General features: G+C 60.1%; 87 protein-coding genes, 1 tRNA gene and 3 pseudogenes (1 of these 91 running past the window's edge). 57 read left to right on the plus strand and 34 right to left on the minus strand.

What is annotated here, in order from left to right:
* The 6 genes from BW43_RS0127275 to BW43_RS21380 form a co-directional block, all read right to left on the minus strand.
* The coding region (locus BW43_RS0127275; RefSeq protein WP_032885201.1) for a DUF4880 domain-containing protein at positions 1-905 on the minus strand (905 nt) is incomplete at its 3' end.
* The gene (locus tag BW43_RS21400; protein ID WP_032885202.1) at positions 902-1,411 is read right to left on the minus strand and encodes a sigma-70 family RNA polymerase sigma factor; all 510 of its coding nucleotides are present in this window, start codon (positions 1,409-1,411) and stop codon (positions 902-904) included. The genes BW43_RS0127275 and BW43_RS21400, both read right to left, overlap by 4 nt.
* Positions 1,412-1,639: 228 nt before the next feature.
* Entirely contained in the window at positions 1,640-3,187 is a 1,548-nt protein-coding gene (locus BW43_RS21395) for an MFS transporter (protein ID WP_032885203.1), read from the minus strand.
* Positions 3,188-3,201: 14 nt separating this feature from the next.
* The gene (locus BW43_RS21390) at positions 3,202-4,419 is read right to left on the minus strand and encodes a cytochrome P450 (RefSeq protein WP_032885205.1); all 1,218 of its coding nucleotides are present in this window, start codon (positions 4,417-4,419) and stop codon (positions 3,202-3,204) included.
* On the minus strand, positions 4,419-5,096 hold the full coding sequence (locus tag BW43_RS21385) for an HAD family phosphatase (protein ID WP_032885206.1): 678 nt from the start codon (positions 5,094-5,096) through the stop codon (positions 4,419-4,421). The genes BW43_RS21390 and BW43_RS21385 overlap by 1 nt, the downstream gene beginning before the upstream one ends.
* The gene (locus BW43_RS21380; RefSeq protein WP_032885208.1) at positions 5,093-6,130 is read right to left on the minus strand and encodes a ScbA/BarX family gamma-butyrolactone biosynthesis protein; all 1,038 of its coding nucleotides are present in this window, start codon (positions 6,128-6,130) and stop codon (positions 5,093-5,095) included. The genes BW43_RS21385 and BW43_RS21380 overlap by 4 nt, the downstream gene beginning before the upstream one ends.
* Before the next feature lie 277 nt (positions 6,131-6,407).
* On the opposite strand from BW43_RS21380, the gene BW43_RS21375 reads away from it, so the two are divergent.
* The 9 genes from BW43_RS21375 (at position 6,408) to BW43_RS21345 (ending at position 18,043) form a co-directional block, all read left to right on the plus strand.
* Positions 6,408-9,101 (plus strand): TonB-dependent receptor, encoded by a 2,694-nt coding sequence (locus BW43_RS21375; RefSeq protein ID WP_050442804.1) that lies wholly within the window; start codon positions 6,408-6,410, stop codon positions 9,099-9,101.
* A gap of 19 nt (positions 9,102-9,120) precedes the next feature.
* Positions 9,121-9,780: a class II aldolase/adducin family protein gene (locus tag BW43_RS27930; RefSeq protein ID WP_050442805.1), complete on the plus strand. Its 660-nt coding sequence runs from the start codon at positions 9,121-9,123 to the stop codon at positions 9,778-9,780.
* Positions 9,781-10,106: 326 nt separating this feature from the next.
* On the plus strand, positions 10,107-10,898 hold the full coding sequence (locus BW43_RS0127285; protein ID WP_155989940.1) for a transporter substrate-binding domain-containing protein: 792 nt from the start codon (positions 10,107-10,109) through the stop codon (positions 10,896-10,898).
* A complete protein-coding gene (locus BW43_RS21370; protein ID WP_032885211.1) occupies positions 10,891-11,628 on the plus strand; it encodes an amino acid ABC transporter permease in 738 nt (245 codons plus the stop codon). The genes BW43_RS0127285 and BW43_RS21370 overlap by 8 nt, the downstream gene beginning before the upstream one ends.
* Positions 11,618-12,295: an amino acid ABC transporter permease gene (locus BW43_RS21365; RefSeq protein WP_032885213.1), complete on the plus strand. Its 678-nt coding sequence runs from the start codon at positions 11,618-11,620 to the stop codon at positions 12,293-12,295. The genes BW43_RS21370 and BW43_RS21365 overlap by 11 nt, the downstream gene beginning before the upstream one ends.
* On the plus strand, positions 12,292-13,506 hold the full coding sequence (gene metC, locus BW43_RS21360; RefSeq protein WP_256226039.1) for a cystathionine beta-lyase: 1,215 nt from the start codon (positions 12,292-12,294) through the stop codon (positions 13,504-13,506). The genes BW43_RS21365 and metC overlap by 4 nt, the downstream gene beginning before the upstream one ends.
* A complete protein-coding gene (locus BW43_RS21355; protein WP_050442806.1) occupies positions 13,503-14,537 on the plus strand; it encodes an ABC transporter substrate-binding protein in 1,035 nt (344 codons plus the stop codon). Before metC ends, BW43_RS21355 begins: the two co-directional genes overlap by 4 nt.
* Positions 14,538-14,558: 21 nt before the next feature.
* Positions 14,559-16,847, plus strand: coding sequence for a TonB-dependent receptor (locus tag BW43_RS21350; protein ID WP_032885217.1), 2,289 nt, complete (start codon positions 14,559-14,561; stop codon positions 16,845-16,847).
* Positions 16,848-16,849: 2 nt separating this feature from the next.
* The gene (locus BW43_RS21345; protein WP_032885219.1) at positions 16,850-18,043 is read left to right on the plus strand and encodes a dipeptidase; all 1,194 of its coding nucleotides are present in this window, start codon (positions 16,850-16,852) and stop codon (positions 18,041-18,043) included.
* 7 nt (positions 18,044-18,050) lie between these two features.
* Here the strand turns inward: BW43_RS21345 and BW43_RS21340 are convergent, their stop codons facing one another.
* The 3 genes from BW43_RS21340 to BW43_RS21330 are packed head-to-tail and all read right to left on the minus strand — an operon-like array spanning position 18,051 to position 23,718.
* Positions 18,051-19,436, minus strand: a complete 1,386-nt coding sequence (locus tag BW43_RS21340) for an efflux transporter outer membrane subunit (RefSeq protein WP_032885221.1) — start codon at positions 19,434-19,436, stop codon at positions 18,051-18,053.
* Complete coding sequence (locus BW43_RS21335) at positions 19,433-22,546, minus strand: efflux RND transporter permease subunit (protein WP_032885223.1); 3,114 nt, start codon at positions 22,544-22,546, stop codon at positions 19,433-19,435. Before BW43_RS21335 ends, BW43_RS21340 begins: the two co-directional genes overlap by 4 nt.
* A gap of 2 nt (positions 22,547-22,548) precedes the next feature.
* On the minus strand, positions 22,549-23,718 hold the full coding sequence (locus tag BW43_RS21330) for an efflux RND transporter periplasmic adaptor subunit (RefSeq protein ID WP_032885225.1): 1,170 nt from the start codon (positions 23,716-23,718) through the stop codon (positions 22,549-22,551).
* A 147-nt stretch (positions 23,719-23,865) separates the two neighbouring features.
* Here BW43_RS21330 and baeS point away from each other — a divergent pair, with 147 nt between their 5' ends.
* Both baeS and BW43_RS21320 read left to right on the plus strand, forming a co-directional pair.
* Positions 23,866-25,251 (plus strand): sensor histidine kinase efflux regulator BaeS, encoded by a 1,386-nt coding sequence (gene baeS / locus BW43_RS21325; protein ID WP_081797610.1) that lies wholly within the window; start codon positions 23,866-23,868, stop codon positions 25,249-25,251.
* Between the two features lie 3 nt (positions 25,252-25,254).
* A complete protein-coding gene (locus BW43_RS21320) occupies positions 25,255-25,950 on the plus strand; it encodes a response regulator (RefSeq protein ID WP_032885227.1) in 696 nt (231 codons plus the stop codon).
* A 151-nt stretch (positions 25,951-26,101) separates the two neighbouring features.
* Here the strand turns inward: BW43_RS21320 and treS are convergent, their stop codons facing one another.
* From treS to BW43_RS28895, 4 genes are all read right to left on the minus strand, one after another.
* A complete protein-coding gene (treS, locus tag BW43_RS21315; RefSeq protein ID WP_032885228.1) occupies positions 26,102-28,165 on the minus strand; it encodes a maltose alpha-D-glucosyltransferase in 2,064 nt (687 codons plus the stop codon).
* Positions 28,166-28,315: 150 nt separating this feature from the next.
* Positions 28,316-29,296, minus strand: coding sequence for a GlxA family transcriptional regulator (locus BW43_RS21310; RefSeq protein WP_050442807.1), 981 nt, complete (start codon positions 29,294-29,296; stop codon positions 28,316-28,318).
* A gap of 342 nt (positions 29,297-29,638) precedes the next feature.
* Entirely contained in the window at positions 29,639-30,247 is a 609-nt protein-coding gene (locus BW43_RS21305; protein WP_032885232.1) for a LysE family translocator, read from the minus strand.
* A gap of 256 nt (positions 30,248-30,503) precedes the next feature.
* Positions 30,504-30,668 (minus strand): hypothetical protein, encoded by a 165-nt coding sequence (locus BW43_RS28895; RefSeq protein WP_163033204.1) that lies wholly within the window; start codon positions 30,666-30,668, stop codon positions 30,504-30,506.
* Between the two features lie 153 nt (positions 30,669-30,821).
* Here BW43_RS28895 and BW43_RS21300 point away from each other — a divergent pair, with 153 nt between their 5' ends.
* Positions 30,822-31,358 (plus strand): GNAT family N-acetyltransferase, encoded by a 537-nt coding sequence (locus tag BW43_RS21300; RefSeq protein ID WP_032885233.1) that lies wholly within the window; start codon positions 30,822-30,824, stop codon positions 31,356-31,358.
* A complete protein-coding gene (locus BW43_RS21295) occupies positions 31,359-31,604 on the plus strand; it encodes a hypothetical protein (RefSeq protein ID WP_032885235.1) in 246 nt (81 codons plus the stop codon).
* 1 nt (position 31,605) lies between these two features.
* Here the strand turns inward: BW43_RS21295 and BW43_RS21290 are convergent, their stop codons facing one another.
* The 3 genes from BW43_RS21290 to BW43_RS21280 form a co-directional block, all read right to left on the minus strand.
* Complete coding sequence (locus tag BW43_RS21290) at positions 31,606-31,812, minus strand: hypothetical protein (RefSeq protein ID WP_032885237.1); 207 nt, start codon at positions 31,810-31,812, stop codon at positions 31,606-31,608.
* Positions 31,813-31,921: 109 nt separating this feature from the next.
* A tRNA-Cys gene (locus BW43_RS21285) sits at positions 31,922-31,995 on the minus strand.
* 212 nt (positions 31,996-32,207) lie between these two features.
* Positions 32,208-34,496 carry an acylase gene (locus tag BW43_RS21280; RefSeq protein ID WP_032885239.1) on the minus strand — a complete coding sequence of 763 codons (2,289 nt, stop codon included), beginning with the start codon at positions 34,494-34,496 and terminating at the stop codon, positions 32,208-32,210.
* Between the two features lie 237 nt (positions 34,497-34,733).
* Between BW43_RS21280 and BW43_RS21275 the strand changes: the two genes are divergently transcribed.
* Complete coding sequence (locus tag BW43_RS21275) at positions 34,734-35,114, plus strand: hypothetical protein (RefSeq protein WP_032885241.1); 381 nt, start codon at positions 34,734-34,736, stop codon at positions 35,112-35,114.
* Between the two features lie 30 nt (positions 35,115-35,144).
* On the opposite strand, the gene BW43_RS21270 is transcribed toward BW43_RS21275, so the two are convergent.
* On the minus strand, positions 35,145-35,333 hold the full coding sequence (locus tag BW43_RS21270; protein WP_032885243.1) for a hypothetical protein: 189 nt from the start codon (positions 35,331-35,333) through the stop codon (positions 35,145-35,147).
* 536 nt (positions 35,334-35,869) lie between these two features.
* Here BW43_RS21270 and BW43_RS21265 point away from each other — a divergent pair.
* The 20 genes and pseudogenes from BW43_RS21265 to BW43_RS21175 all read left to right on the plus strand — a co-directional run bounded on the left by BW43_RS21265 (position 35,870) and on the right by BW43_RS21175 (position 64,185).
* On the plus strand, positions 35,870-39,232 hold the full coding sequence (locus BW43_RS21265; protein ID WP_155989941.1) for a membrane-targeted effector domain-containing toxin: 3,363 nt from the start codon (positions 35,870-35,872) through the stop codon (positions 39,230-39,232).
* Positions 39,233-39,515: 283 nt separating this feature from the next.
* Positions 39,516-40,640, plus strand: a pseudogene (locus tag BW43_RS29495) (cache and HAMP domain-containing protein); the annotation flags it as partial.
* A gap of 345 nt (positions 40,641-40,985) precedes the next feature.
* Positions 40,986-41,501, plus strand: a pseudogene (locus tag BW43_RS29500) (methyl-accepting chemotaxis protein); the annotation flags it as partial.
* Between the two features lie 90 nt (positions 41,502-41,591).
* Positions 41,592-42,050, plus strand: a complete 459-nt coding sequence (locus BW43_RS21255) for an SRPBCC family protein (protein WP_032885248.1) — start codon at positions 41,592-41,594, stop codon at positions 42,048-42,050.
* Positions 42,051-42,131: 81 nt separating this feature from the next.
* A complete protein-coding gene (locus tag BW43_RS21250; RefSeq protein WP_032885249.1) occupies positions 42,132-42,578 on the plus strand; it encodes a DUF411 domain-containing protein in 447 nt (148 codons plus the stop codon).
* 3 nt (positions 42,579-42,581) lie between these two features.
* On the plus strand, positions 42,582-43,025 hold the full coding sequence (locus BW43_RS21245; protein WP_032885250.1) for a YqaA family protein: 444 nt from the start codon (positions 42,582-42,584) through the stop codon (positions 43,023-43,025).
* 44 nt (positions 43,026-43,069) lie between these two features.
* Complete coding sequence (locus BW43_RS21240) at positions 43,070-44,071, plus strand: alpha/beta fold hydrolase (RefSeq protein WP_032885251.1); 1,002 nt, start codon at positions 43,070-43,072, stop codon at positions 44,069-44,071.
* A 26-nt stretch (positions 44,072-44,097) separates the two neighbouring features.
* Positions 44,098-45,051: a D-2-hydroxyacid dehydrogenase family protein gene (locus BW43_RS21235; protein WP_032885252.1), complete on the plus strand. Its 954-nt coding sequence runs from the start codon at positions 44,098-44,100 to the stop codon at positions 45,049-45,051.
* 1,650 nt (positions 45,052-46,701) lie between these two features.
* The gene (gene glgA, locus BW43_RS21230; RefSeq protein ID WP_081797612.1) at positions 46,702-48,258 is read left to right on the plus strand and encodes a glycogen synthase GlgA; all 1,557 of its coding nucleotides are present in this window, start codon (positions 46,702-46,704) and stop codon (positions 48,256-48,258) included.
* Positions 48,259-48,277: 19 nt separating this feature from the next.
* A complete protein-coding gene (gene treZ / locus BW43_RS21225; protein WP_032885254.1) occupies positions 48,278-50,023 on the plus strand; it encodes a malto-oligosyltrehalose trehalohydrolase in 1,746 nt (581 codons plus the stop codon).
* The gene (gene malQ / locus BW43_RS21220; protein ID WP_032885256.1) at positions 50,020-52,104 is read left to right on the plus strand and encodes a 4-alpha-glucanotransferase; all 2,085 of its coding nucleotides are present in this window, start codon (positions 50,020-50,022) and stop codon (positions 52,102-52,104) included. The genes treZ and malQ overlap by 4 nt, the downstream gene beginning before the upstream one ends.
* On the plus strand, positions 52,101-54,851 hold the full coding sequence (locus tag BW43_RS21215; protein ID WP_032885258.1) for a malto-oligosyltrehalose synthase: 2,751 nt from the start codon (positions 52,101-52,103) through the stop codon (positions 54,849-54,851). Before malQ ends, BW43_RS21215 begins: the two co-directional genes overlap by 4 nt.
* Before the next feature lie 24 nt (positions 54,852-54,875).
* The gene (locus BW43_RS21210; RefSeq protein ID WP_032885260.1) at positions 54,876-55,145 is read left to right on the plus strand and encodes a DUF2934 domain-containing protein; all 270 of its coding nucleotides are present in this window, start codon (positions 54,876-54,878) and stop codon (positions 55,143-55,145) included.
* Positions 55,146-55,267: 122 nt separating this feature from the next.
* Positions 55,268-57,427 carry a glycogen debranching protein GlgX gene (glgX, locus tag BW43_RS21205; RefSeq protein WP_032885261.1) on the plus strand — a complete coding sequence of 720 codons (2,160 nt, stop codon included), beginning with the start codon at positions 55,268-55,270 and terminating at the stop codon, positions 57,425-57,427.
* 1 nt (position 57,428) lies between these two features.
* Complete coding sequence (locus BW43_RS21200) at positions 57,429-58,427, plus strand: acyl-CoA dehydrogenase family protein (protein ID WP_032885262.1); 999 nt, start codon at positions 57,429-57,431, stop codon at positions 58,425-58,427.
* Positions 58,424-59,182 carry a PIG-L deacetylase family protein gene (locus tag BW43_RS21195; RefSeq protein WP_032885263.1) on the plus strand — a complete coding sequence of 253 codons (759 nt, stop codon included), beginning with the start codon at positions 58,424-58,426 and terminating at the stop codon, positions 59,180-59,182. Before BW43_RS21200 ends, BW43_RS21195 begins: the two co-directional genes overlap by 4 nt.
* The gene (locus BW43_RS21190; RefSeq protein WP_032885264.1) at positions 59,179-59,778 is read left to right on the plus strand and encodes an SAM-dependent methyltransferase; all 600 of its coding nucleotides are present in this window, start codon (positions 59,179-59,181) and stop codon (positions 59,776-59,778) included. The genes BW43_RS21195 and BW43_RS21190 overlap by 4 nt, the downstream gene beginning before the upstream one ends.
* Positions 59,775-60,434, plus strand: coding sequence for a glycosyltransferase family 2 protein (locus tag BW43_RS21185; protein WP_032885265.1), 660 nt, complete (start codon positions 59,775-59,777; stop codon positions 60,432-60,434). Before BW43_RS21190 ends, BW43_RS21185 begins: the two co-directional genes overlap by 4 nt.
* Before the next feature lie 177 nt (positions 60,435-60,611).
* Positions 60,612-61,373, plus strand: a complete 762-nt coding sequence (locus tag BW43_RS21180; protein ID WP_032885266.1) for a PIG-L deacetylase family protein — start codon at positions 60,612-60,614, stop codon at positions 61,371-61,373.
* Between the two features lie 247 nt (positions 61,374-61,620).
* Positions 61,621-64,185: an autotransporter outer membrane beta-barrel domain-containing protein gene (locus BW43_RS21175; RefSeq protein ID WP_032885267.1), complete on the plus strand. Its 2,565-nt coding sequence runs from the start codon at positions 61,621-61,623 to the stop codon at positions 64,183-64,185.
* Here BW43_RS21175 and BW43_RS21170 read toward each other — a convergent pair.
* Both BW43_RS21170 and BW43_RS21165 read right to left on the minus strand, forming a co-directional pair.
* Positions 64,142-65,545, minus strand: a complete 1,404-nt coding sequence (locus BW43_RS21170) for an amino acid permease (RefSeq protein WP_032885268.1) — start codon at positions 65,543-65,545, stop codon at positions 64,142-64,144. The two genes, BW43_RS21175 and BW43_RS21170, sit on opposite strands and share 44 nt — an antisense overlap.
* 68 nt (positions 65,546-65,613) lie before the next feature.
* Positions 65,614-66,648, minus strand: coding sequence for a histone deacetylase family protein (locus BW43_RS21165; RefSeq protein WP_032885270.1), 1,035 nt, complete (start codon positions 66,646-66,648; stop codon positions 65,614-65,616).
* 121 nt (positions 66,649-66,769) lie between these two features.
* Between BW43_RS21165 and BW43_RS21160 the strand changes: the two genes are divergently transcribed.
* From BW43_RS21160 to BW43_RS29440, 3 genes are all read left to right on the plus strand, one after another.
* Complete coding sequence (locus tag BW43_RS21160) at positions 66,770-67,261, plus strand: Lrp/AsnC family transcriptional regulator (RefSeq protein ID WP_032885271.1); 492 nt, start codon at positions 66,770-66,772, stop codon at positions 67,259-67,261.
* Between the two features lie 187 nt (positions 67,262-67,448).
* The gene (locus BW43_RS21155) at positions 67,449-69,614 is read left to right on the plus strand and encodes a TonB-dependent siderophore receptor (protein ID WP_032885272.1); all 2,166 of its coding nucleotides are present in this window, start codon (positions 67,449-67,451) and stop codon (positions 69,612-69,614) included.
* Positions 69,615-69,808: 194 nt separating this feature from the next.
* Positions 69,809-71,302 (plus strand): methyl-accepting chemotaxis protein, encoded by a 1,494-nt coding sequence (locus BW43_RS29440; protein ID WP_032885273.1) that lies wholly within the window; start codon positions 69,809-69,811, stop codon positions 71,300-71,302.
* A 262-nt stretch (positions 71,303-71,564) separates the two neighbouring features.
* On the opposite strand, the gene BW43_RS21145 is transcribed toward BW43_RS29440, so the two are convergent.
* Positions 71,565-73,217 carry a methyl-accepting chemotaxis protein gene (locus BW43_RS21145; RefSeq protein ID WP_050442809.1) on the minus strand — a complete coding sequence of 551 codons (1,653 nt, stop codon included), beginning with the start codon at positions 73,215-73,217 and terminating at the stop codon, positions 71,565-71,567.
* 624 nt (positions 73,218-73,841) lie between these two features.
* A complete protein-coding gene (locus BW43_RS21140; RefSeq protein ID WP_032885274.1) occupies positions 73,842-74,657 on the minus strand; it encodes a hypothetical protein in 816 nt (271 codons plus the stop codon).
* A gap of 1,277 nt (positions 74,658-75,934) precedes the next feature.
* Here BW43_RS21140 and BW43_RS21135 point away from each other — a divergent pair.
* Entirely contained in the window at positions 75,935-76,495 is a 561-nt protein-coding gene (locus BW43_RS21135) for a thioesterase family protein (RefSeq protein WP_032885276.1), read from the plus strand.
* Positions 76,496-76,668: 173 nt separating this feature from the next.
* Here BW43_RS21135 and BW43_RS21130 read toward each other — a convergent pair whose 3' ends face one another.
* From BW43_RS21130 to BW43_RS21115, 4 genes are all read right to left on the minus strand, one after another.
* Positions 76,669-77,100, minus strand: a complete 432-nt coding sequence (locus tag BW43_RS21130; protein WP_032885277.1) for a VOC family protein — start codon at positions 77,098-77,100, stop codon at positions 76,669-76,671.
* A 164-nt stretch (positions 77,101-77,264) separates the two neighbouring features.
* Positions 77,265-77,720, minus strand: a complete 456-nt coding sequence (locus BW43_RS21125) for a VOC family protein (protein ID WP_032885278.1) — start codon at positions 77,718-77,720, stop codon at positions 77,265-77,267.
* 318 nt (positions 77,721-78,038) lie between these two features.
* Positions 78,039-78,794 carry a DUF4239 domain-containing protein gene (locus BW43_RS21120; RefSeq protein ID WP_032885279.1) on the minus strand — a complete coding sequence of 252 codons (756 nt, stop codon included), beginning with the start codon at positions 78,792-78,794 and terminating at the stop codon, positions 78,039-78,041.
* Between the two features lie 234 nt (positions 78,795-79,028).
* On the minus strand, positions 79,029-79,511 hold the full coding sequence (locus BW43_RS21115) for a GNAT family N-acetyltransferase (protein WP_032885280.1): 483 nt from the start codon (positions 79,509-79,511) through the stop codon (positions 79,029-79,031).
* A 397-nt stretch (positions 79,512-79,908) separates the two neighbouring features.
* On the opposite strand from BW43_RS21115, the gene BW43_RS0127290 reads away from it, so the two are divergent.
* From BW43_RS0127290 to BW43_RS21105, 3 genes are all read left to right on the plus strand, one after another.
* Positions 79,909-80,421 (plus strand): hypothetical protein, encoded by a 513-nt coding sequence (locus tag BW43_RS0127290; protein WP_032885281.1) that lies wholly within the window; start codon positions 79,909-79,911, stop codon positions 80,419-80,421.
* 322 nt (positions 80,422-80,743) lie between these two features.
* Entirely contained in the window at positions 80,744-81,679 is a 936-nt protein-coding gene (locus BW43_RS21110) for a DMT family transporter (RefSeq protein WP_155989942.1), read from the plus strand.
* A 123-nt stretch (positions 81,680-81,802) separates the two neighbouring features.
* Positions 81,803-83,140 carry an MFS transporter gene (locus BW43_RS21105; protein WP_032885283.1) on the plus strand — a complete coding sequence of 446 codons (1,338 nt, stop codon included), beginning with the start codon at positions 81,803-81,805 and terminating at the stop codon, positions 83,138-83,140.
* Positions 83,141-83,261: 121 nt separating this feature from the next.
* Here BW43_RS21105 and BW43_RS21100 read toward each other — a convergent pair whose 3' ends face one another.
* Entirely contained in the window at positions 83,262-84,005 is a 744-nt protein-coding gene (locus tag BW43_RS21100; RefSeq protein ID WP_032885285.1) for a class I SAM-dependent methyltransferase, read from the minus strand.
* A 103-nt stretch (positions 84,006-84,108) separates the two neighbouring features.
* On the opposite strand from BW43_RS21100, the gene BW43_RS21095 reads away from it, so the two are divergent.
* The 7 genes from BW43_RS21095 to BW43_RS21065 all read left to right on the plus strand — a co-directional run bounded on the left by BW43_RS21095 (position 84,109) and on the right by BW43_RS21065 (position 90,677).
* Positions 84,109-84,462 (plus strand): VOC family protein, encoded by a 354-nt coding sequence (locus BW43_RS21095; RefSeq protein ID WP_032885286.1) that lies wholly within the window; start codon positions 84,109-84,111, stop codon positions 84,460-84,462.
* A gap of 490 nt (positions 84,463-84,952) precedes the next feature.
* A complete protein-coding gene (locus BW43_RS21090; RefSeq protein ID WP_032885288.1) occupies positions 84,953-85,969 on the plus strand; it encodes a hypothetical protein in 1,017 nt (338 codons plus the stop codon).
* Between the two features lie 80 nt (positions 85,970-86,049).
* Positions 86,050-86,682 carry a hypothetical protein gene (locus tag BW43_RS21085; RefSeq protein ID WP_032885290.1) on the plus strand — a complete coding sequence of 211 codons (633 nt, stop codon included), beginning with the start codon at positions 86,050-86,052 and terminating at the stop codon, positions 86,680-86,682.
* A 144-nt stretch (positions 86,683-86,826) separates the two neighbouring features.
* On the plus strand, positions 86,827-87,345 hold the full coding sequence (locus tag BW43_RS21080; RefSeq protein ID WP_032885292.1) for an SUKH-4 family immunity protein: 519 nt from the start codon (positions 86,827-86,829) through the stop codon (positions 87,343-87,345).
* Positions 87,346-87,484: 139 nt separating this feature from the next.
* Positions 87,485-87,964: a VOC family protein gene (locus tag BW43_RS21075; RefSeq protein ID WP_032885293.1), complete on the plus strand. Its 480-nt coding sequence runs from the start codon at positions 87,485-87,487 to the stop codon at positions 87,962-87,964.
* Positions 87,965-88,137: 173 nt separating this feature from the next.
* Positions 88,138-89,514, plus strand: a complete 1,377-nt coding sequence (locus BW43_RS21070; RefSeq protein ID WP_032885294.1) for a cystathionine beta-synthase — start codon at positions 88,138-88,140, stop codon at positions 89,512-89,514.
* Complete coding sequence (locus tag BW43_RS21065) at positions 89,511-90,677, plus strand: cystathionine gamma-synthase (RefSeq protein ID WP_032885295.1); 1,167 nt, start codon at positions 89,511-89,513, stop codon at positions 90,675-90,677. Before BW43_RS21070 ends, BW43_RS21065 begins: the two co-directional genes overlap by 4 nt.
* Before the next feature lie 124 nt (positions 90,678-90,801).
* On the opposite strand, the gene BW43_RS21060 is transcribed toward BW43_RS21065, so the two are convergent.
* Positions 90,802-93,000, minus strand: coding sequence for an OsmC domain/YcaO domain-containing protein (locus BW43_RS21060; protein WP_032885296.1), 2,199 nt, complete (start codon positions 92,998-93,000; stop codon positions 90,802-90,804).
* 163 nt (positions 93,001-93,163) lie between these two features.
* Between BW43_RS21060 and BW43_RS21055 the strand changes: the two genes are divergently transcribed.
* Positions 93,164-94,729: a PAS domain-containing methyl-accepting chemotaxis protein gene (locus tag BW43_RS21055; protein ID WP_032885297.1), complete on the plus strand. Its 1,566-nt coding sequence runs from the start codon at positions 93,164-93,166 to the stop codon at positions 94,727-94,729.
* Between the two features lie 128 nt (positions 94,730-94,857).
* Here BW43_RS21055 and BW43_RS21050 read toward each other — a convergent pair whose 3' ends face one another.
* The 3 genes from BW43_RS21050 to BW43_RS21040 form a co-directional block, all read right to left on the minus strand.
* The gene (locus tag BW43_RS21050) at positions 94,858-96,279 is read right to left on the minus strand and encodes a hypothetical protein (protein ID WP_032885298.1); all 1,422 of its coding nucleotides are present in this window, start codon (positions 96,277-96,279) and stop codon (positions 94,858-94,860) included.
* Positions 96,280-96,364: 85 nt separating this feature from the next.
* Complete coding sequence (locus tag BW43_RS21045; RefSeq protein ID WP_032885299.1) at positions 96,365-97,093, minus strand: hypothetical protein; 729 nt, start codon at positions 97,091-97,093, stop codon at positions 96,365-96,367.
* 70 nt (positions 97,094-97,163) lie between these two features.
* Entirely contained in the window at positions 97,164-97,601 is a 438-nt protein-coding gene (locus tag BW43_RS21040) for an HIT family protein (RefSeq protein WP_032885300.1), read from the minus strand.
* Positions 97,602-97,864: 263 nt separating this feature from the next.
* Here BW43_RS21040 and BW43_RS21035 point away from each other — a divergent pair, with 263 nt between their 5' ends.
* Genes BW43_RS21035 through BW43_RS21015 form a run of 5 tightly spaced genes read left to right on the plus strand, consistent with a single transcriptional unit; the run spans position 97,865 to position 103,054 of the window.
* Complete coding sequence (locus BW43_RS21035) at positions 97,865-98,920, plus strand: AMP-binding protein (protein ID WP_032885301.1); 1,056 nt, start codon at positions 97,865-97,867, stop codon at positions 98,918-98,920.
* A gap of 11 nt (positions 98,921-98,931) precedes the next feature.
* Entirely contained in the window at positions 98,932-99,708 is a 777-nt protein-coding gene (locus BW43_RS21030; protein ID WP_032885302.1) for an ABC transporter ATP-binding protein, read from the plus strand.
* Positions 99,709-99,710: 2 nt separating this feature from the next.
* Complete coding sequence (locus BW43_RS21025) at positions 99,711-100,592, plus strand: branched-chain amino acid ABC transporter permease (protein ID WP_032885303.1); 882 nt, start codon at positions 99,711-99,713, stop codon at positions 100,590-100,592.
* A gap of 23 nt (positions 100,593-100,615) precedes the next feature.
* Positions 100,616-101,683 carry a branched-chain amino acid ABC transporter permease gene (locus tag BW43_RS21020; protein WP_032885304.1) on the plus strand — a complete coding sequence of 356 codons (1,068 nt, stop codon included), beginning with the start codon at positions 100,616-100,618 and terminating at the stop codon, positions 101,681-101,683.
* Between the two features lie 39 nt (positions 101,684-101,722).
* Positions 101,723-103,054: an ABC transporter substrate-binding protein gene (locus BW43_RS21015; RefSeq protein WP_032885305.1), complete on the plus strand. Its 1,332-nt coding sequence runs from the start codon at positions 101,723-101,725 to the stop codon at positions 103,052-103,054.
* Between the two features lie 685 nt (positions 103,055-103,739).
* Here BW43_RS21015 and nirD read toward each other — a convergent pair.
* Both nirD and nirB read right to left on the minus strand, forming a co-directional pair.
* On the minus strand, positions 103,740-104,102 hold the full coding sequence (nirD, locus tag BW43_RS21010; RefSeq protein ID WP_032885306.1) for a nitrite reductase small subunit NirD: 363 nt from the start codon (positions 104,100-104,102) through the stop codon (positions 103,740-103,742).
* Positions 104,102-106,645: a nitrite reductase large subunit NirB gene (gene nirB / locus BW43_RS21005; RefSeq protein WP_155989944.1), complete on the minus strand. Its 2,544-nt coding sequence runs from the start codon at positions 106,643-106,645 to the stop codon at positions 104,102-104,104. Before nirB ends, nirD begins: the two co-directional genes overlap by 1 nt.
* Before the next feature lie 613 nt (positions 106,646-107,258).
* On the opposite strand from nirB, the gene BW43_RS21000 reads away from it, so the two are divergent.
* The 3 genes and pseudogenes from BW43_RS21000 (at position 107,259) to BW43_RS29510 (ending at position 113,338) form a co-directional block, all read left to right on the plus strand.
* Positions 107,259-111,248 (plus strand): bifunctional nitrate reductase/sulfite reductase flavoprotein subunit alpha, encoded by a 3,990-nt coding sequence (locus tag BW43_RS21000; protein WP_032885308.1) that lies wholly within the window; start codon positions 107,259-107,261, stop codon positions 111,246-111,248.
* A gap of 230 nt (positions 111,249-111,478) precedes the next feature.
* Positions 111,479-112,483: pseudogene (locus BW43_RS29505) on the plus strand (cache domain-containing protein); the annotation flags it as partial.
* Positions 112,484-112,570: 87 nt separating this feature from the next.
* Positions 112,571-113,338, plus strand: coding sequence for a methyl-accepting chemotaxis protein (locus tag BW43_RS29510; protein ID WP_371260683.1), 768 nt, complete (start codon positions 112,571-112,573; stop codon positions 113,336-113,338).
* Positions 113,339-113,704: 366 nt separating this feature from the next.
* On the opposite strand, the gene BW43_RS20990 is transcribed toward BW43_RS29510, so the two are convergent.
* Both BW43_RS20990 and BW43_RS20985 read right to left on the minus strand, forming a co-directional pair.
* Positions 113,705-114,478, minus strand: coding sequence for a nucleotidyltransferase domain-containing protein (locus tag BW43_RS20990; protein ID WP_032885310.1), 774 nt, complete (start codon positions 114,476-114,478; stop codon positions 113,705-113,707).
* Positions 114,478-115,343: the 3' portion of a UV damage endonuclease UvsE gene (locus tag BW43_RS20985; RefSeq protein WP_032885311.1), read on the minus strand. 160 nt of this gene lie beyond the right edge of the window; 866 of the gene's 1,026 nt are visible here — the last part of the coding sequence; its start codon lies beyond the right edge, outside the window — the gene reads right to left on this strand; its stop codon occupies positions 114,478-114,480. The genes BW43_RS20990 and BW43_RS20985 overlap by 1 nt, the downstream gene beginning before the upstream one ends.

Here is a 115,343-nt window from a genome sequence, read left to right on the forward strand (position 1 = left end):
CCCCCCCACTGCCTGACCCTGATCGGCAAACTCTGTTCCAGCGCCTCCAACGTCTGCTGCGAATCATCCAACGGAAACCGCCCTGTCACCCGCAACCCCGCCACTGCCGAGTCCAGCCGTACGATGCCATTGCGGTAGGGCCGAATCGCATCCACCACGCTCGCCAATGTCTGATTACGCACCACCAACCAACCCTCCAACCAAGCGGTCTCACTGGTCGCCATCGGCACCTGAGTGAGAATCCGCTGATGATCAAACACCGTGCTCTGATGCATCGCCACGCGCTGCTGCGTACCGCCTTCGAGATGCAACACCACATCGCTGTCGAGGGTGACCAGACGCAAGGCCGCACCCTGCTCGCTCAGCATCAAGCGACCGCTGGCGCCAGTGATACGTCCGGCACGGCTACTGACCTGCAACGGGCGCGAGGCATTCACCAACATTTCGCCTGCACGCAGCTCCAGGCTGGGCTGCCCGTCGGCGAGCGTCGCGATCACCTGGCTGCGGGCATTGAGTTTGAGCGTCGAGCCGTCGGGCAACTGCCAGGTACGTCGCTCGCCCGTGCCGGTGGCGTATGACTGCCCGCCCGGTTCAAAGCGCGTCACCCAACCCACACCCGCCGCCAGCCCCAGCGCACACAAGCTGGTGCGCAGGAACGCGCGGCGACTGTTGGGCTGTTCCAGGCTGCGCAACAGTTGCGAGCTGGAGCGTCCACGCCACGGCGAAGCCTTGAGTTGATCCAGCCCTGCGATCAGTTGCGCGTAGACCTGACGATGATGGGCCGAAGTGCCACGCCACGCCTCCAGCGCCGCTTGCTGTTCGACACTGAAATCTCCGGACTGGATCTGCACCAGCCAACCAATGGCCTCCTCGGCCACCGGGTCGTTCAACGCTCGTTTGCTCACTCGTTCAACCCTAGGTAACAGGCGCGCAGGGCCTGGGTCATCAATTGGTGGATGCGCCCCAGCGACAGGCCGAGCCGTTCACTGATCTGCGCGTAGGTCATGCCGTCCAACTGGCTGTGCACGAACACCGCCTTGGCTTGCCCTGAAAGGCCATCCAGCAGCCGGTCGATGGCCAGCAGGCTTTCGATCAGGATCAACTGTTCCTGGGGCGACGGGTGCACGTGTTCAGGCACTTCGGCGAGGATTTGCAGGTAGGCTTTTTCCAGATCGCGACGGCGCCAGCCCTCATACATCAGGCGCTGGGCGATGGTGGTGAGCAGCGCGCGCGGTTCGCGAATGGCCGTGGGATCGGGCAGCATCCACACCTTGAGGAAGGTCTCGGCGGCGATGTCCTCGGCGCTGTGGCTGCAACCGGTGCGGTACGACAAGCGTGCGCACAACCAGCTGTAGTGCTGTTGGAAAATCTGGCCGATGAGGCGGCTCTTGAGCAAGGCATTCGGGTCCATAGGTCCATAGTCTTCATGGACTGCACACGCCAGCGGACAAGTGGTGGTGGGCCTGTCGGTTTGAGGTAGACCTGCATCCAGGCAGGTGAGTCCAGTTTGCCCCAGCGGGCATCACCGGATAAAAGAATAAAAACATCCAATAAGCTGCATTTTCTGCATAACCCTTGGCATCCCTGCAGGCACGCAAAAGCACCGCCTGCGAGCACCGCAGGCGGTGTGGTGAGTCACTCAGTTAGCGGCTAATTGCGCCTCCGTACGCTCCTGTTCACGCAGCGGGCGCACCAACCAGGCGACCACTGCGGTCAGCACCAGCAGGATCGCGGCCAACACCCAGAGCACGCCGTGGAACGCACTGTCATAGCCGCCGATAAACAGGCTGTGCACCGTGCCGGCCTGTTCCGTACTCAGGGCTTGCAACGACCCGGTGAGATTGCCGGCGGCCACGTCATCGATCCAGCGTTGCAGGGTCGAGGGATCGGCCGCCAGGCGGCTCAAGGTTGTGCGCAATTGGCTGTCCAGCAAGGTGGCCAGCAACGAACCATACAACGCCACAGCAATCGCCTCGCTGCCCAGGCGGAAGGTGTTAAGCAAACCGGCAGCCATCCCGGCTTTTTGCTCGGGCACGGTCTTGAGCGCCAGACCATCCACCAGCCCGGCCGACAATCCCATGCCAATGCCCACTAGCAGCAACGGCACTGCCAGTTGCCACAACGCCACGCCAACCTGGCTGACCAGCGCCAACGACACGACGCCCACCAGCAACGCAATTAGGCTGACCTTGAGAATGCCGATCGCCGACACCCCACGCGCCGCCCACTTGCCGGCCAGAATCGGGCAGAACAGCATTGGCACCGTCAGCAGCAACATCGCCAGGCCTGCGTGGGTCGCGCTCAATTGCAGTACGCCGAACAGGTAGCTCGGCAAGTACGTCAGCAGCGTCACAAAGCCAAACGATGCCGCCACGGTGACCAACGCCAGGCCGACAAAAGGCCCGCTTGCCAGCAGCGACAGGTCCAGCATCGGCTGGCGATGGCGGCGTTCCTGCCAGGTAAATACCGCCAGCAACACCGCCGCGACCGCGACCAGGCCCAGCACGCCCGGGCTGCTCCAGCCCCACTGCGAGCCCTGCACGATGGCAACCATCAGCGCCAACAAGGCCAACACAAATAACGTCGCGCCCGGCACATCAAAGCGTGCAGTGCGTTCTGCCAGTTCGCCGTCCCGCGTGATCAACGGGGTGCCCAACAGCACAATGACCAAGGTGACTGCGTGTGCCCAGAAAATCGCGCGCCAGCCGACGCTGTCCAGCAGTAAGCCGGACAAGGTCGGCCCCAGGCTCACACCCAGCCCCGCAACAGTGCCGAACAAGGCAAATGCACGTAACCGCGCCGGCCCACTGAAGTGGGTGGAGAGGATGGCAATGCCGCACGAGAAAATCGCCGCCGCACCAATCCCCGCCAGCCCCCGTGCCGCGTCCAGCAACCACGCGCTGTCGGCCACCGCAGACAGCACCGAGGCCACCACATACAGCGACGCACCGGCGACAAAACAGCGCTTGCGCCCGAGCCGATCAGCCAGCGCGCCCCAGGCCAGGGTGAAGCAGGCAAACGCCAGGTTGAAGGCGTTGACCACCCATTGCAGGCTGGTCAACGGCGCCTGGATATCGGCGCCGATGGCCGGCAGTGCGAGGGCCGTGCCGGAGATGGAGCTGGGCACAACGAAGATCGCCAGCAGGATGATCGAGAGTAGAGCCGTGTCGGCAAACGAGTTTTTCATGGGTCCTTCCAGGGTCAGGTTGAAGTGAAACCGTGCACCGGCAAACGCACCGGTCGGCGCAGGATGATGCCGTCGACCCAGGGCACCTGGTCCGCCGGCACCGCCAGGCGCAAGTTGGGAAAGCGCTGCACCAGAATCTGCAACACCGTGGTGATTTCCAGGCGCGCGAGGGCCGCGCCCATGCAGTTGTGCATGCCGTAGCCGAACTGCAAATGCCGCGCGTCGTTACGGTCCAAGCGAATCGCCAAAGGTTCAGGAAACACCGCTGGGTCACGGTTGGCTGCAAATGCATCGGCGTAGATGATGCTGCCCTCGGGGATCAACCCCCACGGCCCGTCAAGGTCGACACTGGCCAGGCGCGGAAAGGTCGAGATGGTGCCCAGGGGGATCACGCGCAGCAGCTCTTCGACAGCATTCGGGATCAGCGCAGGGTCGTCCACCAACTGCTGCCACAGCTCGGGCGCGGCCAACAGGGTGTACACCGCCTTGGTGAGCACGGTAAGAATGTTCTGGTCGCCGCCGATCAGCACGCCGAGCAGGATGCCCACCAACTCCTTGTCGTTGAGTGGCGGTTCACTGTCGTTGCGGGTGGCGACGAAACGCTGGATCAGCCCATCGGGATAGGTAGGGCGCGCGCCCGTCACCAGGTCGGTGAGGTAGTTGTAGACGCCCCAGAATTGGTTCAGCAGCTCCGGCACATCTGCGTCCGACGCGACCTGCACCGTATGGCTGAGCGGCCGATAGTATTCACGGTCACTCAGGGGAATGCCGAGGAGTTGGCAGTCCACCGTCGCAGGAATGTGATCAAGCACCTGGGCAAACAGGTCTGCACCGGGGGCCTGGCGCTGTAATACATCCAGGCGCTCATGGGTCGCCTGCTGCACTTTTTCCGCCAGCAACGCCACCCCACTGGGGCTGAAATCCCGCGCGACCACTTTACGCAGGCGGCCGTGATCGGGAATGTCGTTGTTAAGCAGTAACTCTGGCGGCGTGATGGTGGGCAGAAAACTCGCACCGTCTTCTTCGTTGCACGGAGCGCGAATGGCGCGGTTGTCCAGCAGCAACGCCTGCACGTGTTGATAGCGGGTCAGGTGATACGCCAAGTGGCCGCTGGGCAAGAGGATCCTGGGCAAGCCATTGGCGGGGCTGGCGGGTTGATAGGCTGGCGGCGCATCCAGGTTGGGGATGCGCGCCACGGTGACTGGCGGGGTGGTGACGACGGCGATATTCATCAGGCAGGCTCCCCGACAGGTTGCACCAGGTTCACACCAGTCAGGCGCTGCAACTGGGTAAGGGCCTGGTGGTTGTCGATAAAGTGCAGCACTTGCCAGCCCAGCGCGGCGGCGGCGTCGATGTTTTCGGCCACGTCATCGATCAACAAACTGTCAGCCGCGCTGACGCCTGAACGTGCGGTGGCGACCTCGAAGAACGCCGCTTCCGGCTTGCGGGTGCCTTCCCGGCTGGAATCGACGATCAGGTCGACCACCTCGTCCAAACCCACCATCGCCCGCCAGTGCTGCTCCCACTCCACCACGTTGTTGGTGAGGATGCCCACACGCAATCCAGCACGCTTGAGCGCACGCACCGCGGCCACCAACGGCGCATTGGCCGGCACTCCGGCGAACCAATGCTCGCCAAAGGTTTGCAGGCGCGCACGGGACAAATCAATCTGCGGGTCGCGGCGCCGCAATGCCAATTCCAGGCGTTGGCCCCACTCCTTTTCGGTGAGCAAAGCGCTCTCCACCGGCGCCAGCATCGGCACGCCCAGTTCCTCGGCCACATCACTCATGGCCTGTTGCAGCACGCGCGGGGCCAAGCCGGTCTTGACCTGATACTGCTCGAACAACGCGGGGATCGGCGGCGACAGCACGCCCCCGAAATCGAACCAGATAAACTTCAAATCGCTCATCGCACACCCCCCGCAACCAAGGCCAACGGCTGGCTGGCCGCCACGGGCAACAACTCAAGCTCGGCTGTAGCAATCACCACGCCGCCCTGCTCCACGTCCAGGGCCAGAGTGATGCGCCCGTGTTCATCGATTGCCAGGGCATCGAGATCGGCACGCACCCGTGTCGGCAAACCGAACTCGCCGAAGCGGGTGAACACCACATGGCAACTGGACAACAGCCACTGATCAGGGGCGGCCTGCAATTGCCGATCCGCCACCACCAAGGCCGCTTGCCGGAAACCTTCGAGCAGCAGCATGCCGGGGATGTGGTCGAGGGGATGGTCGAAGATCGCCGGGTTGTTAAGGTCCACAATCAGCGGCGCCACCAGGCGGTCGCCGCCCTGCTCAACGTCCTTGCCCAGCACCACGTTGTTCAGCCAATGGCGCCCTACCGCCGACGGGCTCAACGGTGGCGGCAGTTGCGCCAACGGGTCCGCGTCGGCGGGAATCGCCGCCAGGCCACGGGCGCGCATCTTGTTCCACGCAGCGCCGCTCATCCAACGGATGCTCATGCGTTCGTGCCGTGCGGCGACTTCGCCATTGATGCTCAGGGACATGTTCAGGGTCACGCCACTGCGCTCGCCATGGCGCAGGTATTCGTCCACCACAAACACATCGATCTGTGCCGACGCCGGGCGATCCCCCACCACCAGCAAACTGCGCTCGGTGACGCGAGTGACACTGTCCAGGTAAATAAACTTGTCCTGGGCACTCACATCCAAGAACGCATGAGAGATATAGATCGACGCCTGGCGGAACACTTCCAGCAATAACAACATGTCGTAGTGGGCCGAACGATGCGTATGTTCACTGAAGTAACTGTGGGTACGCGGTAGTTGGGCGCTGCAGCGGAAGTGACCCTCTTTTACCAACTCCGCGCCCGTCAGGAAGACTTCGCTGACAGCAGCACGGTGCACCATGCTACGCGGCACAGTGTTTTCGCAATGGATCGCCGGCGCTGGGCTGGCTGGATTTAGAACGGACAATTCAGACATGGGCATCTGTCTCCTGATGAGCTTTTCCGTAAGCGTGCAGACCGCTGTACAAGTCCATGACTTGTGAGCTTTGCGCGGACAACCCGATCTGGCTGTCAGTACCCTTGTGCAGATACTCCCTTATATTTTCACTGCACACTTAGATCAGTTTGATCGAAGCTTATAAGCGCAACTAAATGATCTAGAGACCGAACTAAGTGTTCTAACTTAGCAGTGAAAAAAAGCCCATGAAGTTGCTCAAGGTCGTAAAGAACATCACGACCCGGAGCAGATTGGCATGTTGAAAACAGGATTCACCCTGGCGCCCCTGGCGTGCGCATTGGCCCTGGGCGGCCTGGCGCTGCCAAGCCTGGTGCTGGCGCAAAACGATGCGGCCGCCGTACACAAGGTCATTGAGTTCAATATTCCCGCCGGGCCCCTGGATGAAGTGCTGCTGAGCATTTCCCAGCAAAGCGGCCATTCCATCGCTTTTGATCCGCCGCTGGTTGAAGGCCGCGCAAGTCGTTCGATCCAGGGCCGCTTGAGCCAGGAGCAGGCGCTGGGGATCGCCTTGAGTGGTTCACAACTGGGCTTCAGCCAGACCGCCAGCGGCGCCGTGTTGATCCATCGCCTGACGGACACCAGCACACCCGCAGCCGCGATCAGCAGCGAACCTGCCGCGCCACGCCTTAAGTCGGTTGAAGTGATCGGCACCCGCCGTAGCGATGTCACCGCCCTGCAAAGTGCGGCACCGGTGGATGTGATCAGCAACGAAAAACTGGAGCGCAGCGGCACCGATAACCTGGCTAAGGCCCTGGAAACCCTGGTGCCGTCAGTGAACTACCCGCAAGTCAACGGCACCGATGGCGTGTCGTCGCAGCGACCGGTGTCGCTGCGCGGCTTGGCGTCGGACCAAGTGCTGGTGCTGGTCAATGGCAAGCGTCGACACGCCTCAGCATTCGTCAATACCAAGGCCACCTTGGGCCGGGGTTCCCAGGCGGTGGACTTGTCGACGATACCGGTCAGCGCCGTCGACCATATCGAAGTGCTGCGCGATGGCGCCTCGGCCCAATACGGCTCCGACGCAATAGCCGGGGTGATCAATATCGTGCTCAAGGAGCAGGATCACGGCGGCGCGGTGCAAAGCACCTTTGGCCAATACACCAAGGGCGATGGCTTTCGCCGCTCGGTCGGTGGCTGGACCGGTTTCACCTTGCCCGGCGACGGCTTCCTCACCCTCAGCGGCGAGGGCCTGCGCAGCGAGCGCACTTCCACCGGCGGCACCGATGGCCGGCAGTTCTACCCCACTGCAGATGCCCGCGAAGCGGATGCCGACCGTCATTGGCGCTACGGTTCTCCGGGGCTTGAGGATTGGAACCTGGCGCTCAACACCGGCCTGTCGCTCAACGATGCGGTCGACCTCTATGGTTTCGCCACTTACCAGGACCGCACCGGTGAATCCCAGGCCACCTTTCGCCGGCCTATCGACGCCAACAACCTGGTGGCCGTGTACCCCAACGGATTCCTGCCCCTGCTCGACGTACGTTCGCGGGATGCGTCGGTCACTGGCGGGGTGAAATTGCGCGATGACAGCCTGGGCAGCTTCGATCTCAGCGCCAACTTCGGCCGCAATCGCATCGACTACCACCTCAGTGATTCGCTTAACGCCAGCCTCGGACCTGCCAGTCCCACCAGCTTCAACGCCGGCGCGTTGATCAACGAGCAAACCAACGTCGGTCTGGACCATGTGAAGGAATTCAAGGTGGGCTGGGGCGCGGGTCCACTGGTGTTTTCCAGTGGTCTGGCGTGGCGTAACGAAGCCTATGAAGTGATCGCCGGCGACCTTGCATCCTGGACCCATGGCACGGCCCTGCCCACCCGTGCCGGCGGCGCCCAGGGTTTTCCCGGCACCCAGGACAGTGACGAAGGCCGTTATGCACGCCATGTGTTCGGCGGCTACCTGGGCCTGGAGCAGCAGGTCACCGACAAACTGCAACTGGGCCTGGCCGGGCGCAGCGAGCACTACGATGATTTTGGCACCACGACCACCGGCAAGTTTTCCGTACGCTACGACCTCACCCCGCAGTGGGGCCTGCGCTCGACGGTAAGCAGCGGTTACCGCGCGCCGACGTTGGGCCAGATCGGCACCTCGGCGACCCAGACCGAATTCAAGGCCGGCGACCCCACGGCCTATCAGGTCGGCACCGTCAGCGTGAACACGCCGGTAGCCCGGGCGTTGGGCGCCAGTGACCTGAAGCCGGAAAAATCCACCAGCCTGTCACTCGGTGTGGTGTGGCAGCCGCTGGAGCGCGCAAGCGTCAGCGTCGACGCGTATCACATACGCATTCAGGACCGTATCGCCCTGTCGGAAACCCTCAGTGGCACCCAGGTCAGCCAGATCCTCGCCAGCCAAGGCTATGGCAACTACTCCGGCGTGAGCTTTTTCACCAACGCCCTGGACACCAAGACCAGCGGCGTCGATGTGGCCGCCCACTATCGTCTGGACCTGGACGACGCCAGCCAACTGACCCTCAACGGCGCGTTCAACTACAGCAAGACCCAGGTCACCGATATCAAGGACAACCCCGGCCCCCTCGCCGGCACCGGCATCACGTTAATCAACCGCGAAGCCCTCAGCTACGTGGAAAGTGCCTCGCCCAATACCAAGCTGATCCTGGGGGCCGACTGGCGTAAAGGCGCGTGGCAGGCGAGTTTCAACACGATCCGCTATGGCACCTACACCCTCGATTCCAACCTCGGCGAAGCCCGCGACCAGACGTTTTCCGCGCAGTGGGTAAGCAATGCCAGCGTGTCCTACGACATCAGCCAGGCCCTCACCCTGACACTGGGCGGCAACAATATTTTTGACAGCTACCCCGACAAGATCGACGTGGCCAACCGCTTTGTCGGTGGGCGCGTGGCCTACCAGAGCATCTCCCCGGCCGGTGCCGAAGGCGCCTTCTACTACGTGAAAGCCGACTACCGCTTCTGACCCTCATTAAGGAGTTCACATGAGCTTTGATCCTGTGCGTTTTACCCAAGAGTTCGAGCATGACTTTGCACTGGCCAAGCAGTTGCTGATCAAGCATCAGGTGCTGTCGGGCAATGAGGCGGGAAATATCAGCCTGCGTGTTCCCGGCGAAGAGTGGCTGGTGATTGCCTCGTTGAGCGGGGCTGACAGCGGTGTGGCGGCGATTGTGGATTTCGAGTTGCAGCGCAGCCAGGGCAGCCTGACTGACAACCTCAAGGAGGTGGCGGCACTGCATGTGGCGATTTATCGCGAGCGGGGCCAGGTGAATGCGGTGATTCATACGCACTCGCCGTATCTGACGGCGTTTGCGATTGCGGGCCGGCCGTTGCGGGCCCATGCCTCTCAGTTGTTGGGGATTCTGGATGAGGATCAGGAGGTGCCACTGACGGCGTGGGGGCCGCGGTATGCGCCGGAGCCGGTGGTGGCGGCGTTGCGCGAGCATCCGCGGGCGCCGGCGGCGTTGCTGGCTAATCATGGTCCGTTTGCCTGGTCCGAGCGGGGGGTGTTGGCGGTTACGCGGTTGTTGATCAATTTGGAGGAGGCGGCGTATTTGACGTTTTTGGCGCAGCAGCTCGGTACTCCGCAGCCGTTTCCCAGTGGCGCGGCGCAGCGGTCGCGGTTGGGGTGGAGTGCGACATGAGCGGTGTTGCGACTGACACGGCACGGTCTGGGTTTGGGAGGGGTGGTGCGACGATTCGACTGGCTTTCGGTCGTGGGTTATCGGTGTGCGTATCCGTTGCTGCGGTAACGGCGGCTTTGGGTTCCGCTCTTACAGCGGCTCACTTTTGGAAGAGCCCAAAAGTAAGCAAAAGGCTCTCGCCCCACCACTCGGTGCCTCGCCTAGGCTCGGCATGCCCTCACTCCGGCCAGCGTGGTCGACGGGGCGCTGTAGATCAAAAGCCAGGTCAAAAACCGGATCAAAAGCATCGCTTTGCGGGCTTCCGGCCGGGTGGGTTGGTTGCGGCGGTGCTTGCTTTCAGTGTGCTTTCGGCTCACGCCGAGGTTTTGCTCGAACGGGCTCAATCCCGTGGCACGCTCAATGTCTGCACCAGTGATGAGTTTCCTCCGTTCAAGATGCTGGATGCCCAGGGCAAGCCCAGTGGGTTGATCATGGATTTGATTGTTGATCTGCAGCAGCAGTTGTCTGCTCGGGTCGGTCAACCGTTGAAGTTGTCGTTGGTGCAGGTCAATCCGCTCAATCGTTTGTTGTTTCTCGATCAGGGACGTTGCGAGGTGTTGGTGACGTCCTTGTTGGACACGCCAGCCCGGCGTCGGGAAGTGGATTTTGCCAGTCCGGGGTTTTATAGCTCGGCGGCCACGGTGTTTGCGCCGAAAAGTACGGCGGTGCCCGATTGGGAAAGTCTGCGCGGCAAGACGCTCTGCGCGCCGGCCACAAGTGTGTGGGTGCGGCCATTCGAAAGCCGCTACGGCGTGCAGTTCGCGTCGTTTAACGGCACCGCCGAGGTGCGCAAGGCGGTGGCTGACAGTCGTTGCCTGGGGGCGATGGGGGATGATGCGTTGTACAGCGCCCTCGCCCGTCAACCTGAGTGGGCCGACTACGAGGTCAAGCTGCCGGGGCAGGCACCGGCGCCGTGGGGGATTGCCCTGCGCAAGGGCCAGCCGGAGTTGTTGGCAGCGGTGTCGAACATTGTCGAAGGCTGGCATGCCAAGGGCCTGATCATCACGTTGGAGCAGCGTTACGGTCTGGCGCCGAATGCCTGGGTCGCGCAGCAGCATGCGCAGGCACGCCATGAGTGAGGTCAACCTGCGCCTGTGGCTGGAGCAGCACGGCCTATCGCTGAGCATCGTCTGGGACCCGATGGACCGTCAGCGTTTTCTGCTGGGCCTGGGCCTGACCTTGCTGTTGTCACTGGCAAGTATCGCGCTGTCGCTCTTGATCGGTGTCGTCGGCGCCGCCGGCCTGGGTTCGCGTCAAGGTCTGTGGCGCGGGATCAGCGGCGCGTACGTGGCGTTGTTTCGCAACACGCCGCTGTTAGTGCAGTTGTTCTTTTTCTACTTCGGCGTCGGTGCGTTACTGCCGTTGGTGGACGGGGTGCGCCTGCTCAACGGCACGCAGTGGGCGATCATTGTGATCGCCCTGCACAGCGGCGCGTTCCAGGCAGTGAACCTGCGCGCCGGGATTGATGGGGTGCCACGCGCCACGCTCCAGGCGGCCGCCGCCCTGGGTATGCAGGAGCGCACCGTGCTGCGCCATATCGTGCTGCCGCTGGCGCTGCGCAATAGCCTGCCGGCGATGGGCAATACGGTGGTGCAGACCATCAAGTCCACCTCCATCGCCTATGCGATCGCGGTGCCGGAGTTGCTCTATGCGAGCAACCGAATCTGGTCGGATAACTTCAACGTCGCCGAGATGATGCAAGTGCTGTTGCTGGTCTGGCTGTTGTTGATCGGCCTCAGCAGTTGGCTGTTGCGCCGCCTGGAGTATCACCTGCGCCTGCCGGGCCAGGAGTTGCCGAATGCTGCCTGAACCTTCGCCACTGATGCTGCTGTGGCAGTGGGCCCCGGCGCTGCTGCAAGGCTTTGGCCTGAATATCCTGATGGGCGTCACCGCCATGTTGGTGGCGACGGTCTTCGGCGTCCTGCTTGGCAGCCTGCAAGTCAGTGCTCGCCCGGCTCTGCGCCGTGGTGCCGGACATCTGAGCCGTTTGCTGCGCAACCTGCCCTGGCTGGTGGTGATGTTTTACGTGGCCTACTTGCTGCCTTACGAAGTGCAGTGGGCCGGGCGCTGGTGGCAGTTGCCGGACTGGCTGAAAGTCGCGCTGGGCCTGGCGTTGCCCGCCATCGGCTACGTCTCGGAGATTGTGCGCGGCGGCGTGTACGCGGTGCCGTCGGGCCAGTGGGAGGCCGCCCAGGCCTTGGGGCTGCGCCACGGCCAGGCCCTGCGCTACGTGATCATTCCGCAGACCCTGCCAAGCCTGGTAGCGCCGTGGATGAACCTGTATTGCGCGGTGACCATGTCCACTTCCCTGGCCAATCTGCTGGGGGTGGAAGAGCTGATGACCACCCTGCAATCGCACCTCTCCAGCCAATTGCGCAGCGACCTGCTGCTGCCCGCCTATGGCGTGGTGTTTATCGCGTTCTTTCTCTACATCTATCCCCTTTCACGCTGGGCCAAACGGCTGGAACGCCGATGAGCCTTTCGACGAGTACCACGACCATGCGCGACGACACCCTGTTGACCCACCTCGGCCGTGATCCGGCCAACCATGCCGGTACCGTCAACACCCCGGTGTATCGCAGCTCGACCTTTATCTGGCCCGACACCAGCACCCTGACAAACCACCTCCAGCAGGCCGACGACCCGCACTACCGCGGGCATATCTACGGACGCAACGGCAACCCCACCACCGCCGCGTTCGAAGACGCCGTGGCCGAATTGGAGGGAGGCTTTCGAGGGCTGATCATGCCCAGCGGCCTGGCGGCGATTGTCGGTGCGGTGTTGGCCGTGGCGCGGGCCGGCGACCATATTCTGGTCACCGACAACTGCTACTGGCATGCGCGCCAGGTGTTCGACCAAATCCTGCCGCGCTATGGCATCCAGGCCAGCTATTTCGCGCCGATGCTCGGCGCAGATATCGCCGGTTTGCTGCGCCCGAATACACGCCTGGTGTATGCCGAAGCGCCCGGTTCAAGCACGTTCGAAGTACAGGATATTCCCGCCCTCGCCCACGCGGCCCACGCCCATGGCGCGCTGCTGATGCTCGATAACACCTGGGCCACGCCGCTGTTTTTCAAGGCGTTTGAACACGGCGTGGATATCTCGATCCATGCCGCCACCAAGTACCTGGTGGGCCACAGCGACGCGATGCTCGGCGTGATCGTCACCACGCAAGCGCTTTACCCCGGCGTGCGCGAAACCGTGCGTCAGCTGGGCTATATCGCCAGTGCCGACGACGCCTACCTGGGCCTGCGTGGCCTGCGCACCCTCGGCGTGCGCCTGCGCCAGCACGAGCGCTCGGCACTGACCGTTGCGCAGTGGTTGCTACAGCGTCCGCAAGTCGCCCAAGTGCTGCATCCGGCCTTACCGGGCGCGACGGGACACGACGTGTTCAAACGCGACTTTCTCGGCTCCACCGGCCTGTTCGGCGTGGTGCTCAAACCCATCTCAGAACCGCAAACCAAAAGCTTTCTGGAAAGCCTTCGGCTGTTCGCCATGGGCGCCAGTTGGGGCGGTTTCGAAAGCCTGATCCGCCAGCAGCAACGCCACCCTTCGGCCCAGATTGAACCCGGCGTGTTGCTGCGCCTGCACGTGGGCCTTGAAGCCGTCGAAGACCTGATCGCCGACCTGCAACAAGGCCTTGAACGCCTGACTGTCACCCCATCTGCCCCAAGGAGTCTGCCATGAGCCAAACACTGTCCACCCACTACAGCATTTGCCCGCTGCTGGTCGCGTCCAACATCGCCGTGGAGCTCGGCTGGCTGGATGAGGAATACCAGCGCGTCGGTGCCGAAGCGATCTACCTGCGCTCGCTGCCCGATAACCAGGGCTGGCTGCCGCACTTCACCCATGGCGAGTCGCGGTTGATTCGTGACGGCGGCGCCGTGCCCGCCCTGTGGGCCCGTGCGGACCAGGCCGACACGCTGCTGGTGGCCACCACCGCGAGCCAACGCGCCGGGCAGATTCTGGTACGCGCCGACGGGCGTATCCGCCAGGTCGCGGACCTATTCGGCAAACGCATCGGCGTCCCGGTCAGCCGTAACAAGGCGCGGGTGGATGTGCTCAAGGCGCTCGCCGAGCATGGCCTGTTCAATGCGCTGCAACTGGCCGGACTGGAACCGTCCCAGGTGCGGCTGATCGAGCTGGAGGATGAAGGCGATCCCCACACTTTGCAGCCGGCCGCGCGGCCATCGGCGTTCTGGGCGCAATTGCACGGCCTGCACGGCAAGCCGGGCCAGGAAGTCCGTGCATTGGCTGAAGGCCGTGTGGAGGCGGTGCATATCGCCGCCGGGCACGTGCCGGCGTTGCTCGCCAGCGGTGAATTCACGGTGATCGAAGACCTGGAGCGCTACCCCGACTGGACCCTGAAAAACCACAACGGCCCCTACGCCACCACCGTCAACCGTGCCTTTGCCGAACAACACCCCCAAGTAGTCGTGGCGTTCCTGCGTGCGGCGATCCGCGCGGGGCGCTGGATCAACCAGCACCGCGAGGCCGCCGCTGAGTTGTTCACCCGCGTGACGTTCCTGCCGGATGCCGGGTTTATCCGCCAGGCCATCGCCGAGCTGGATTTTGTACCGCAACTGGGCCCGCAGAACCTCGCCGCGCTGGAGCTGAAAAAGGATTTCCTGGTGCAGCGCGGTTTCTTGCAGAACGACTTCAGCGTGCATGAGTGGGCCCGGCCCGACTTCCTCGCCCAGGCCCACGCCGGGCTCTAACATTCCAACCAAGGACGAACAATGATTGCTCAGTACCGTAAAACCCTGCTCGCCAGCCTGCTGCTGGCCGACTCCACGTGGGCCGCGCAAACCGCCAGCTCCACCGAACCGCAACTGAGCAAGGTCGAGGTGGTCGGCGCACGCGTCACCGAGGCCAGCGCCGCCATCGGCGAAGACAAGATCAGCAACACCCTGAGCATCTCGCACCAGGCGCTGCTGTCGGCGCCGGCGGGCACCTCGGGGCTGAAAATGCTCGAAGCGCTACCGGGCTTCAACGTGCAGGTCAACGATGCGCTGGGCTTGTATGAGTTCGGCAACTCGGTGTTCGTGCGGGCGTTCAATTTGCAGCAGATCGGTTTTTCCATCGACGGCGTGCCGTTGGGCCGTACCGACCAGTTTGGCGGCAGCCCGATCTATCGCTACGTCGACAACGAAAACACCGAACGGGTCACGGCCTCTACCGGGGCCGGGGATGTGTCGCAATCGGGCTATGCGTCACTGGGTCCGTATGTGGATTACCAGACCAGCAACCCCACGGTGAAGCCTGGCGTGAGCCTGTCCTATACCTTGGGCAGCGACAGTCTGCGGCGCAGTTTCGTCAAGTTGCAAAGCGGCGAATACCAAGGCCTGTCAGCGTATTTCAGCCGTTCAAAAATCGACGGCGACCTGTGGCGCGGCCCCGGTACCATCGATCGCGAACACTTGGAGGCCAAAGTGCGTTATCGCTTCGGTGATCGCAATGAAGTGTGGCTGCGCGCGGTGCACAACTCGTTCTACGACTATGATTCGCCCTACGTCACCATCGCCCAGTACGACGGCAGCGCCAACGACCTCTTCGGGCGTTCGGGCCGTTACTTCGCCTACCTGGACAGCCTTCCCGATCTACCCGAAAGCGTGCCGGGTGTGCGCTACAGCAACACCGGCTACAACCAGTTCTACAAACAGGCGGTGAACCAGCGGCGCGACACCTTGTACAGCCTCGGCGGCCAGTTCGAGATCCGCCCGGACCTGCTCAACTACACCACCCTGTACTACGAAGCCAAGAAAGGCTTTGGCGTGTCGCCCGAGGCCTACGCCACCTCCCTGGCGCTGCACAATGCCGAAAGCAATGTGGACGGTCTGTTCGCCCCCAAAGGCGTGCAATACGGGCTGTCGTCCCTGAGCGGGCACCGGTTCGGGGGGCGTACCGGGCTGCAATGGGAAGTGGGTCAACACCAGATCGACACCGGGCTGTGGGCCGAGACCGATGTGTTCAACCGCCAGCAAGGCCGCTACAACCTCACCGATGGCAGCCCGGCTGGCGAGCCGCTGTTCAATGAACCGGTGCACCTGCAAGGGGATTTCAGCTCCACGCGCAATTCGTTGCAGTACCACCTCAAGGACACCTGGACCCTGCTCGATGATCGCCTGCGCCTGCAATTCGGCTTCAAGAGCTTGAACCTCAAGTACCGCATCGAGGGCTATCGCAACGCCGGTGACTACATCAACAATCGCCAACCGCGCCTCAGTACCCAATGGAACGACGCCTTCCTGCCCCAGGCCGGGCTGGTCTACAACCTCACCGACGACACCCAAGTGTTCGCCTCTTACTCGGAAAACATGGCCCTGCCCCGTGGCGCCGACGACATTTTCCGCGCTGCCAGCCCCAGCGCACCGCCGCCGGATGCCGAACGGGCGAAGAACTACGAGGTGGGCTATCGCATCAACCGTCCGACCTTCAACGCCGCCTGGGCGCTGTACCGCACCGACTTCGACAACCGCCTGCAAGCCTTTGCCTCAGCGGTGCCCGGCAGCAGCCAGGTGGAAACCTACTACCAGAACGTCGGCAAGGTGCAGGCCTATGGCACGGAGCTGAGCGGTCAATGGAAACCACCGATCCTGGCCGACAAGGTGGTGCTCAACGGCAACCTGACCTACAACAAATCCACCTTCCAGAACGATGCCGCCGGCCTGTCGATCCGTGACAATGACGTGCCCGACAGCCCCCGCTGGCTGGCACAGGCCGGGGTTACTTACGAGCTGGCACCGTGGGCGTTGCTTAACTTTTCGGCGCGCTACATCGGCGAACGCTACAGCAACTTCACCAACAGTGAATCGGTGCCCGGTTACACCCTGTACAACGCCTACCTGGACCTGGGCGGCGAGCGCGTGCATTACGGCCCGCTGAAAAACGTCAAGTTGCGCTTTAACGTCGACAACCTGTTCGACAAGGACTACCTGGGCTACATCCTCACCAGCACCAGCGGCCCCGCCGTGTTCCGACCCGGCTCGCCGCGCACCTTCCAAAGCACCTTGAGCATGGAGTTTTGAACATGACCAAGCGCCTGCTGATCCTCGCCTTGTTGCCGTTTCTGGCCCACGCGCAAGTGATTCCCACGACCCTCGCCCTGCACCAGCGCCTGCTGGTGCTGGACAGCCACCTCGACACACCGCTGACCCTGACCCGACCCGGTTGGAACATCCTGGAGCGCCACGACTACGAACAGGACGGCAGCCAGGTCGACCTGCCGCGCATGCGCGAAGGCGGCCTGGATGGTGGCTTTTTTGCGGTCTACACCCCTCAGGGCCCACGCACCGAGGAGGGCCGTGCCTACGCCAGCGCGTATGGCCTGGCCACCCTCACGCGCATCCGCGACGTCATCGACCGCAACCCCGACAGCTTTGCCCTGGCCCTCACCGCCGACGACGCCCGGCGCATCGCCGCCCAAGGCAAGCGCGTAGTGTTTATCAGCATGGAAAACGCCGACCCGCTGAGCTCCGATCCCGATTTGCTCAACACCTACTACCGCCAAGGCCTGCGCATGCTCGGCCTGGTGCATTTCATGAACAACGACCTGGCCGACTCGGCCACCGCCCTGCCGGAATGGAAAGGCCTGAGCCCCAAGGGCCGCGACCTGGTGCAGCGAGCCAACCGCCTGGGCATCCTGCTGGACGTGTCCCACGCCAGCGACGCGGTGTTCGACCAGATGCTGGCGTTGTCCAGCGCCCCACTGATCGCCTCCCACTCCAGCAGCCGCGCGGTCAACCCGCACCCGCGCAACCTCGACGACAACCGCGTGCGCCAACTGGCGGCCAAGGGCGGTGTCATCCAGGTCAACGCCTACAGCGACTACCTGATCCCCCTCACGCCCAACCCGGAACGCAACAAAGCCATGGCCGCCCTCGGTGCACGCTTTCACAACCTTGCCGCCCTGAGTCCAGAACAGATCAAGGCGCTCTACCAAGAACGCGACACCCTCAACCATCGCTTCGCCCAACCCAAGGCGAGCCTCGATGTGTTCATGAAGCACCTGCTGCATTTGCTCGAAGTGGCCGGCCCCGATCACGTCGGCATAGGCGCCGACTGGGATGGCGGCGGTGGCGTGACCGGGCTGGAAGATGTCAGCCAGTTGCCGGTGATTACCCAGCGGTTGTTGGATGCCGGGTATAGCGAGGCGCAGATCGCGAATATCTGGAGTGGGAATTTGTTGCGGGTGTTGCAGGCGGCGCAATCCGCCGCCCTGTAGCGTTAACCTACTGCCACCCTCCCCCCATCACCTTATACAAACTCACCCGATTACTCTGCTCCGCCAGGCGCAGGGTGATCAGGTCCTGCTGGGCGCTGTACAGCGAGCGCTGGGAGTCCAGGGCTTCGAGGTAGCTTTGCGAGCCGGCGCGGTAGAGCGCGTCGGACAGGTCGTAGCTCTTCTGGCTGGCATCGGTCAGCGCTTGCTGGGCGGTGAGGCGTTGGTCCAGGGTGCTGCGCACGGCCAGGGCATCGGCGACTTCCTTGAATGCGGTTTGCAGGGTTTGCTGGTAGGTCTGCACTTGGATCTCTTTCTCGACCTTGGCCGCATCCAGGGTCGCGCGGTTACTGCCGGCATCGAAGATCGGCACGCTGATGCTCGGGGCGAAGGTCCAGGCGCCGCTGCCGGCCTTGAACAGGCTGGACAGTGACGAACTGGCGGAGCCCGCATTCGCGGTGAGGCTGATGCTGGGGAAAAACGCCGCACGGGCCGCGCCAATGTCGATGTTCGCGGACTTGAGGCTGTGCTCCGCAGCGAGGACATCGGGGCGTCGCTGCAACAGGCTCGACGGCAGTTCGGCCGGCACCTGCACCAACGCCGCCGCCGATTGCAGGTGGGCGTCGGGCAGCAAGGCGTCGGGAATGTCGCTGCCAACCAGCAGGCGCAAGGCGTTGCGGTCCTGGAGAATCTGGCTCTGATACTCGGCCACATCGACCCGCGCCGACTCGACGGTGGTTTGCGCCTGGGCCACGGCCAACGCCGTCGAACCACCCAGGGTGTGGCTGCGCTGGGTCAGTTCGTAGGTGGACTGCTGGCTGGCCAGGGTCTCCTCGGCCAGTTGCAGGTGCTCGTTGTCGGCGGCCAGGGTCAGCCAGGCGGTGGCCACTTCGGCCACCAGGCTGATTTGCGTGCTGCGCCGGGTTTCGGTCAGCGCCAGGTAGTCTTCCAGCGCTTCGTCCTGCAGGTTCTGCACGCGGCCGAACACGTCGACTTCATAGCTGCTCAGCCCCAGTTGGGCACTGTAGTCGTGGCTGGTGACGGCCGTGCCGCTGCTGGACAGCGAACCCGGCGTGCGGCTGTGAGTACCGCTGACGCTGGCGTCGATGGTCGGGAACGCCGCGGCGCGCTGAATACGGTATTGCGCCTGGGCCTTCTCGATATTCAGGCTGGCCAGGCGCAGGTCGCGGTTATTGGCCAGCGCCAGGGTTTGCAGTTGTGCCAAGCGGCGGTCGGTAAAGAACTGCTGCCACTGGATGCCGGCCGGCACCTCACCCTGCACGCCCGCTTGCCATTCGCCAGGCACCGGGGCTTCAGGCTGTTGATAGTGAGGCGCCAGGTTGATGCAGCCGCTGAGGACCAAGGCGGCCACTAACGGACAGAGAAAGCGGATCATGCGTCACCTTTTTCGACAGTGGGCGTCGTGCTGACACGGCCAAAGCGGCGGCGGATCAACACAAAAAACAGCGGTACAAAGAAGATCCCCAGCACCGTGGCGCTGAACATGCCGCCCAGCACACCGGTACCGATGGCGCGACGCCCGGCGGAACCTGCGCCACTGCTCACGGCCAGGGGCAGCACGCCGAACATGAAGGCCAGCGAGGTCATCAGGATCGGCCGCAAGCGCTGGCGCACGGCAATCAGCGTCGCCTCGCGCAGGCTGTTGCCCTGCTCTTGCAGGTGCTTGGCAAATTCGACGATCAGGATCGCGTTTTTCGCCGCCAGCCCAACGGTGGTCAGCAGGCCGACCTGGAAGTACACGTCATTGCTCAACCCGGTCAATCGCGTGGCCAACACCGCGCCGACGATGCCCAGCGGCACAACCAGAATCACCGAGAACGGCACCGACCAGCTCTCGTACAGTGCGGCCAGGCACAGGAACACAAACAGGATGGACACCGCATACAGCAACGGCGCCTGGGACCCTGAAAGACGCAGTTGGTAGGACTGGCCGGTCCACTCGTAGCCGATGCCATCGGGCAGTTGCCGGGCAATCGCTTCCACCGCGTCCATCGCAGCGCCGGAGCTCACGCCGGGCGCCGGGTCGCCGACCACTTCCAGGGAAGATGTGCCGTTGTAGCGTTCCAGCAAAGGCGAGCCATAGCTCCAGGCACTGCTGGCAAATGACGAAAACGGCACCATTTCACCGTTGCTGTTGCGCACGAACCAGTGATCCAGATCCGCCGCTTGCATGCGGGTGCTGGCGTCGCCCTGCACGTAGACCTTCTTCACGCGGCCCTGGTTGAGGAAGTCGTTCACATACGTGCCGCCCAACGCCGTGGACAAGGTGCTGTTGATGTCGCTGGTGCTCAGACTCAAGGCCCCCGCCTTGCGGTCATCGATGCTGATTTTGAGTTGCGGTGCGTCGTCCAGGCCATTGCTGCGTACGCCCAGCAGGCGCGGGTCTTGCCTGGCCAGCGCAATAAACTGCTCGCGCGCCGCCACCAACGCATCGTGGCCAAGACCGGCGAGGTCCTTGAGCTGCAAATCAAACCCTGAACTCTGGCCCAGGCCGCGCACGGCGGGCGGTTGCATCACGAACACATCGGCATCGCCAATGCTTGCCAGTGCCAACGTGGCGCGTTGGGCAATCGTAGCGGCATCGTCTGAGCGCTCACTCCAGTCCTTCAAGCGAATAAACGCGCGCGCGGTGTTCTGGCTGTTGCCGCCCATGCCCAGCCCGCTGATGCTGATCATCGCCTCGACTTCCGGCTGCTTGAGCATGTACTGCTCGAACTGGTGCAACACCGCCTGGGTACGGCTGTCGGTGGCCCCCACCGGCAGCTGGATTTGCGCCATGAGAATGCCCTGATCCTCATCCGGCAGGAATGAGGTAGGCAAGCTGGCGTAACCCGCCGCCATGGCTGCGGCGATCAGCGCGTACACCACCAGGCTGCGGCGTGAGCGTTGCAGGACACCGGCAACCAACGTTTCATACGCGCGGGAGCAACGATCAAAGGAACGATTGAACCAGCCGAAAAAGCCCCGTTGAACGGCGTGCCCTGGTCTGAGCAGCGTGGCGCACAGTGCTGGCGTGAGGGTCATCGCAACCACCACCGAAAGCACCATGGCCGAGACGATGGTCACCGAAAACTGCCGATAGATAATCCCGGTGGAGCCCCCAAAAAACGCCATGGGAATAAACACCGCACTCAACACCAGGGCGATGCCGACCAGCGCGCTGGTGATTTCATCCATCGATTGCCGCGTGGCCGCCAGGGCCGACAAGCCCTGCTCGGCCATCACCCGTTCGACGTTTTCCACCACCACAATCGCATCGTCGACCAGCAACCCAATGGCCAGGACCATGGCAAACATGGTCAGGGTATTGATCGAGTACCCGAACAACGCCAACACGCCAAACGTGCCCAACAGAACCACCGGCACCGTGATCGCCGGGATCAGCGTAGCGCGCAGGTTTTGCAGGAACAGGAACATGATCAGCACCACCAGCACGATGGCCTCGCCCAGGGACTTGACCACTTCCTCGATGGACAGGCTCACAAAGGGCGTGGTGTCGTAGGCGATCACGTTCTTCAATTGCATTTCAGTGGGGTAGAACGGCGCCAGCTCCTTGAGCTTGGCCTTGACCGCCTCGCCCACGTCCAGCGCATTGGCGCCCGCCGCCAGTTGCACGCCCATGGCGGCGGCCGGCTTGCCGTTGAGGGCCGAGTTGATGTCATAACTCTCGCTGCCCAACTCCACGGTCGCCACGTCGCCGAGCAGCACTACCGCGCCGTCGCTGCTGGACTTGATCACCACGTTGCGGAACGCTTCGGCCGTTTGCAGTTTGCTGCGCGCGCTGATGGTGGCATTGAGTTGCTGCCCCTTCACCGCCGGCAATGCGCCGAGTTGGCCGGCTGACACTTCGGTGTTTTGCGCCTCCAGCGCAGAGCTCACATCCGACGGCATCAGCGCGTATTTTTCCAGTAGCGCCGGGTCCAGCCAGATGCGCATGGCGTAGCCAGAACCGAGGGTCTGTACGTCGCCCACGCCGTCGATACGGCTGATGGAATCGAGCAAAGTGCTGGAGATGTAGTCACCAATCTGGGTTCCGGTGACGCTGGGATTATCCGAGGCCAGGGCGGCAATCATCAAAAAGTCCGAGCCACCCTTGGTCACCGTCAGGCCTTCGCTCTGCACCGACTGCGGCAAGCGCGACTCGGCCTGTTGCAGCTTGTTCTGCACCTGCATCTGCGCCACATCCGGGTCGGTGCCGGCGCCAAAGGTCAGGCTGATACTGGCACTGCCCGCCGAACTGCTGGAGGCGGACATGTAGGTCAGGTTGTCCAGGCCTTTCATTTGCTGCTCGATGACCTGGGTCACCGAGTCTTCGACGGTCTTGGCCGACGCGCCGGTGTAGGTGGCGGAAATACGCACGGTGGGCGGCGCGATGTCCGGGTACTGCTCCAGCGGCAACTGACTGATCGATAACGCACCGCCGAGCATGATGACGATGGCGATGACCCAGGCGAAAATCGGTCGATCAATAAAGAAACGCGCCATGTTCAACCCTCCTGCGCCAGGGCGCCGGCATCTGCGGCCTGGGTCTGGACCACGGCGCCGATGCGGACTTTTTGCCCACCCTCGACGATCACCTGGTCACCGGCCTTCAAACCGGCGGTCACCCACCACTGGTTGCCCACGGCGCGGTCAACGGTGAGCACGCGTTGCTCGACCTTGCCGTCAACCACCAGCAACACCGAGGTCACGCCGCTGGCGCTGCGGCTCACGGCTTTTTGCGGGATCAGGATCGCCTGGTCATCGCGGGCCTGCTCCAACACGCCGCGCACGTACATGCCGGGCATCAGCAAATGCTCCGGGTTGTCGAATACCGCGCGCAAGGTCACGGTGCCGGTGCCCTGGTTGACGCTGACCCCGCTGAACTTGAGGCGGCCATCGTGGTTGTAGGCGCTGCCGTCATCCAGCTTGAGGCTGATGCGGGCCTCGCCGTCACCGTTGGCCTGCAACACGCCACTAGCCAGGTCGCGCTTGAGGGCCAGCAATTCGGTGGTGGACTGGGTCACATCCACATAGATCGGGTCGAGTTGCTGCACGGTCGTGAGTGCGGTGTCCTGGTTGGCCACCACCAGCGCACCGGGTGTCACGGTAGACGTTTCGATGCGCCCCGCGACCGGCGACGTGATGCGGGTATAGGCCAGGTTGATGCGGGCGGTGTCGAGGTCGGCCTGGGCCACCTGCACGTCAGCGGCGGCGGTCAGCAGGGTGGCCTGTGAGTCCTCGTTGGTTTGCTGGCTGATGGCGTCGATCTTCACCAACTGGGCGTTACGCGCGGCGGTGGTCTGTGCCGACTTCAACGTGGCGCGCGCCTTGGCCAGGCTCGCCTGGGCCTCAGCCAGCGCCGCCTTGTACGGTGCCGCATCCAGTTTGTACAGCGCCTGCCCGGCTTTCACCTCGGCGCCTTCGACAAACAGGCGCTGTTGCACGATCCCGCCGACCTGCGGGCGAATCTCGGCGACCATAAAGGCCTGGGTACGCCCGGCCAGTTCAGTGGTCCGCACCTGGCTCTTGGGTTCCACGGTGATCACCGAGACTTTGGGGGCAGCGACTTCGGGCGCGGGGTCGCCAGCCGAGCAGCTGCCGAGCAGCACCAGAATGATGAGGGACAGGAGAACCGCGGCGGTTACCAGGTATTTGGCGAAGAATTTGGTCGACATAGTTGCCTCTGCAAGACGGGGTAGTGCAAGCCTTACCCTCATGCTGCAAGGCAAATGTGCAGGAAAATTGAAGATTGCCGACCTGGGTTGAATCTTTCGTCCGTGGGGGCCTAAATGGACGCGTCCCTTTTGTTACGGCCCCCATTCATGAAGTTGAGTATCTCCACCAAGTTGTTTGTCGCGGTGCTGGCCGGTGTGTTGCTGGTCATCCTGAGCATGGGCCTGGCCACCAGTTGGAGTTTTGGGCGGGGGTTCCTGGGCTTTATCAATGAGCAGGCAATGGAGCGCATGGCCCAGGTGGTGCCGCGCCTGGCCACGGCTTACCAACGTGAGGGCAATTGGGACTTTCTGCGCAATCGGCCGGATCGCTGGTTTGACGTCATGCGGCCCGACCCTGATGCCGCGCGTGCGTCGGATGATTTGCGGCCCCCGCTGGCCTCGGACTTGACCGGTGCACTGTTTCGCATCGCCCTCCTCGATAAAGACAAGAAACGCGTCACCGGTTACCCGGCCATTGGCGAAGATGCGCTGGTACAGCCCGTGGTGGTGAACAGTGAAACCGTCGGCTGGCTGGCCGTCACGCCATTCCAGAGCGTGACCGAAGCCGGCGGCGAACGCTTCCAGCAGTACCAACTGCGCACCAGCTTGGTGATGGGCGTGTTCTCGTTGCTGCTGGCGATGCTGATAGCCTGGTGGATCGCCCGCACACTGCTGGAGCCGGTCAAGCGCGTGGCCGCCGCCACACACCGCCTGGCCAGCGGCGACTACAGCAGTCGCGTGGCCGTGGCCTCCGACGACGAAGTCGGCCAACTGTCCCGCGACTTCAACCAATTGGCCTACACCTTGGAGCGCAACGAGAAAATGCGCCGAGAATTTATGGCCGATGTCTCCCATGAACTGCGCACCCCGCTGTCGGTACTGCGTGGCGAACTGGAGGCGATCGAGGACGGCGTGCGCAGCCTTGACCAAAGCTCAATGAAGTCGCTGCAAGGCGAAGTCAGCATGCTCAGCAAGCTGGTGGATGACCTGTATGAACTGTCGCTGGCGGACGTAGGTGCCCTGACCTACCGCAAGGCCCCATGCCTGCTGAACGACCTGCTCGAAAACAGCCTGGCGATGTACCGGGACCGCTTCACCGCCCGCCAGTTGCAGATCGACCTGGAGTTGCCGCGCCAGCCCGTGGAGTTGCTGGCGGATGCCAGTCGCTTGCAGCAATTGTTTTCCAACCTGCTGGAAAATGCCGTGCGCTACACCGACGTCAACGGCACGTTGCGCATCAGTGTCGGTGTCGACCGCGACACGGTGCGTATCGACTTTCTCGACTCCGGGCCGGGCGTGTCCGCAGACCAGTTGCCGCGCTTGTTCGAGCGGTTCTACCGCGGCGAGTCATCGCGCAACCGCGAGCATGGCGGCGCTGGCCTGGGCCTGGCAATCTGCCGCAGCATCGCCAACGCCCACGATGGCAGCCTGGTTGCCGACCACTCGCCCTATGGCGGCCTGTGGCTGATCCTGCGCCTGCCCCGGAGCCTGTGAACCATGAACGATGAACAGCCGATCCTGATCGTCGAAGACGAACCCAAACTCGCCGCCCTGATGCGGGACTACCTCGAGGCGGCCGGCTACACCACCCTGTGCCTGGACAATGGCCTGCACGTGGTGCCCGCCGTGCGCGCCCACGAACCCAGATTGGTCCTGCTCGACCTGATGCTGCCCGGCCGTGACGGCATGCAGCTGTGCCAGGACCTGCGTGGTTTCAGCGCGGTGCCGATCATCATGATCACCGCCCGCGTCGAAGAAGTGGACCGCCTGCTCGGCCTGGAACTGGGCGCCGACGATTACATCTGCAAGCCCTTCAGCCCCCGTGAAGTGGTGGCGCGGGTCAAGGCCATCCTGCGCCGCAGCCCGCAGTTGCTGGACACCAGCGCGCCACGCCTGCTGATCGACGAGGCTCGCTACCAGGCCTCGCTGGACGGCATCACGCTGGACCTCACGCCCCTTGAATTGCGCCTGCTCAACACCTTCGCCCGCGCCGCCGGCCGCGTATTTTCCCGCGACCAATTGTTGGATCACATCTATTCCGACCACCGCGTGGTGACCGACCGCACGGTGGACAGCCATATCCGCAACCTGCGGCGAAAGCTGGAACAGGTGTGCCCAGGGGAAACGCCGATTGAGTCGTTGTATGGGGTGGGGTATCGGTTTCAGTTGGCTGAAAAGCGGCCACATGCCTGAAAACACTGCGGGTTCAAATGTGGGAGGGGCGGTGCGACGATTCGACTTGCCCCGGATAGCGGTGTGTCAGTCACTAATTTAATAACTGACCCACTGCTATCGGGGGTCGGGGGCAAGCCCCCTCCCACATTTGGTGCTTGGAGGATTGGGGTTACATCGGCGTGCTGCCGATAACCCGCAACGCCAGGCCCTCGTACGCATCCAGGGTAATGGTGAACTCACCGTCCGCCGTCAGATCCCCTTCTACCCGTTCGTTGATGATGTCCACCACCATCCCCGCCGCGATACCCGGCAGGTTGAGGGTTTCGGTGATCGGCGTCGCGCCGAAGTTCAGCGCGGTGATTTGCGTGCCCTTCCCGGCCGGCAAGTCGTGAACCATGATCAGCAGCGCCGGGTTTTCCACGTCTGGCACCAGGATCTGACGGCTGGCGGCGATGTCGTAGGCGCGGCGTACGGCTAAGATTTTTTGCAGCTGCGAGGCAAATGATTCGGGGTCCAGCAACTGGCTGTTCAGGCTGCCGTACAGGCTTTTCGAGCGCGGCATCTGGCCGGCCGACAATTCTGCGTCCGGGTTCAGGTCTACCAGGTCGTAGGCGCCGCGATGAATCCAGCGGGTGTCGCCGTCCTGCATCAAGTGCTCAACGTCGTCGGCCGCCAACGGCAGCGCCCCGACCAAATCCCAGCCGGACAAGGCAAACACCCCTGGCTGCATGGCGTTGTACATCACCAGCAGTAAATGGATCTGGCGGATCTGTTCGATATCCGCAGGCGTAATCGCGTCCAGATCACGAATGCCCAGCGCCGCCGTGATGATGCTCGCCGTGGTGCAGGACACGCCATTGGTGACGAACTTAAGGTTGTACGGCGCATGCTCGCCCGTCAGGCGTTCGTACATCTGTTCGCGAATGTGCTCGCGCAGGATATTGCCGGGGAAGGTCTGGCCTTGGTAAAGGAAGCTGTCGTTGGCGTGCAGGGTCCAGAAGTGCACCAGTTCAAGGGTCAACTCGTCGTGATTCTGCAAGGCATGGATCAGCGAGCCAGGGTCGATGCCCTGACGGTGCATTTCACGCAGCATCAGGCGCAGGAACTCGGCATCGCCCATCAGCAGTGCATGCTGGTACGCGGGACGGGTGATGAAGTCATAGGACAGGTCGGCGCCGCCGTGGGACATGGAGGCGATATCGTCGACAGTGAGGTTCAGCTCCTGAAAACTGAACCCTCCCGCCTTGCGAATCGCCCCGCCGAGCAGTTGGTTGCCGGTGATCGACAGGGGATGGCTCTCCGACCAGGCCGTGCCATCGAGCTTTCGTTCCACACCAAGGAAGCCGTTGGCGTCCAGGCGCAGGATCTTGGCACCCATCACGTCGATGGCGTGCAGGGCGTCGCCGATGATCATCTGCTGCGCGGCGAAGGTCGGGTCCAGCCAGTTGAGTGACGGCTGACCTTCCTTGAAGTAATGCAGGTACACCCAGCGACGCGGCTTGCCATCCACGCCGATGACCACGGGCGTGGTGCTCCAGTCGGTTTCCTTCACGCCAGGCTCAAAGAAGATCACCCGCTGCAATTGGCCGACGATGTAGTGCTTGTCGCGCAGGGCGTCCACTTGCAGCGGGCTGAGGTTCTGCGCATCGCGGCCCTCGGCCACGTCGGGCAGCAACGGCCAGTCTTCCTCACGAATTTCCACCATGTGGTAGAGGCCGGGGTAATCCTCGTACGCCATTTCGGCCAGGCGGAAATCCGCGCCCTTGCCGGTGTGGGACGGGATCACATCGTCAATGATCACCGCGTTGTGCGCCGCCGCCATGCGCGTCAACGCCTGCAACTGCGCCTCAGTGCCCAGCTGCGGGTCGATCTCGAAGCTGATGCGGTCGAAGTTGCCGTCGATGGTCGGCGTGTGCCGTGTCCCGCTCAGGCCACCGGACTTTTTCAGCGGGCCGTTATGAATGCCTTGGATGCCGATCTTCGACAGGGTATGCCATAGGGTTTCATCCCCCAGCGCCTCCAGCACCGTACCGCCCTCACGGGTCACGATCGAGGCCGGATAGGCGGTGAACCACACCGACGAGAGGGCCGTGGCGTCCCGCGGTCGTGTCTGTGCAAAGGGCTGCTGCCACAACCGGCCCTGCCCCGAATAGAGCTTGGCGCGCTGGCGGGCCGCATGCAGCATCGATTGTTCTACCAGCCAGTTCACATGGTTGTTTTCAGCAGCGGTCATAAGCTCGGTACCTGTCGTCGTGAAACGTTACTCGTAGACATATGAGGGGTACGGAGCCCATTCGTTGCATTGCAATGGCCGTCATTACGCCGTGGATCGACAGGATCGATTCTGAACAGAGCGACCGCTCCCACAACGGATCGGCGTCGGCTATTTGACCAACCGCTTCTCCTTCGAGGGGCGATAGCCGAAATACGAGCTGTAGCACTTGCTGAAATGGCTCGGCGACACAAATCCGCACGCCACCAGCACTTCCACTTGTGACAACTCGGTGTGCTGCAACAACCGACGCGCTTCCGTCACTCGCAATTCCATGTAGTAGCGCTGCGGCGTGGTGCCCAGCTGCTCCTTGAACAACCGCTCAAGCTGGCGGCGGGAACGACCCGCGTAGACGGCGAGCTGGTCCAGTTCTAAAGGCTCTTCGAGGTTGGCGTCCATCAGCTTCACCACTTCACGCAACGGCGCGCTGACGCTGACGTTTTCAGTGGGTTTGATACGCCGGTAGCGGGACTCCTCGAACGCCAGGATGTCTTCGATACCTTCGACCAGAGCCTTGCCGTGCAGGCTCTTGATCCAGTCCAGGGCCATATGGAACGCGCCTGAAGGGCTGGAGGCGGTCAGGCGGTCGCGGTCGATCACGTAGGGTTCACTGGTGACGTCGGTGGCTTTGGACACTTCCGCCAGCGCCGGGCGGTGTTCGGGGTGGATGGCGCAACGGTAGCCCTGCAACAGCCCTGCGCGACCAAGAAACCAAGCGCCGTTCCACAACCCCGCGAGGTGCACGCCGCGCTCGCCAGCGCTGCGCAGCAGTTGGATGAAATCCTCGCCGGCCTTGAGTTCAGTGCGAAAACCGCCGCAGATCACCAGCAACTCCAAGTCATGCAGCGCAGCAGCATCAAGGCACGCATCGGGGCGGATGACCAGACCCAGGTCGCTGATCACTTCGCCGTCGCCCCAACCAAACGTCCGCGAAGCGAACAGATCGGGACGCAGCAGGTTAGCGGTGACGAAGGTGTCGAGGGTCTGAGTGAATGCCGGCAGGGAGAAGTGTTCGAGCAACAGGAAGCCGACACGGGTGACCGATGCCGGTTGCGGGGTTTCATTGAGGTAGCGCAGGTTCTTGCCTTTCATGCCGCCGCTGAATTGACGTCTTTCCATCGAGGGTTGGCCCACTGTTATTGTTGATGCCGTGGGCGCCATCTTAGGGGGAAATGCGTTGGCTGTCTCAGGCGCTGATCTTGTAAAAAGCACAGCCCCCGGAAGCCCGTGGCAGAACAGTACAAGGCCCATCTGATACGGTTTTTTCTTTGTTATCTGCGCCTGTATTGAAATGCGCTCAAGGCGGACAATACCCCCAATCCTTATTCCCTTCCCTTCGGAGGCCTTATGACCAAGATGGCGATTTTCCTGTTCGGTTTTTTAGTGCTGACCATCGGCATCGGCCTGCTGGCGACGATCTCACCGGTCTAGCGCTTAACTGGCAAACAACATCGGGTACAGCGACAGCACCAGCAACGCGGCCATGGACCAGTTGAACAGCCTCAGCCAACGCGGCTCACGCAACACATTGCGCAGGCCGCTACCACAGCCCACCCACACGCACACGCTGGGCAGGTTCACTACCGCAAACACCAACGCAATCACCAGCACGTTGGTGACGTAACCCTCGGCCGGCGTGTACGTGGTGATGGCTCCCAGCGCCATGATCCACGCCTTGGGGTTCACCCACTGAAACGCAGCGGCGCCGAGGAATGTCATGGGCTTACCGTGTTCGTCATTGCTGTCGGACATGCCGCCTGCCGTCGCAATCTTCCACGCCAGGTACAACAGGTACGCGGCGCCGACATAGCGCAATACGGTGTAGGCCCAAGGAAACACCTTGAACACTTCGCCCAATCCCAGGCCGACCGAAATCACCAGCAGCATGAAGCCGATACTGATCCCCAGCGCATGGGGCATCGAGCGGCGAAACCCGAAGTTAACCCCCGAGGCGAGCAACATGGTGTTATTGGGCCCAGGGGTGATCGAGGACACGAAAGCGAACAGCACAAAGGCTGAGAGCAGGCTGGTGGACATGAACATGAGGCAGCATCCAAACAGGGGTTGTATGCCAGCGACAGTAGTGGGTTATGGCCTCCACTGCCCCATACAGCCATGCGCGGATTGAGGCGTACACTTTTCACAAACCTTTCACAGACGACCGAATAGGGTAGACCCAGCTCCTAATGAACATCCCTTTTAGCCCGCACTCCCCATCGCGGGCTTTTCTTTGTCCGCGATTTATCCCAGGCAAAAAAAGGCAGGTCATTGTTCATGACCTGCTCTCGTTGACTAACGGTTAACGCTGACCACCACCGCCGCCAGGGCCGCCGCCTTGACCATGACCACCACCGCCATGGCCGCCGCCACCACCACCGCCCGGTGGCATAAACATCCAGCAGCCCGACAAGGTGGACAACAGTGCGACAACAACAGCCGCCTTGGTAAGGTAATTCAACTTCATGACAACGCTCTCTGCTTTACAAGGTTTGGTGTACGTAAAGTAAGACCGCTGTAAATGAAGTCCGTCACGGCTTTCGTGTAACGTCTTGGTAGGGTTTGTGTTGTAGTGGATACACGTATGAGCAATGGGTTTGAGTTAACCGGGGCGATTTAGATGATCAATATTCGTGCAGCGACTGAAGCCGATCTCGATAGCCTACGAGCATTGGGCTGCGAGACCTATCAACAGCATTTCTCGACCTTGTGGTCCCCTGATGGCATGCGGGATTTCCTGGATCAGGATTTCTCACGCGACGCGTTGAGCCGATCACTCGACCTGCCCGAGCGTCAGTCATGGCTTATCGCCTCAGATGAACGGGGCACACCCATTGGGTTTTCCAAGGTCAACTGGTCAACACCAACGCCAATCACCGGTGAGCTTGGCGCAGAACTGCAAAAAATCTATTTCCTCAAAACCGCTGCCGGACTTGGCTACGGCAAGCAACTTTTGCAGTTTATCTGCGATCAGGCAGTGCAGCGTGGAGAGCACTTACTGTGGCTGGATGTGCTCAAGAGCAATTCAAACGCCCGACGGTTTTACGAAGCGTTTGGGTTCCGGGAGATCGGTGAAATCCCATTCGATACGGATTTGGCGGAAGTCGGGATGGTTGTCATGGGCCTTGAGCTGAATCGGCACCAAACGGAGAAATAAATGGAAGACTTGATACAGGGCCTCGACGGGCCCAGAACCGCCCAGCAGGAATTGTTCTACGACCTTGAAGATGCCGCGGCTGTTATTGGATGGTCAGTCATGGAGTTGACCACCCTGGCGTCCAAAGGCAGAACGCCGGATGAGGCGGCAGCATTGATGAGAATGTGCGCGCTGCTGGCAAATCAACAGGCAAAACTAGCGGCGTATGCGGATGAGGTTAAGGGGCTGCGCATCAACCGGTCGTGAATCAACGCGGCGGGTCTGGCCGGAACACCGTCAGCGCGCCAAGCGTGACTGCAAACGCGCCGAGAAACGTCGAGGTGTAGCTGGGAATAGCCCAAAGCATCAAACAGTGAACGACCAGCAGGAACGCAGCCAAGAGGCGGATTTGCAGGTTTGAAAATCTGCTGCCGTATCGCTCAGCGGCGCTGTTGAAGTATCTGATCCATTTCATAAGAAGACTCCTGACTGAGCAAAGAATGATTCTAACCGAGTGAACGACTCCAACTTTTCACCAGACAATAAAAAACCCCGTAGACGTTAATCTACGGGGTTTTCAAGAGTGGAGGCCGAGGTCGGAATCGAACCGGCGTAGGTGGATTTGCAATCCACTGCATAACCATTTTGCTACTCGGCCTCAAACGATCAACGCCCTGGTTGCTGACATTCACCGCATAAAAACTTGAGTGGGCTACAAAGCCATGCCTCTACTCTAACTCATTGAATACATTGAAGTTTTTAATGCTTCGTTGCGTTCGATGGGCGCCATTATGTACTCATTTGCCAATGCCTGCAACCCCTTGATTTCAAAAATATTTCGCATTGGCATCAAGGGGTTGCGTGCCTGCCCTACTCCTTGATGCGCTGCGACTGGTATTGCGGGTCGGCCTTGATCTGGGCGTCGGTGAACGGCAGTGAGCGCAGTTTTTTCTCGGAGAACGCTTGGGTCTGGTCCTTGGCGTATTTCGATGCGGGGTTGCTGGACAGGGAGAACGCCAGTACGCCCTGGGCGTGTGGGCCTTGGTCGTCGAAGGTGACGATTTGCAGGTAGCTGCTGCCGCTGACTACTTCGCGCTTGCCATCGGCACGGGGCACGGTTTGCATGGCGTTGTAGATCCCCAGTTCCTGCGGGCCGCCGTGGATCGGGGTTTGGCCGGAGACTTGGACATCGCCCCATTTACTGCCGGGCTTGAGGCCGAGTTTGGCGACGTCTGCGGCAGAGGCCAGCATGGCTTCGCGCAGGGCCTTGGCGACCGCTGCACGGTCGATGGCCAGGCCGCGCGGTGTGGTCAGGGGTTGGGCCGGGTCGAAGGCAACGCGCCAGGCATCAGGGATTTGCTCCAGCTGTTCCACCAGGTTGATGAAGTGCACTAGACCCAGGCCGCTGTCGAGGTTGGCGTGCCGGTCCCAGTCTTTGAGGCTGGTGCACAGCGGCTTCAGTGCAGCCGCATCGGTGCCGAGGTGTTTGGCGCAGAACGCCAGCAAATCCGGCATGACCTGGCCGGCCAGGTACACCTCGTTGTCCATCACCATGTTTTGCAAGTCGGCAACGCTGATCGGTTGCTTATCCAGGGATTGCAGGCGCTGCAGGGCAAACCGCGCTCGCGGGCCCAGGCCGATGTTGTCCTGGCTGATCACCGGTGAGAAACCTGCCAGCGGCGCCTTGGGGTTGACCATCCAGGCCGAATCGTTGGAGTGCTGCACATAGTCAGTGCGCTCCAGTTGCGGCAGTTGGTCAGCCGGAAAGATGCCGGGCTGGGCTGAGCGTGGGTCGACGTCCCAGGCGCAGGCGCTGTGGGCGCCGTCGAGCATGATCATTTGCAGGCCGGCACGTGGATCGCTGCACTGGGCAAGCTTGGCCGCGCTGACGTTGGGCACCACCGAGAGGTTCATGTACAGGCTCTGACCCTGATCGTCGGCGGCCAGGGTATTGACCCATGGGATGCCTTGCAGGGTGTGCACCGAAGTTTGCAGCTCGTTGAGGCTGCCGGCGCGGTTCATCGCGTACCACTGTTGCAGGACGCGATCGTTGCCAAGGTTGGCGTCGCGCAAGCTGAACGCGTAATGGCTGTCCCAGTCCAGCTTGCCAGGCCATTGCACGACGGGGCCGAACTGCGAGCTATAGACCGGATGAACCACGGGTTTAACACTGCCGTCCGCTTGCTTGACCTGCACCGTCACCGGGGTTTTTTCCAGGGAGACGGACTTGCCATCGAGCATGTAGCGCGTCGAGTCCTTCGGATCCAGGGTGAGGCGGTACAAGGTGAAATGCTTGGACGTGTCGACCGTATGGGTCCATGCCACATGCTGATTAAAGCCAATGTTGACCACTGGCAAGCCCGGCAACGCGGCGCCCATCACGTCTAATTGGCCTGGAATGGTCAGGTGCATCTCATAGAAGCGCATGCCACCCACCCACGGAAAGTGCGGGTTGGCCAGCAACATCCCACGCCCATTGAACGAGCGCTCACGGCCCACAGCCACCGCGTTGCTGCCACGATCAAGGGTGAAACGCTGCTGGTTGGCCGCAGCCAATTCAAACGCCCTGGCGTTGGGCTGCACACTGGCAGTGGCTTGAGGCGGCGCCGCGCCAACCAGCGCTTCGGCGAATTGGCCGACACCGCCTTCCACCAGCAGCCTGCGGGTCAATTTCACCACGTCTTCAGCGACCAACGGGCGTACCCATGCCGCCTGGCACTGCGCGGGAGCGCCCTGCTCTTTCAAGTAACGGTTGTAGCCAGCGACGTAACCTTCGATACGGTCTTTTATCTCGGGGCTCTGGGCTGTCCAAAAGGCCGCCACCGTCTCTGGCGTATTCAGCCAGGAAAAAAACACATCACTGGCCAGATTGTTGCGCTCTTCCAGGGTTGACTGATCGGGGCCGAAAAACTTTGCCCGCTCGCCATTTACCGTGACCACCTCATTGGCCAGCAGGCACAGGTTGTCCTGGGCATAGGCATAACCAATGCCGAACCCGAGGCCACGCTCATCGTTGGCACGAATATGCGGCACCCCATAACTGGTACGGCGGATATCTGCCGATGCCTGCGCCACCTGCTCGCGCGCCGATGCGGCCAGGCTCAACCCCAGCAATAGCCCTGCCACACCCATCCTGGACAACCCGTTGGAAATAATCACGCAGACTCCACAGTCAAATTGAACACCCTCACCGGGGGCAGTTACCCCACCGTAAGAACGCACAAAACCGGGAGAAATTTAGCGACGCGGCCGCTTTATCTGAAGGACGTTGGTTGTGACAAAACCGACACTGACGAAATTTCTACATCCAACACTTCATGATTTCGCTCGCTCGTTCGTCTTATTAGTAAGAGCGCCATCATTTTCCTGATCAGGCTCTGATAAGGAGTTTTTTGCATGTACAACCCGCAAGTGCCCACGGACGGACATTCATCGGTTGCCGACGCCAACTTTGGCGGCGGCACGCAAGTGTTCGGCAAAGCGCCCGAACAGCATGGCAACCAGCGTATTCGCCACTTACTTAAGTGTTTCGGTTTGCGCACCAGCCTGATTCGGCTGAAGGTCATCGACGCGCTGCTCACAGCTGCCGACAGCCAGCGCACCCTCGGGGTGCGCGGCGTGCACAGCCACTTGCTGAACCTTGGCATCCCGCTGTCGTTTCTCAGCGTGCGCGAAGTGCTCAAGCGTCTGTGCAGCGAGGGCGTGATCACCCTCAATGCCGATAAGAGTTACAGCCTCCACGAAGAGGCTGCCAAGGTGCTCGAAGGACGCGCCTGAAGTCAGAGCTTCATGCCCATGCCTTCACGCTCAGAGCTTGACCTTGCGACGCATGACGCCGTTGATCACCACCACGATCACCGCGACGGCAATGGCGATGGTCTGGAACGTTTTCTCACTGATGACCCCGGTGTTCTGCAAGTAGGACAGGCCAAACATCGTCCCCAATACAGCCAGGGCAATCAGAAGTGAATATTTCAAACGTTGCTTTTGGGTCATGACAAGTTCCTGAACTTGAAGAGTGTATCCATTGTTTGAAGCCTTCCCTGCCAACACCGGCCCTGGGGCAGGCATAGGCCGGGCCGACAGGCGCTCATATTACAGGCGATGAAAAGCTTTGGCTCGCCCTGCGCCGGATTGACCTGCAAACGCCTTACGGCAATCTGAGCCATCACATCGAGACACAGGGCTGATTTACCGGTTTCATAAAAGACTTTTCACGCCGTTGCCAACACTTAATTTTACAGACCTCGGTATTTCCGCAAGGAACCTCGCAGGGTGTTTTCTACACCCAATCGGGGACGTCTGAGGAAAAGGGAACCTCCTCATGAAAGACGCTTATTACAGCTTGTCTGAAAAGGTGCCCACCCATGTTGAATGTTCACACACCCACTCAAACCCCATCTCAGCCTCATCTACCGCCCCCGCCTATCAATAATCAATCGCCTGGTTTACACGTCAGCAATCCTTCAGCAAACCTCCAAACCGCTGCGTCCTCCCCCCGCCTCTCACGTGCCAGCACTGGCTTGAAACAGATGATGGCGGACAACCAGAACCTCAGGAGCCTAGGACAAAAACTCAGCGAAACGGCAACACGCTTAGGTGTGAATGCCACACCGCAAGCGATCCTCGCCGCGTTGAAGGCGACGCCGATGGATATTCAACCGGGTTCGTCCTACCCGATAGAAGCAGACGCGGCCGTCACGCTCGACGCCTACATCACGTCCAACAACCTGATGCTCCCCAATAACCATTTCGGCCTGATTGCCTTGGCAGACGCCGTCTTCAACCGTGCGTTAGAGCATCCACTGGGCAATTTAGGCGGTGGGCTGTCCTGGCCGATACCAATGAGCATGCGCAACGAAGAGGCGCTACTTGGTACGCTGAGGCACTACGTGGCGCAGCATCCGAACCCAGCGCAGATAGGCGTAAGCCTTGGCGTTTTGGAATACCTGAACAGCAACCAGCCACCTTCCGGCGAAGCCGCCACCGATCCGGCGAAAGCCTTGGTCGCTATCCTGACCACCCCACGGGCACAGGCGCTGGGGCAAGCCATTCAGACCAAATTGAACGGCGTTGCAACTGACACCAGCGTCAACGAATACACGCTGACCGCTATCAACCTGGCGCTGGATCCAGAATCGATTGACCACGCCCACCCCAGCGCAATCGCCAGTTTCAACCTCGCACAGGAAGCCCACTGGGGCAAACCCGCGTCGGCCGTGGTGACCAGCCTGAGCCAACACCTGATAAAAAAACGCAAAACATCCGCCGCAATGGCCAACGTTGGCGCGTACGTGCTTCTGGCAAGGAAAGCCCCCGAATTACTGATCAAGGACCTGCCGGCCAGCGTGACGTATGGCAGCACCGCGTGGCTCAACCTGTCGATCGCCGCCGCGACGATAGAAGCGCAAACACCGGGAAAGGTGCCGAACATGACCTTTGCCCAGGTCATGTCGGCCGCTGAAGGCGCCAGCCTGCAAGACCTGTCCATCACCCAAAAAGCGCAGAGTGCGGCCCTGCGGGTCTGGGGCGTCGTAAACGGCGTTATCAGCCAGGCCGAAGCCGATCGGTACAACGATGCCGACATCGACAAGGTCAAAACCGCTTTCAATCAACAAGCGAATTTACGGCTAGAAGCCACCGGCCAGATCCAAACCGACATGCCCAGCCGTAAAGACATCGCGTTGGCCAAACTAAAAGAACGGTTTGGCGAGGATGTCCCGTTTGAAGAGAAGCTGCTAACGGTCAAGGACACCAGCCAACCCTACGCGCAACCGCTCTACGACCCCAATCGAGCGCCAGCAGGCCACCATTCGCTCTTGGATATCGCCATGAGCGGGCTGGATCAGTTTTCGTGGGAAACCAAAGACCCGCGCATCCTTGATGCACTGGAAGGTAAGTCCCTGGCATTCGATGTAAACGCCGTCTTTAACTCTCAACTTTCCCAAGCAATCAACTCACGCAAACAAGGCATTGGTACGACGGTCAAACACTTGATCGCTCAGCTCCCGCTGGCAGACAGGCAAAACCTGGAATATGGGAAGCTGGAGTTCTATCAAAACAATACGTACCAGTTGGGTATGGGGTTCACTGGCAGAACCCTTGTAGAGAAAAACGAACAACTGCTGGTTAAAGCCACTGGGGGCAGCGGCGAAACGGTTTACGCGATCGACCTTAAGCAGGGTTCCATCACCACGGTCCCAGGCACCGTATTGACCAAAGAACGTGATCGCGAGTCAAACCTCGTCTATCCAATAGAGCAGTTCCTCCCAACCAACGCCGATGACACCGTTTGGCAGCCAAACAACACTGCGGGGAATCCACTGCCAGTTCCCGACAGCTTTTCAAGCAACCGAACGCAATCCATTGCCGATGCGTTTGTCGAACACCTGGATATTGATAACAAGGACGTGGTCAAGCAGGCCAGGGGAACCACCACCTACGATCAACAGATGGACGTCGAGGAGAAACTGGCGGATTTCTTTCTCGACCTGATTCCCTTGAGATCGGCCATCGTCAACTTCAAGAACGGCAACGTCCTGGACGGTGTTGTCGATCTGGGGATGGATATTTTCGGATTCGTCACTGCCGGCGCAGGTGCAGCAGCGAAAATTGGGAACGTCGCGGTCAAGGGCTTCAGCGCGACAACCAAGGCGGTCCGGGTGGCAAAAATTTTGGGAACCACGCTCATCGGTGAGCTCAACCCAGCGAGCGGGCTGGGTGATCTGGTGCAGGGAGGCGCCAAGCTGATCGGCAAAGGCATCGACACCATCAAGAAAACCAGTGGGGCCTTTACTATGGCAAGGGTCATCGCCAACGAGCATGGGCCCATTACTCACGGCACCTTCAAGATCGCCGACCAGACCTTCCGGGCCGACACCATCCTGTCCAACGGCCAACGGTATGCCTACGACCCCGCGGCGATGAAGCCCTACGGCACGCCTTTGACTGACTTCAACCCGCTCGACACCTTGGCACCCGGCTCCCCCCATACCCACTCCCCGTCCCCTACACAACACCGTCATCGATACAACCCTATGGCCTCCATCGCGCGCCCAGTGCGAGTCAGAAAGCCGTTGCCCGTCGGCGACTACGCAGAAAGTATGCGCGGCAAACTGGAACCGGATCATTTCAAACCCGACACCAAGATGGCGACCATTCAAAAGTTCAAAGATGAAATGAAGGACTATTTTGACGCCATCCAGCAGGCGGGCCTCCCGACGCGACCGACCATCCCGCACATCGCCGGCAACGTCCCTGTCCCTGACCTGATCGAAACAGCGTTGAAAGCCTCGCAAGGCGTGGTATTTGGAGAATCCCACAAGCAGATGGCAAGCTTCCGGGCGCTGTTCGATAACGTCGCCACACTAAAAAACGAGGGCGTTAAAAGAGTTTACTTCGAGGGATTGATAGATATGCCCCAAGGGCTTGTCGACGACGGAATTGGCATCCTTGGTCAAAGCAAGCAGCTTCGAAGCGGCCCGACATTCCAAGAGTTACGCAAAAAGCTGGAGGATAACGGCATAGAGGTCTTGCCTCTTGATCACTACTACCTCACCCGCCACAAAGACCTACGCGGCTTAAAGAAGCCGACCACTACTGGCTCCGCGTCGATCACGCGGCTTGAAGAGTTCAACTATTACGCCGCTGAAACCATCCAGGCCACCTCAGGTGCTGATAAGTGGGCTGCATTGGTAGGGCATTCACATATGAACACCTCCGAAGGTGTGCCCGGCCTCGCTGAGTTGACCGGCAGCATGGGCATTGGTGTGTTTGACAGGCCCAGCGCCACGAACCATTTCGGAACCAGAGTCCTGGGCCATCCACAGGATCCCACCAAACCGGTCGGCAGCGGCGGTATCCCCGGCGATCTACAGATTTACATCAAGCCGTAAACCCAAATCCCACCCGGCACACTAGCGGTCACAGCGCATGGACCACCCCTAGCGCTGCAACCCCGCGCCGGGTGGGGCGCGCCGCTCAACCCATTATCGGCACGGTTTACCGAGACAACTGTCCATGGGCTCCCAGTTGAATTGCCAATCCCAACCGTTTAGCCCTTCACTTTATTTGCACGAGCGTACCTAAAGCTAAGCGTTGCCAAGCCGATAGCCCAACGAAGCTCTAAAAAAGCCGCGTCGATAATAAACGCTTCGTAAGGACGACCCCATGCCCCCAATGCGCTCTATCCAAGCCCGCTATACCCTGTTTCTGGTGCTGTTCGTCCTGGTGCTATTCGTGTTGACCGTCGTGGGTATCGGCCAGTTGGTCGCACCCAAGCTGCGACAGACCGAAGAACAGGTGGTGCTCAACCGCATCAGTGAGGTGGCAGAACAAATTCAGGGCGAACTGAACAAGGTTCAGGCCCAGCAACGCACCATCACCCAAACTATTCCACTGCTCGACAGCGATGCCATCGACAAGGTCCTGCCAGGCCTGGTCGACCAATATGGTGAACTGAAGGTATTTGGTGGTGGTATCTGGCCGCTGCCCAACCAGCGCACGCCGGGCCGCAACAAGCACAGCACGTTCTGGCACCGCGATGCGTCGGGCAAGCTGGCGGTGAACACGTTCTGGAATAGCGACCCCGCGCCCAACTATTACGACCAGAGCTGGTACAAAGGCGGCCTCGCTTCGCCGCGCGGGCAATGCGCCTGGGCGGCTGCCTACAAAGACGACGCCAGCCAGGAGCCGCGCACCAACTGCGCCATGGCGATCCAGCGTGACGGCGCCGCCTATGGCGTGGCCACCATCGACGTGACCCTGGGTTTCTTCAATGACCTGGTGGCCAGCAAGGAAAAAGACATCGGCGGGCAAATGCTGATCGTCGAGGGCGATGGCAAGATCATCAGCAACAGCTCGCGCCTGAGCAGCCCCGTGGTGTTGAAGAACATCAGCGAACTGACCTCCACCTCGGCATTTGCCACCCAGGTCAGCAAAGCCCTGGCCCATCGCGACCAGGCACTGCAACGCAGCGAGTTCGACAATGGCGGCGTGGCCAGCACTTTCTATCTGCGCCCCATCGAAGGCACGCCATGGTTCCTCGCCACCGCCCTGCCCACTTCACTGATCACTGCCCAGCGCGATGACGTGCTCGGCAGTCTGGCGCTGTTGCAGATCCCAATGGTGTTGCTGCTGGTGCTGCTGGCGGCGTATGCGATCCGCCAACTTGTGCAGCGCATGAAGATCCTCAAAACCAATATCGACGCGCTGTCCGCTGGCGATGCCGACCTCACGCGACGTATCACCATCCGCGCCGAAGACGAACTCGGCGCCATCGGTCACTCGGTGAACCACTTCATCGTCTACCTGCAAAACATGATCGGCGAAGTCACCCAGGCCACTGGCGCGATGTCGTCAGGCCTTGAGCAATTGCAACGGACCTCGGCCCACACCAACCAGATCCTGGTGCGTCACGCCTCAGAAACCGACCAGACCGTCACCGCCATCACCGAGATGAGCTCCACCGCCGACAACGTCGCGCAAAACGCGGCCGAAACCGCCTCGTTCACTCAGCGCGCCAATGAGCACGCCGATCGCTCCCGCGTGGTCGTTGGGGAAGCATCCACCAGTGTCAGCGCCTTGATCGGCGAAGTTGCTGCCGCCACCCACACCGTGGAAAACATGCGCCAGGACGCCGCACGCATCACCGAGACCCTCGGGGTGATCGGCGCCATTGCTGGCCAGACCAACCTGTTGGCCCTCAACGCCGCCATTGAAGCGGCGCGGGCCGGTGAGCAAGGTCGGGGCTTTGCAGTGGTTGCCGACGAAGTGCGCGCCTTGGCTGCGCGTACTCAGGCAAGCACGTCGCAGATCAACGAGATGCTGGCACGCCTGACCGCCGGGGTGAGCTCCTCGGTCGCGGCCATGGAAAATACCCAGGCCAGCTGCCAATCGGCAGCGGATGCCACGGCGCGGGTCAACACCGGGCTGGATGAAATGGCGGGTTCCGTGAGCCATATCAACAACCTCAGCACGCAGATCGCCACAGCCGCCGAGCAGCAAAGCGCGGTGACCGAGGAGATCAACCGCAGCATGGTGCAAATCCGACACATGGTCGAAGAGTTGGTACAAAGCGGCCATGCCACCGAAACCAATACCCAGAGCCTGCTGGATGCCAATGGCCGGGTGATCGCCTTGATGGGCCGCTTTAAAGTGCGCTGATCAATTCTCTAAAGGCTCCCGTGCAAAGCGCGGGAGTCGGACTATTCTGACAGTTCCAAGTGTTAAGCCCCGCCACACAGGAGGTGTGCCATGCGCGCTGTCGAGCAGTCGTTCCGCTTGGAGCGGATCAGTCAGGAACGCTTTATCCAAGCCCCCATTGACGCTGTTTACGACTACGTGACCCAACCGGATCGCTGGCATGAATGGCACCCCACATCCCTCGGGGCCGATACCGGCACCACCGGATCGCTCCCCGCCGGTGCACGCTTTACCGAAATGATCGACCTGCTGGGTGTACGCGTGCCCATGAGCTACCGCGTGCAGATCGCCCGTCGTCCCGACGAGTTCAAGACGGTGTTCACATCCCTCGCCGTCGATGGTTCCATCCACTATTTCCTGCTGCCCTTTCACGACGGCACGCTTTTCAAGCGTGTGCTGACCTATGAAACCGAATTGCAGTTGGCCAGCCTGCACGAACGCATGATCGAACTATCAGCGATTGCGCTAGACCAGCTCAGGCACCGCCTGGAAAACGCCAACCTTGTATAACTTTGAAACATTACAACGGCGCCCCCTTCAAAAAAGCGCGGAGAATGCCGGGCTTACTGCCTGGTCTTGGACGAAAACCTGATGAAAACCCCATTGCGATTGGCCCTGCTTTCAGCCCTCTTCACCACCACCCTGGCCCAGGCCGCTGACCTCATCCCCATCGACGTGCACCGTGACGCCAACTGCGGCTGCTGCAAAAAGTGGATCAGCCACCTGGAAAGCAACGGCTTCAAGGTCAACGACCATGTCGAAGCCGACATGAGTGCCGTCAAGCAACGCCTGGGCGTGGCCCCGCGCCTGGGCTCCTGCCACACCGCCGTGATCGACGGCAAATTCGTCGAGGGCCACGTGCCAGCCGATCAAGTGCTGGCTTTGCGCAAGCGCGACGACCTGCTGGGTATTGCCGCACCGGGCATGCCGATGGGTTCGCCCGGCATGGAAATGGACGGGCGCAGCGAGGCCTACCAAGTCATCGGGCTGACCCGGGACGGCAACGATGTCGTGGTGGCTGAGTACCCGGCGCACTGATCGATGCTGATGGGTTACCTCGGGCTGTTCATCGCCGCCTTTGGTGCGGCGACCTTACTCCCATTGCAATCGGAAGCGGTGCTGGTAGGCCTGTTGCTCAGCGGGCATTACGGCCTGTGGTGGCTGCTGGGTATCGCGACCCTGGGCAATGTTCTCGGGTCGCTGGTCAACTGGTGGCTGGGCCGCTGGGTGGAGCACTTCAAGGGTCGGCGCTGGTTTCCGGTCAGCGACAGACAACTGGAAAAAGCGCGCACCCATTACCAGCGCTGGGGACACTGGACGCTGCTGCTCAGTTGGGTGCCGATCATTGGCGACCCGCTGACGTTGGTGGCCGGGGTAATGCGTGAGCCCTTGTGGCGGTTTCTGCTGCTGGTGACCCTGGCTAAAGGCCTGCGCTATGCCGTGCTGGCCGCCGTGACCTTGCAATGGGTGTTAATCCCCACTTAATCCCTCGCAAAGAGCATCCGGACACCCTTCCTGGAGCCCCGCCCATGCCTCTATTCCGCGCTTTTTGCATCGCCGGCCTGCTGACGGCCAGCACAGCGCCTGCGCTCGCGGCCACCTACGGTCCCGAGCTGCAAGGTTTCCAGTACCCCTACCCCCTTGAACATTTCCAGTTCCAATCCCAAGGCGAATCCCTGCAAATGGGCTACATGGACGTGCCGGCCAAAGGCACCGCCAATGGTCGCGCCGTCGTGCTGATGCACGGCAAAAATTTCTGTGGCGCAACGTGGGAAAGCTCGATCAAGGCCCTGAGTGATGCCGGTTACCGAGTGATCGCACCGGACCAGGTCGGTTTTTGCAGCTCCAGCAAACCCGAGCACTACCAGTACAGCTTCCAGCAGTTGGCCCTCAACACCCACCAACTGCTGGAAAAGCTCGGCATTCAAAAGGTCACCCTGCTCGGCCACTCCACCGGCGGCATGCTCGCCACGCGTTACGCGCTGATGTACCCCGAGCAGACTGAGCAGTTGGCGCTGGTCAACCCCATCGGCCTGGAAGACTGGAAAGCCCTGGGCGTGCCTGCGCTCAGCGTCGACCAGTGGTATGCCCGTGAACTGAAAGTCAGCGCCGATGGGATTCGCCAATACCAGCTCAACACGTACTACGTCGGCCGCTGGAAGCCGGAATACGAGCGGTGGGTGGATATGTATGCCGGCCTGAGCAACGGCCCGGGGCATACGCGGGTCGCATGGAACTCGGCGTTGATTTACGACATGATCTTCACCCAGCCGGTGTACTACGAATTCAAGAACCTGCAGATGCCTACCCTCTTGCTGATCGGCACCTCCGACAACACCGCCATCGGCAAGGACGTCGCGCCGCCCGAGGTCAAAGCTAAGCTCGGCAACTACGCGGTGTTGGGCAAAACCGTGGCCAAGCTGATCCCCCACGCAACGCTGGTGGAGTTTCCCGGCCTGGGCCACGCGCCGCAGATGGAAGAACCGGCGAAGTTTCACCAGGCGCTGTTGCAGGGTTTGAACACGCTTTAATCCAACCTTTTTCGAGGCACTCGTGAATGTCGGTACAGATCGCAGTCATTGATGATTGGCAGAATGTGGCCCGTGACGTGGTGGATTGGTCGGTGCTGGAGTCGGTCGGCCAGGTGCACTTCCTGCACGATTACCCGGCCGATACCGCCGTAATGATCGAACGTCTGCAGCCGTTCGAGGTGATTTGCGTGATGCGTGAGCGCACCCCATTCGACGCCGCGCTGTTGCAGGGGCTGCCCAACCTCAAGTTGCTGGTGACCGGCGGCATGCGCAACGCGGCCATCGATATTCCCGCCGCCAAGGCCCTGGGCATTCACGTCTGCGGCACCGACAGCTATAAACAGGCCGCGCCGGAATTGACGTGGGCGTTGATCATGGCCTCCACCCGCAACCTGCTGGCCGAGGCCAACTCCGTGCGCGCCGGGCACTGGCAGGTTGGCCTTGGCGGCGACCTGTACGGGAAGACGCTGGGCATCCTTGGTCTGGGCAGCATCGGCCAGAAGGTCGCGCAATTTGCCCAAGTCTTCGGCATGCGCGTGATTGCCTGGAGTGAAAACCTCACGCCGGAGCGTGCGACACAAGCCGGTGTGAGCTGGGTCAGCAAGCAAGACCTGTTCAAACAGGCCGATATCCTCACCATCCACCTGGTACTCAGCGACCGCACCCGCGGCCTGGTGGATGCCGAGGCGCTGGGCTGGATGAAACCGACGGCGCGTCTGGTGAATACCGCGCGTGGGCCGATTGCGGATGAGCAGGCATTGGTTGAGGCATTGAGCCGTGGTCGCCTGGCGGGGGCTGCACTGGATGTGTATGCCGAGGAGCCGTTGCCGCTGGATCATCCGTTCCGCCGCTTGCCCAACGTGCTGGCCACGCCCCATGTGGGCTATGTGAGCGAGCAGAATTACCGGCAGTTCTACCAGCAGATGATCGAGGATATCCAAGCCTGGGCGAACAACGCGCCCATCCGCCCGCTCGGCTGACGCACCAATACAGGGCGCCTCTCACCGCAGAGGCGCACGCCGCCCCTGTGGTGAGAGGTTTGCTCAGAAAATAAGCTCACATCCTCCTGTCCACGGCCGCCACACCCCCTGTGGTGAGCAGGATTGCTCAGAAAATAAGCTCACAACCTGCTGCGACAGGCGCCACAACCCCTGTGGTGAGCAGGCTTGCCCTGCGCCGGAGTGCGAAGCGCTCCCAAGTGGCTAGCCTTGCTGCATCAGGTACATAGGCGGTGCCCCTAATGGGGCTGCTTCGCAGCCCAGCGCAGGGCAAGCCTGCTCACTACAAATTGCAGCTCAGCTCCTACTGCAAAGTCGCAAACAATCCTTTGGTGAGAGGTTTGCTCAGAAATAAGCTCACAACCTCCTGCCACAGGCGCCACAACCTCTGTGGTGAGCAGGCTTGCCCTGCGCCGGAGTGCGAAGCGCTCCCAAATGGCTCGCCTTGCTGCATCAGGTACATAGGCGGTGCCCCTAATGGGGCTGCTGCGCAGCCCAGCGCAGGGCAAGCCTGCTCACTACAAAATACGGCTCAGCCCTACTCCACAGTCGCAAACAACGCTGTGGTGAGAGGTTTGCTCAGAATAAGCTCACAACCTCCTGCCCACGGGCGCCACAACCCCTGTGGTGAGCAGGCTTGCCCTGCGACGGAGTGCGAAGCGCTCCCAAATGGTTCACCTTGCTGCACCAGGTACATAGGCGGTGCCCCTAATGGGGCTGCTTCGCAGCCCAGCGCAGGGCAAGCCTGCTCACTACAAAATACGGCTCAGCCCCACTCCACAGTCGCAAACAATGCGGTGGTGAGAGGTTTGCTCAGAAATAAGCTCACAACCTCCGGCCCACGGGCACCACGACCTCTGTGGTGAGGAGGCTTGCCCTGCGCCGGAGTGCGAAGCGCTCCCAAATGGTTCACCTTGTTGCACCAGGTACATAGGCGGTGCTCCTAATGGGGCTGCTTCGCAGCCCAGCGCAGGGCAAGCCTGCTCACTACAAAATACGGCTCAGCCCTACTCCACAGTCGCAAACAACGCTGTGGTGAGAGGTTTGCTCAGAAATAAGCTCACAACCTCCTGCCCACGGGCGCCACAACCTCTGTGGTGAGCAGGCTTGCCCTGCGACGGAGTGCGAAGCGCTCCCAAATGGTTCACCTTGCTGCACCAGGTACATAAGCGGTGCCCCTAATGGGGCTGCTTCGCAGCCCAGCGCAGGGCAAGCCTGCTCACTACAAAACCCAGGTCAAACCGCATTACCTCGAAATACACCAGTGCCCCACAAACAATTGGCTAATAACCACTGACTCTCAGGTTAAAAGTTTTTTGTCCTACAAAATCTTCCCAGAAACCCTACAGGCTATGAGGATCTGTCCTAGACTGATGACCGATGGGTCCGTTCCAAAACAAAAACCCCGCAAAAAATCTAAACTTTCCGACTCTGCCATTGGTCCAGTTTTAAGGTAAGGCGAGCACACACGCTTCACAGCACATGCCCGTCCATCCAATCTTTTTTCGCAATCCGTGCAACTGGCATACGCCTTGCCAGTTTGTACAGTGCTTGTGCGCCTGGCCGCAGGATGCGGCCAATCGGAGCTAGTGGCAGCGGGCCATTAGCCGACCAACAAAATGGGAGTGCATTATGATCAGTGCCGCAGTAGATACTCAGGGAGAGCGTTTCAGTCAGCCTGCAGGGGGGCCTACGTCGTTGGCCGACCTGCCAAGCTCTGTGCGGCCGATCGTGAGTCACAACCCGAATCGAAAAAAAGTGCTGTTTGTCACGTCCGAGTTTGCTGACCTGGTGAAAACCGGTGGCCTGGGCGACGTCTCCGCGGCCCTGCCCCGTGCCATGGCTCACCTGCATGATGTGCGCGTGTTGATCCCCGGCTACCCGCAGGTCATGGAAAGCGACAACCCGATCCACATCATCGGTGAACTGGGCGGCCACGCCGCGCTGCCGCCATGCAAGATCGGGCGTATGGACCTCAAGGACGGCCTCGTCATTTATGTGCTGATCTGCCCCGAGCTCTACGAGCGTGAAGGCACGCCTTACGGTGCCAACAACGGCCGCGACTGGCCGGACAACCATATCCGCTTCGCCCGCCTGGGCCTGGCCGCCGCCGACATCGCCGCCAACCTCGCACAGATTCACTGGTGCCCGGACTTGGTGCACGCCCACGACTGGCCTGCTGGCCTGGCCCCGGCGTATATGCACTGGCGTGGGTCACGTACGCCGACCCTGTTCACCATTCATAACTTGGCCTATCAAGGTGTGGTCAGCCTGGCCTCGACGCCAGAGCTGGGTATCCCGCCCCACGCCCTGCAGCAGGAAGGCATGGAGTTCTACGGCAAGATGTCGTTCCTCAAGGCCGGCATGGCTTATTCCAGCCATATCACCACGGTGAGCGCCACCTACGCCCAGGAAATCACCACCCCGGAATTTGGCTGCGGCCTCGACGGTTTTCTCGCCGCCAAGACCCAGCAAGGCCTGCTCAGTGGTATCCCCAACGGTATTGATGAAAGCTGGGAAACCTCCACCGACGAGCACCTGACGCACAACTTCAATATCGGCGACTGGGAAGGCAAGGCAATCAATGCCGCCCACGTGCGCGAATTGTTCGGTCTGCACGATTCCACCGGCCCGCTGTTCGCCGTGGTCTCGCGTCTTGTCTACCAAAAAGGCCTGGACCTGACCGAAGCGGTGGCTGGCTTCATCGTTGAGAACGGCGGCCAGATCGCAATCATCGGGCGCGGCGAACCGGAAGAAGAACAGGCCATGCGTGAACTGGCCCTGCGCTTCCCGGGCCAAGTCGGCGTGCGCATCGGCTTCAACGAAACCGACGCGCGCCGTATGTTTGCCGGCAGCGACTTCCTGCTGATGCCATCGCGCTACGAGCCCTGCGGCTTGAGCCAGATGTACGCCCAGCGCTTCGGCTCACTGCCGGTGGCACGCAATACCGGCGGGCTGGCAGACACTATCGAAAATGGCGTCACCGGGTTCCTGTTCAATGAATCCACGGTGGAAAGTTATGAAGAAGCCCTGAGCCGCGCGTTCAAGGTCTTCGCTTTCCCAGGCCTGCTCAACGCCATGCGTTGCCGTGCCATGACCCAACCGTTCAATTGGTGCCAGGCAGTCGAACCCTACGCCGAACTCTACGAACAACTTGTGGCCAAGGCCCTGGGGAAATCAGTCAAGTAATCAAGGGAGGCCTCTATAGATGCCGTTACGGACTCTAGAAACCTGGCCCCACGGCGCAATCATGCTGGACGCGCAACACACGCGTTTTGCCTTGTGGGCGCCAGACGCGTTTTATGTCAGCGTTGAATTGGAAGACGGCAAATCAGTTGCCATGCTGCCGCAGGCAGAGGGCTGGTTTGAAGTAGAAATAAAGTGCCCGGCGGGCACGCGCTACCGCTACAACATCGACGGGGAAAAAGACGTGCCCGACCCCGCATCCCGGGCCCAAGCGTGCGATGTGCACGGTTGGAGCCGGGTGGTTGACCCCCTCGCCTATAAATGGCGGCACAGCCAATGGCAAGGTCGCCCGTGGCATGAAGCGGTGATCTACGAGCTGCATGTCGGCGCAATGGGAGGCTACGCCGGCGTGGAGAAACACCTGCCACGCCTGGCCGAGCTGGGCGTCACGGCCATTGAGTTGATGCCCTTGGCGCAGTTCCCCGGCGAACGCAACTGGGGCTACGACGGGGTTCTACCCTACGCGCCCCATTCCTCGTACGGCACGCCTGAGCAGCTCAAGCACTTGATCGACAGCGCTCACGAGCACGGCCTGGCCGTGATCCTCGACGTGGTCTACAACCACTTCGGTCCTGACGGCAACTACCTGGGCCAATACGCCCAAGGCTTCTTTCGCGAAGACGTGCACACCCCCTGGGGCGCGGGGATCGATTTCGAGCGCCGCGAGGTGCGCCACTTTTTCCTCGACAACGCACTGATGTGGCTGATGGAGTACCGCTTCGACGGCCTGCGCCTGGATGCCGTGCACGCCATCGACAATCCCGGTTTCCTGCAACAACTGGCGCAGCGTGTGCGCCAGCAGGTCGACACCGGTCGCCACGTTTGGCTGGTGCTGGAGAACGAATTCAACCAGGCCAGCCTGCTGGAGCATGATTTCGATGCACAGTGGAATGACGACGGCCATAACGCGCTGCACGTGCTGCTCACCGGTGAAACCGACGCCTATTACAGCGACTTCGCCGCAGACACCACAGCCAAGCTGGCGCGCTGCCTGGGCGAAGGGTTCATCTACCAAGGCGAGACCACACGCCATGGTCACACCCGTGGCGAACCCAGCGCGCACCTTCCACCCAGTGCCTTTGTGCTGTTTTTGCAGAACCACGACCAGATCGGCAACCGCGCCTTGGGCGAACGCCTGCATCAACTGTGCTCGCCTCAGGCACTCAAGGCCGCGACCACGTTGCTGCTGCTGTCGCCGATGATCCCGCTGATGTTCATGGGCGATGAAGTCAACGCCAAAGAGCCCTTCCTATTTTTCACCGACCACCACGGCGAACTGGCCGAAGCGGTACGTGAAGGCCGGCGCAACGAGTTTGCCGACTTCGCCGCATTCCAGGATCCCGAGCGACGCGAACGCATCCCTGACCCCAACGCCCTGCCTACCTTCCAGCAATCAAACCCGACATTTACCGACAGCGAACAGGCGCAGTTCTACCGCCAACTGCTGAGCCTGCGCCATCGCCACCTCGTGCCGCACTTGCCCGGCAGTGTGGCGCTGGGCGCCCAAGTGCTGGCGGACGGCGCTGTAACAGCCCGCTGGCGATTGGGCAATGGCAGCCTGTTGCAGATCGACCTGAACCTCAGTGCCACGCCCGTGAATCATCCGGCGCCGGAGCACCTACTTTTTGCCACGCCTGCTGAGCAAGGCGCGCAACTGCCGCCGTACAGCGCGCGCGTCAGCCTTTCCCCTGTTGGAGAACACCCTTGAGTGAAGCGAACCTGGAAATCCTCGCCAGCCGCGCAGGCCTGGCCGTCGATTGGATCGACGCCAACGGCCGCCCGCAACGCGTGACACCCGATGCCCTTCGCGCTGTCCTCAAAGGCCTCGGTCACCCGGCCGACAGCGACGCAGAGATCAATACCAGCCTGCTGGAACTGGAGCGGGCGCAACAAGACAAACACCTGCCGCCCTTGATGACTGTCGACAGCGGCGACGGCCTTGACTTGGCGCACTACTTCGAACCCGACACCCTGTGCCGTGTCAGCCTGGAAGACGGCGAAACCCTGGACCTGCGCCTGGACGGCGCCGCCGTGCTGCCGGGCATCATCGCCCTGGGCTACCACCAGGTGCACATCAACGACCAGACCTTCACGCTGGCCGTCGCCCCCACTCACTGCTACAGCGTCGCCGACTCGGTCGACAGCCAGCCCGCCCGCGCCTGGGGCCTGAGTGCGCAGCTGTACTCGCTGCGCCGCCTGGGCGATGGTGGCTTCGGCGACACCCTGGCCCTGGAACACCTGGCCCGTTCTGCCGCCGAGCGCGGCGCCGATGCCCTGGCAATCAGCCCGATGCACGCGATGTTCAGCGCCGACACAGGGCGCTACAGCCCCTATTCGCCGTCCAGCCGTTTGTTCCTCAACAGTTTGTATGCCTCGCCCGGCTGCATCCTTGGCGAACGTGAAGTGCGCAACGCCATCGACGCCCTTGGTCTGGAGGATGAGCTGCACGCTCTGGAGCAACACACCCTGATCGACTGGCCCGCCGCCGCCAAAGCCAAGCAACGCCTATTGCGCGCGCTGTACGAAGACTTCCGCCACGGCCAGCATCCGCAACATGCCGACTTTCTGAGTTTCCGCCAGGCCGGCGGTGAAGCCCTGGAAAATCACTGTCGCTTTGAAGCGGTGCAAGCTGTGCGCGCGGCCGCCGGCGAAGCGCTCGACTGGCGCCACTGGCCGCAGGAGTGGCGTACCCCGCAGAGCCCGGCGCTGGCGAAGTTCGCCGAGGACAACCGAGAAGAGATCGGCTACTTCGCCTTCACCCAATGGCTGATCGCCCGCTGCCTTGAGCGCGCGCAACAAGCCGCCAAGGGCAGTGGCATGGGCGTTGGCTTGATCGCCGACCTGGCGGTGGGAGCTGACGGCGGTGGCAGCCAGGCCTGGAGCCGCCAGGATGAACTGCTGGCCAACCTGACCGTGGGCGCGCCGCCGGACATCCTCAACCGTGCGGGCCAGGGCTGGGGCATTTCCGCGTTCTCGCCGGAAGGCCTCCAGCGCAATGGGTTCCGCGCATTTATCGAGATGCTGCGCGCCAACTTTGCCCATGCCGGTGGTTTACGCATCGACCATGTGATGGGCCTGCAACGTCTGTGGGTCATCCCCATGGACGCATCCCCTCGCGAAGGCGCTTACCTGTATTACCCGGTGGACGACCTGTTGCGTCTGTTGGCGCTGGAATCTCACCGCCATCAAGCCATCGTCCTCGGTGAAGACCTCGGCACTGTGCCCGACGGCCTGCGCGAAAAACTCAGCAGCCGCTCTATCCTGGGGATGCGTGTGCTGCTCTTCGAGCAAGGCCACGATGGTCAGTTCACGCCGATTCTCGACTGGCCGAACAACGCCCTGGCCACTACCAGCACCCACGATTTGCCCACGCTCAATGGTTGGTGGCACAGCCGCGACATCGATTGGAACATCCAACTCGGCCTGATCGATGCGCCCACCGTGGAGCAATGGAGCGAACACCGCCTGCGCGAACGCCAGGCCCTGCGCCAGGCCTTGAGCCAGGACCCGCAGAACTTCGTTGACGAGATCCGTAACGAAACCGACCACATGATCGACGCCAGCGTGCGCTACCTCGGCCATACCCGTGCGCCGTTGGTGTTGTTGCCACTGGAAGACGCCCTGGGCGTCGAAGAACAAGCCAACCTGCCCGGCACCACCGATACCCATCCCAATTGGCGCCGACGCCTGGCGGGTGAGGCTTCAAGTTTGCTGGACAATGCCGGAGCCGCGCGCCGCCTTGAACTATTGGCCGTCGCGCGCAACCAGGCCTATGAGCGTGACCGATGAAGACACTGCCCCTGCGCGCCACCCAGCGCCTTCAATTTCATAAAGGCTTTACGTTGGACGATGCGGTGCCGCTGGTGCCGTATTTCGCCGAGTTAGGCATCAGCCATCTTTACGCCTCGCCCCTGCTCAGCGCCCGCGCCGGGTCCATGCACGGCTACGACGTGGTCGACCCGACCCGCGTCAACCCGGAACTGGGCGGTGAACCCGCCTTGCGCCGCCTGGTCGCCGCCCTGCGTGAACACGACATGGGGCTGATCCTCGATATCGTCTCCAACCATATGGCCGTTGGCGGTGCCGATAACCCGTGGTGGCTGGACCTGCTGGAGTGGGGCCGCCTGAGCCCGTACAGCGAGTTCTTCGACATCCAGTGGCACTCGCCCGACCCGCTGCTCAAGGGTCAACTGTTGATGCCGTTTCTGGGCAGCGACTACGGCGAAGCGTTACAGACCGGCACCCTGACATTGCATTTCGATGCGGTCCACGGCGCATTTTATGTCGAGCATTACGAGCATCGCTTCCCAATCTGCCCACGGGATTACGCGTTGATCCTGGGCAGCGATGAAACGCTCAAACCCCTGGCTGACCGTTTCGCCGCCCTCGCCTATCAGGACGACACCTACGCCGAAGCCGCCTGGCTCAAGCAGGCGCTGGCCGAGCGGGCGACTGAAGTCCTGGCGGCTATCGAAGACCGCTTGACCCAGTTCGATGGGCGCCAACCCGAGGGTTTCAATCGCCTGCATCAGTTGCTCGAACAACAGGCCTACCGCCTGGCGAGCTGGCGCACGGCGGCAGACGATATCAACTGGCGGCGCTTCTTCGACGTCAATGAGCTGGGTGGCCTGCGCGTAGAACGCACGGCGGTGTTCGAGGCCACCCACGGCAAGATTTTCGAACTGATCAGCGAAGGTTTGGTGGATGGGTTACGTATCGACCATATCGATGGCCTGGCCGACCCGCGGGGTTATTGCCGCAAGCTGCGTCGCCGAGTGGACGCCCTGGCGCCTGGGCGGCACTTGCCGATCTTTGTCGAGAAGATCCTCGGTGAAGGCGAAACCCTGCGTGAGGATTGGTGTGTGGACGGCACCACCGGCTATGAATTCATGGACCAACTGTCCTTGCTGCAACACCAGCCGGACGGCTTTGCACCGCTGGCCGAGCTGTGGACACGCCATACCGAACGGCCCTCAGCGTTTATCGAAGAAGCCCGTCTGGCCCGCCAGCAGATCCTCAACGGCTCGTTGGGCGGGGACTTTGAAAGCGTCGCCCAAGCGCTCCTGCAAGTGGCCCGCGACGATGTGATGACCCGCGACCTGACCCTGGGCGCGATTCGCCGCGCCCTGCAGGAGCTGATCGTGCACTTCCCGGTGTACCGCACTTACATCAGCGCCTTGGGCCGCAGCGCCGCCGACGACGCGGTGTTCCAGCAGGCCATGGACGGTGCCCGCACCACCTTGAGCGAGGGCGACTGGCCGGTGCTGGATCACCTCGAAAAATCCCTCGGCGGCCAACCTTGGCGCCAACGTCCGGTGGGCCGTGAGCGCAAGATACTCAAGCATGCCTGCGTACGCTTCCAGCAACTGACCTCGCCCGCGGCCGCCAAAGCCGTGGAAGACACCGCGTTCTATCGCTCAGCGGTGCTGCTGTCGCGCAATGATGTGGGCTTCAGTACTGAGCAGTTCAGCGCACCGTTGACCGAATTCCATTCGATCAACCAACAGCGCTTGGAAGCCTTCCCGGATAACCTGCTGGCCACCGCCACCCACGACCACAAACGCGGCGAAGACACCCGCGCTCGACTGGCAGTGCTCAGCGAGTGCGCCGACTGGTACGTGGAACAGGTTGAGCAGTGGCGCACCCTGGCAGCACCGTTACGCAGCGATGCCGACACTCCGTCGGCCGGTGATGAGCTGATCCTCTACCAAGTGCTGCTGGGCAGTTGGCCGCTGGACCAGGGTGATGACTTCGACGGCTATCAACAACGCCTCTGGCAGTGGCAACAAAAGGCCCTGCGCGAAGCCAAATTGAACAGCAGTTGGAGTGCGCCCAACGACGCCTACGAACAAGGCGTGGAAGCGTTTCTGTCGCGTCTATTGCTCAGTGAAGAAGGTCGCACGTTGCGCACCGCGATTGCGGCGGCTGCCCAGGCGATTGCCCCGGCCGGGGCGCTCAACGGGCTGGCGCAATCCTTGCTTCGCATGACTGTGCCGGGTGTACCAGACCTGTACCAGGGCGCTGAGTTCTGGGACTTCAGCCTGGTGGATCCGGACAACCGTCGTCCGGTGGATTTCAGTGCACGACAACGGGCACTCGAGACCCCAACGGACATCGGCGAACTGTTGTTCAACTGGCGTGACGGGCGCATCAAACAGGCGGTGATTGCCCAGGTGCTGGCCTTGCGCAAGGCCCAGCCTGAGCTGTTTCGCAACGGTACCTACACACCGCTGGAAGTGGTCGGCCAGCATGCCGAGCGGGTGGTCGCATTCTGTCGCGAACACCAGGGCAAACGCCTGCTGGTAGTGGTTCCACGCTGGTCACATCACCTGCTGGAGAACGGTGTGTATCCCCAGATCAATGCGCAGGTTTGGGGCGATACGCGGCTGAAATTACCGTTCGCCGCACCAACTCAAAACTGGAAGGGACTTTTTCATACAGGCGCAGTCACACCAGACAAGGAGCTGTTGATCAGCACTGCCCTGGGGGATTTCCCGGTCAATGTCTTTATCAATCCTGATGATCAAGAAAGCTGAAAATTTTCTGTGAGGAGCATTGTGATGAGTACTGAAGACAAACGCATACGCGAACTGGCGCATCAGATCTGGGAGTCTGAAGGTAAGCCCCATGGTGAAGATGCGCGCCACTGGGAGATGGCGCGCAAACTGGCCGAAGCCGAAGCGCTGACGCCGAGTAAACCCAAGGCTGGCGCCAAGCCGAAGGCCGCGCCCAAGCCGCCCGCCAAATCCAAACCGCCGGCTCCGGTTGCCAGCAAGCCGACACCTCCTGCGGCGAAAAAGCCCTCGGCTCCGAAAAAGCCAAAGCCTTAATCCTATCAACCGCCTGCCGACGCGTTCGGCAGGCGGTTACTTCATCACGCTGATTGTGAGCTGAACGTTCGTCAGCCTGGCGGCGTTCGGCCTGAAAAAAGACCCTTGCAGGAGCAACTTGAATGAGCAAACCCGACAAAAACCAAGCGACGCAGGAACATGAGCCGTCGCGGATTCGCGAAGGTTTGCCCTTCCCGCTCGGTGCCACCTGGGACGGCCTGGGTGTCAACTTTGCGCTGTTTTCGGCCAACGCCACCAAGGTGGAACTGTGCCTGTTCGACGACGCCGGCGAAGTAGAGCTGGAGCGCATCGAGCTGCCGGAATACACCGACGAAATCTTCCACGGTTACTTGCCCGATGCCCATCCAGGACTGATTTACGGTTATCGGGTATACGGCGCCTACGATCCGGCCAATGGTCATCGTTTCAACCACCACAAATTGCTGATCGACCCCTACGCCAAACAGTTGGTAGGTGAGCTCAAATGGTCCGAAGCGCTGTTCGGCTACACCATCGGCCATCCCGACGACGACCTCAGTTTCGACGAGCGTGACAGCGCGCCGTTCGTGCCCAAGTGCAAGGTCATCGATCCGGCACACACCTGGGGTAACGACCAGCCGGTGCGGGTGCCATGGGACCGTACGATCATTTATGAAACCCACCTGCGCGGCATCAGCATGCGTCACCCCTCGGTGGGTGAATCCGTGCGCGGCACGTGCGCCGGGTTGATGGAAGACGATGTGCTCAAGCACATTCGCCAGTTGGGTATTTCGTCGGTGGAGCTGCTGCCGGTGCACGCCTTCGTTAACGACCAGCACCTGCTGGAAAAAGGCATGACCAACTACTGGGGCTACAACAGCATCGCGTTTTTCGCCCCCGACCCGCGCTACCTGGCCAGCGGCAAGATCGCCGAGTTCAAGGAGATGGTCGCGCACCTGCACGAACAGAAGCTGGAAGTGATCCTCGACGTGGTCTACAACCACACCGCCGAAGGCAACGAGCGCGGTCCGACTCTGTCCATGCGCGGCATCGACAATGCCTCGTACTACCGGTTGATGCCTGACGACAAGCGCTTCTACATCAACGATTCCGGCACCGGTAACACCCTGGACCTGAGTCACCCGTGCGTGCTGCAAATGGTCACTGACTCCTTGCGGTACTGGGCCAACGAGATGCATGTCGACGGTTTCCGCTTCGACCTGGCAACGATCCTTGGCCGCTATCGCGATGGTTTCGACGAGCGCCACAGTTTCCTCGTGGCCTGCCGCCAGGACCCGGTATTGCGTCAGCTCAAACTGATCGCTGAGCCTTGGGACTGCGGCCCGGGCGGCTATCAAGTGGGCAATTTCCCACCGGGCTGGGTGGAATGGAACGACCGCTTCCGCGACACCGTGCGCGCATTCTGGAAAGGCGACGACGGCCAGCTCGCGGACTTCGCCGGGCGCATGACCGCCTCGGGCGAGATGTTCAATCATCGCGGTCGCCGCCCGTACAGCTCGGTGAATTTCATCACCGCTCACGACGGTTTCACCCTGCATGATCTCGTGTCGTACAACGACAAGCACAACGAAGACAACGACGAGAACAACCAGGACGGCAGCAACAACAACCTGTCCTGGAACCACGGCGTTGAAGGCCCCACCGACGACCCGGAAATCAACGCGCTGCGCCTGCGCCAGATGCGTAACTTCTTCGCCACTCTGCTGCTGGCCCAAGGTACGCCGATGATCGTCGCCGGTGACGAATTCGCCCGCACTCAGCACGGCAACAACAATGCCTATTGCCAGGACAGCGAGATCGGCTGGGTCAACTGGGAATTGGACGATGACGGCAAGTCGCTGCTCAAGTTCGTCAAACGCTTAATCAAGCTACGCTTGGCCTACCCGATCCTGCGACGTGGACGCTTCCTGGTCGGCGACTATAACGAAGACATCGGCGTGAAGGACGTAACCTGGCTCGCACCCGACGGCAACGAAATGACCACCGAACAGTGGGAAGACAGCCACGGTCGCTGCCTCGGCATGTTGATGGACGGCCGCGCCCAGGAAACCGGGATTCGTCGCGCCGGTGCCGATGCGACTTTGTTGCTGGTGGTCAACGCGCACCACGACATGGTCAATTTCCGCCTGCCGCCAGTGCCCGAGGGTGAGTTCTGGACCTGCATGCTCGATACCAATGACACCGCAGTACGCGGTCAGGAACGCTTTGATTTTGAACATGAATACGCGGTGACCGGCCGCTCGCTGTTGTTGTTTGAACTGCAGCGCGAAGACGAGGTGTGAGATGGCTTTACACGGATTCCTTCAAGGTTACCGGGGTTATGCGGACACGCAAGCCCTGGGGGATGCCCTGAAGGCGCTTCAGGAAGAAGGCCTTGACCAACTTCCGCTGCCCGGCAGCGGGCAGACCTTGGCACGCTTCAGTCGCCTGGCCCAGGTCGCCGGGCATGACTTGCGCCTGTGCAAGTTGTTTGAGGGTCATACCGACGCGTTGGCGATCATTGCAGAACTGGACAGCCCCCTGCCGCCCTTGGGTAGCACGTGGGGCATGTGGGCCGCCGAACCGCCGAGTGCCAAGGTACGCGTGCGGCGCGACGGCCATCGACTGATGGTGGACGGTCGTAAAGCCTGGTGTTCCGGCGCGGCCGTGGTCAGCCATGGGTTGCTGACGGCCTGGGATGAAGAAGATCGGCAGCAACTGGTCGCGGTCGAGATGCAGCAGCCGGGCGTAACTGTGACGAAGGACGGCTGGCACGCGGTCGGCATGGCGGCGACGGGCAGCGTTGAAGTGGTCTTCGAGGGGGTGCGCGGCATTGCCGTCGGCCACCCCGGTGAGTACCTCACCCGCCCCGGTTTCTGGCAAGGCGGGATTGGTATTGCGGCGTGCTGGTATGGCGCCGCGCAACGCCTGGCGGAAGTCTTGCGTGAGCAATGCGCCAAACGCCCGGAACCCCATGCCCTCGCCCACTTGGGTTCAGTGGACAGTGCGCTGAACGGAGCCGCCTGCGTGCTGCGCGCCAGCGCCGAGCACATCGACCTTGAACCTAAGGCTGATGCCCGAGTGCTGGCCCAGCAGACGCGGGCTTGCATTGAAGACACGGTCGAGCAAGTGATGCACCACGTGGGGCGTGCCGTCGGTGCAGGCCCCTATTGCAAGGACCCGCACTTTGCGCAGTTGATGGCGGATTTGCCGGTGTACTTGCGCCAGAGTCACGCAGAACGTGACTTGGCCGGCCTGGGTGAGCTGATCGCAGGCGAACCCGCAGGGAGGTGGCAGTTATGAAACCCAACCCGATTGTCGGCCAAGGCACCCCGCTGCATCACTGGCAGGCCTCACCGCGGATGGCCGAGTTGCCGCAGATCAGCGTCGAACAGTTAGTACCTGAAGGGCATCGCGCCGTGATCATCGCGCCCCATCCAGATGATGAAGTGCTGGGCTGCGGTGGTCTGTTGCAAGGTCTGGCGGCGCTCGGTCGGCCCATACAGCTGATTTCGGTGACCGACGGCAGCGCCAGTCACCCCGGCTCTCGGCGCTGGCCGGTAGAGCGCCTGAGCGTGGTGCGGCCCCAGGAATCAGCGCAAGCCCTGCATCGGCTGGGTTTGCCATTGCACAGTTTGAAATGGCTGCGCGCCGGGTTTACCGACAGCAAGGTAGCGGCGCGAGAGGACGAATTGAGCGCCTTTATCCAACGCTACCTCAAGCCCACGGATGTGCTGTTTACCACGTGGCGAGAAGACGGCCACTGCGACCACGAAGCCGTAGGCCGCGCCAGTGCCAAGGCCGCCCAAGCGGTGGGCGCTACGCTGTACGAGCTGCCGGTGTGGACGTGGCACTGGGCAACCGCCGAAGACAGCCAAGTGCCGTGGCACCGCGCGCGCAAAATCCCTCTGAGCTGCGAGTCGGTGGCCCGTAAGCGCCACGCTATTCACGCGTTCGCCAGCCAATTGGAAGGTGACCCGCAAATCGGCCTGCCCCCGGTGCTCGCGCCCTATGTGGTGGAGCGCTTGCTGCAACCGTTTGAAGTGGTATTCGTATGAGTGTGGCTACGCCGTATTTCGACCAACTGTTCGCCGAAAATGATGACCCTTGGGCGTTTCGTCAACGCTGGTATGAGCGACGCAAACGCGCATTGACCCTTGCTGTGCTGACGCGTCCGCGCTATGCCGCCATTTTTGAGCCGGGCTGTGCCAATGGCGAGCTGAGTTTCGAACTGGCGCCTCGCTGTGATCGCCTGCTGTGCTGTGACACCGCCGCCGCCGCCGTCAGCCTGGCGCGCAGCCGTTTGTTGGGGTTCCCCCATGCCGAGGTGCAACAGAGCCGCCTGCCGGAACAATGGCCGACCGAGCGCTTCGAGCTGATCGTGCTCAGCGAGCTGTGTTACTACCTCGACGCAGACGATTTAGGTCGCGTGATCGACCGCGCCCTCGCCAGCCTGACCGACGACGGCCAACTGCTGGCGTGCCACTGGCGCGTACCGATTGAAGGCTGTCCGCAGACAGCTGAGCAGGTGCATGCCCTGCTCCATGAACGACTGGCAATGCCGCGCCTCGCCAGCTACCACGAACAGGATTTTCTCCTCGACCTGTGGTGCCGCGATGGCACCTCGGTCGCTCGCCATGAGGGCCTGCGATGATCGGCGTTCTGATCCCGGTGCATAACGAACAAGCGCTGTTACCCGACTGCCTGGACGCCGCGTTGATCGCGGCCCGCCACCCTGGCCTGCTGGGCGAAGCGGTGCAGATCCTGCTGGTGCTCGACAGTTGCAGCGATGACAGCGCAGCCATCGTCCAGAGCTACCCGGTGCAGCACTTCGAAGTACAGGCGCGCAATGTTGGGCATGTGCGCGGGCTGGGTGCGCGGCATCTGCTCAATCAGGGCGCACGCTGGATCTCCTGCACCGACGCCGACAGCCGCGTCGCGCCTGATTGGCTGGTAGCGCAGTTGGCGCTGAACGCCGATGCGGTATGCGGCACGGTGACGGTGGACGCGTGGAGCGAGGGCTTCGACCCGGCCGCGCAGATCCGCTACCTCCAGGGCTATCAGGCGCAGGACGGGCATCGGCACATCCACGGCGCCAACCTGGGGGTGAGCGCGGGTGCTTACATTCGCGCAGGCGGCTTCGAACCCTTGGCCTGCCATGAGGACGTGCAATTGGTGCGTAACCTGGAACGCTGTGGCGCCTCTATCGCTTGGAGCAATACCCCGCAGGTGATCACCAGTGCGCGCCTGGAATCCCGCGCCCAAGGTGGGTTTGGCGATTATTTGAAGAGCCTGATGCCGGCGTCGTGAAAAAATCCATATTACAGAATGTAAAAGCGGCGAATCCTTGTCTATGCTGAAGACGCCTTGCTGGTCATTCAGGGTTGAATGGCCACGCACCCATCACGGCGGAGTCTGTGGTGAATAAATAGAGTCGTCCCGTCAACGGGGCACGACCCAGCACCAATCCACAAGGATGTAACGCTCATGAAGTCTGCCTCCCTCAGTGAAGGCCGTCGCGGCCCCGCGCAAATCTGGAACACTGCGCCGCAGCTGGCGCAAATCGCCCCTATCTCTGCGACATCGCTGGTCCCGGCCGGTGCACGGGTGGTGGTCATCGCGCCCCATCCGGGCGACGAAGTGTTGGCGTGCGGCGGCATGCTGCAACTGCTCAGCACCCTTGAATATCCCCTGCAACTGATCTCCATCACCGACGGCAGCGCCAGCCATCCCGGCTCACATCGGTGGCCGGCCAGCCGCTTAAGCGTCGTGCGTCCCCAGGAAAGCGCCGAAGCGCTGCGTCGCCTGGGCATGCCCATGCATAGCCTGAAATGGATTCGCGGTGGGTTTTGCGACAACGCCCTGTCGGCCCGTGAGCCGCAACTGAGCCAATTCATCGCGCGCTACTTGCAAGCGGGCGATGTGGTGTTCACCACGTGGCGCAACGACGGCAACCCCGACCACGAAGCGGTCGGCCGCGCCAGTGCGAAGGCGTGCAATCTCGTCGGTGCGCAGCTGTATGAACTGCCGATCTGGGCCTGGCACTGGCCCGCGCGCGAGGGTGCAATCATCCCCTGGCAACGGGCGCGCAAAGTGCGCCTGGACACATGGAGCGTCGCGCGCAAACTCCACGCGGTCCATGCCTATGCGAGTCAACTGGTGGGTGACCCGCAGATCGGCCTGGCGCCGATGCTGGCGCAGGTGTTGTTGGATCGCATGCGCGAGCCTTACGAGATCGTCTTCGCATAGCCGCCGACTCGTCCGTACCTGTTATTTCTCACAGTAGCGACGCGAGGGATGTGCGTCTAAGGTTCAAAACGTGCTGCACAGGTGAGGTGCAGTCGAGAAAGCCATGCCAACCCTTTGCATTGGCCGGTGTTTTCGAAGCAGGTAACTCGTATTCCCTGATCCGTATCGCGTTCGTTGTTGCCATGGTCCTTAACCGTGCCTGTCATCAGGCACCGTGGAGTCAGGTCGCATTGAGCGAGGACGGATCATGAGCAAACGACTTCCCCAACGGACCGGCGCCAGCCTGATTATGGCGTCAGCAGCATGGCTGTTGAGCTGTTCAAGCACTGCTCAGGCATGCACCTTCACCATCACGCCAGGTGACGATGTGGTGACCTGCACCAGCGGCGCGGGGGGCAACCTCATTGATGCGCAAGGTAACAACAGTCTGATATTTCCCTCCGGCAACGGCAGCGTGTTGGGCGTCGGTTATGGCGCGGGCAATGACCTCATCGAGATGAACACCGCAGATGCGGTCATCGGCACCAGTGGGGTCAACATGGGCGATGGCGCGAATATCTTTCGCCTGTTCCAGGGGGCGGTCAACAGTGTGATCTTGCAGGGCTCCGGTGCCGATGTAGTGCAAATCAGCGGCGGTACGGCCGGTGGAATTTTCCAGGGCGCCGGATTGGACAAATTCTCCATGAGCGGCGGCACGATCACATCCCTTGCCCAAGGGGATGGCATCGACGACTTCGCCATGAGCGGCGGTACCATCACAGGCGCCTTTGAAGATGGCGACCACGGATTGATGACCGGCGGCAGCATCGGACGCGTCGACATGAAACTCGACAACAACCTGTTTGATATGCGCGGCGGCACCGTTGTCGGCAACTTCGTCACCGGCTTTGGCGACGACACGATCCTGGTATCGGGCACCAGTTTCATTGGCGGTAACCTCAGCGTCAGCGGCGGGGCCGACATCATCGTCATCAAGGGTGGCCGGATTGCCGGGGAAATTCGCATGAGCGCGGGGAATGACCAGTTCGAATGGAACGGCGCGGGCCAACTCGACTCGGCAGTACTGCTGGCCGGCGATAACGACACGGCGCTGCTGAAAAACCTGACCGAAGCCATTGTCGCCCCTACTCCCGTTGTGGACGGCGGAACGGAGAACGATACCCTGACGTTCGACAACAGCCAGGTCAGCACACCGCAACGTTATCAGAACTGGGAAATCGTCAACCTGGATAACAATTCGAGCCTGTCCCTCGGCGGCACCTTCACACTGGGGGATGCCGCTACCGGGACCGGCACCATGAACGTAAATGGCAGCTCGGCATTGCGGGTCAGTACAGGGATCATCAACCCGTTTACCGCCGGCCAACTGACGACCCTGAACAACAGCGGCCTGATCGACATGACCACCGGCAGCACCAGCACCGGCGATACCCTGACGGTCAATGGCAACTACAACGCCAGCGGCGGCCAACTCGCGCTGCAAAGTGTATTGGGTAGCGACGGTTCGCCCAGCGACAAACTGGTAATCAGCCAGGGGACCATCCAGGGGAGTACGAGCATTCGCGTCACTAACCTCGGCGGCGCAGGCGCCGCTACGCTGCAAGATGGTATCCAGGTGGTGCAGGCGCTCAACGGCGCCACCGGCAGCGGCACCGCCTTTACCCTTGGCGCGCCGGTGTCTGCCGGCGCGTTCGACTATTACCTGTTCAAGGGCGGCGTCACCGCCGGCACCGCAGAAAACTACTACCTGCGTTCGACCATCCCGGTGGTGCCGCCGAACCCGGTCATTATCGTGCCGTTGCCTGTCCCCATTCCCGATGAACCACCACTGCCGCCCAACCCTGGGACAGAGCCGATTCCCATCTACCGCCCGGAAGTGCCGCTCTACGCCGCGCTGTTTCCCGCCGCCCAGCAAATCGTGCAAGGCATGCTAGGCACCTTTCACCAGCGCATGGGTGACCAGAGCCAGCAACAGCAGGCCGGCGCTTTATCGGCCGGGTGGGGTCGGGTCTACGGCAACAGCAGTCGCCAGAGTTTCGCCGGCACGGTGAGCCCGACGTTGGACAGTTCGGTAACGGGCTTCCAGGTGGGCAGCGATCTCTATGCCAGCGCCATGGGCGATGGCCAGCAACGCCTGGGGTTTTTCGTCGGCCATAGCCGTTTGCGGGGCACAGTCAAAGGCTTCAACGGCGGCCGGGAGGACAAGAACGCCGGCAAAACCACCTTGCGCGGTGACAGCCTGGGCGTGTACTGGACGTTGATCGGCGCCAACCAGGCCTACCTTGACCTGGTGTTGATGGGCACACGTTTCAATGGCAACAACGAGTCGGACCGTGGTGTGAAGATGAAAACCCGCGGGCACAACGTCACAGCCTCCGCCGAAGTCGGCTGGCCGATCCCGGTGACGACCAACTGGGTCGCGGAACCCCAGGCACAAGTGATCGTCAGCAAGACCACGTTGAATAGCCAAAACGACGGGGTTTCCGACGTGTCCTATGACGCCGATACCCACCTGACCACACGCCTGGGAATCCGCCTGCGCGGCGACTACCAAGTGCGTGGCATGCCACTGGTGCCTTATGTACGGGCGAATGTCTGGCACACCCGCGCCGGACAGAACACCGTGACCTTTGCCGATGTCACCGACATCGACACCGAGCAGAAGTCCACCACCCTGGACCTCAGCGTCGGTGCAACGTTGAAGGTCACCCAAGACATCAGCGTTTACAGCGAGGTGGGCTACAACCGCAACCTGGACAGCAACACCTTCAACGGCCGCCAAGGGACGGTTGGCCTGAGAATGGCGTTCTGATCTGGTAGGCAATCGCCAGCCAGATAAACCAGGCCGGCATCACATACAGGGCCAGGCGTGTGTCTGGCCGCAACGCCAGCAGGCAGAGCACGAACGCAAGGAAACCCAGGGAAAACCAAGCCATCGGCACACCGCCGGGCATCTTGTAAGTGGACTTGGCGTGCAGGTCCGGGCGTTTTTTACGGTAAGCGATGTACGACGCGAGAATCGTCGACCACGTAAAAATCACGAGGATCGCCGAGACCGTCGACACAATGGTGAAGGCGGTCATCACCTCCGGCACCACAAACAGCAACACCAGGCCGAGCAGCATCAATACCGTGGTGAAGGCCAGGCTGAACAACGGAACGCTGCTGTTGGACAAGCGTCGGAAAACACCTGGCGCATCCCCCAGATCGGCCAACCCGAACAACATGCGGCTGGCGGAAAACACCCCGCTGTTGGCCGAGGAGGCCGCCGAGGTGAGTACCACGAAATTGACGATGCCCGCAGCCGCAGGAAACCCCGCCACCAGGAACAGCTCCACAAACGGGCTTTTGCTCGGCGACACCTGCTGCCACGAGGTCACGGCGATGATGCACGCCAGGGCCAGCACGTAGAACAGAATGATGCGCAACGGAATCGAATTGATTGCCTTGGGCAACGTCTTCTCCGGCGCACGGGTTTCGGCCGCGGCGGTGCCGATCAGCTCGGTGCCGGCAAAGGAAAAAATCGCCATCTGGAACCCGGCGAAAAAGCCGAACAGGCCGTTGGGAAATGCCGCCTGCTTGTCCAGCAAATGCGACAGCGATGCAGTGACGCCGGTGGGTGAGACAAACGAGCCTGCGATCAGCACCACGCTCACGCCGATCAGGGTCACCACGGCGATGATCTTGATGATTGCGAACCAGAACTCCACTTCGCCGAACAACCTGACAGTCAGCGCATTCAACGCGAACAACGTTAACAGCATGCCCACCGCCGGCATCCACGCCGGCAGGTCCGGGAACCAGTACTGGAAAAACCCGCCGACCACCACCGCATCCCCCACCACCGCCACGCTCCAGCTCAGCCAGTACGACCAGCCGAGAAAAAACGCGGCGCGCGGCCCCAGGTAGGCGCCGGCAAAGTCGGCAAAGCTCTTGAAGTTGAGGTTGGACAGCAGCAGCTCGCCCATGGCGCGCATCACGAAATACACAAACAGCCCGATGATCATGTAGATCAGGATGATCGAGGTGCCGGACAGCGCAATGATCTTGCCGGAGCCCATGAACAGGCCGGTGCCGATCGCACCGCCCATGGCCATCAGCTGGATATGACGGTTGCTCAGGGTGCGTTGCAACGCAGGCTTTTCGCAAAGCCCGGACGTAGTTGTTTTCATCACAAAACCTCTTGTTATGTTTTTGAGTTTTGGCAGAAAAAAGTTGGGCGGTCGTTGTTGTTAGGGGGTCAGGCGGTTTTGCTTTCGAAACCGTGCAACACGTTGACGGCATTGATGCCGATCTCATCGACCATGTAGCCCCCTTCCATTACGAACAACGTCGGCACGCTTACGCTGGCGATGATCTCGCCCATACCGAGGAAGTCTTCGCTGTCGAGGAGGAAGTGGCTGATGGGGTCGTCCTTAAACGTGTCGACGCCGAGGGAAATCACCAGTACTTCAGGGGCGAAATGTTTGAGCCGCTGGCACGCGTCGGCGAGGGCAATTTTGTAGTGATCCCAGGTGGTGTTTTTCGGCAACGGATAATTCAGGTTGAAGCCCTCCCCTGCACCCTTGCCGCGCTCGCTGTTGGCGCCGGAAAAGTACGGGTAGGACACGGAGGGCTCGCCATGCAGGGAGATGAACAGCACATCCGGGCGGTCGTAGAAAATGTTCTGTGTGCCGTTGCCATGGTGGAAATCCACGTCCAGTACCGCAACGCGTTTGGCGCCTTGGGTGATGGCCTGTTGTGCGGCAATCGCGGCGTTGTTGAGGTAGCAATAACCGCCCATGTATTCGCGGGCGGCATGGTGGCCGGGTGGGCGGCACAGGGCGAAGGCGCTGTTGTGGCCCTCATCGATGAGCGCGAGGCCAGTGAGTGCAATGTCCGCGCTGGTCTTCACCGCCTGCCACGTGGTCGCGGTAATCGGCGAACCGGCGTCCATGGCATAGAACCCCAGCTTGCCGTCGATGAAATCCGGCACCTGTTCATTGGCCAGATCGCGCACCGGCCACACCAGCGGCAGCGCGTCATGGCTGCGGCCGATGGCGGTCCATTCGGCCCATGCGGTTTCAAGGAAGGAGACGTAGCGCTCGCTGTGGGCATTGACGTAACAGGCGCGGTCAAAGGCGCGCGGCACGATGATATCGCCGAGCCCGACGTGCTGGACGCGGTCACGCACGGTGTCGGCGCGGCTCGGTTGCTCGAACGATGGCTTGAGTACGCCATCCTTCAATTCGGTGCCATGGTGCAAACGGTGGGCATCGCTAAAAACAGTCAGCATGTGTATACATCCGCCAGTAAAAGACAGGGTCTATTTTGTTCTGGCGGTGCGGGGCTTTCTTTGCTTTTAGTTCTTGCGCTGTTAGTTTTATCGGGATTTTTTACCCCTATTACAGGCGAATATGAAAAATAAAACCAAGCAGGTCGTTCTTGACGACACCGATCTCGCCATCCTCGCCTTGCTGCAGGAAGACGCGAGTATTTCCAACGCCCAACTCAGCGAGCGTCTGGCCCTGAGCCTCACGCCGTGCTGGCGCCGCCGCAAGCGTCTGGAAGAAGAAGGCGTGATCAAGGACTACCAGGCCAACCTGGATCGCAAGCTGCTCGGCCTGGACATCATGGCGTTTGTGCATGTGCGCTTTGCCATCCACACCGACCACGCGCCGGACGCCTTCGAAGCGGTGGTCAAGGAACTGCCTCAGGTGCTGTCGTGCCACAAAATCACCGGGGATGCGGATTATCTATTGCAGGTGCTGGCGGAAGATCTCGACAGCTACAGCGAGTTTGTAGAGAGCGTCCTGCGGCGACAATTGGGGATAGCGTCGATCCAGTCGAGCCTGGCGCTGCGCGAAGTGAAAGCGACGAGTCGGGTGGCGATTCCGAAGCGCGATTGAACACCGTCCATAAACGCTCGAAAACGGCAGGTGCTGGCGAAAGGCCTGCCATGCAGATGTGAAAAAATCGTTAACTAATTCATCCCTATGGCTTTTTCCTACAGAATCAATCTGTCACACTGATGCGAATAATTATCAACACTTTTATTATTCGCCAGGGAAAGGCACTTAGGGGAGAGCTCGTTCGATGCCTGTGCACCAGCCCGGCGGTAAAGGTTTTACACCCAGTTTGATCGCGTTGGCGGTCTGTCTCGCCACCTCGCACGCGGCCTTCGCCGCCGACGCCGAAGCACCGGTCACCACCCTGGAACTGGGCGCCACCCAAATCTCCGGCGAGCAGCAGTTGGGCGAAACCACTGAGGGCACGCAGTCCTACACCACCGGCGCGATGAAGACCGCGACCAAGTTGCCACTCACCCTGCGTGAAACGCCACAAGCCGTCACCGTGATTACGCGCCAGCGCATGGATGACCAGGCAATGACCAGCATCAACGACGTGGTCAACGCAACGCCCGGGTTGTTCCTGAATTACTCCAACGGACCGGGCCGGCAGTCCTATACCTCGCGCGGTTTCGACATCGACAACCTGATGTATGACGGTATTCCGAGCGGCTATAACGGCGTTTCAGTCGGCGCGCAGCCCAACCTGGCGATGTTCGACCGCGTTGAAGTGGTGCGCGGCGCGACCGGCCTGGTGACCGGCGCGGGCAACCCGTCGGCCGCCATCAACCTGATCCGCAAGCGGCCCCTGGACGAGCAGAAAGTCACCCTGACCGGCGCCGCTGGCAGCTGGGACGACTACCGTGGCGAACTCGACGCCTCCAGCCCGCTCAATGACAGCGGCACCTGGCGCGGCCGGGTGGTCACCTCCTACCGCGACGCCAACAGCTTCATCGACAACGCCGAGGAGTATCACGGCCTGTTCTATGCCGTCACCGAAGCTGACTTGGGTGAAGACACCACTCTGACCCTCGGCTACTCAAACCAGAAGGACAAGACCAATTACTTCTGGGGTTCCGCAATGATCGGTCAGGATGGCCATCACCTCGACCTGCCCCGCTCCTACAACCCCGGCACCGACTGGGAGAACAAGGACCAGGAGATCAACACGGTCTTCGCCGAACTGCGCCAGCAACTGGCCAACGACTGGAAGCTGCAGGTCAACGCCAACTACGCCGAGCAGAAAGCCTTGTTCTCGGGCTCGTATCAATCGCGCTGGGCTGCTGACAAATCACTGGCGCGAACCGTCTACCAGGCCGCCTACGACGAAAATCAGGCTGGCGTCGACGCCTTCGTCAGCGGCCCGTTCCAGGCGTTCGGGCGCACCCATGAGCTGGTCGTCGGTGCCAGCCGCCGCATTTACGACATGACCAGCCACGACTACAGCCCGTACGACACCAATTGGCCGATTACCGCAGGCAAACCGGACTTCGTCCACACCACCGACACCCGTGAAATCACCACCCAGGACGGCTTCTACCTGACCACGCGCCTGAGCCTGGCCGACCCGCTCAAGCTGATCCTCGGCGGGCGCCTGGACTGGTATGACTACGATGCCCATGGCAGCAACAGCGGCGACTACAAAGTCACTCGAAACCTGACGCGCTACGCGGGTTTGATCTACGAGTTGGATGACCATCACTCGGTCTACGTCAGCTACAGCGACATTTTCACGCCGCAAACCGCCAAAGATAGTTCGGCGACCCCGGTCAAGCCGATTGTCGGCAAAAACTACGAGGTCGGCGTTAAAGGCGAATACCTGGGCGGCGCGCTGAATGCCAGCGTCGCACTGTTCCGCGTCGATCAGGAAAATCGTGCCACCAAAGTGACCGTGCAAAACTGCCCGCAGACCGAGTGCTATGAAGCCTCCGGCGAGATTCGCAGCCAGGGTATCGACTTCGAACTGCAAGGCGCCCTCACCGAGAACTGGCAGGTCGGCGGTGGCTACACCTACGCGCGCACCCACACCATCAAGGACGAAGCCAACCCGCAGCTTGTCAACAAGCAGTACGACACCGACACCCCGGAGCACTTGTTCAAACTGACCACCCGCTACAACCTCCAGGGCGCGCTGGAGAAATTCCGGGTGGGCGGCAACATCTCCTGGCAGAGCCGCATGTACAACGACGTCAAGCTGGCTGACGGCAGTACCTACCGCCTGCAACAAGGCGCCTACGCCGTCACCGACTTGATGGCCGGCTACAGGGTCAACGACAACCTGGACCTGCAGCTCAACGCCAACAACATCTTCGACCGCAGCTACTACTCAACCATCGCCAACTCCGTGGACTACGGCGGCGACAGCTACGGCACCCCACGCAACATGATGCTGACGGCCAAATACACCTTCTGATCGTCATCAAGGCTGCCCGCTCGGGCAGCCTTTCCTCTTTGCAGTGGCGCTTAAAGCTCTCTCCCCAACTGCCGATAAGCTTTTGCTTTCCCCGTACCTGCAAAAATCCTGATACCTACTTTGCTCTGTATCAGCGTGCCATCGTGGCACGCCGCATGCTTTGTTCCTGGCCACACCACAGGGAGTAAGAGTGAATGCCCGTCCGCACGCGTTTTCTAGAGCACTACCGCAAAGCCGACCGCATCATGCTGGCGTTGATCTGGCTGATGACGCTGTTCTCCGTAGGCCTGGCGTTCTGGCACGACACCTTGATCCAAGCAATCGTAGTCGGTGGCGGCACAAGCCTGCTGCTCACCGCGCTCTACCGCGCCATCGGCGGCACGCGCGTGATGCGCTGCGCACTGGGCGCTGGTCTGATGGTCATGGCCGCGCTGCATATCAACCAGGCACAAGGCGTGATCGAAGCCCACTTCGGAATTTTCGCCCTACTGGCGGTGCTGACGTTTTACCGCGACTGGCTGCCGATCCTCGTGGCCGCACTCACCATCGCCGTGCACCACGTGGTCTTCCATGCCTTGCAGCATCAAGGCTTCCCGGTCTTCGTGATGGAACACCACGGCGGCTGGACCATGGTGTTTGTGCATGCTTTCTACGTGGTGATGGAAACCGTCGCCCTGCTCTACCTCGCCGTGCACAGCCAGGCCGAAGCCGTCGAGAGCCAGGAAATGCTCGAAAAAATGCTCGCTGTCACCACCCAGCTCACCGTGGAAACCGCACAAGGTGAAGGCAAGGCGCATATGTCCCTGGCCAAGCGCTTCGACCACTTCCTGCAACAGATCACCGGGCTCATTGACGGCGTCTCCCGTGACTCCCACGGCCTCGGCCAACTCGGACAAGAACTGGCCCACGCCAGCGGCACCCTGGAAAAAGGCGCACGCCACCAACTGGCCGAAATCGCACAAATGACTGACTCCATGCAGCGCATGGAACACGCCATGGGCAACATTACGGTGCACGTCGAGGAAGCGGTCGCGCACGCCGACGTCGCCAGCCAACAAATCCTGCGCGGCCAGGAAAGCGTCGGCCGCGCCCAACACGAAATCACCCAACTGGCCACACGCCTCACCGACACCCATCAGACCGTTCAAGGCTTGGCCGTGCAGGCCGAACAGATCGGCTCGGTGCTCGACGTCATCAGCAGCATCGCCAACCAAACCAACCTCCTCGCCCTCAACGCCGCCATCGAAGCCGCCCGCGCCGGTGAACAAGGCCGCGGCTTCGCCGTCGTCGCCGACGAAGTGCGCAACCTGGCGCAACGCACAGCGGTTTCCACCCAGGAAATCAAAACCATCATCGAAGGCTTGCAGCAAGGCAGCCGCGAAGCCGTCGAAGCCATGCAGGACAGCCGCCAGGGCGTAGAACGTTGCGTGGAAGACAGCCAGGTTGCGGTGCAAATGCTAAAGGCAGTAGGCAATGACATCACCCGAATCGATGCGCTGAACGGGCGGATCGTCAGCACTACGCGGGAACAGACCTCAGCAAACCTGGAGATCGTCGGGCGCTTGCAGTCGGTGCAGGGCATCGCGCAGAGCACAGCACAGGATGTAGAGATGCTGGCCAGGAGCAGCGAACAACTGCCGCCGATTGCGGTGCGGTTAGACGCGTTGGGGCGCCGGTTTCATCCGTGAGGTGGTGATCTTCGAAAGGCCTCGGCGTTGTGTTGATCGCGCGCTTGGGCCTATTTGAAATACGTCGTGAGAGATAACTTCAGGCCAATAGCAGCGGTTCGAGTTCAGCCGTTTGCGTACCCAGTTCTAAAGAGAGAATACGAGGTCGAGAAGCTATACAGGTCCTTCTGATGCAGGTGCTTGCGCTGATTGTTGACCGTAATGCTGAGTGTGGCTCAACTCAAGTGGCCCTCAATTCATAGACGCAATCTCAATAAACTCGTCAAACCTTAAAGTTACCTATTTGCTGCTGTAGCACGGCTCCGAGCTCAGCCAAGTTAGTACTTGAACGGGCAGTTCGCTCGCACGATAAAGCTGAATCATCCGCAATATTGCGAACCGACGTAACACTCCGGTTAATTTCTTCCGCGACGCAACTTTGTTCCTCACCTGCAGTAGCGATTTGTCTGACCATCTGCTGGATGTTGTCAATCATCTCCACGATGGTTTCAACCGAGCCCCCAGTGTTTGAAACCTGTATTACCGTTTCATCCGTCAAACCGCGGCAGACTTCCATCATCCCAGCAGCTTCTTCGGCTATTTTTTGCAGATTGGCAGTCAGCGCTCCAATTTCCAGGGTTGCGCCCTGAGTTCGTTTGGCGAGCGTTCTCACCTCATCGGCCACCACCGCAAATCCTCGACCAGCATCGCCCGCCCTAGCAGCCTCAATAGCGGCATTTAACGCCAACAAGTTGGTTTGATCGGCGACAGACGTTATGACCTGCAATACCCCGCCTATATTCAGGCTCTCTATCCTGAGTTGTGCCATGGCTGCGGCAGATTTTGATACTTCAGATGCGAGACGTTTTATTTGGGTTATTGCTTCTTTTGCCATGGTTCCGCCGGTCTGCGCTTGGAGGTTAGCGGTGAGCGCCGCATGGGCTGCTTCCTCAGAGTTGCGTGCAACTTCGAGGGTGGTTGCTACCATTTCGTGAATCGCAGTGGCGACTTGGTCGATTTCAGTTCTCTGATTACCTACGCCGATGCGGGTCTGCTCTGTCGCTGCGGAAAGGTCAACGGCGGCATCAGAAATTACGCCCGATGACGTATTAACCTGACTAATAAGCAGGCTCAGGCGTGACTGCATTTCACCCAAGGAGTACAGCACACTGCCGGCCGCTGACATTTTCGCTTCAAGAATCGGGCGCAAGTCACCACTGGCAACGCGCTGAGCGATGGTGGACAAGACAGTAGGCTCTGCACCAAGAGCACGTGATAAGCCACGAACTATTAGAGTAGTCAGTACTACCCCGATGACAATTGCTACTGCGCAGAAAAACATCAGAAGATTACGGGTGTCTTTATAATCGTTCTGCGCATCACTAATGCTAGCCAGCGCTAGACCTGAGTTAAAACTCTTGTAAGTTGTAACGCTAGCCACCAGTTTCTTTAGGAGTGGCAAGCATTCGTTATTCATCATATTAATAGCCGCTTTTGCATCGCCAGTAACGGCTAACCGCGTGATTTCCAAAGCAATCGGACCATACGCTTTCTCAATCTCCTCAATGTTAGCAACTAAGCTCCGAGCGTTATTACCATCAGCGGATGGAGGCAATGCAGCGACTCCAGCCACTAACGCTGACAAAATACTTTTAACCTTCTGATGTTCGATATTTACGGTATCGGCCTCGGCCTGTCTGTCAGCTGCCGAGGTAACCAGCACGAGGTTTCGTGCTGAGATCGCACGTTGCTGCGCAGCGAGCAATAGATCATTCATCAGGCCCATGCGCTTATTCAAACCATCAACATAACTTGAAAAGCGTAGATTTGATCCATTTAAGCTAGTGACAGAAAATGCAGAGATCATAAAAATAATCACTACCATCAAGCCAAAGCTTAACAACAACCTCTTCCGCACCGACAAGGAATTTAACATGCTGACTCTCCGATTTTTTAGTATTCTCACGGCGCAGCCAGGGATATGGCGCATTGACACTATGCGGCGCCAGATGGCAGTAATTCAAGACTTAAATCGGGTTACGGTACTAAAGTACTAAATTGAAACTCAAACAATCCAATCGAACTACCTGCACCATCTAAACGCATCTATATGAATGGATTTTTATTCTAGGGTTGATATTTACTTCAAAGTCTATAGTTAAAACAGAAACCGCTTTATATTTAACTCAATTACATTTTATCGAGCCCCATAACGAGCCATAGGCCCAATAGCCTCCTACAAAGAAGGCTGCCCTGGCGGGCTTTTTAGCGTCTGCTGAAAACCAAGGTCTCGGCCTCCTAACTGTTCGAAATGCGCGTCAGATTTACGGTCGCACCAATCGGTCGAAATACCGCACCTTTTTGCAGACAGTGGCAATGCTTAACGTTGGCCATAGCTTGTGCCTGCGAATAGAGGAGCAAGCCTGGTGGCTTGCAGTGGTCCATGAAAGACTGCTTTCGGCCATTAGCCGACATTCACGAAAGACGGCTTTCGACCCAGAGTGTGTAAAAACGCTTCGTCATTGATCCGTGCAGCTACACATTGGTTGCTTTGGACTGGTCAGATCGTCGAAAGAGCAGTCGCTTTTTCTAAGACGGCTTGTAACATCTGCTCCGGTGATTGTTCCTTGTTGAAGAAGCTCGGGGACAATTTATCAGAGTCGTTTTCAGTCGATTGCCTGAGCAGGGCGAGCGGCCCCGATTGTCCTAACTGCTCTTGGTAAAGACTTTTTATACTGTCCCTAAAGCCATCAGGGTATGCCGCTTTCTCGACCCCTGGAAGATCATCGAAATAGTCCATGATGCCTTTGAAGATTTCACTGTTGTCACCGCCGTTCGTTATATGGGCGTACAACTTGGAGAAATATGTTTCATCCTGCTTACTAAGCTCCCCATAAGCGGCATATCGTTCTGCATCTGTATAGGTTCCTGAATCATCATAAACAATATTGCTTAGCCCGTTTCGGGCCATACCTTCAAATGGGTTTGGAAGTTTTTCGGGGGGGAGTTTAGAAAGCCCAATTGCGTAATCTAGTGACTGCAGACCTAACGCCAAACGGGTGGGGTCGTCTGTTTTGGGAAGTAGATCCTCATTATTAAGATTCCCGCCAGCAATCCGCTGCCCGAAATTGTACATATCGCTCTGACCTTTTGCATATTGTCCTTTTAAATCCCTATTGGACATAGAGGCTTGTTTGTCATCAGCGTTACTTAATGCGTACAGTGCCCGTGCAGAATCGGAGATTGTGACGGTCTCGGTCGTCTTGAGGGCGGCATCCCCTGAAGGTAAATTTACAGGGTTGGACGAAGGAAGCTTCTCTTGTGTAGAAGGCTTTGCCTGTGTACTTGCTTGATACGATTTGATCGAAATATCCATGGTAATACTCCATGCGCTGAAAATAGCACGAGAGCTATCTTCAGCTAGGGCGCCTATACAAATGTCGGATTATTTTATTTCATATTCGACAGTGTAGTTATAGGGAGGCGCCGATTGAATTGCTGTGACATTGGCGTTGCAAGTAGCGTTATCTGAACCAGTGCTAGTGCCCATTTTAGTCAAGCTAGAGGTTTTAGTCGTTGGATTGACCTGGTGCCTTGCTGCAAAACGACATTCTTATTGCCTGAAGTATAGACGAATCGCATTCCTGAAACCGTATCAGCGACACTGGTCAGGACAAATGTCGTCGTTGCAGAAGGCAGAATCGTACTTGGGGTGGGGGCTACACTCCCGGAAAAGTACTCGAAAGTGTACGCGGCTGGACCAGTCGTAGAGTCCTTCAACTTCACGGTGACGATTGTGCCTGCTTGGGCACATGCAATCATAGAGGCGAATAAAGTTGCTGCCCCGAACAGTTTAGCGAATCTCATAAATATCCCTTTAATTTTGATAGTCACTATAACTATTGTCCTTCCGCGTCGTCTTGTATAGAAAAAACAGCAAGACTCAACCTTTATAGCGGCAGGTAACCAGAATTCTTTAAGCCAAGGGTTGGTGTTTTTAACACATCGGATGAGTAAAGATTTCACAACCTGCAGGAACTAAAACATATCCAGCCTGTACCCCTTCAATTTCAATAGCTTGCGCAGTGGTCCTGGTTGCCGCTACCGGTTATCACCATAGTCATGGTACATAGGTTGAGTTACTAATTTTCGCCATTGCCCGTCGGCACACTATTCTCGGCTCGTTTCGGTAGAAAGATGACCGCCTGTCTACGCGCAGAGGCTGCTGGGACGATTCAGCCAACGATTTCTATGTCTTCGGTCTCCCACCAGCGCTGACGTGCCTAAAACACTTTCCAATGTGTGATAGTGAGAAGAGGCCAGTCGGGTAGGCCAGCGGTCTGGACCCAAAGCTGACGGCGGCGAAAGGCAGAAGTCGGCCAGTCGCGGCCATTCGCTCAATTGAGTTTCAACCGCCTTCAGCTAGGACTAAGGCGACGTAATGAAACCCAATTGAGGATCAAGTGAAGTTGTTAGGAAGGTGTGTTGCCCGGACGGTTACAGCCTTGGAGCCAGATTTCACCATAAAACCACTAATCCTCTGGCAGCAGTGATTCAAATGCACTTTTAAGGCAAATTAAGTCATTTTCAGACCTACCTAGCCCACTCCTCACTCTTTAAAGTGCACCGATCATTCAACTATCGGTGTTTTTTATGAATCTATGGTTTCGGCTTCTGTTCATGCTACTCCGCCGACCGTGGCGCAACCCCGTAAAAGCTCTGGGGTCAACCGTCATCCGAATGCGCGTATGGCCTCTAGATCTTGACTTCAATCGACACGTCACCAATGGCCGATACTTCACACTCGCCGATGTCGGACGTATGGATTTCGTTCTGCGCAGTGGTGCGTATCGAGTGGCTATTAGAACGAAAGCGCTACCAATCGTAGGGGACACCTGGGGTAAATTTCGTCGTGAGCTTAAGCTGTTTGAAACGTTTGAAGTCCACACCAGAATGCTGGGCTGGGACGACAAATGGAGCTTTATGGAACATCGGTTTCTGAGCAAAGGACGGGTGATCGGAGTTGTAGTAATGCGGGGTCTATTTCGCGCATCTAAAGGGATTATTCCACCAGGCGAATTTGTTCGGGAGTTGGGACTACCCGAAAAGTCGCCAGCGATGCCGCAATGGCTGACATCGTGGTCGGCTAGCTGCGATGCGATGAGTGGCCAACTCAGAGAAGAAGAAAGCATCAGCGATCAGCAGTCCAGCTAACCTGCTGATGTTAAGAGCCCCCACTCATTGGTGTACGCTTCTATGTCGTAAACCGAGGTCAGTCAGGAGATGAATTCCGCTATAGACACCATTGAGTGGCCGCTTCTGGCCGATGACTGCCAGTCGCCACCGGCAGCTATCGACCCAAAGCTGACGGTCGGCTTGGCTTAGGTTCAGATTGAGCAAGCCGGTCTCTCACCCAACCGCTCTACCAACCTTACGAGATAACCATCGGGATCCTGGACGATGAATTCGCGCTGACCTACTTCTATTTTGTCAGCCCGATACCAGGTGTCTTTGCATTCTCGATAAAGTGGAAATCCAGCCTGAACAAGTTTTTGGATGATGGGTGCCACAGCCTCAACATCAATCTGGAGGTTGATGCCTCTTCCAAACGGTTTGGTCAATGGCGCAGTCAGCCATTGACCCGCGTCCGGATCAATCTGCTCAAGCATTACTTGAGCACCATTCAAATCAAGGTACGCAAATCCGTCATCCGAACGTTGATAAGCTACTTTGAACCCCAGAAGAGAAACCCAAAAAGCCAGGCTGCTATCCAGGTTGGTGACCATTAACTCCGGAACCAGTTTGTTACGTTCGAACATGAGATGACTTCCATTTCAAATGCTTGTTTTTGTGAGCGGGCAGGTTCTGCACCTACGGCTTCGCTGCCAGGGCGTGCGCATGATGATGCACGCTTGGGTGGGAGTTATCGAGTCGCTTTGAGTGGCAGCTTCTGGCCGCAAGCAGACCTTCATCGCCGCATAACTCAGGAAAATGCATCCTCTACAAATGCCTCTAACGCCTTGTCTTCCAGGATTTCGATGGAGAAGTGCCCAAAGCGCTTGGGCAACCAGATAATGCGTGTCCCGGATGGGGATTGCAGGTTCGCGCGGGCCAATGGCTTTCCGTTTTCGTCTTGTGGCTGAACACCGGCGACCATCAGTTCGTCGTAGGCCTTCTCGATGTCCGGCGTCGAATAGCAGTGGCGATAAATCATCCCTTCTCCCGCGGAGTCTAATAGCTCCCTCAGATTCCCCGCCAATGGCTGTACCAACATGAAACGCTCTTGACCGATCAGCGCTATCGCGTAGCGCACATGCAGGCCACCTCGTTCCCAAACGAGCGTTTTGGATATCCTGGCATTAAGTATCTGTGCGTAGTAAGCACAGGCTTCTTCGAGATTATTGACCAGTACATCTACGTGACTGAACTTCAGATCCATTGCAGCCTTCCTGTTGAACCGGCGTCAATGTTGAGCCGGAGACTCTCAAAATTCCATGGACTTCACGAGTCCATACTGTCGGTGTAGCAATGCGCCAATTCGGCGATAAACCCGCGTTCAAACTGAGGTAAGCGAGGAGCTGTCCATCGCTTGATGGCGAACAAAAGTGACTGCCCGCGTATGGCCGAAATCCGTCGTTCATAAGGCGCGGCTCCCGACCCAAAGCCGCCGTTCGCGAAATGCAACGAACGGCCAAAAGCAGACATCAATATGACCCGCTCCGAGGCCACTACTCAAAACGCTGCCCGTCATGCTCCCCTATAGCTGCATTACGGCGAGCGCCCTGCGCAGGGGTTCGTCGGATATTTGGATAGGACCGTGAAATGGCACGTCCATGTCCAACACAAGGTATACGGAAGCCGCAATGAGCAATGACGAGACGATGAACATTCCTATCACCATCAAATTACGGGGTGCGCGGTATCCAAAACTAGCGAAAATGAGCGTCAACCAAGCAACAAGCATCCCAATAAGGGGGCCAGGAATCGCTCCCTCCGACTGCTCGACGATCCTCCAGCGTTGCTCGATGAGCGAATGATATTGCTGACGAATATCCTGAAGCATCGTTTCATGGTAGCGGTCCGGGGGCTTGATAACAGCCAATGACTTGCCTATGTCATCCAGGTATTTAGCCGCCTCGCTGTTTCGATGCTGCAGCGCTTCGTCTCCCCGATACGGGGTCTCGATAGCGCGCTCAAGATAGGTGATCAGACGATTGCGCGTGTCTTGTGCCGCATCGCCATAGCCCCGCAGCGTCCGATCAAAAATGATCATGCTGGTTGCGTACCCATGGAAGTTTGCATCAATGGACTCGAAGGTGTTTTTGGCAGAATTAATCATCAAGCCAAAGACCAGCGATGTCATAACCACAAAAATATTGGCGACTAGACGAATTACGGTGTTGGTGTCGTCATCCCTGTGGTGGGATGCCAGTCTTGGGTACCAAAACATCATGAGAAGCGAGGAGGCAACCAGGCACCCAAAAATGGCCAATGCGATCCAAAGAGCGTTCATACATCAGGGCCCTGATCAATTTGCGTCAAGTCTTGAAGGATAGACCATTGGGTGTTTTCAGAACTCTGCTCGGCAGTTACCGTCCAGAAATGACTTCAGTATTGGTTTGAACACCGGCGGTGATTATCAGTAGGTATTGGTCTAGCTCTGCCCATCATGAAAGGCAGCAGATCACGAGCGTCTGCTTATGGTCCAGAGTGTGTCAAAGCGCACGTCGAGGTGCATCGCATCCAGCTAGCAATCTGGGCCGATCGCCGGAACACTCTGTCGAATATAGTCATTGTCGAACTCACTGCTTCCGATGAATTGGAAGCCATGGCGGATATAAAAGCGATTCGAAGCGCTTTCTTTGAGAGCACCCACTTTAATAGGGAGCGCAGCCGCATCCGCCTCTTTGAAAATCTGAGTGAGAACAGCAGACCCTACCCCTGACCCTTGCGCGCTCGGTCTCACATACAAGTGGTCGAGCAAGAGTTCATTGTGTTGATGCTTGATCACGACGAAACCAACCCTCTCTCCAGACGCCTCGATGTAGCGTGTGTTGCGAGCCTCAAAACCACTAACAAACCGCTCGCGCGCGCGGACTGGATCAAATCGACCAACACGCTCCAGACTTTCGCGCATGGCCTCAATTCGAATGGCTACAAGATTATCCAAGTCGCTCTGTTGAGCCAGGACCAAAATGATTGGGGAATTCTGATTGGGTGCGACGGGCATATTTTGTGCTCCAACTTTTATCCTGGGGAGCCATTGAAGCGGCCCAGATACCGTAGAAAAATTTGAGAGTCCACTTCTGGACCAGAGTGTATAAAACCGCTTAGCCAAAATTGAAGTGTGCGCATCTACGTTAAATCCGAAATTTATCGGCACATCAGCAGATGTGAATTTCGCACAGAAGCGCGATTTTCAGTCCAGTTTTGAGTGCCTATCGCGTAGAAAACCGTTTTTACACAGCCTCGGCCAAGAGCAACCGTTGCGCCTATTCAATAAACCAAGGGCGATTCACCTTTATTTCAAACCGGGTCAGGTATCTATCCTTCTCACTTACTGCTTGACCCATTCTGATTCATCAGGCTAGTTGAGGCCGCCCTTTACCGACCTTGATAAGGAAATTATGAAGCCTCTCTACCTGTGTTCACTTCTGCTGCTTGCAGGCTGCGCCCCAGCACCGAAATACCTCGTGCCCGCGGGGGCGCCTCAGGCGCTTATCCGTAGCGAGTTGGTGTCGATGGAGAATTATCGAAACAGCGTGTCCCTGGTCGAGGCGCCTCCAATGGCCTGCAAATACGGCAGAACCGTGGCGATTGCGCAGGGAGGGCAGTTAGTTTCCGTTTATAAGAACGTATCGACGCCGGAGGGCTTCTTTCCGATTGAAGCCGGCAAGCCGCTGCACTTGGTGATGCGCGGTGCGGCCAATGCCAATCGCTCGTGCAGCATAGCGTTTGTCAGCCAATTTGCGCCGGGCGCGCGTTACGTGATCAAAGGAGGAATTGTCGACAGCCCGGGCGCGCTGAGCGGTTGTCACATTGACATATTCAATGTCGATTCGGGCGCGCGCGTCCCCATGGCCGATGAGCCGAAAATGGACCGAAATTGTGCGCTGGACCGACTACCGACGCTTCAGTGAGACATTGCACCTCTGCACTGCGCGACCGCTTGCCAGAACCCGAACGATATTAAACGGGCCTCATGGTCGCGCATGGCGAATTACTGAATAGGCCCTCAATAGTCATACGACCTCTCCTGCTCAACCCTGTCTATCTCTACCTCAACGCAATCACCTAAACAATCTTGTTAAGCCCATAAAAAACATAGCCCGCGGTCATCCCACAAAAAACCTCCCTTGCCCATTCGCCCCAAACACGCTACAAATCCGCCACAACGTTGTACGACAACCTAAAAATAATTTGCCATCCTCGACGATGGAAGCCACTGCCCGAGCCCTTACCATGACGCCCCCTGCCCCCAATCTTTTCCCCCGCCACATCGCCGTGCTGATCCTGCTCTGCATGGGCTGCGCCTTCGCCGGCAACCACATCGCCGCTCGCGTGGCCTTCGACGACGGCGCCGGTGTTCTCCTCGCTATTCTGCTGCGCTCCGGCGGTACGTTGTTGGTGCTGGGCGCGCTGGTACTCTGGCAACGGCAAAGCCTGCGCCTGCCTTCGGGTGCATGGCGCTGGCAGTTACTGCTGGGCCTGCTCATCACCGCGCAAAGCCTGTGTCTCTATTCCGCCGTAGCCCGCGTACCGGTAGCGCTGGCGTTGCTGGTGGCCAACATTTTCCCGATTTTGCTGGCGCTGCTGACCTGGGCATTAGGCGGCCCACGTCCGACGGCGCGCACCGCCTTGCTGATGGGTTTGATTCTGGTGGGTCTGGTGTTCGTGCTGGACGTGCCCACTCGCCTTTCAGCCGACGCCCACATCGGCCCGCAATGGCTGCTCGGCGTCACCCTCGCCTTCTGCGCCGCCTTTGTATTCGCTTGCGCGCTGTGGATCACCGATCACAAGTTGTCCCAGGTACGGGGTTCGGTGCGCAGTCTGCTGACAATCTTCATTGTGTTCAGCAGCGTTAACCTTGCGGGCTGGAGTGGCGCCCTTGCCGACGGCCTGAACCCACCGGCCAGCCTGACCGGTTGGCTGGCGCTGGCCACGTTGGTCGTGCTCTACGGCACCGGTTTTATCGTGCTGTTCATGTCGGTGCCGCGCCTGGATATGCCGCGAAATGCGCCGGTGATGAACATTGAGCCGCTGGCGACGTTGCTGATGGGCTGGCTCGTGCTCGATCAAATGCTCAGCGCCGGTCAGGTGACTGGCGGCGTCATCGTGGTGACAGGAATTGTGCTGCTGACGTATCGCACGTCCGCTCAGCGTTCCGCCAAGGCCTGAAGCGTGCCTCTAGCCCTTGCAGAAAGTCGCTGCTGACTACGCGGAGGACTCTTTTGAACCCCGCCGTCTGGCCGCCGCCTCGGATAATCAGGCATCCCCCTGCGCATTCCGAGGCCTTCCCTTATGACGAGCTCATCCACCGAACAGGTCAGCCCCCAAACCCTGCGAAAGGTCATCATCGCCGCCGGCATCGGTAACTTCGTCGAGTGGTTCGACTTCGCCGTCTACGGCTTTCTTGCCACCACCATCGCGCAACAATTCTTCCCCAGTGGCGATGCCAGCGCAGCACTGCTCAAGACCTTTGCCGTGTTTGCCGTGGCCTTCGCCTTTCGGCCGTTGGGCGGGATTTTCTTTGGCATGCTCGGCGACCGCATCGGCCGCAAGCGTACCCTGGCCATGACGATTTTGCTGATGGCCGGTGCGACCACCTTGATCGGCCTGCTGCCCACTTATGCCGCCATCGGCGTGACAGCGCCGATTCTGTTGTCGCTGATTCGCTGCGCCCAAGGCTTCTCCGCCGGGGGCGAATATGCCGGTGCCTGCGCCTATCTGATGGAGCACGCGCCGAGCAACAAACGCGCCTGGTACGGCAGCTTTGTGCCGGTGTCGACGTTCTCCGCGTTCGCCGCTGCCGCAGTGGTGGCCTACGCCCTTGAGGCGTCGCTGTCCGCCGAGGCGATGGGCAGTTGGGGCTGGCGCCTGCCGTTCCTGATCGCCGCACCGCTGGGTCTGGTCGGGCTGTATCTGCGCTGGAAACTGGATGAGACACCCGCCTTCCAGGCCGTGAAGCAGGAACACGCGGTCGCCCACTCTCCGCTCAAGGAAACCTTGCGCAACCATGGTGCGGCGATTTGCTGCCTGGGCGCGTTTGTGTCGCTGACGGCGCTCTCGTTTTATATGTTCACCACCTACTTCGCGACATACCTGCAGGTGGCAGGTGGGCTGAGTCGGGCGGCGGCGTTGCTGGTGTCGTTGATCGCGCTGATTTTCGCCGCGGCCATCTGCCCGCTGGCGGGGCTGTATTCGGATCGGGTGGGGCGTCGGGTCACGGTAATGACCGCCTGCGTATTGCTGATGGTGGTGGTGTATCCGTCGTTCCTGATGGCCAGTTCAGGTTCGTTCGCGGCCTCGATCGTGGGGGTGATGCTGCTCGCGGTGGGTGCGGTGTTATGTGGGGTGGTCACGGCGGCGTTGCTGTCGGAGACCTTCCCGACTCGGACGCGGTATACCGCCTCGGCGATCACCTACAACATGGCCTATACAATCTTTGGGGGTACCGCGCCGCTGATGGCGACATGGTTGATCAGCACCACGGGCAGCAACCTGTCACCCGCGTTTTATCTGATAGCCGTAGCGTTGCTGGCGCTGGCAGGCGGGTTGGCGTTGCCGGAGACATCGAGGATCTCCCTGCATGACGTGGGCGCTGAGGAAAAAGGCTCAGCGGCGGTGCTCTCGCGTTAGTGCTACATGACGTAATGCCCACGAATGCGGTGGGTCAGGTAAGAATACTTCGCCTGTACCGCCGCCTTCGAAGCCTCGCTAAAGCTCGACATCTCCCACAGGAAACTGGGTAAAGCAGGTATCAGCGCTTCACGCAGACAAACAAAGCATTCCCGCTCGTGCCCTCCCAGGGCGTGATGCATTCGTAGTCATGCTCGAAGATGTGCACCTCGAACTGTGGCGTCAATAACTGCTGCAACTCGGTGAAACTGAAGGCGACCATCGGGTGTTCGTCCTGCCAAGCCTCAGTCACACCCCCGGTGGTCTTCTCGATACTCAGGCGCAGCGCCTGCTGCTCGCCCTCCTCGCTGTAGTGCCAGCCGGAACCGAAGGTGAAGTGGCTGCCTTCAAACTCAACGCTATGGCGTACCAGCAAACGGTTGTCGATGTGCTGCTTGTCCACCGCGTTGAAACAGAACACGCCATTTTCGGCGAGCGCCTCGTGCACGCTGGTCAGGCACATGCGCAGTTTGGCCAGGCTGGCGTTGTAATGGGTCGAGTAGAGAAAGCAGGTGATCAGATCTTGCGCGTCGTCCACCTGGAAACCCGCCATGTCCTGGCGGCTGAACCGTGCCTCCGGGCAGCGCAGTTGGGCGAGGTCCAGCATCGGTTGGCTGATGTCCAGGCCGGCGCTGTGGTAGCCAAAGTCGAGGAAATGACGCACATGGGGCCCGGTGCCGCAGGCCAGGTCCAAGTGCCGACGCCCGTTATTGCCGAACAGTTGGTGCAACCGGCGAACGCTGTGACTCTGTGCGCGATAGTCGATGTCGGCGCACATCAGGTCGTAGTAGATGGAAAGATCGGTGTACAGCGCGTTGGAGGACATAGGTAGCCAGAGCGGTCGGCGGGAATTTCGCGGCGGCATGGTAACTCAGTCCGTCGTCAGAACCGTTACACTCGCGCCTCAATCATCCGCCAAGGAGGCAACCATGAGCGTTCGTGGTCAAGACCGTCAGATCGACAACATAGAATTCAACGTGGGCGACATCCACCGCAGCAAAGCCTTCTACGGCGCCGTTTTCGGCTGGACATTCGTGGACTACGGGCCCACCTACACCGAGTTCAGCGATGGGCGGCTGACGGGCGGGTTCACCACGGGAGAACCCGTTCGGCCAGGGGGGCCGTTGGTGATTTTGTTTGCGAATGACCTCGAAGGGGCGCACCAACGAATCACGGCGGCAGGCGCTGTGATAAGCCGCGAGACGTTTGCGTTCCCCGGTGGGCGCAGGTTCCACTTCATTGATCCGGATGGTTATGAACTGGCGGTTTGGTCGGATCAGTGAGTGATCGCTGCACCACGAGTGCAGGCCACGCAGTTTAAGTGGCCCGCATCGCCCCCCCACATCACGCCCAGACCGAGCACGCCGGTGTCGCCAATCGCCGATGGTCCGTAGCTGCCGAAGCTGTTTTTGACAGCGACATTCGCCACGTAGTTGGCCACCGAACGCACCTATTCCTCGCGCAACTCATGGCGCCAGACCAGTGCGCTGCGGGTTTGGTCTCGTAGTGGTGCTGCACAACGCCAGCGGAAAGGTTCAGATACCGGGCGTTGGCGGTGTAGGTCGCGACGAACGGTTGTTCCGACCCGGCATCGCCTTTATGCTCACGCAGCAAATTACCGGCGGCGCGCCCGCTCAGAGCGAGAGCACGATAAAAAAAGCACGACAACGCCGCTTATGCGGCGTGAAATTTGAGTTGGAGTCAGTTATTACGGCGTAAACGGCTACAAAAACGTGATGTTTAAGGAAATCAAATAAAACTTAAGGAAGTCAAATGAGCACATGGTTCAGTAATATCCAGCTTGGCTTTGATATGGCAACAAGCTTGACAATTGTAGGTGCAGCGATCACTTGGACTATTCGCCAGAAGAAACAAGCCGAAGCTGAAAAGATTCGCGGAATCAATCAAAACGCAAGATCAACAGGTCTTCAAAAAGTTCAAGATGTGCTTTTTGAAATAGAAGACAAGTACTCAATACTGGTTAGCAAGACACAAGCCTTTGAAAAAAGTATTGATCTGCGTGTTCGCTGGTCTGATGGCGCACCAGACTTCACTCGCCTAAACAAAATGATAATAGACGACAGTGATTTTTTAGTAGCATCAGTGGACCGCCTACAAGATATTCGTGAAGAATTAGGCCAATTTTATGAACTCATTCAGGTTAGACGCTACAGCTTGATCCCTCTGCTGGATGCCATTAAAGAGGGTGACAAATATATTGGCGTATTCAAACGCAACATTGATGAGGTTGGCGACGCATACAATGCAATGGGGTCGCGCAATGTATGGTTGCTAAAAGAACTTCACGCAACAATTACCTTGCTCAATGATGAATACGGCGATGAATTGACCAACGTATCCGATGAATTATCAAACACTCTATTCGAGAAGATAGCGGCTAACAAAAAAATAAGAAACGCCATCCAATCCATCATCTTCGATAAATCCTATTTCTACTGGGTTCAACGATTCGTCCCTGATGGTAAAGAAGAAGATTTTCTGAAAAATGTTGTTATAACTGATGAAATCCAAGACCGGGATTTATACATTGAAGTAATATCTAATTTCATTAGTTCCCTGATGAAGAAGAATCATGAGTTACTTTCTCAAGTCCTCGAAACCGCATCAAATTCAGTAATGCAAGCACGCATTGAATGCAAAGATATCTTGATTGCACTCAGCGCAATCTCACACAAGTTGGTCATGGACAATAACAACGAAACCTTGGAGCAAGTGATTGAAAAGTATGACACCGAGGAATACTTCGGTCGAAACATCACGATCCGTTAACATGTAATCTTTTCTCGCAAAGAGCCCTACAACTCTTTGCGCACTTATTCAAATCAAAAAGTCATATTTCAGACCAACATATGAAAAATCTTTTGATAGCATCTATCTTATTTGGCTCCGCGCTTTCCTTGAAGGTATTTGCGGGCGGGCTGGAAGTCGAGCACAAACTAATCGAGCAGCGCTGGTACTCTTTCAATGACATCATAGAAAAGAGAAAGAAATATAGCAGGGTAGATATTTCGCGAGGGTATATCGAATATTACTTCGAGGGTGATGAATACACCGCCAAATACCCAGAAGAAAAGTTGTCGCCGCGTGCAAAATTCTATTCCAATCATGGGACCGTTGGAACCTATGCGGCTGCTGATTATGAGACCGAGCTAGACAAAGAGTGTGTAGATGTTGTCTCTGACTCTCTAGGATCATTTAGCGGCAGCTATGAAAACACTAAAAGACCTGATAGGCAACACTATAAGCGCATGGTTGTTGGCATCAGATCACTAACATACAAAGGCCCTGAGTATAACTTCAAAAGCCCTTCATCTTGGTCGCCTGTGGAGTTACCCAAGGACAAAAGAAGTCTTCTGTGTGAAATTTATGAAGTCAAGAATGACGCGAGTGATCTGAAATACATTGTTTATGCTGCTTCAGTGGCAACCGCTATGTATGACGAAATTCATACGGCGCCACTGCCAGATAAGTCGAGTAACTAAAACTCCTCGCACTCATGCTGCGGCAACCATTGCTGCGGCATTAGCTGGATCAACCTTGAGGCTGTGAACGGGTTCTACCCCAGGCCCTGCAGTGTTTCTATGTCAGCATCCCGCCCCCCCCTTCACATAACGCGGCGAACGACTATGACCGACTTCGACTTCAAAACACATTTCATCTCGGTACTGCCTCCCGACCCGCCCGGGCTGGACCTCGGCTTTGACGAATTCATCACCTTCAACCCCAGTGACCTGGCCACCCTCCCCGCGCCAGACGCTGAATTCCTCCTCAAGCACGGCCTGCCGCGCGACGCCGCGCCCTTTCTGAGTTTCGAGGCCTACAGCCAAGCCGAAGCACAACGCAGGTTGGCAATATTCGCCATCGCCAACCACTATTACCCTTTGGGGCACACCGGCTCCGGGGACGTCATCGCGCTTGATCGACACAGTGGGACGATTGTCTATTTCAACCACGACGCCCATCACGCACGCGTACTCATCAATACCTCACTGCCCCAGTTCGCCCGCAGCTTGTGCGTGTTCCAGGCACATCTGCGAGACAACACGATGGCACGCTGTTTACCTGAGATCGAATGCATCGATCCTGCCGCCGCCGTGCCGGGCACGATGTGGGCGGATGAGGTCAGCGCAGAACTCAACGGGTAGAAGTGAACGCTGATGACCCACCACGAATTGGCCGACCTCTATCGAGCCTATAACGCCGACCTCAACCGTCTCGACTTGATAAGGCCGCCATTGAAACGCAGCTAAACTCCACAGACCCTCGACTGCGTGGAGACTGCTCATGACCCACAAAAACACCCTCTGCCTCTGGTACAACGGGAGCGCCGAAGAGGCTGCCAAGTTCTACGCCAACACCTTTCCCGACAGTGCGGTGAACGCCGTGCATCGTGCACCAGCGGATTACCCGTCCGGCAAACGGGGCGACGTCTTGACCGTCGAATTCACGGTACTCGGCATCCCCTGCATCGGCCTGAACGGCGGCCCGATCTTTCCCCACACCGAGGCGTTTTCCTTCCAAGTGGCCACCGATGATCAAGCCGAAACCGACCGGTACTGGAACGCAATCATCGACAACGGCGGCCAGCCGAGCGCCTGCGGCTGGTGCAAGGACAAGTGGGGCCTGTCGTGGCAAATCTCGCCGCGCGTGTTGACGGAGGCGGTGACTAACCCTGATCCAGCCATCGCCAAGCGCGCGTTCGAGGCGATGATGACCATGACCAAAATCGACATTGCGGAGATTGAGGCAGCGGTAAAGGGCTGAGGCGGCAACTGGCGAGGCTATCCAGGGCTTCAATGCGCTCCGCCTGGCAGCGTCAGGCGCAATTGTCGCGTCGGCCCATGCGCCAAAAAAAGACAGCGAGCCGACGGCCCGGTTGCGACTCACCCAATACCGACCTAGTGTTTCATGTCTCCTCTGCGCACCCAGGTGACGCCATGCCTACACTCTCACGCCCCGCCGTACTCGAACTGATCGGCAACACGCCGTTGGTACGGGTCAGCCGTTTCGATACCGGCCCCTGCACGCTGTTCCTCAAGCTGGAATCCCAAAACCCCGGCGGTTCCATCAAGGACCGCATCGGCCTGGCCATGATCGACGCCGCCGAGCATGACGGCCGCCTGCGTCCCGGCGGCACCATCATCGAGGCCACCGCTGGCAACACCGGCCTGGGCCTGGCGCTGGTGGGCAGGGCCAAAGGTTATCGGGTGGTGCTGGTGGTACCCGACAAAATGTCCACGGAGAAAGTGCTGCACCTTAAGGCCATGGGCGCCGAGGTGCATATCACCCGCTCCGATGTGGGCAAGGGCCACCCCGAGTATTACCAGGACATGGCTGCGCGCCTGGCCCAGGAGATTCCCGGCTCATTCTTCGCCGACCAGTTCAACAACCCGGCCAATCCCCAGGCTCACGAGACCAGCACCGCGCCGGAGATCTGGGCGCAAACCCAGCACGACCTGGATGCCATTGTGGTCGGCGTCGGTTCGGCAGGCACACTCACCGGCCTGACCCGATTCTTCAAGCGCGTGCAACCGGAGCTGGAAATGGTACTGGCCGACCCGGTGGGTTCGGTAATGGCTGAATACAGCCGCAGCGGCCAGTTGATAACACCCGGCTCGTGGGCCGTGGAAGGCATTGGCGAGGACTTCATTCCGTCGATTGCCGACCTGTCCAGCGTGCGCCACGCCTATTCCATCAGCGATGAAGAGAGCTTCGACCACGCGCGCCAACTGCTCAAGGCCGAGGGCATTCTCGGCGGTTCCTCCACCGGCACCCTGCTCGCCGCTGCCTTGCGCTATTGCCGCGAACAAACCACGCCCAAGCGCGTGGTCAGCTTTGTGTGCGACACCGGCACGCGATATCTGTCGAAGGTCTACAACGACCAGTGGATGACCGACGCGGGGTTGCTGCATTACAAACACTACGGCGACCTGCGCGACCTGATCGCCCGCCGCTTCGAAGACGGCCGCGTGATCAGCGTGAGCCCCGACGACACCCTGCTCACCGCCTTCCAGCGCATGCGTCTGGCCGACGTGTCGCAACTGCCGGTGTTGGTCAACGGCCGCGAACTGGTGGGCGTGATCGACGAATCCGACATCCTGCTGGGCCTGCACCACGATGCCGCGCACTTCACGATGGTCGTCGCCAGCGCCATGACCGACAACCTGCAAACCCTGTCCCCCAGCGCCAGCCTGGCCGAATTGCAAACTGAACTGGATCGCGGCTTGGTCGCCATCATTGCCGATGCAGGAGGCTTTTATGGCCTGATCACCCGCGTCGACCTGCTCAACCACCTGCGGAGATCCCTTGCATGAGCCAGCCTGATAAAAGTGCGTTTGCCACCCGTGTGATCCACGCCGGGCAGTTCCCAGACCCAACCACTGGCGCGCTGATGCCGCCGATCTACGCCAACTCCACCTACCTGCAAGACAGCCCCGGCGTGCACAAGGGCTTCGACTACGGCCGCTCCCACAACCCCACGCGGTTTGCTCTGGAGCGTTGCGTGGCCGACCTTGAAGGCGGCAGCCAGGCGTTTGCCTTTGCATCCGGGCTGGCGGCGATTTCCACGGTGCTGGAGCTGCTGGATGCGGGCGCCCATATCGTTTCCGGTAACGACCTCTATGGCGGCACCTTTCGGCTGTTCGACAAGGTGCGCCAACGCAGCGCCGGGCATCGTTTCAGCTTTGTCGATTTGAGTGATGTAACGGCATTTGAAGCATCCTTGCAGGACGATACGCGCATGGTCTGGGTCGAAACCCCGAGCAACCCGCTGCTCAGCCTCACCGACTTGGCCGCCATCGCAGGTATCTGCCGCAATCGCGGGATCATCTGCGTGGCTGACAACACCTTCGCCAGCCCCTGGATCCAGCGCCCGCTGGAGCTGGGCGTGGATGTGGTGGTGCACTCCACCACTAAATACCTCAACGGCCATTCCGATGTGATCGGCGGTATCGCCATTGTCGGTGACAACCCCGAATTGGCTGATCGCCTGGGTTTCCTGCAGAACTCAGTGGGCGCCATCGCTGGCCCCTTCGACGCGTTCCTGACCCTGCGCGGCGTGAAAACGTTGGCCCTGCGCATGGAGCGTCATTGCAGCAACGCGCTGGACCTGGCCACCTGGCTGGAGCAACAACCGCAAGTGGCGCGGGTCTATTACCCAGGCCTGGTATCCCACCCGCAGCACGAACTGGCACGCCGGCAAATGCGCGGGTTTGGTGGGATGATTTCAGTGGATTTGAACAGCGACCTGGCGGGCGCCACCCGCTTTCTGGAACACGTGAACATCTTCGCCCTGGCCGAAAGCCTGGGAGGTGTGGAAAGCCTGATCGAACATCCGGCGATCATGACCCATGCCAGCATCCCGGCGGCGACGCGGGCGCAGCTGGGGATTGGCGACGGGTTGGTGCGGTTGTCGGTGGGGGTTGAGGATGTGGACGATCTACGAGCGGACCTGGCGCAAGCCTTGGCCCGTATATAACCCCCCCAGAAAACAACGATCAAATGTGGGAGGGGGCTTGCTCCCGATAGCGGCGTGTCAGGCACTGAATATTTGTCTGAACCACCGCCATCGGGAGCAAGCCCCCTCCCACATTGGGTATGCGTTACACCTGGACGATGTTGGCACGCGCCGAATGCAGCTTCTTGTAGCTGTCAATCAAACGCAAATGCCGGTCCAAGCCTTCCAGCTTGATGCTGGTCGGCGTCAACCCATAGAACCGCACACTGCCATCGACCGAGCCGATCACCGCATCCATTCGCTCATTACCAAACATGCGGCGGAAGTTGGCTTCGTAATCCGCCAAGTCCAAGTCGTCGTCCAGTTCCATCTCCAGCACACCGTTCAACGCCTGGTAGAACAGGCCGCGCTCGGCGGTGTTGTCGTTGTACTGCAGGAACATCTCCACGCACTCCTTGGCCTCTTCATATTGCTGCAAGGCCAGGAAAATCAGCAGCTTCAACTCCAGGATGGTCAGTTGGCCCCATACCGTGTTGTCGTCGAACTCGATGCCGATCAAGGTGGTGATGTCGGTGTAATCGTCCAGCTCGCTTTCGATCAGGCGCTCGACCAATGCCTGCAATTCTTCCGTGTCCAGGCGATGCAGGTTGAGAATGTCCTCGCGGAAGAACAGCGCTTTGTTGGTGTTGTCCCAGATCAGGTCGTCCACCGGATAGATTTCCGAGTAATCCGGCACCAGGATGCGGCAAGCGGTGGCGCCGAGGTGCTCGTACACCGCCATATAGGCTTCTTTGCCCATGCCTTCCAGGATGCCGAACAAGGTCGCAGCCTCTTGGACGTTGGAGTCTTCGCCTTCACCGGAGAAGTCCCACTCGACAAACTCGTAGTCCGACTGCGCGCTGAAGAAGCGCCACGACACCACACCGCTGGAGTCGATGAAGTGCTCGACGAAGTTGTTCGGCTCCGTCACCGCCTGGCCTTCGAAGGTCGGCTGCGGCAAGTCGTTCAAACCCTCGAAACTGCGGCCTTGCAGTAATTCGGTGAGGCTGCGCTCCAGCGCCACTTCCAGGCTCGGGTGGGCACCGAAGGAGGCGAATACCCCGCCGGTGCGCGGGTTCATCAAGGTCACACACATCACCGGGAATTCGCCGCCCAGGGATGCATCCTTGACCAGCACCGGGAAGCCTTGGGCTTCCAGGCCTTCGATGCCCGCCACAATGCTTGGGTATTTGGCGAGCACCTCAGCCGGCACGTCCGGCAAGGCAAATTCACCTTCGATGATTTCACGCTTGACCGCGCGCTCGAAAATCTCCGAAAGGCATTGCACCTGGGCTTCAGCCAGGGTGTTGCCCGCGCTCATGCCGTTGCTGAGGTAGAGGTTTTCGATCAGGTTGGACGGGAAGTACACCACCTCGCCATCGGACTGGCGCACGAACGGCAGCGAAACAATGCCGCGCGCTTCGTTGCCGGAGTTGGTGTCGAACAGATGCGAACCGCGCAGCTCGCCTTCGCGGTCGTAGACCTTGCGGCAATAAGCGTCGAGGATTTCAGTCGGCAGCTCGTCGTTGGGGCCTGGCTGAAACCAACGCTCGTCCGGGTAATGCACGAACGGTGCGTTGGCCAGTTCTTCACCCCAGAATTGGTCGTTGTAGAAGAAGTTGCAGTTGAGCCGCTCGATGAATTCGCCCAATGCCGACGCCAGCGCGCCCTCTTTGGTCGCGCCCTTGCCGTTGGTGAAACACATTGGCGAGTGCGCATCGCGGATATGCAGCGACCACACGTTGGGCACGATATTGCGCCACGAGGCGATCTCGATCTTCATGCCCAGGCCGGCAAGGATCCCGGACATGTTGGCGATGGTCTGTTCCAGCGGCAGGTCCTTGCCCGCGATGTAGGTGCCCTGCTCCGACAGGCTGCTGGGCATCAACAAGGCCTGGGCGTCGGCGTCGAGATTTTCCACCTCTTCGATCACAAATTCGGGACCGGCCTGCACCACTTTTTTCACCGTGCAACGGTCGATGGAGCGCAGGATGCCCTGGCGGTCCTTATCGGAGATATCCGCGGGCAACTCGACCTGGATCTTGAAGATCTGGTTATAGCGGTTTTCCGGGTCGACGATGTTGTTCTGGGACAGGCGGATATTGTCTGTGGGGATGTTGCGGGTCTGGCAGTACAGCTTCACAAAGTACGCCGCGCACAGCGCCGACGATGCCAGGAAGTAGTCGAAGGGCCCCGGTGCCGAACCATCGCCCTTATAGCGAATAGGTTGGTCGGCAATCACCGTGAAGTCATCGAACTTGGCTTCAAGCCGGAGGTTGTCGAGAAAGTTGACCTTGATTTCCATGGGGGCACACCAGAATTACGGGCTAAACAAAAATGGCCGCCATTATGAGGTTTTTCATCGATAAGTTTCAGGCTTTTGACCAATGGCTGGCGAAATAGCCGATGTGAATTAATCTTCTGCACGTTGGCGCCGATGCACTGTGTGCAACCAGGGAGTAGCCGGAATGCGCAACAACCAGCCAGTAACACAACGTGAGATTTCACTCGCGCCTTCGCAAAAACTTATCTCCGCCACCGATATTCACGGGGGCATCACTTACTGCAACGACGCCTTTGTCGAAATCAGCGGTTTTGAACGGGCCGATCTGATCGGCGCGCCGCAGAACATCGTGCGTCACCCCGATGTCCCACCGGCCGTGTTTGCCCATATGTGGCGTGCGCTCAAGCAAGGCCTGCCGTGGATGGGCATCGTCAAGAACCGCTCGAAAAACGGCGACCATTACTGGGTTAACGCCTACGTCACACCGATCTTCCACGGCCGCGAAGTCGTTGGTTTTGAATCGGTGAGGGTCAAGCCCAGCGCCGATGAAATCCGCCGGGCGCAGGTGCTGTATCGCCGCCTCAGCCAAGGCAAATCCAGCGCGCTAATCAAGGACACTTGGCTGCCCGCGGCGTTGAGTGCCGTGCCGTACGTGGCCACCGGCATCGCCGGCAGCATTGCCGGGCTTTTCCTCAGTGCACCGATCGCCATTGCGGTGGCCGTGGCCGTTGCCGTGCCGGTGGGTATGCTCTGCTCACGCGTACGCCAAGGCAGCACCTTGCGCCTGCTGGCGGGTGTCGAGCCCTCGACGTCGGATGCCTTGATTGCCCAGATGTACAGCGACGCCAGCGGCCCCCAGGCACGCCTGGAAACCGCGTTCCTCAGCCAAAACTCGCGCCTGAAAACCTGCCTCACACGCTTGCAGGACAGTGCCGAACAACTCAGCGCCCTGGCCGGGCAATCGGATCAGTTGGCCACCGCCAGCTCCAAAGGCCTGGATCGCCAACGCGTTGAAACCGAGCAGGTCTCGGCGGCCGTCAACCAGATGGCTGCGACCACCCAGGAAGTCGCCAGCCATGTGCAGCGCACCGCCGACGCCACCCAGCAGGCCAACGTGCTGACCGGACGTGGCCGTGAAGTCGCGCGTGATACCCGCCTGGCCATTGAGCGCTTGTCCGCCGTCGTGGGCGAAACCGGCACCACCGTGGCGCAGTTGGCCAAGGACAGTGACGAAATCGGCAGCGTGGTGGACGTGATCAAAGGCATCGCCGATCAAACCAACCTGCTCGCCCTCAACGCCGCCATCGAAGCGGCCCGCGCCGGTGAGCAAGGCCGCGGGTTTGCCGTGGTGGCCGATGAAGTGCGCCAACTCGCGCAGCGTACCTCCCAATCCACCACTCAAATCCATGCGCTGATCACTCAGTTGCAGGCATCGTCCAACAATGCCGTGCAAAGCATGGAAAACGGCCAACGCCAGGCGCAGGAAGGCGTAGCCTGGGTGCTGGAAGCAGACCAGGCGTTGGTCGGCATCAGCGAAGCGGTGTCTCATATCACCGAAATGACCACCCAGATCGCCGCCGCCACTGAGGAACAAAGCGCGGTCGCCGAGGAGATCAGCCGCAACATCACCACTATCGCGGAGCTGGCTGACCAGACGTCGATACAAGCCCATCAATCCACCGACCTTAGCAAGCAGCTGACCAATACGGCGGCCACTCAATATGCGTTGGTAGAACGCTTTAACCGCTGACCCCGCAACGCGAGGCCGCCCGCCAGCTGGGCGGCCTTGCTTGCACCGGGATGAATATCGTGGCGCTCAGCCCGCGAGCAGGCTGTAACGCCAGGCGCATTTCTATGGGGCCGGTCTGATTGGGGCAGTCACTGGGTTTGTCCAGGCTGTTGCTTGCGATACATCCCCGTGAAGTAATCCGGAAAGTCCGGCGCCGAGTTGTGGTTGATCACCGCAAAACCCTTCACCAGTTGAATGTGATACGGGCCGGCGCGCCGGGTCGCCAACGGCTCGCGCACGATAATCAGGTTTTCGGTTTCCATCGGCACGCTGTGGTGCGCGCTGACGATGACCTTGTCGGTACCGGTTTCCTTGAGCGTTACGGTGAACTCCGCCACTTCACGGCCCTGGGCATCGCGGTCGGGGAGGATCTTCAGGTCCAGGTCGCCGTCACGGTCGAGGAAGTCGTTGCGCATCTGGTAGTGACCGTCACGCTGATCGCGGGCAACGTCACCGAGTTTCTTGTACTCAGGCTCACGGTCCTCGCGATGCAGTTGGATTTGCAACTCCGGCTTTTCACCCTGGGCGCCACTGACCCACGTGCCGGAGTAAGCATAGGGCTCGACGGTTTCCCGAGTGATGCGCCAGATGCCGGTTTGATGACCATCGTCGGCATATTCGTGCAGATAGACAAACGACTGGTCGCCGTATTCACCCAACTCGCCTACCAACTTGATTGGCTTTCCGCTGCCGCTTTTGGTGTAGCGCAATTCACCAATCAACACCGCGCCCTGTTGCTGGTACCAGAGTTGCACCGGGATCTTGCCGTTGAGGGTGCCAGCCAGGAACTCAGGGTCCTCATTGACCGGCCCTTCGAGCCTTGGGGTTTCCAGCCACTGGCCGTCCTTCCACTCACCGGTGGTGCGCAGCATGTAGCCGCTGGGCATGCTGTTGTTGGCGTCATCGTCCGTCGCAGGCACTTGGGCCTGGGTGTACGCGCTGAGCCTCACCAACTCACCGTCGCGCATCTGATAGCGGCTGGCGCGGGTCCAGCAGCAACCCTGGTCGGTCTGCGAATGGATAACGCCGTCCTTGGGATTGACTGAAAACATACCGCCGGAGGTTTCGTTCGCAAGATCGGTCAGAGGGCCGTTGAGCACCCACTGCGTCTTGTGCGGGTCTTGCAGGTAAACATCGTAACTGGACTGGAAGTCTTTATCCGCGCCGGTGCCATTGCGGATTGCCAAGTCCTGGCGGCCATCCTGATTGATGTCGGCAAAGTAGACCACGCCGTTCTCGCCCATCAAACGCCAGTCGACGGTTTTACCATTCTGGTCCATCGGCACCTGGGCGTCCGGAGTCTGCAATTGCTGGAGGATTTCGAGGGTAGTTGCGTCGCGTATCGTGATCAGGGCTCGCGCCAGGTACTGCAAGTCCTGCGGCACCTGCGGGAACAACACTTCGACCAGGTATTTGCCGCTCGGGTCATTGACCGAGAACGAACGAGGCTCGGCCATGGCCGGGGCCGCCAGGGTCATGGAGAGGAGCACAGCGCTGACGAGCGAACGCATTCAAAGCATCCTTGCTGAAATTCGGGGGCGGCAGTGTAGCGGTTTCGCTGGCGGCTATGTGGCGTACCCCACGAGCGAAGGGAACCTAAAGCATTTCATCGCATCGTTTAGCGTGCCGTTCGAGGGCGAAACCCACCAACGCATCTGCAATACCGTCATGCTGTACCCACACAGCTTCCCCCTTATTGACCTTACTGCGCAGCTTGTTCAAGTTGATGCTTTTCTGCCCACGTAATTGCTCTCGGTCAAGAATGTAGAAGCTCCAGTTATCGAGTTCCAACACCGATTTCACCAACGCCTGCTTATTGAGCTTGAACCGCGCTTTCTCCATCGGCAGTGCACGAGATGGATTGGGGTTCCACTTATCATGAAGACGCTCGTTCTCCTGACACTTTTTATTATCCAGTGCCAGATAAGCGAAGATGTAAAAGTCTGACCAATGCTCAGCGGGCAGCGGACTATTGGAGACACAATCGAATCCTTCAGCGAAGGAGGTATCGAACACCTGAGATTTGCTATAGGAGTCTTTCGATTTAACTTGGATAGTGAATTTTTCATCATTCATGAAAAACACGAGGTCATGAACATCGCCTTCCATCTTGGTTGAAAAATGCGAGGTGGGTACCTTGAAATCGGGGCTAGGCATGTTGAACAGTGCCCGATACACCAAAAACTCTGCCAGATAACCTCGTAGCAGGGGGTTATCCAATGCTGAAAAACCCCAGCCCCAGAAAGCCGTTAGAAACCCAGGTTCTATGGGTCTCCCCGATTGAGTCAACGCTTCTGTTCCAGTCAACGGATCGAGTAGATTCATATTTCTAACTGCACTCTTCACGCGAAAGTTAATAAAAGTTGGCGCCAATGCGGCTGCACGCTCTCGCCTCTCAACTGGGTTGACGCAGCAACCGCTCGATGGCCTTGCGCAAATCCCCATGCACCTCTTCGGCATAAGGCACAGCATTCTTCCAGTCATAAAACCATGCCGGCATCCGGCGCTTGTCGTCGGGTTCCGAGGCGTAGCGCGGGAATATATGGCAGTGCAACTCAGGCTCGGAGTTGCCCAGGATTTCGTAATTCATGCGCTGGGCGTCGGTGGCGTGCAACACCGCATCACCGAGGCGCGCCATGTCCAGCAGGTAAGTCGCGCGGGCTTCGGTATCCAGGTCGTTCAAACTCGCGACCACCGGATCGGGCAGCAGCAGGCAGTAGCCCGGCAGAAACTGCACATCCCCCATCACCGCCCAGCCCGAGGCCATGCGGCAGATAACCTTCTCATTGGCGCCGATGCGGGCCAGGGCTACGCGTTCCGTGATCAGTGGCATGTAGGGTCCTTGATGGGGGCAAGATGCGGGCGGCATTTTAACGCTTGCCCCCTGCTTTTCAGCAACGGGAACAGTCCAAGGGAGTTATCTGACAGGCCACCTGAGGAAACGCCTGTTGCCCCACCAACAGCAGTTGCACAGCTTGTGCTGAATCCAAACAGGCTCTCCCATTTAAAATTAAACGTATCCCTTTGAAATAAAAGCATTTATCTCACTGGCATGGCGCGTGCAATCACCTTTGCATCGACCCAAAGGACACACCCATGCCCCAGACACTGCCCCAGGCGCTGCTGCATCAAGCCCACACCCGAGGGTCGGCGATTGCCTTGCGTTACAAGCGCCTGGGCATCTGGCAAGAGCGACGTTGGAGCGAACTGGCAGACGACATACGCCAACTCGCCGCAGCCCTTCACCAGCGCGACTTCGGGCCTGACGATGATCTGCTGATCATCAGTCAGGCGCGCCCCGAAGCCTTGCTGCTGGCACTGGCCGCGCAGTGGTTGGGGGGGAGCGTCACGCTGCTCGATCCCGAGCGCGACAATCGTGCGCTGCTGGTGCAACTGCGGCCGACATTTGTTCTCGCCGAAAACGCCGAGGCGATTCCGTCAATCAGTGGGCCCGGTGTGGTGGTGTACCTCGATGGGCGCGGTCTGGATCAACACAAAGGCCCCCACTTGGTCGCTTATGCGGACTTGCGCACGGACCTCCCTGCCCCGGCGTGCGCCACTCAGTCAACCGCCCTCGCCTTTGTGTTCCACGCCGATACCCGCGTGCAGTTGACCCACGGGCAGTTGCTCATGGACGCGCGCACTTTGGTGGCCCGCGAACACCTCGACGCCAATGAGGAAGCCCTGGCCGCGCGGGTTTTCGCCGCCAGCGGGCAGGCGCGCTACTTGCTGGCGCCCTGGCTGCACGCTGGTTTTCGCCTGAACTTCCCCGAAGCCCTGGCCACCCGGGACACCGACCGCCGCGAGCTGGGCCCAACCTTGGTGCTGGGCACCCGTGAATCCTACGGCCGTCTGGAACAGTGGGCACGTGAGCGCCTGCCGCTGCCGGGCACATTCAGTCATCGCCTGTACCGCTGGGCGATGCAGCCAACCCCATCGATCATTCGCCGCTGGCTGGGCCACTGGCTGGTGCGTCGACCATTGCTCGATGTGCTGGGCATGAGCCGCCTGCGCGTGCCTTTGCTGGTAGGGCCAGCGTTGAGCCCGGACAGTGCGGCGTTCTTTACCGCCCTGGGCATCGATCCCGGCCGTTGGCAAGAGCCAGCGCCCCAACACCAACCCGCCGACCAACGACTGCCTCACGCTGTCTGACGAGCCCAACCATGCATGCAACCACTCAAGCGGTCTTACTGCGGCTCGATGACATTACCCTGTCGTTCAAGGGCATCAAGGCCATCACCTCCATCAGTTTCGACGTCAAGGCCGGGGACATCTGCGGGCTGATCGGCCCCAACGGCGCCGGCAAGAGTTCGCTGCTCAATGTGATCAACGGCGTTTACCACCCCCAAAGCGGCAGCATCCACTACGCCGGCCACACCCGACGGCGCATGCGCGCGCATCAGGCGGCCGAAGGCGGGATTGCGCGAACCTTCCAGAACATCGCGCTGTTCAAGGGCATGAGCGTGCTCGACAACGTGCTCACCGGGCGCAACCTCAAGCGCCGCAGCAGCTGGATCGAGCAGATGCTGCGCCTGGGCCGAGCCCCGCGCGAGGAGGACGCGCACCGCCTGCACGCCGAAAAAGTCATCGCGTTTTTGCAGATCCATCCCTGGCGACACGTGCTGGTGGGCACCCTGCCCTATGGCCTGCAAAAGCGTGTCGAACTGGCCCGCGCCCTGGCGTCCGAGCCGACCCTGTTGCTGCTGGATGAGCCCATGGCCGGTATGAACGCTCAGGAGAAAGCCCAGATGAGCCAATTCATCCGCGACATCAACCGCGAGTTCGGCACCACCGTGGTGCTGATCGAGCACGATATCGGTGTGGTCATGGGCTTGTGCGACCACGTAGTGGTGCTCGACTACGGCCGCAAGATCGGCGACGGCACGCCCGAGCAAGTGCGCGCCAACCCCGATGTCATCGCCGCCTATCTGGGAACTTGAGCATGGAATTTTTCTTTGAGGTGCTGATCGGCGGCCTGTTGGCAGGCGTGATGTATTCCCTGGTGGCGATCGGTTTTGTGCTGATCTACAAAGCCTCGGGCGTCTTCAACTTCGCCCAGGGCGCCATGGTGCTGTTCGCCGCACTGACCTTTGTCAGCCTGCTGGAGCGCGGCTTTCCGTTTGTCTTCGCGTTTTTGCTGACCCTGGTGAGCATGGTGGTGCTTGCGCTGCTGATCGAGAAAGTGGTGCTGCGGCCCCTGGTCAATCGCCCGCCGATCATCCTGTTCATGGCCACCCTTGGGCTGTCCTACATGATCGAAGGCTTCGCGCAATTCCTCTGGGGTGCGCAGGTGCATGGCCTGGATTTGGGCATTGCCGACGAGCCGCTGGAAATCCGCGGCATGCTGCTCTCGCAGTTCGACCTGTTCGCTGCCGGCACCGCCGCCGCGTTGGTGCTCGCCCTGTCATTGCTGTTCAACAAAACCCGTATCGGCCTGTCGCTGCGTGCAGTCGCAGACGACCCGCTGGCGTCCATGGCGGTGGGCATTCGCCTGCCGCGCATCTGGGCCCTGGTGTGGGCCGTGGCGGGGTTTGTCGGGCTGGTGGCCGGGTTGCTTTGGGGCGCGCGATTGGGGGTGCAATTCTCGTTATCGCTGGTGGTACTCAAGGCATTGCCGGTGCTGATCATCGGCGGATTTTCGTCCATCGGCGGCGCGATTGTCGGCGGCTTGATCATCGGCGCGAGCGAAAAAATCGCCGAGATCTACCTCGGCCCGATCATCGGCAGCGGCATTGAAAACTGGGTGCCTTACGTTCTTGCCTTGCTGTTCTTGCTGGTGCGCCCTGCCGGGTTGTTCGGCGAGCGCGCCATCGAACGGGTCTGATCGTTTTTTGAGGAAATGCCTGCATGCTGTATCAAGAAGTCGGTCAAATCAGTACCTCCTACGCGGCCGAGCGCCGCACCTTTCGCCTGCGCCAGGACCGCATCGCACTGTGGCTACTGCTGGGCTTTGCCTTTGTGGTGATGCCGTGGTTGGGCAACGACTACTGGTTCAGCGCGATCTTCGTGCCGCTGCTGGTGCTGTCCCTAGCCGGCCTCGGCCTGAACCTGCTGACTGGCTACGCCGGGCAACTCTCTCTGGGCTCGGCGGCGTTCATGGCGGTGGGCGCATTTGCCGCCTACAACCTGCAATTGCGCGTACCCGGTTTGCCGCTGCTGGTGAGCTTTGGCCTGGGCGGCGTGATCGCTGCGCTGGTGGCGGTGTTCTTCGGTCTGCCGAGCCTGCGCATCAAGGGCTTTTACCTGTTGGTAGCGACCCTGGCCGCCCAGTTCGTGGTGGAGTGGGTACTGACCCGCTTCAGCTGGTTTACCAACGACAACGCGTCCGGCGTAATCACCTCACCGCCATTGCTGATCGCTGGGGTTGATTTCAGCTCGCCGTGTGGCCGCTACCTGCTGACCCTCAGCGTGGTCGTGGCGCTGTTCTGGCTCGGTAAAAACCTGGTGCGCAGTGAGCTGGGCCGCAACTGGATGGCCGTGCGCGACATGGACACCGCCGCCGCCGTGATCGGCATTCGGCTGCTCAAAGCCAAGCTGCTGGCGTTTGCCATCAGCGGCTTCTACCTGGGCGTCGCGGGCTCATTGTGGGCCTTCGCCTACCTGGGCACGGTGGAGCCACACGGCTTCGACCTGAGCCGCTCATTCCAGGTGCTCTTCATCATCATTATCGGCGGCCTGGGCAGTGTGCTCGGCAACGTCCTCGGCGCGGCCTTCATCGTGTTGTTCCCGATCCTGCTGGGCAACCTCTTCGCGTTGCTGCCGGCCGGATTGATGGACGCCGGCCAGCTGGAAAACCTTCAGAAGATGCTGTTCGGTGCACTGATCATCACCTTCCTGATCAAGGAACCGGAGGGGCTGGCCCGACTGTGGCAGCGCTTTCGTCAAGGGGCCAGGGTATGGCCGCTGCGTTACTAACTTACTAACCCCCGAGCTGAACCCCGAGGAACTGCCTCCATGAGACACCCCGCACCGCTGCGCCGCCTGGCCTTGGGCCTGGCCTTGATCACCGCCACGCTCACGGGCACCGTCCAGGCCGCCAACGAACAATACTTTCCGTTGCAGAGCTATCGGGTCGGCCCCTATGCCGCCGGTGGCTCCGGTTTCTTCGGTGGGTTTATCGACTACCTGCAATACATCAACGCCAACGGCGGCGTGAACGGCGTCAAGTTGACCTGGAGCGAATGCGAGACCGAGTACGTAGTGGAAAAAGGCGTCGAATGCTACGAGCGCCTCAAGGGCGGTCTCAACGGTGCGCCAGCAGCGGCCACCAACCCGCTGTCGGTGGGCATCGCCTACGCCACGCTGGACCGCTCGACCGCCGACAAACTACCGCTGATCACCATCAACCACGGACGCACCGACTCCACCGACGGCAGCGTCTTCCCCTACGTGTTCCCGTTGCAGCTCAACCCGTATTCGGAAGTCTCGGCGATCATCAACTACATCGGCCAGCGCGAAGGCGGTGCCGACAAACTCAAGGGCAAGAAAATCGCCGTGCTCTACCACGGCTCGCCGTACGGCAAGGAAACCAACGGCGTACTGGAAACCCTGGCCAAAAATGCCGGCTTCGAATTGACCCTGCTGGAAGTGCCACACCCTGGCAACGAGCAACAATCGCAGTGGCTGAACATTCGCCGTCTCAAGCCGGACTGGGTGATCCTGCGCGGCTGGGGCGTGATGAACCCGGTGGCGCTCAAATCTGCGCAAAAAGTCGGTTACCCGGCTGATCACATCATCGGCAATATCTGGAGCAACTCGGAAGAAGACGTGTTGCCGGCCGGCAATGCAGCCAAGGGTTTTATCTCCATCACCACCCACCCGTCCGGCACCGATTTCCCAGTGCTGCAAGGCATCAAGCAAAGCGTGGTGGACGCGGGCAAAGGCAACCTGGCCGATCCGAAGCGCTTCGGCACGGTGTACTACAACCTCGGTGTGGTGAACGGCATTCTCAACGTCGAAGCCGTGCGCCTGGCCCAGGAAAAATACGGCCACCAGCCCCTTACTGGCGAACAAGTGCGCTGGGGTTTCGAACACCTGAACTTGGACGATGCGCGTCTTCAGGCCCTGGGCGCAAAAGGCCTGGTGCAACCGCTGAAACTGTCCTGCGCCGACCATGAAGGCGGCGGCGCGGTACGCTTCCAGCAGTGGGATGGCCAGCGCTGGAACCTGATCAGCGATTGGGTACAAGCCGACCGCGCGCTGCTGCGGCCGATCATCGAAGCCTCGGCGGCGCAGTACGCGAAGGAGAAAGGCATTACGCCGCGTGATTGCAGCAACGAGCAGTAAGATTTCTCCACTGCGATGCAGTTTTTTATGTGGGAGGGGGCTTGCTCCCGATAGCAGTGGTTCAGCCATACCGATGTCGACTGACATACCGCCATCGGGAGCAAGCCCCCTCCCACATTTTGACCGAGGTGTATCAGCTCACTGCGAGTTCCACCACACCCTCATTCAATCGCACCGGCCACACCTGCAATCGTTGGTGTGGCGACTCCAGGCACTGGCCGTCCTAGTACGCGAAGGAGAAAGGCATTACGCCGCGTGATTGCAGCAAGGAGCAGTAGGATTTCTCAGCTGCGAAGCAGTTTTATGTGGGAGGGGGCTTGCTCCCGATAGCAGTGGTTCAGCCATACCGATGTTGACTGACACACCGCCATCGGGAGCAAGCCCCCTCCCACACTTGGACCGAGGTCGATCAGCTCACTGCGAGTTCCACCACGCCCTCATTCAATCGCGCCGGCCACACCTGCAATCGCTGGTATGGCGCCTCCAGGCACTGGCCATCCTAGTACGCGAAGGAGAAAGGCATTCCCCCCCGTGATTGCAGCAAGGAGCAGTAAGATTTCTCCACTGCGATGCAGTTTTATGTGGGAGGGGGCTTGCTCCCGATAGCAGTGGTTCAGCCATACCGATATTGACTGACACACCGCCATCGGGAGCAAGCCGCCTCCCACACTTGGACCGAGGTCGATCAACTCACTGCGAGTTCCACCACACCCTCATTCAATCGCACCGGCCACACCTGCAATCGCTGGTGTGGCGCCTCCAGGCACTGGCCGTCCTGCAAGCGGTAATGCTGCTTATAGATCGGCGCAGCTACCACCAAATCGCCCTTGATACTGCCGACCAATCCACGGCCAATTACATTTGCCCCCGACTCCGGGTCATGGTTGTCGATGGCGAACAGCGTCTGCTCCTGCGCACCCGGCAGGTAGAACAGCGCCACTTGCGCGCCGTCCAGCCAAACCACTACGCCGGAGTTGCTCACCAGGTCTTGCTCACTGCACACCCCTTTCCAGGTGGACAGGTGGTGCTGAGTGTCAGGCTGGCTCATCAGGCAATCTCCTCGATGACGGGAATCAGGTTGAGTTCGGTGGCCATGATCGGCCGGCGCTGGCCGCGTTCCTGGACAAAGTGGATGTCCGGGTCGGGGCGTTTGTCGTTGACGAAGGTGCGGAAGCGCTTGAGTTTTTCCGGATCCTTGAGGGCGTTGGCCCACTCGCATTCGTAGCGGTCGACGACCAGCTGCATCTGCGCTTCCAGCTCCGCGCCCAGGCCTAGGCTGTCGTGCAGGATCACGTCTTTGAGGAAATCCAGGCCACCTTCCAGGCTTTCGCGCCACACAGAGGTGCGTTGCAGTTTGTCGGCGGTGCGGATGTAGAACATCAGGAAGCGGTCGATGTACTGGATCAACGTGGCGTCGTCGAGGTCAGTAGCGAACAGTTCGGCATGGCGCGGACGCATGCCGCCGTTGCCCGCGATGTAAAGGTTCCAGCCCTTCTCGGTGGCGATCACGCCCACGTCCTTGCTCTGGGCTTCGGCGCATTCACGGGTGCAGCCGGACACCGCGAACTTGAGTTTGTGCGGCGAACGCAGGCCCTTGTAGCGATCCTCGATCAGCAGCGCCATTTTCACGCTGTCCTGCACGCCGTAGCGGCACCAAGTGCTGCCCACGCAGGACTTCACCGTACGCGTGGATTTGCCATACGCGTGCCCGGTCTCAAAGCCAGCGGCGATCAGCTCGGCCCAGATATCCGGCAGCTCATGCAACTGCGCGCCAAACAAGTCGATGCGCTGGCCGCCGGTGATCTTGGTGTAGAGGTCGTATTTCTTCGCCACTTCACCGATCACGATCAGCTTGTCGGCCGTGATTTCACCACCGGGAATCCGTGGCACCACCGAGTAGGTGCCGTTCTTCTGCATGTTGGCCATGAACGTGTCGTTGGTGTCCTGCAACGGCACCAACGAGGCGTCCATTATTGGCTGGTTCCAGCACGACGCCAGGATCGAACCGACCGCCGGTTTGCACACGTCGCAACCGGTGTGGCCACGACCGTGTTTGGCCAGCAGTTCTTCGAAGGTGGTCACCCCTTCCACACGCACCAGGGCATAGAGCTCCTGACGGGTGTAGGCGAAGTGTTCGCACAGGCTCTTGTCGACGCTGACGCCACGGGCAATCAACTCGTGTTCAAACACTTGCTTGAGCAAGCCCGCGCAACCGCCGCAACCGGTGCAAGCCTTGGTCTGGGATTTGAGCAGGCCGAGGTCGCTGCAACCGCCGTCGATGGCCGAGCAAATCGCGCCTTTGGTCACGTTGTGGCAGGAACACACCGTGGCCGATTCCGGCAACGCGCCTGGGCCGAGAGTCGGTGCACCGGCGGACGACGGCAGGATCAGGCTGGCCGGTTCCGCAGGCAGTGCAATCGCGTTCTGCATGTATTGCAGCAACGTGTCGTAGTAGCTGTTGTCGCCAACCAGCACTGCGCCGATCACATGCTTGCCCGATGCGTCCACCACTAGGCGCCGGTAACTGGCGCTGGCCTCGTCGATGAACTGATAGCTGCGCGCACCCGGCGTGTGGGCATGGGCGTCGCCGATGGAACCCACGTCCACGCCGAGCAGTTTGAGCTTGGTGGACATGTCGGCACCGACAAAGGGCTCGGCGACCTGCCCGCATAACAGCGCGGCTACCCCGCGGGCCATCTGGTACCCCGGCGCGACCAGGCCGAACAGGCTGCCGTTCCACGACGCGCACTCGCCAATCGCGTAGATGTGCGGGTCGCAACTCAAGCATTCATCGTTGATCACCACCCCGCCACGCGGACCAATCTCCAGGCCAGCCTGGCGCGCCAGGGCGTCCTGTGCGCGGATGCCGGCGGAGAACACGATAAGGTCGGTTTCGAGGAACTCGTCGTTGGCAAAGTTCATGCGATAGCGGTACTGCTCGCCCGCGCTGATCGACTGCGTGGCACGGGACAGGTGCACGCCGACGCCCAGCCGTTCGATCTGGGCCTTGAGCGCCAGACCGCCGAAATCATCCAACTGCACTGGCATCAAGCGCGGTGCGAACTCCACCACATGGGCTTCCAGGCCCAAGCTTTTCAGGGCGTTGGCGGCTTCCAAGCCCAGCAGGCCACCGCCCACCACCACACCACGTCGGGCATTGGCTGCCGCTGCACGGATGGCATCGAGGTCTTGCAAGGTGCGATACACCAACCGCGAATCCCCTTCGGCGCCTTCGATCGGCGGCACGAACGGATAGGAGCCGGTGGCCAGGACCAATGTGTCGTAGGCCACGCAGCCCTGAGCCGTGATCACCTCACGGCGAACGCGGTCGATCTCCAGCACCGGCACGCCCAGGTGCAACGTCACTCCCGGCGTCTGGTACAGCGACGCCTCGGAAAGTGCCAACGACTCGGCATCGCGTCCGGTGAAATACTCGGACAGGTGCACACGGTCATAGGCGCGCATCGGCTCTTCGCTGAACACATGCAGGTGGTAGTGTTGCAGCGCGCCGCGCTCGATCAGTTGCGCCACACAATGGTGACCGACCATGCCATTGCCAACGACGATCAGGGTTTTCATCGGTTTGTTCATATCAGCACCTGACAACATTCATCACGGTTTAAAAAGCAAAAAAAAACGCCTGAAACCTTGCGGTTCCAGGCGTCTTTGCCTGTTCTTATGCGGGATCTGTTCGGACGACTTCGCCGGATCCATCGCTTTATGCCCATGACCTCAATGGCCTGTCGATCGTCGTTGACCGAGTGGGGTTGACGGGGAGCTTGCAGGCTCTATGCCAATTGGCCGCGGAGCCGTACGTGGCGCCGCTGCAGTCTCCTCGCGTCGCCTGAACAGCGTGGATTGCGCATCCAACTGGTGCGCGTTGCATCAAAAAGGCGCGCTTGCATCATCAATTTCCTGGCTGATGAGTGTTGGGGCTGCTTCGCAGCCCAGCGTGGCCGGTGCGACGATTCGACTAGCCCGCACACCCCAACAGCCAGGTCACCAGAACAACCCGGTTCTTCACAAAAAAGCACCCATTGCAGCGTTCGAAAAAACCTGGCGCGTGACTTGCTAGGAACACCTGCATAAAGCAGTCAACGCTGATTGCCCATTCACGACAAAGGCGCCGTGCAACCCCCGTTTCCAAACGGAGGGTTGCAGGGCGCTTTTTTGTTGGCGGGTAAAAAAGTTTAGAGGGTGACGGATGGCAAACCAAAGCGTACGTAGCGTGTGTCCTTATTGTGGCGTCGGCTGCGGCATCGTGATGCAAGTGGAAAACAATAAAGTGGTCAAGGTGATCGGCGACCAGGCCCACCCCACCAACGTTGGCCGCCTGTGCACCAAAGGCACTACGTGCGGCCAAGCCATCGCCGAGTCCGGGCGCATGGAAAACGCTTACCTGCGTGAGCAGCGCGATCACGACCCGGTGCGGGTCGCCATGGACACCGCCATCAGCGAAACCGCCGGCCGTTTGCGCCATATCCTCGACCGTGACGGCCCCGATGCGTTGGCGTTCTACGTGTCCGGACAAATGTCCCTGGAGGCGCAGTACCTGATCAACAAATTGGCCAAGGGTTTTGTGCGCACCCGCAATATCGAATCCAACTCGCGGCTGTGCATGGCCAGTGCCGGCAGCGGCTACAAGCTGTCCCTCGGTTCCGACGGGCCACCGGGTTCCTATGAAGACTTTGACCGCGCCGACCTGTTCTTCGTGATCGGCGCCAATATGGCTGACTGTCATCCGATTTTGTTCCTGCGCATGATGGACCGGGTCAAGGCCGGGGCGAAGCTGATCGTGGTCGACCCCCGGCGCAGCGCCACCGCCGACAAAGCTGATCTGTACCTGCCGATCAAACCCGGCACCGACCTCGCGCTGCTCAATGGCCTGCTGCACCTGCTGGTGAAAAACGGCCACACCGACCCCGGCTTTATCGCCACGTTCACCGAAGGTTGGGAGGTTATGCCCGGTTTTCTTGAGGACTACCCGCCCCACAGCGTCGCTGCCATCACGGGTTTGGCGGAAGCGGATATCCGCCAAGCCGCCGACTGGATCGGCCAGGCCGCCGAGTGGATGAGCTGCTGGACCATGGGGCTCAACCAAAGCACCCACGGCACCTGGAACACCAACGCCCTGTGCAACCTGCACCTGGCCACCGGCGCGATTTGCCGCCCCGGCAGCGGGCCGTTTTCCCTCACCGGCCAACCCAATGCCATGGGCGGCCGCGAAATGGGCTACATGGGCCCGGGCCTGCCAGGACAGCGCTCGGTCATGGTCGACGCCGACCGCACATTTATCGAAGACCTCTGGCAAATCCCGCCTGACCACCTGCCGCGCCAAGCCGGAAACGGCACCGTGGCGATGTTCGAACAGATGGCCGCCGGGCAGATCAAAGCCTGCTGGATCATCTGCACCAACCCGGTGGCCAGCGTGCCCAATCGCCAGACCGCTATCGACGGTTTGCGCACAGCAGAACTGGTGATCACCCAGGACGCCTACCTCGATACCGAGACCAACCGCTACGCCGACATCCTGCTGCCCGGCGCGCTGTGGGCCGAGGCCGAAGGGGTGATGATTAATTCCGAGCGCAACCTGACCCTGATGCAAAAGGCCGTCGATGCACCCGGTGAAACCTTGCCGGACTGGCAGATCATCGCCCGTGTCGCCTGTGAAATGGGCTTTGCCGACGCGTTCACGTATGCCAGCGCCGCCGACGTGTTCGAAGAAATCAAACGCGCCTGGAACCCCAAGACCGGCTATGACATGCGCGGCGCAAGCCATGCGCGCCTGCGTGAACAACCGTTGCAATGGCCTTGCCCTTCAGCCGACGGCGCAGACCGAAACCCGATCCGCTACCTGAATACCGGCACGCTCAGATTCGCCACCGACAGCGGCAAAGGCCAATTCTTCCCGCGCCCCCATATGCCGCCTGCGGAAATGCCCGACGACCGCTTCCCTTTCGTGCTCAACACCGGCCGCCTGCAGCACCAGTGGCACACCCTGACCAAGACCGGCAAAGTCGCCACCCTGAACAAACTCAACCCCGGCCCGTTCGTGGAAATCCATCCCGATGACGCCGCGCGCTTGGGCCTCAAGGCCAAGGAACCGGTGGAGGTGCGCTCCTTGCGCGGGCGTGCCGTGCTGCCTGCGGTGATCACTGACCGCGTGCGGCCCGGCAACTGCTTTGCGCCCTTCCACTGGAACGATGTGTTTGGCGAGCACCTGGCGATCAATGCGGTGACCAACGATGCCGTCGACCCGATTTCCCTGCAGCCCGAGTTCAAGTGCTGCGCGGTCGCGCTGGCCCGAGTCGAGCTGATCGATCATCAATTCCTCGACCAACCGGCGCCCACTTCCCATGACCTTCCGGAGGACCTCACCATGTTGCGCCTCGACGCCTTCGCCGATCTCGCCGGTATCCGTAACAGGCCGGTGCCGTCACTGAGCGACAGTGAACGCACCTACCTCGCCGGCTTCCTCAGTGGCCTGCACTCCAGCGCCGCGCGGCAGGACGCTGGCGTCCCGGTGATGCCGGCAAGCGCGCCATTGGCCCAGGACACTCGCTTGTGGCTGGACGGGTTGCTCGGTGGTTTGTTCAGTCGCACAGGCGCTGCACCGCTCCCCTCCCCGGACGTCACCCTGTTGTGGGCCTCGCAGACCGGCAACGCCGAAGCCCTGGCCGAGCGCTTCGCCAAACGCCTGCGCGAAGCGGGCATCAGCGTGGAACTGAGCGCCATGGCGGACTTCCCGACGAGCAAACTGGCGAGTACCCACAACCTGGCGCTGATCAGCAGCACCTTTGGCGACGGCGACCCACCGGACAATGGCGAAGGTTTCTGGCACAGCCTCAGCACCGTCGACACGCGCCTGGAGTCCCTGCGCTTTGCCGTACTGGCCCTGGGTGATCCGAATTACGACCAGTTTTGCAGGCACGGCAAAAGGCTTGATCAGCGCCTAGTGGAACTGGGGGCGACGCGCCTGCTGGAACGCGTCGACTGCGATACCGAATTCGAAGAACGCGCCGATGCCTGGCTGACGAAGTTGCAGCAAACCCTCAACCCGGCAAAGCCCGTCACACTCGCCGCCACACCCGCCGGCAAAACCAAACTGCATCAATCACGCCTGCTGCTCAACCGGCACCTGAACCCCCAGAACGCCCACAAGGAAACTCGCCAATTCGCCCTGGACCTGGCGGACTCCGGCCTGACCTACGAAGCCGGAGACGCCCTCGGCGTGCGGCCGCGCAACTGCCCGGAACTGGTGAGCGAACTGCTGGAGCTGACCCACCTGAGCGCCAGCGCCTCGGTAAACATCGACACTTTTGGTGAGGTATCGCTGCAACAGGCGCTGACCCAGCACTTCGAGATCGCCCGTCCTGGCAGCGAGACCCTGGCCTTTATTGCCGAGCGCAGTGCCAATCCGGGCCTGGAACAACTGCTGCGGCCCGAGCGCAAGGCTGAACTCAAAGACTGGCTATGGGGCCGACAGCTCACGGATGTGCTGCAGCAATATCCCATCGACTGCTCGGCGGACGAGCTACTGGGCACCCTGAAACGTCTGCAACCGCGTCTGTATTCGATTGCCTCCAGTGCCAAGGCCCATCCCCACGAAGTGCACCTGACGGTGGCCGCCGTGCGTTATGGCAAGCGCAAAGGCGTGTCCTCCACCTTCCTCGCCGACCGCGTCGGCGACGGCGAAGTGCCGGTGTTTGTGCAGCCGTCCAAACACTTCCGCACGCCCAACGACGGTGACGTGCCGATGATCATGATCGGTCCCGGCACCGGTGTGGCGCCGTTCCGTGCGTTCTTGCAGGAGCGTCGGGCCCTGGGGCATCAGGGGCGTAACTGGCTGTTTTTTGGCGAGCAGTACGCCGCCAGCGATTTTTATTACCAGGACGAACTGCAAGGCATGCAGCGCGACGGCCTGCTCACTCATCTGAGCCTGGCGTTTTCCCGCGACCAGGCGCAGAAGATCTACGTGCAGGACCGCATCCGCGAACACGGCGCCGAGCTGTGGCGCTGGTTGCAGGACGGCGCCAAGCTGTACATCTGCGGGGATGCCAGCCATATGGCCAAGGACGTTGACCAGGCACTGCGCCAGGTCGCAAATACCCACGGCGGACTGGGCGTAGAGGACGCCGTGGAGTACTGGCGCCAACTGAGTGAGCAGAAGCGTTATCTGCGTGATGTCTACTGATTGGATACAGAACAATCGCCGATTGTATTGTGTACAAAAAACCCTAAAGATTTGCCGGCATCTAGCCGAAACAGCGGTGATAGCAAATCGCCGCGCTGCGGGTGCAGAATGCGACGGTTTCACCACCCTCCGTGCTGATGGTCGTCTCGATGAAAATAAAAAATAAACTTGTACTGGCGTTTGTCTCTGTCGCGTTTATCCCGGTCAGCCTGGTGGCGGTGATCTCTGTCATGAACACGCGGACCCAGGCGGTCGATCAGTTCATCGACGGCAGCACCCGCGAAATCCGCCAGATCGATGGCAATATCCGTCAGTTCTTCGACGGCACGCTGCAGAACGTCGATCAAATGGCCACGGATCCTGTATACACCTCCGTCAACACCCTCAAGAATTACCAACCCGCCGACGCTGCCAGCCAACCGATGCCTGCGGCCGCGCAAGAGGTGATCGACCGATTCGCCCGGTTTGGCGCCACCCATCCGGCGGCGGCCATCCTGTCCATCGGCCTGGAAGACGGCACCTACGTCAAATGGCCCGATGATCCACAACTGGCTAAATACGATCCACGCACACGCCCCTGGTACAAAGCCGCGATGGCCAGCCCCGGCAAGACCGTGCGCACCCCGGCGTACTATTACGACAAAGACGACGTGGCCCTGGTGGGCACCGCGCGGGCATTGCTGGATAACGCCGGCAAGGCCAAGGGGGTGTTCGTGGTCAGCGTGTCGCTGAAGAACCTCACCGAGTTGGTCAAGAGCATCAAGCTCGGCGAAAGCGGCTACGTAATGTTGATCGAGGACGGTGTGGTGCTGGTCGACCCGCGCGACGCCGCCCACAGCTTCAAGCCGCTCAAGGAGCTGGGTGCCGCCTATGCGCACTTGGCCGAGACACCCCAGGGTTCTACCGAAGTGGAAATCAACGGCGTGCGCTACATGGCCAACGTGTGGACCTCTCCCGGCCTGGGCTGGCGCTATATCGGCCTGATCGAACACCGCGAAGTCATGGCCGAAGCCACGCGCATGACCTACCTCACCGCCGTCATCGTCGGCGTGCTGGTGCTGATCTTCGGCGTGCTCGCGGCGGCGTTTTCCAAAGTGATCGTCAAGCCCATCGGCCAGGTCAGTACCGGTTTGCAGTCGATTGCCGAGGGTGAAGGCGACCTGCGCCACGAACTGCACGTGCAGGGCAAGGATGAAACCGCTGAACTCGCTGGCTGGTTCAACAAGTTCCTCGCCGCCATCCGCCAATTGATCCAGCACATCGGCGCGGCCTCGGCCAATTTGCACAACGCCTCCAAGGTCAACAGCGAAGTGGCGCACAACATGAACGAAGCCGCCGGGCGCCAGCGCGAGGCCGTGGAACTGGTGTCCACCGCATTCAACGAAATGGTCGCCACCGCTAACGAAGTCGCGCGCTCCTGCAGCAGCGCGGCAGAGTCGGCGGAGAACGGCCATCGCCGTGTGGCCGAGGGCAAGCAACAGATCGAGGTCACCACCGATAACGTCAACCGCCTGGGCCGCCGTCTGACCGAGTCGTCCGACGCCATGGTCGAACTCGAAGCCGGCAGCCGCAGCATCAACCAGATCATCGGCACCATCCGCGCGATTGCCGAACAGACCAACCTGCTGGCGCTCAACGCCGCCATCGAAGCAGCCCGCGCCGGTGATCAGGGTCGTGGTTTTGCGGTAGTGGCCGATGAAGTACGGGCGCTGGCCAAGCGCACTTCCGACTCCACCGGCGAAATCGAAAACCTGCTGGGCACCCTGGAAAACAAGACCCAGGAAGTCACGCAAAAAATGGGCAGTTGCCTGGACCTGTCACGGGCCAGTGTGTCGTCCATTGAAAGCGCGCGGGACAGCTTTGAAGGCATCCAGTTGTCGGTCAACGAGATCCGCGATCAGAACCTGCAAATCTCCGCCGCCGCCGAGGAACAACACAGCGTGGCCGAAGAAATCAACCGGCATATCCAGCAGATCTACGACGAAGCGCGCCTGGTGGAAAGCCTGGCCAACTCCGCGCAAGACGACTCGGGGCGCTTGTCGAATTTGTCGGATGAGCTCAATGGGTTGGTGGGACGCTTCAAGTCCTGAGGGTTGGCAAGCACATTGATCAACCGCAGCCCAGCGCGGGGCAAGCCCGCTCACCACAGGGTTATGTGTTGGTCTTTAGGAAGTATGGAGATGGCCATGCTGCAATGGCCGTGGGCATCTACACATCTGTGGTGAAGACATACCCTGAGAAAACGACGCTCTTGTGGTGAGCGGGCTTGCCCCGCGCTGGGCTGCGGAGCGGCCCCACTAAGACCGCCGCGATTTCTTAGTAAAACCGCGTTGGCAGGCTTTGGGGCTGCTTCGCAGCCCAGCGCGGGGCAAGCCCGCTCACCACAGGGTTGTGTGTTGGTCTTTAGGAAGTGTGGAGATGGCCATGCTGCAGTGGCGGCCTCACGGCCAACACCTTTATTGCTGTTGCGAGGCCATCCAACCCAGAAATGTCTGCAGCCGGGTCGTGAAGTTGTCGACTTCGGCTTCAGGATTTCGCGCTTCAAACAGAAAGAACGCCACCTGCGTGATCATCGTCGGATAACGCCTGACGAACAGTGCAACATGCTCTTCGAGTGTCTGTGGCCACGTTGTCGCATCTTCCGAGCGCAACACATGCGTGGCCCGCACCACCTTGCGTGATGCTTCACGCTGCAAGCGCAATCGGTCCTGCTGGGTATCAGCTTGCGCAATACGCGTGAGGTAGCCGGCCAGCACGTGTTCAAAGTCGGCATTCACCGCCACGGCAATGTCGCGGGACGGCCGATACCGCTCGAAATGCAGGGAAAGATCATTGCCCCACAGGCAGCGGCAATGGTGCTTGAGCCAGAAGCCCCAACTGTTGCTGTTGTCAGCCGCTAACACTTGCCCACGACTGCCGATGTCAAAATCGACCTTAATGACGTGCGGGTGCCGTTGCTCCAGCGCCCGGCGAATCGCTTCCAGACGCGCCAGCAGCGGCGCAGTGGGCGGTTCACGCAGCACCAGCGTGAGGTCCAGGTCAGAGACACCGGGCGTGGCGTCTCCCCTTGCGACACTGCCGTACAGATAGAGACTGTCCAGCCCCAAATCATCCGGCGACAGCGAAGCGCAGACATCCTCAAGCAATGCCTGGAACTCAGGCTGCATTGGGTTGTGGGGGACGCTTAGGATATAGCCGTCCGGGTCAATACCCGAGCTGTTCGACGTCATCACGACTGTCTCTTCCAGTGCTCATAAAACGCCAGCGCTGCCACGTTTTTGTCCTTGGATTCCAACATGATGTCGAAGCGCTCCAGAAACTGCAGCGCGTAGTTGTTGGTCCAGCGGTTCCACATCTGCGCGCTGTGGGCGTACAGGTCACGCTTGGAGACCACCTGCAACAGCGCGTCCATTTCCAACTTGTGCTCGGCGTCGAAGCCCAGTTCCTGGAGGACTTCCTGGGGCTGGGAGTAGTGCATCGTCGGCCGCACGCCGCGCCAGCTGTCGATCACGCGAGTGACGCGTTCGCTGCTGGGGTCGATGTACTCGTTTTCGTTGATCCAGCAGTGGTGAATATCGAGCACAACCGGCGCCAGATCGGCGACTTGCAGGCAGTGGTCGAGCCCGTAGGTCTTTTCATCGTTCTCGAAGGTGATGCAGTTGCGCGCCACCTCAGACAAGCGCGACCACACCGCGCGAGTGCCCTCAACCCCCAGGCGTCCGGCGATGTGCACGTTGCACTTGAGGTCCTGGAACTGCCGCCCGTAGCCCATCATGCGGATCATGTCGGCGTGGTATTCGAATTCGGCGAGGCTGTTTTCAACCACGCCGGGGTTTTCCGAACCGAGCACGCAGTATTGGCCAGGGTGGAACGACAGCCGAATATCCGAGGCACGCGCCAGCTCGCCGATGGCGGCGAAACCTTCAATCAATTGGCGCTCGATGGCGGGATCTTTATAGACGTCGGCGACTTTCGGATGGCTGTAGAACGGCAGCAGGTCGCTGCTCAAGCGCAGCATGCGCAAGGTTGGCGGCAGTTGGGCGACATAGGCCAACAGGCGCAATTGCGCTGCCAGATTATGGGTGACCACTTCGA

Origin of the sequence: Pseudomonas sp. RIT357 (assembly GCF_000632245.1) — a bacterium.
Taxonomy (GTDB): Bacteria; Pseudomonadota; Gammaproteobacteria; order Pseudomonadales; family Pseudomonadaceae; genus Aquipseudomonas; species Aquipseudomonas sivasensis.

Coding starts and splice junctions, on each gene's coding strand:
- BW43_RS21400 (WP_032885202.1), bottom strand. CDS start 1,411: ATGGACCCGAATGCCTTGCTCAAGAGCCGCCTCATCGGCCAGATTTTC.
- BW43_RS21395 (WP_032885203.1), bottom strand. CDS start 3,187: ATGAAAAACTCGTTTGCCGACACGGCTCTACTCTCGATCATCCTGCTG.
- BW43_RS21390 (WP_032885205.1), bottom strand. CDS start 4,419: ATGAATATCGCCGTCGTCACCACCCCGCCAGTCACCGTGGCGCGCATC.
- BW43_RS21385 (WP_032885206.1), bottom strand. CDS start 5,096: ATGAGCGATTTGAAGTTTATCTGGTTCGATTTCGGGGGCGTGCTGTCG.
- BW43_RS21380 (WP_032885208.1), bottom strand. CDS start 6,130: ATGTCTGAATTGTCCGTTCTAAATCCAGCCAGCCCAGCGCCGGCGATC.
- BW43_RS21375 (WP_050442804.1), top strand. CDS start 6,408: ATGTTGAAAACAGGATTCACCCTGGCGCCCCTGGCGTGCGCATTGGCC.
- BW43_RS27930 (WP_050442805.1), top strand. CDS start 9,121: ATGAGCTTTGATCCTGTGCGTTTTACCCAAGAGTTCGAGCATGACTTT.
- BW43_RS21370 (WP_032885211.1), top strand. CDS start 10,891: ATGAGTGAGGTCAACCTGCGCCTGTGGCTGGAGCAGCACGGCCTATCG.
- BW43_RS21365 (WP_032885213.1), top strand. CDS start 11,618: ATGCTGCCTGAACCTTCGCCACTGATGCTGCTGTGGCAGTGGGCCCCG.
- metC (WP_256226039.1), top strand. CDS start 12,292: ATGAGCCTTTCGACGAGTACCACGACCATGCGCGACGACACCCTGTTG.
- BW43_RS21355 (WP_050442806.1), top strand. CDS start 13,503: ATGAGCCAAACACTGTCCACCCACTACAGCATTTGCCCGCTGCTGGTC.
- BW43_RS21350 (WP_032885217.1), top strand. CDS start 14,559: ATGATTGCTCAGTACCGTAAAACCCTGCTCGCCAGCCTGCTGCTGGCC.
- BW43_RS21345 (WP_032885219.1), top strand. CDS start 16,850: ATGACCAAGCGCCTGCTGATCCTCGCCTTGTTGCCGTTTCTGGCCCAC.
- BW43_RS21340 (WP_032885221.1), bottom strand. CDS start 19,436: ATGATCCGCTTTCTCTGTCCGTTAGTGGCCGCCTTGGTCCTCAGCGGC.
- BW43_RS21335 (WP_032885223.1), bottom strand. CDS start 22,546: ATGGCGCGTTTCTTTATTGATCGACCGATTTTCGCCTGGGTCATCGCC.
- BW43_RS21330 (WP_032885225.1), bottom strand. CDS start 23,718: ATGTCGACCAAATTCTTCGCCAAATACCTGGTAACCGCCGCGGTTCTC.
- baeS (WP_081797610.1), top strand. CDS start 23,866: ATGAAGTTGAGTATCTCCACCAAGTTGTTTGTCGCGGTGCTGGCCGGT.
- BW43_RS21320 (WP_032885227.1), top strand. CDS start 25,255: ATGAACGATGAACAGCCGATCCTGATCGTCGAAGACGAACCCAAACTC.
- treS (WP_032885228.1), bottom strand. CDS start 28,165: ATGACCGCTGCTGAAAACAACCATGTGAACTGGCTGGTAGAACAATCG.
- BW43_RS21310 (WP_050442807.1), bottom strand. CDS start 29,296: ATGAAAGGCAAGAACCTGCGCTACCTCAATGAAACCCCGCAACCGGCA.
- BW43_RS21305 (WP_032885232.1), bottom strand. CDS start 30,247: ATGTTCATGTCCACCAGCCTGCTCTCAGCCTTTGTGCTGTTCGCTTTC.
- BW43_RS28895 (WP_163033204.1), bottom strand. CDS start 30,668: ATGAAGTTGAATTACCTTACCAAGGCGGCTGTTGTTGTCGCACTGTTG.
- BW43_RS21300 (WP_032885233.1), top strand. CDS start 30,822: ATGATCAATATTCGTGCAGCGACTGAAGCCGATCTCGATAGCCTACGA.
- BW43_RS21295 (WP_032885235.1), top strand. CDS start 31,359: ATGGAAGACTTGATACAGGGCCTCGACGGGCCCAGAACCGCCCAGCAG.
- BW43_RS21290 (WP_032885237.1), bottom strand. CDS start 31,812: ATGAAATGGATCAGATACTTCAACAGCGCCGCTGAGCGATACGGCAGC.
- BW43_RS21275 (WP_032885241.1), top strand. CDS start 34,734: ATGTACAACCCGCAAGTGCCCACGGACGGACATTCATCGGTTGCCGAC.
- BW43_RS21270 (WP_032885243.1), bottom strand. CDS start 35,333: ATGACCCAAAAGCAACGTTTGAAATATTCACTTCTGATTGCCCTGGCT.
- BW43_RS21265 (WP_155989941.1), top strand. CDS start 35,870: ATGATGGCGGACAACCAGAACCTCAGGAGCCTAGGACAAAAACTCAGC.
- BW43_RS21255 (WP_032885248.1), top strand. CDS start 41,592: ATGCGCGCTGTCGAGCAGTCGTTCCGCTTGGAGCGGATCAGTCAGGAA.
- BW43_RS21250 (WP_032885249.1), top strand. CDS start 42,132: ATGAAAACCCCATTGCGATTGGCCCTGCTTTCAGCCCTCTTCACCACC.
- BW43_RS21245 (WP_032885250.1), top strand. CDS start 42,582: ATGCTGATGGGTTACCTCGGGCTGTTCATCGCCGCCTTTGGTGCGGCG.
- BW43_RS21240 (WP_032885251.1), top strand. CDS start 43,070: ATGCCTCTATTCCGCGCTTTTTGCATCGCCGGCCTGCTGACGGCCAGC.
- BW43_RS21235 (WP_032885252.1), top strand. CDS start 44,098: ATGTCGGTACAGATCGCAGTCATTGATGATTGGCAGAATGTGGCCCGT.
- glgA (WP_081797612.1), top strand. CDS start 46,702: ATGATCAGTGCCGCAGTAGATACTCAGGGAGAGCGTTTCAGTCAGCCT.
- treZ (WP_032885254.1), top strand. CDS start 48,278: ATGCCGTTACGGACTCTAGAAACCTGGCCCCACGGCGCAATCATGCTG.
- BW43_RS21215 (WP_032885258.1), top strand. CDS start 52,101: ATGAAGACACTGCCCCTGCGCGCCACCCAGCGCCTTCAATTTCATAAA.
- BW43_RS21210 (WP_032885260.1), top strand. CDS start 54,876: ATGAGTACTGAAGACAAACGCATACGCGAACTGGCGCATCAGATCTGG.
- glgX (WP_032885261.1), top strand. CDS start 55,268: ATGAGCAAACCCGACAAAAACCAAGCGACGCAGGAACATGAGCCGTCG.
- BW43_RS21200 (WP_032885262.1), top strand. CDS start 57,429: ATGGCTTTACACGGATTCCTTCAAGGTTACCGGGGTTATGCGGACACG.
- BW43_RS21195 (WP_032885263.1), top strand. CDS start 58,424: ATGAAACCCAACCCGATTGTCGGCCAAGGCACCCCGCTGCATCACTGG.
- BW43_RS21190 (WP_032885264.1), top strand. CDS start 59,179: ATGAGTGTGGCTACGCCGTATTTCGACCAACTGTTCGCCGAAAATGAT.
- BW43_RS21185 (WP_032885265.1), top strand. CDS start 59,775: ATGATCGGCGTTCTGATCCCGGTGCATAACGAACAAGCGCTGTTACCC.
- BW43_RS21180 (WP_032885266.1), top strand. CDS start 60,612: ATGAAGTCTGCCTCCCTCAGTGAAGGCCGTCGCGGCCCCGCGCAAATC.
- BW43_RS21175 (WP_032885267.1), top strand. CDS start 61,621: ATGAGCAAACGACTTCCCCAACGGACCGGCGCCAGCCTGATTATGGCG.
- BW43_RS21170 (WP_032885268.1), bottom strand. CDS start 65,545: ATGAAAACAACTACGTCCGGGCTTTGCGAAAAGCCTGCGTTGCAACGC.
- BW43_RS21165 (WP_032885270.1), bottom strand. CDS start 66,648: ATGCTGACTGTTTTTAGCGATGCCCACCGTTTGCACCATGGCACCGAA.
- BW43_RS21160 (WP_032885271.1), top strand. CDS start 66,770: ATGAAAAATAAAACCAAGCAGGTCGTTCTTGACGACACCGATCTCGCC.
- BW43_RS21155 (WP_032885272.1), top strand. CDS start 67,449: ATGCCTGTGCACCAGCCCGGCGGTAAAGGTTTTACACCCAGTTTGATC.
- BW43_RS29440 (WP_032885273.1), top strand. CDS start 69,809: ATGCCCGTCCGCACGCGTTTTCTAGAGCACTACCGCAAAGCCGACCGC.
- BW43_RS21145 (WP_050442809.1), bottom strand. CDS start 73,217: ATGTTAAATTCCTTGTCGGTGCGGAAGAGGTTGTTGTTAAGCTTTGGC.
- BW43_RS21140 (WP_032885274.1), bottom strand. CDS start 74,657: ATGGATATTTCGATCAAATCGTATCAAGCAAGTACACAGGCAAAGCCT.
- BW43_RS21135 (WP_032885276.1), top strand. CDS start 75,935: ATGAATCTATGGTTTCGGCTTCTGTTCATGCTACTCCGCCGACCGTGG.
- BW43_RS21130 (WP_032885277.1), bottom strand. CDS start 77,100: ATGTTCGAACGTAACAAACTGGTTCCGGAGTTAATGGTCACCAACCTG.
- BW43_RS21125 (WP_032885278.1), bottom strand. CDS start 77,720: ATGGATCTGAAGTTCAGTCACGTAGATGTACTGGTCAATAATCTCGAA.
- BW43_RS21120 (WP_032885279.1), bottom strand. CDS start 78,794: ATGAACGCTCTTTGGATCGCATTGGCCATTTTTGGGTGCCTGGTTGCC.
- BW43_RS21115 (WP_032885280.1), bottom strand. CDS start 79,511: ATGCCCGTCGCACCCAATCAGAATTCCCCAATCATTTTGGTCCTGGCT.
- BW43_RS0127290 (WP_032885281.1), top strand. CDS start 79,909: ATGAAGCCTCTCTACCTGTGTTCACTTCTGCTGCTTGCAGGCTGCGCC.
- BW43_RS21110 (WP_155989942.1), top strand. CDS start 80,744: ATGACGCCCCCTGCCCCCAATCTTTTCCCCCGCCACATCGCCGTGCTG.
- BW43_RS21105 (WP_032885283.1), top strand. CDS start 81,803: ATGACGAGCTCATCCACCGAACAGGTCAGCCCCCAAACCCTGCGAAAG.
- BW43_RS21100 (WP_032885285.1), bottom strand. CDS start 84,005: ATGTCCTCCAACGCGCTGTACACCGATCTTTCCATCTACTACGACCTG.
- BW43_RS21095 (WP_032885286.1), top strand. CDS start 84,109: ATGAGCGTTCGTGGTCAAGACCGTCAGATCGACAACATAGAATTCAAC.
- BW43_RS21090 (WP_032885288.1), top strand. CDS start 84,953: ATGAGCACATGGTTCAGTAATATCCAGCTTGGCTTTGATATGGCAACA.
- BW43_RS21085 (WP_032885290.1), top strand. CDS start 86,050: ATGAAAAATCTTTTGATAGCATCTATCTTATTTGGCTCCGCGCTTTCC.
- BW43_RS21080 (WP_032885292.1), top strand. CDS start 86,827: ATGACCGACTTCGACTTCAAAACACATTTCATCTCGGTACTGCCTCCC.
- BW43_RS21075 (WP_032885293.1), top strand. CDS start 87,485: ATGACCCACAAAAACACCCTCTGCCTCTGGTACAACGGGAGCGCCGAA.
- BW43_RS21070 (WP_032885294.1), top strand. CDS start 88,138: ATGCCTACACTCTCACGCCCCGCCGTACTCGAACTGATCGGCAACACG.
- BW43_RS21065 (WP_032885295.1), top strand. CDS start 89,511: ATGAGCCAGCCTGATAAAAGTGCGTTTGCCACCCGTGTGATCCACGCC.
- BW43_RS21060 (WP_032885296.1), bottom strand. CDS start 93,000: ATGGAAATCAAGGTCAACTTTCTCGACAACCTCCGGCTTGAAGCCAAG.
- BW43_RS21055 (WP_032885297.1), top strand. CDS start 93,164: ATGCGCAACAACCAGCCAGTAACACAACGTGAGATTTCACTCGCGCCT.
- BW43_RS21050 (WP_032885298.1), bottom strand. CDS start 96,279: ATGCGTTCGCTCGTCAGCGCTGTGCTCCTCTCCATGACCCTGGCGGCC.
- BW43_RS21045 (WP_032885299.1), bottom strand. CDS start 97,093: ATGAATCTACTCGATCCGTTGACTGGAACAGAAGCGTTGACTCAATCG.
- BW43_RS21040 (WP_032885300.1), bottom strand. CDS start 97,601: ATGCCACTGATCACGGAACGCGTAGCCCTGGCCCGCATCGGCGCCAAT.
- BW43_RS21035 (WP_032885301.1), top strand. CDS start 97,865: ATGCCCCAGACACTGCCCCAGGCGCTGCTGCATCAAGCCCACACCCGA.
- BW43_RS21030 (WP_032885302.1), top strand. CDS start 98,932: ATGCATGCAACCACTCAAGCGGTCTTACTGCGGCTCGATGACATTACC.
- BW43_RS21025 (WP_032885303.1), top strand. CDS start 99,711: ATGGAATTTTTCTTTGAGGTGCTGATCGGCGGCCTGTTGGCAGGCGTG.
- BW43_RS21020 (WP_032885304.1), top strand. CDS start 100,616: ATGCTGTATCAAGAAGTCGGTCAAATCAGTACCTCCTACGCGGCCGAG.
- BW43_RS21015 (WP_032885305.1), top strand. CDS start 101,723: ATGAGACACCCCGCACCGCTGCGCCGCCTGGCCTTGGGCCTGGCCTTG.
- nirD (WP_032885306.1), bottom strand. CDS start 104,102: ATGAGCCAGCCTGACACTCAGCACCACCTGTCCACCTGGAAAGGGGTG.
- nirB (WP_155989944.1), bottom strand. CDS start 106,645: ATGAACAAACCGATGAAAACCCTGATCGTCGTTGGCAATGGCATGGTC.
- BW43_RS21000 (WP_032885308.1), top strand. CDS start 107,259: ATGGCAAACCAAAGCGTACGTAGCGTGTGTCCTTATTGTGGCGTCGGC.
- BW43_RS29510 (WP_371260683.1), top strand. CDS start 112,571: ATGAACGAAGCCGCCGGGCGCCAGCGCGAGGCCGTGGAACTGGTGTCC.
- BW43_RS20990 (WP_032885310.1), bottom strand. CDS start 114,478: ATGACGTCGAACAGCTCGGGTATTGACCCGGACGGCTATATCCTAAGC.